The organism is Sphingomonas cynarae, from assembly GCF_039537815.1.
Classification (GTDB): Bacteria; Pseudomonadota; Alphaproteobacteria; order Sphingomonadales; family Sphingomonadaceae; genus Sphingomonas; species Sphingomonas cynarae.
Genome location: NZ_BAABBF010000003.1, coordinates 339,644 through 447,728 on the forward strand (window position 1 = coordinate 339,644; position 108,085 = coordinate 447,728).

General features: G+C 66.2%; 123 protein-coding genes and 1 tRNA gene (2 of these 124 cut by a window edge). 73 read left to right on the top strand and 51 right to left on the bottom strand.

All coding sequences use genetic code 11. From position 1 onward, the window contains the following. Positions 1-75, bottom strand: the beginning of a protein-coding gene (locus tag ABD719_RS08240) for an EpsD family peptidyl-prolyl cis-trans isomerase (protein ID WP_344692867.1). It extends 771 nt beyond the left edge of the window; 75 of the gene's 846 nt are visible here — the first part of the coding sequence; its start codon is at positions 73-75; its stop codon lies beyond the left edge, outside the window. Positions 76-185: 110 nt separating this feature from the next. Here ABD719_RS08240 and ABD719_RS08245 point away from each other — a divergent pair, with 110 nt between their 5' ends. Then, the gene (locus ABD719_RS08245) at positions 186-428 is read left to right on the top strand and encodes an XrtV sorting system accessory protein (protein ID WP_344692868.1); all 243 of its coding nucleotides are present in this window, start codon (positions 186-188) and stop codon (positions 426-428) included. 58 nt (positions 429-486) lie between these two features. Here the strand turns inward: ABD719_RS08245 and epsI are convergent, their stop codons facing one another. Then, the gene (epsI, locus tag ABD719_RS08250; RefSeq protein ID WP_344692869.1) at positions 487-1,245 is read right to left on the bottom strand and encodes an exosortase-associated protein EpsI, V-type; all 759 of its coding nucleotides are present in this window, start codon (positions 1,243-1,245) and stop codon (positions 487-489) included. Further along, positions 1,242-2,240, bottom strand: a complete 999-nt coding sequence (gene xrtV, locus ABD719_RS08255; protein ID WP_344692870.1) for an exosortase V — start codon at positions 2,238-2,240, stop codon at positions 1,242-1,244. The genes epsI and xrtV overlap by 4 nt, the downstream gene beginning before the upstream one ends. A gap of 349 nt (positions 2,241-2,589) precedes the next feature. On the opposite strand from xrtV, the gene ABD719_RS08260 reads away from it, so the two are divergent. Beyond that, entirely contained in the window at positions 2,590-3,501 is a 912-nt protein-coding gene (locus tag ABD719_RS08260; protein ID WP_344692871.1) for a hypothetical protein, read from the top strand. 72 nt (positions 3,502-3,573) lie between these two features. Then, entirely contained in the window at positions 3,574-4,083 is a 510-nt protein-coding gene (locus ABD719_RS08265) for a retropepsin-like aspartic protease family protein (RefSeq protein WP_344692872.1), read from the top strand. Positions 4,084-4,108: 25 nt separating this feature from the next. On the opposite strand, the gene ABD719_RS08270 is transcribed toward ABD719_RS08265, so the two are convergent. Beyond that, the gene (locus ABD719_RS08270) at positions 4,109-4,747 is read right to left on the bottom strand and encodes a PEP-CTERM sorting domain-containing protein (RefSeq protein WP_344692873.1); all 639 of its coding nucleotides are present in this window, start codon (positions 4,745-4,747) and stop codon (positions 4,109-4,111) included. Here ABD719_RS08270 and ABD719_RS08275 point away from each other — a divergent pair. Continuing rightward, positions 4,746-5,459 (top strand): hypothetical protein, encoded by a 714-nt coding sequence (locus ABD719_RS08275; RefSeq protein ID WP_344692874.1) that lies wholly within the window; start codon positions 4,746-4,748, stop codon positions 5,457-5,459. The genes ABD719_RS08270 and ABD719_RS08275 overlap by 2 nt on opposite strands. A 13-nt stretch (positions 5,460-5,472) precedes the next feature. Here ABD719_RS08275 and ABD719_RS08280 read toward each other — a convergent pair whose 3' ends face one another. The 4 genes from ABD719_RS08280 to ABD719_RS08300 all read right to left on the bottom strand — a co-directional run bounded on the left by ABD719_RS08280 (position 5,473) and on the right by ABD719_RS08300 (position 10,257). Further along, entirely contained in the window at positions 5,473-5,967 is a 495-nt protein-coding gene (locus ABD719_RS08280) for a PilZ domain-containing protein (protein WP_192128349.1), read from the bottom strand. Positions 5,968-7,194: 1,227 nt separating this feature from the next. Next, positions 7,195-7,779: a class I SAM-dependent DNA methyltransferase gene (locus tag ABD719_RS08290; protein ID WP_344692875.1), complete on the bottom strand. Its 585-nt coding sequence runs from the start codon at positions 7,777-7,779 to the stop codon at positions 7,195-7,197. Between the two features lie 10 nt (positions 7,780-7,789). Beyond that, on the bottom strand, positions 7,790-8,836 hold the full coding sequence (locus tag ABD719_RS08295; protein WP_344692876.1) for an acyl-CoA dehydrogenase: 1,047 nt from the start codon (positions 8,834-8,836) through the stop codon (positions 7,790-7,792). Between the two features lie 41 nt (positions 8,837-8,877). Next, positions 8,878-10,257 carry a helix-turn-helix domain-containing protein gene (locus ABD719_RS08300; protein WP_344692877.1) on the bottom strand — a complete coding sequence of 460 codons (1,380 nt, stop codon included), beginning with the start codon at positions 10,255-10,257 and terminating at the stop codon, positions 8,878-8,880. A gap of 187 nt (positions 10,258-10,444) precedes the next feature. On the opposite strand from ABD719_RS08300, the gene ABD719_RS08305 reads away from it, so the two are divergent. The 4 genes from ABD719_RS08305 to ABD719_RS08320 all read left to right on the top strand — a co-directional run bounded on the left by ABD719_RS08305 (position 10,445) and on the right by ABD719_RS08320 (position 13,922). Beyond that, a complete protein-coding gene (locus ABD719_RS08305; RefSeq protein WP_192128335.1) occupies positions 10,445-10,600 on the top strand; it encodes a hypothetical protein in 156 nt (51 codons plus the stop codon). Positions 10,601-10,698: 98 nt separating this feature from the next. Then, positions 10,699-12,294 carry an isocitrate lyase gene (locus ABD719_RS08310; RefSeq protein WP_344692878.1) on the top strand — a complete coding sequence of 532 codons (1,596 nt, stop codon included), beginning with the start codon at positions 10,699-10,701 and terminating at the stop codon, positions 12,292-12,294. Between the two features lie 384 nt (positions 12,295-12,678). Beyond that, positions 12,679-13,686, top strand: coding sequence for a gliding motility protein GldB-related protein (locus ABD719_RS08315; protein ID WP_486387611.1), 1,008 nt, complete (start codon positions 12,679-12,681; stop codon positions 13,684-13,686). Positions 13,687-13,700: 14 nt separating this feature from the next. Further along, positions 13,701-13,922 (top strand): hypothetical protein, encoded by a 222-nt coding sequence (locus ABD719_RS08320; protein ID WP_344692880.1) that lies wholly within the window; start codon positions 13,701-13,703, stop codon positions 13,920-13,922. A gap of 129 nt (positions 13,923-14,051) precedes the next feature. Here the strand turns inward: ABD719_RS08320 and ABD719_RS08325 are convergent, their stop codons facing one another. From ABD719_RS08325 to cyoA, 7 genes are read right to left on the bottom strand one after another with little or no spacing between them, the layout of a single operon-like run. Beyond that, positions 14,052-14,597, bottom strand: coding sequence for a response regulator transcription factor (locus tag ABD719_RS08325; RefSeq protein ID WP_425567133.1), 546 nt, complete (start codon positions 14,595-14,597; stop codon positions 14,052-14,054). Next, complete coding sequence (locus ABD719_RS08330; RefSeq protein ID WP_344692882.1) at positions 14,594-15,895, bottom strand: ATP-binding protein; 1,302 nt, start codon at positions 15,893-15,895, stop codon at positions 14,594-14,596. Before ABD719_RS08330 ends, ABD719_RS08325 begins: the two co-directional genes overlap by 4 nt. After that, entirely contained in the window at positions 15,892-16,584 is a 693-nt protein-coding gene (locus tag ABD719_RS08335) for an SURF1 family protein (protein WP_425567134.1), read from the bottom strand. The genes ABD719_RS08330 and ABD719_RS08335 overlap by 4 nt, the downstream gene beginning before the upstream one ends. Next, entirely contained in the window at positions 16,581-16,979 is a 399-nt protein-coding gene (gene cyoD, locus ABD719_RS08340) for a cytochrome o ubiquinol oxidase subunit IV (RefSeq protein ID WP_344692883.1), read from the bottom strand. The genes ABD719_RS08335 and cyoD overlap by 4 nt, the downstream gene beginning before the upstream one ends. Beyond that, positions 16,976-17,665 carry a cytochrome o ubiquinol oxidase subunit III gene (gene cyoC, locus ABD719_RS08345; protein ID WP_425567136.1) on the bottom strand — a complete coding sequence of 230 codons (690 nt, stop codon included), beginning with the start codon at positions 17,663-17,665 and terminating at the stop codon, positions 16,976-16,978. Before cyoC ends, cyoD begins: the two co-directional genes overlap by 4 nt. Further along, on the bottom strand, positions 17,665-19,683 hold the full coding sequence (gene cyoB, locus ABD719_RS08350; RefSeq protein ID WP_344692884.1) for a cytochrome o ubiquinol oxidase subunit I: 2,019 nt from the start codon (positions 19,681-19,683) through the stop codon (positions 17,665-17,667). The genes cyoC and cyoB overlap by 1 nt, the downstream gene beginning before the upstream one ends. Positions 19,684-19,694: 11 nt before the next feature. Beyond that, a complete protein-coding gene (cyoA, locus tag ABD719_RS08355) occupies positions 19,695-20,903 on the bottom strand; it encodes a ubiquinol oxidase subunit II (protein WP_344692885.1) in 1,209 nt (402 codons plus the stop codon). 133 nt (positions 20,904-21,036) lie between these two features. Here cyoA and ABD719_RS08360 point away from each other — a divergent pair, with 133 nt between their 5' ends. The 4 genes from ABD719_RS08360 (at position 21,037) to ABD719_RS08375 (ending at position 25,615) form a co-directional block, all read left to right on the top strand. Continuing rightward, positions 21,037-22,386 (top strand): MFS transporter, encoded by a 1,350-nt coding sequence (locus ABD719_RS08360; protein WP_425567137.1) that lies wholly within the window; start codon positions 21,037-21,039, stop codon positions 22,384-22,386. 128 nt (positions 22,387-22,514) lie between these two features. Beyond that, positions 22,515-23,078, top strand: coding sequence for an alkyl hydroperoxide reductase subunit C (ahpC, locus tag ABD719_RS08365; protein ID WP_192128311.1), 564 nt, complete (start codon positions 22,515-22,517; stop codon positions 23,076-23,078). 149 nt (positions 23,079-23,227) lie between these two features. After that, on the top strand, positions 23,228-24,808 hold the full coding sequence (gene ahpF / locus ABD719_RS08370) for an alkyl hydroperoxide reductase subunit F (RefSeq protein WP_344692887.1): 1,581 nt from the start codon (positions 23,228-23,230) through the stop codon (positions 24,806-24,808). A 210-nt stretch (positions 24,809-25,018) separates the two neighbouring features. After that, positions 25,019-25,615: a hypothetical protein gene (locus tag ABD719_RS08375; protein WP_344692888.1), complete on the top strand. Its 597-nt coding sequence runs from the start codon at positions 25,019-25,021 to the stop codon at positions 25,613-25,615. Here the strand turns inward: ABD719_RS08375 and ABD719_RS08380 are convergent. Then, positions 25,578-26,249 carry a phosphatase PAP2 family protein gene (locus ABD719_RS08380; protein ID WP_344692889.1) on the bottom strand — a complete coding sequence of 224 codons (672 nt, stop codon included), beginning with the start codon at positions 26,247-26,249 and terminating at the stop codon, positions 25,578-25,580. The genes ABD719_RS08375 and ABD719_RS08380 overlap by 38 nt on opposite strands. 71 nt (positions 26,250-26,320) lie before the next feature. Between ABD719_RS08380 and trmB the strand changes: the two genes are divergently transcribed. Then, positions 26,321-27,001, top strand: a complete 681-nt coding sequence (gene trmB / locus ABD719_RS08385; RefSeq protein WP_344692890.1) for a tRNA (guanosine(46)-N7)-methyltransferase TrmB — start codon at positions 26,321-26,323, stop codon at positions 26,999-27,001. Here the strand turns inward: trmB and glsA are convergent. Next, a complete protein-coding gene (gene glsA, locus ABD719_RS08390) occupies positions 26,986-27,909 on the bottom strand; it encodes a glutaminase A (RefSeq protein ID WP_344692891.1) in 924 nt (307 codons plus the stop codon). The two genes, trmB and glsA, sit on opposite strands and share 16 nt — an antisense overlap. Before the next feature lie 87 nt (positions 27,910-27,996). Between glsA and ABD719_RS08395 the strand changes: the two genes are divergently transcribed. Together ABD719_RS08395 and ABD719_RS08400 are read left to right on the top strand one after the other, a co-directional pair. Next, on the top strand, positions 27,997-28,437 hold the full coding sequence (locus ABD719_RS08395; RefSeq protein ID WP_344692892.1) for a DMT family transporter: 441 nt from the start codon (positions 27,997-27,999) through the stop codon (positions 28,435-28,437). A gap of 83 nt (positions 28,438-28,520) precedes the next feature. Then, on the top strand, positions 28,521-28,976 hold the full coding sequence (locus ABD719_RS08400; protein ID WP_425567138.1) for a DUF2721 domain-containing protein: 456 nt from the start codon (positions 28,521-28,523) through the stop codon (positions 28,974-28,976). Here ABD719_RS08400 and ABD719_RS08405 read toward each other — a convergent pair. Further along, positions 28,973-30,562, bottom strand: a complete 1,590-nt coding sequence (locus ABD719_RS08405; protein ID WP_344692893.1) for an amidase — start codon at positions 30,560-30,562, stop codon at positions 28,973-28,975. The two genes, ABD719_RS08400 and ABD719_RS08405, sit on opposite strands and share 4 nt — an antisense overlap. A 138-nt stretch (positions 30,563-30,700) precedes the next feature. Between ABD719_RS08405 and ABD719_RS08410 the strand changes: the two genes are divergently transcribed. Continuing rightward, on the top strand, positions 30,701-31,912 hold the full coding sequence (locus ABD719_RS08410; protein ID WP_425567139.1) for an MBL fold metallo-hydrolase: 1,212 nt from the start codon (positions 30,701-30,703) through the stop codon (positions 31,910-31,912). Between the two features lie 56 nt (positions 31,913-31,968). On the opposite strand, the gene ABD719_RS08415 is transcribed toward ABD719_RS08410, so the two are convergent. Then, on the bottom strand, positions 31,969-32,778 hold the full coding sequence (locus ABD719_RS08415) for a ferredoxin--NADP reductase (RefSeq protein WP_344692894.1): 810 nt from the start codon (positions 32,776-32,778) through the stop codon (positions 31,969-31,971). A 121-nt stretch (positions 32,779-32,899) separates the two neighbouring features. On the opposite strand from ABD719_RS08415, the gene uvrB reads away from it, so the two are divergent. Next, the gene (uvrB, locus tag ABD719_RS08420; protein WP_344692895.1) at positions 32,900-35,098 is read left to right on the top strand and encodes an excinuclease ABC subunit UvrB; all 2,199 of its coding nucleotides are present in this window, start codon (positions 32,900-32,902) and stop codon (positions 35,096-35,098) included. 10 nt (positions 35,099-35,108) lie between these two features. Here uvrB and ABD719_RS08425 read toward each other — a convergent pair whose 3' ends face one another. After that, entirely contained in the window at positions 35,109-35,435 is a 327-nt protein-coding gene (locus tag ABD719_RS08425; protein ID WP_344692896.1) for a metalloregulator ArsR/SmtB family transcription factor, read from the bottom strand. Positions 35,436-35,533: 98 nt separating this feature from the next. On the opposite strand from ABD719_RS08425, the gene ABD719_RS08430 reads away from it, so the two are divergent. Further along, entirely contained in the window at positions 35,534-36,451 is a 918-nt protein-coding gene (locus ABD719_RS08430; protein ID WP_344692897.1) for an acyl-CoA desaturase, read from the top strand. A gap of 25 nt (positions 36,452-36,476) precedes the next feature. Here ABD719_RS08430 and ABD719_RS08435 read toward each other — a convergent pair whose 3' ends face one another. Both ABD719_RS08435 and ABD719_RS08440 read right to left on the bottom strand, forming a co-directional pair. Next, complete coding sequence (locus ABD719_RS08435; RefSeq protein WP_344692898.1) at positions 36,477-36,932, bottom strand: DUF3597 domain-containing protein; 456 nt, start codon at positions 36,930-36,932, stop codon at positions 36,477-36,479. A gap of 48 nt (positions 36,933-36,980) precedes the next feature. Next, positions 36,981-37,352, bottom strand: coding sequence for a PRC-barrel domain-containing protein (locus ABD719_RS08440; RefSeq protein ID WP_192128289.1), 372 nt, complete (start codon positions 37,350-37,352; stop codon positions 36,981-36,983). 145 nt (positions 37,353-37,497) lie between these two features. On the opposite strand from ABD719_RS08440, the gene ABD719_RS08445 reads away from it, so the two are divergent. From ABD719_RS08445 to ABD719_RS08455, 3 genes are all read left to right on the top strand, one after another. Beyond that, positions 37,498-38,052 carry a hypothetical protein gene (locus ABD719_RS08445; RefSeq protein WP_344692899.1) on the top strand — a complete coding sequence of 185 codons (555 nt, stop codon included), beginning with the start codon at positions 37,498-37,500 and terminating at the stop codon, positions 38,050-38,052. 644 nt (positions 38,053-38,696) lie between these two features. Continuing rightward, positions 38,697-40,001: an ABC transporter permease gene (locus ABD719_RS08450; RefSeq protein ID WP_344692900.1), complete on the top strand. Its 1,305-nt coding sequence runs from the start codon at positions 38,697-38,699 to the stop codon at positions 39,999-40,001. A 363-nt stretch (positions 40,002-40,364) separates the two neighbouring features. Next, positions 40,365-41,207: an EamA family transporter gene (locus ABD719_RS08455; protein WP_344692901.1), complete on the top strand. Its 843-nt coding sequence runs from the start codon at positions 40,365-40,367 to the stop codon at positions 41,205-41,207. 708 nt (positions 41,208-41,915) lie between these two features. Here ABD719_RS08455 and ABD719_RS08460 read toward each other — a convergent pair. Together ABD719_RS08460 and ABD719_RS08465 are read right to left on the bottom strand one after the other, a co-directional pair. Next, positions 41,916-42,341, bottom strand: a complete 426-nt coding sequence (locus tag ABD719_RS08460) for a DUF2501 domain-containing protein (RefSeq protein WP_344692902.1) — start codon at positions 42,339-42,341, stop codon at positions 41,916-41,918. A 135-nt stretch (positions 42,342-42,476) separates the two neighbouring features. Further along, positions 42,477-43,997, bottom strand: coding sequence for a fumarate hydratase (locus tag ABD719_RS08465; RefSeq protein ID WP_344692903.1), 1,521 nt, complete (start codon positions 43,995-43,997; stop codon positions 42,477-42,479). A gap of 141 nt (positions 43,998-44,138) precedes the next feature. Between ABD719_RS08465 and ABD719_RS08470 the strand changes: the two genes are divergently transcribed. The 4 genes from ABD719_RS08470 (at position 44,139) to ABD719_RS08485 (ending at position 50,679) form a co-directional block, all read left to right on the top strand. After that, complete coding sequence (locus ABD719_RS08470) at positions 44,139-46,754, top strand: EAL domain-containing protein (RefSeq protein WP_344692904.1); 2,616 nt, start codon at positions 44,139-44,141, stop codon at positions 46,752-46,754. Positions 46,755-47,198: 444 nt separating this feature from the next. Next, complete coding sequence (locus ABD719_RS08475) at positions 47,199-47,834, top strand: Npun_F0296 family exosortase-dependent surface protein (RefSeq protein WP_344692905.1); 636 nt, start codon at positions 47,199-47,201, stop codon at positions 47,832-47,834. Positions 47,835-48,305: 471 nt separating this feature from the next. Then, positions 48,306-50,204: a ribonucleoside-diphosphate reductase subunit alpha gene (locus ABD719_RS08480; RefSeq protein WP_344693094.1), complete on the top strand. Its 1,899-nt coding sequence runs from the start codon at positions 48,306-48,308 to the stop codon at positions 50,202-50,204. Positions 50,205-50,283: 79 nt separating this feature from the next. After that, positions 50,284-50,679, top strand: coding sequence for an endonuclease domain-containing protein (locus ABD719_RS08485; protein ID WP_344692906.1), 396 nt, complete (start codon positions 50,284-50,286; stop codon positions 50,677-50,679). 77 nt (positions 50,680-50,756) lie between these two features. Here the strand turns inward: ABD719_RS08485 and ABD719_RS08490 are convergent, their stop codons facing one another. Continuing rightward, positions 50,757-51,008, bottom strand: coding sequence for a DUF2171 domain-containing protein (locus tag ABD719_RS08490; RefSeq protein ID WP_344692907.1), 252 nt, complete (start codon positions 51,006-51,008; stop codon positions 50,757-50,759). Between the two features lie 56 nt (positions 51,009-51,064). Here ABD719_RS08490 and ABD719_RS08495 point away from each other — a divergent pair, with 56 nt between their 5' ends. The 6 genes from ABD719_RS08495 (at position 51,065) to ABD719_RS08515 (ending at position 56,039) form a co-directional block, all read left to right on the top strand. After that, positions 51,065-51,265 (top strand): hypothetical protein, encoded by a 201-nt coding sequence (locus ABD719_RS08495; protein ID WP_192128270.1) that lies wholly within the window; start codon positions 51,065-51,067, stop codon positions 51,263-51,265. Then, positions 51,262-52,404: an acyltransferase family protein gene (locus ABD719_RS08500; RefSeq protein ID WP_344692908.1), complete on the top strand. Its 1,143-nt coding sequence runs from the start codon at positions 51,262-51,264 to the stop codon at positions 52,402-52,404. Before ABD719_RS08495 ends, ABD719_RS08500 begins: the two co-directional genes overlap by 4 nt. Positions 52,405-52,449: 45 nt before the next feature. Beyond that, entirely contained in the window at positions 52,450-53,508 is a 1,059-nt protein-coding gene (locus ABD719_RS08505; protein WP_192128268.1) for a ribonucleotide-diphosphate reductase subunit beta, read from the top strand. Between the two features lie 3 nt (positions 53,509-53,511). After that, entirely contained in the window at positions 53,512-53,709 is a 198-nt protein-coding gene (locus ABD719_RS18685; protein WP_425567140.1) for an AAA family ATPase, read from the top strand. A gap of 5 nt (positions 53,710-53,714) precedes the next feature. Next, positions 53,715-55,157, top strand: a complete 1,443-nt coding sequence (locus ABD719_RS08510; protein WP_344692909.1) for an ATP-dependent nuclease — start codon at positions 53,715-53,717, stop codon at positions 55,155-55,157. 273 nt (positions 55,158-55,430) lie between these two features. Further along, on the top strand, positions 55,431-56,039 hold the full coding sequence (locus ABD719_RS08515) for a hypothetical protein (protein ID WP_344692910.1): 609 nt from the start codon (positions 55,431-55,433) through the stop codon (positions 56,037-56,039). A 48-nt stretch (positions 56,040-56,087) separates the two neighbouring features. Here ABD719_RS08515 and ABD719_RS08520 read toward each other — a convergent pair whose 3' ends face one another. Both ABD719_RS08520 and ABD719_RS08525 read right to left on the bottom strand, forming a co-directional pair. Further along, a complete protein-coding gene (locus tag ABD719_RS08520; protein WP_344693095.1) occupies positions 56,088-56,378 on the bottom strand; it encodes an HNH endonuclease family protein in 291 nt (96 codons plus the stop codon). A 153-nt stretch (positions 56,379-56,531) separates the two neighbouring features. Further along, complete coding sequence (locus tag ABD719_RS08525; protein WP_344692911.1) at positions 56,532-57,182, bottom strand: opacity protein; 651 nt, start codon at positions 57,180-57,182, stop codon at positions 56,532-56,534. Positions 57,183-57,256: 74 nt separating this feature from the next. Between ABD719_RS08525 and ABD719_RS08530 the strand changes: the two genes are divergently transcribed. Then, the gene (locus ABD719_RS08530) at positions 57,257-57,412 is read left to right on the top strand and encodes a hypothetical protein (protein ID WP_344692912.1); all 156 of its coding nucleotides are present in this window, start codon (positions 57,257-57,259) and stop codon (positions 57,410-57,412) included. A 135-nt stretch (positions 57,413-57,547) separates the two neighbouring features. Here ABD719_RS08530 and ABD719_RS08535 read toward each other — a convergent pair whose 3' ends face one another. Next, positions 57,548-57,889 carry a DNA primase gene (locus tag ABD719_RS08535; protein ID WP_344692913.1) on the bottom strand — a complete coding sequence of 114 codons (342 nt, stop codon included), beginning with the start codon at positions 57,887-57,889 and terminating at the stop codon, positions 57,548-57,550. A gap of 57 nt (positions 57,890-57,946) precedes the next feature. After that, positions 57,947-59,188, bottom strand: a complete 1,242-nt coding sequence (locus tag ABD719_RS08540) for a multidrug effflux MFS transporter (protein WP_344692914.1) — start codon at positions 59,186-59,188, stop codon at positions 57,947-57,949. 94 nt (positions 59,189-59,282) lie between these two features. On the opposite strand from ABD719_RS08540, the gene ABD719_RS08545 reads away from it, so the two are divergent. Next, entirely contained in the window at positions 59,283-60,239 is a 957-nt protein-coding gene (locus ABD719_RS08545; RefSeq protein ID WP_344692915.1) for an isopenicillin N synthase family dioxygenase, read from the top strand. 6 nt (positions 60,240-60,245) lie between these two features. Here ABD719_RS08545 and ABD719_RS08550 read toward each other — a convergent pair whose 3' ends face one another. From ABD719_RS08550 to ABD719_RS08565, 4 genes are read right to left on the bottom strand one after another with little or no spacing between them, the layout of a single operon-like run. After that, on the bottom strand, positions 60,246-61,196 hold the full coding sequence (locus ABD719_RS08550; RefSeq protein ID WP_344692916.1) for a hypothetical protein: 951 nt from the start codon (positions 61,194-61,196) through the stop codon (positions 60,246-60,248). 54 nt (positions 61,197-61,250) lie between these two features. After that, complete coding sequence (locus tag ABD719_RS08555; RefSeq protein WP_344692917.1) at positions 61,251-61,718, bottom strand: hypothetical protein; 468 nt, start codon at positions 61,716-61,718, stop codon at positions 61,251-61,253. Between the two features lie 2 nt (positions 61,719-61,720). After that, a complete protein-coding gene (locus tag ABD719_RS08560; protein ID WP_344692919.1) occupies positions 61,721-62,944 on the bottom strand; it encodes a M20 metallopeptidase family protein in 1,224 nt (407 codons plus the stop codon). A gap of 13 nt (positions 62,945-62,957) precedes the next feature. Continuing rightward, positions 62,958-64,616, bottom strand: a complete 1,659-nt coding sequence (locus ABD719_RS08565; RefSeq protein ID WP_344692920.1) for a helicase HerA-like domain-containing protein — start codon at positions 64,614-64,616, stop codon at positions 62,958-62,960. 104 nt (positions 64,617-64,720) lie between these two features. Between ABD719_RS08565 and cpdR the strand changes: the two genes are divergently transcribed. Beyond that, positions 64,721-65,098, top strand: coding sequence for a cell cycle two-component system response regulator CpdR (gene cpdR, locus ABD719_RS08570; RefSeq protein ID WP_344692921.1), 378 nt, complete (start codon positions 64,721-64,723; stop codon positions 65,096-65,098). A gap of 61 nt (positions 65,099-65,159) precedes the next feature. Further along, positions 65,160-65,234, top strand: a tRNA-Val gene (locus tag ABD719_RS08575). Positions 65,235-65,247: 13 nt separating this feature from the next. Here the strand turns inward: ABD719_RS08575 and ABD719_RS08580 are convergent. From ABD719_RS08580 to ABD719_RS08625, 10 genes are all read right to left on the bottom strand, one after another. Beyond that, positions 65,248-66,585 carry a site-specific integrase gene (locus tag ABD719_RS08580; protein ID WP_344692922.1) on the bottom strand — a complete coding sequence of 446 codons (1,338 nt, stop codon included), beginning with the start codon at positions 66,583-66,585 and terminating at the stop codon, positions 65,248-65,250. Between the two features lie 160 nt (positions 66,586-66,745). Beyond that, entirely contained in the window at positions 66,746-67,078 is a 333-nt protein-coding gene (locus ABD719_RS08585; protein ID WP_344692923.1) for a hypothetical protein, read from the bottom strand. Continuing rightward, the gene (locus ABD719_RS08590) at positions 67,078-67,377 is read right to left on the bottom strand and encodes a hypothetical protein (protein WP_344692924.1); all 300 of its coding nucleotides are present in this window, start codon (positions 67,375-67,377) and stop codon (positions 67,078-67,080) included. The genes ABD719_RS08585 and ABD719_RS08590 overlap by 1 nt, the downstream gene beginning before the upstream one ends. Then, positions 67,374-67,625 (bottom strand): hypothetical protein, encoded by a 252-nt coding sequence (locus tag ABD719_RS08595; protein WP_344692925.1) that lies wholly within the window; start codon positions 67,623-67,625, stop codon positions 67,374-67,376. Before ABD719_RS08595 ends, ABD719_RS08590 begins: the two co-directional genes overlap by 4 nt. After that, positions 67,622-67,888, bottom strand: coding sequence for a hypothetical protein (locus tag ABD719_RS08600; protein WP_344692926.1), 267 nt, complete (start codon positions 67,886-67,888; stop codon positions 67,622-67,624). Before ABD719_RS08600 ends, ABD719_RS08595 begins: the two co-directional genes overlap by 4 nt. Next, positions 67,885-68,175, bottom strand: coding sequence for a hypothetical protein (locus ABD719_RS08605; RefSeq protein WP_344692927.1), 291 nt, complete (start codon positions 68,173-68,175; stop codon positions 67,885-67,887). The genes ABD719_RS08600 and ABD719_RS08605 overlap by 4 nt, the downstream gene beginning before the upstream one ends. Beyond that, positions 68,172-68,387 (bottom strand): hypothetical protein, encoded by a 216-nt coding sequence (locus ABD719_RS08610; RefSeq protein WP_344692929.1) that lies wholly within the window; start codon positions 68,385-68,387, stop codon positions 68,172-68,174. The genes ABD719_RS08605 and ABD719_RS08610 overlap by 4 nt, the downstream gene beginning before the upstream one ends. Continuing rightward, positions 68,384-68,596: a hypothetical protein gene (locus ABD719_RS08615; protein WP_344692930.1), complete on the bottom strand. Its 213-nt coding sequence runs from the start codon at positions 68,594-68,596 to the stop codon at positions 68,384-68,386. Before ABD719_RS08615 ends, ABD719_RS08610 begins: the two co-directional genes overlap by 4 nt. Beyond that, the gene (locus ABD719_RS08620; protein ID WP_344692931.1) at positions 68,593-68,838 is read right to left on the bottom strand and encodes a hypothetical protein; all 246 of its coding nucleotides are present in this window, start codon (positions 68,836-68,838) and stop codon (positions 68,593-68,595) included. Before ABD719_RS08620 ends, ABD719_RS08615 begins: the two co-directional genes overlap by 4 nt. A gap of 110 nt (positions 68,839-68,948) precedes the next feature. Beyond that, positions 68,949-69,413 carry a hypothetical protein gene (locus ABD719_RS08625; protein ID WP_344692932.1) on the bottom strand — a complete coding sequence of 155 codons (465 nt, stop codon included), beginning with the start codon at positions 69,411-69,413 and terminating at the stop codon, positions 68,949-68,951. Positions 69,414-69,671: 258 nt separating this feature from the next. On the opposite strand from ABD719_RS08625, the gene ABD719_RS08630 reads away from it, so the two are divergent. Next, complete coding sequence (locus ABD719_RS08630; RefSeq protein WP_344692933.1) at positions 69,672-69,869, top strand: hypothetical protein; 198 nt, start codon at positions 69,672-69,674, stop codon at positions 69,867-69,869. A gap of 159 nt (positions 69,870-70,028) precedes the next feature. Here the strand turns inward: ABD719_RS08630 and ABD719_RS08635 are convergent, their stop codons facing one another. Both ABD719_RS08635 and ABD719_RS18690 read right to left on the bottom strand, forming a co-directional pair. Continuing rightward, the gene (locus ABD719_RS08635; protein ID WP_344692934.1) at positions 70,029-70,244 is read right to left on the bottom strand and encodes a hypothetical protein; all 216 of its coding nucleotides are present in this window, start codon (positions 70,242-70,244) and stop codon (positions 70,029-70,031) included. Next, entirely contained in the window at positions 70,241-70,507 is a 267-nt protein-coding gene (locus ABD719_RS18690) for a transcriptional regulator (protein ID WP_425567141.1), read from the bottom strand. The genes ABD719_RS08635 and ABD719_RS18690 overlap by 4 nt, the downstream gene beginning before the upstream one ends. A gap of 24 nt (positions 70,508-70,531) precedes the next feature. Here ABD719_RS18690 and ABD719_RS08640 point away from each other — a divergent pair, with 24 nt between their 5' ends. The 32 genes from ABD719_RS08640 to ABD719_RS08795 all read left to right on the top strand — a co-directional run bounded on the left by ABD719_RS08640 (position 70,532) and on the right by ABD719_RS08795 (position 97,950). Continuing rightward, positions 70,532-71,092 (top strand): helix-turn-helix domain-containing protein, encoded by a 561-nt coding sequence (locus ABD719_RS08640; RefSeq protein ID WP_344692935.1) that lies wholly within the window; start codon positions 70,532-70,534, stop codon positions 71,090-71,092. A gap of 174 nt (positions 71,093-71,266) precedes the next feature. After that, positions 71,267-71,518 carry a hypothetical protein gene (locus ABD719_RS08645; RefSeq protein WP_344692936.1) on the top strand — a complete coding sequence of 84 codons (252 nt, stop codon included), beginning with the start codon at positions 71,267-71,269 and terminating at the stop codon, positions 71,516-71,518. A gap of 596 nt (positions 71,519-72,114) precedes the next feature. After that, positions 72,115-72,462: a LexA family transcriptional regulator gene (locus ABD719_RS08650; protein WP_344692937.1), complete on the top strand. Its 348-nt coding sequence runs from the start codon at positions 72,115-72,117 to the stop codon at positions 72,460-72,462. A 12-nt stretch (positions 72,463-72,474) separates the two neighbouring features. Continuing rightward, positions 72,475-72,657 (top strand): hypothetical protein, encoded by a 183-nt coding sequence (locus tag ABD719_RS08655; protein ID WP_344692938.1) that lies wholly within the window; start codon positions 72,475-72,477, stop codon positions 72,655-72,657. Beyond that, positions 72,654-73,295, top strand: a complete 642-nt coding sequence (locus ABD719_RS08660; RefSeq protein ID WP_344692939.1) for a DUF3164 family protein — start codon at positions 72,654-72,656, stop codon at positions 73,293-73,295. Before ABD719_RS08655 ends, ABD719_RS08660 begins: the two co-directional genes overlap by 4 nt. A 5-nt stretch (positions 73,296-73,300) precedes the next feature. After that, positions 73,301-73,960, top strand: coding sequence for a hypothetical protein (locus tag ABD719_RS08665; protein WP_344692940.1), 660 nt, complete (start codon positions 73,301-73,303; stop codon positions 73,958-73,960). A 127-nt stretch (positions 73,961-74,087) separates the two neighbouring features. After that, complete coding sequence (locus tag ABD719_RS08670; RefSeq protein WP_344692941.1) at positions 74,088-74,264, top strand: hypothetical protein; 177 nt, start codon at positions 74,088-74,090, stop codon at positions 74,262-74,264. Between the two features lie 197 nt (positions 74,265-74,461). After that, on the top strand, positions 74,462-74,782 hold the full coding sequence (locus ABD719_RS08675) for an HNH endonuclease signature motif containing protein (RefSeq protein ID WP_344692942.1): 321 nt from the start codon (positions 74,462-74,464) through the stop codon (positions 74,780-74,782). Positions 74,783-74,978: 196 nt separating this feature from the next. Next, positions 74,979-75,383, top strand: coding sequence for a P27 family phage terminase small subunit (locus ABD719_RS08680; RefSeq protein ID WP_344692943.1), 405 nt, complete (start codon positions 74,979-74,981; stop codon positions 75,381-75,383). A gap of 4 nt (positions 75,384-75,387) precedes the next feature. Continuing rightward, positions 75,388-77,166, top strand: coding sequence for a terminase large subunit (locus tag ABD719_RS08685; RefSeq protein ID WP_344692944.1), 1,779 nt, complete (start codon positions 75,388-75,390; stop codon positions 77,164-77,166). 32 nt (positions 77,167-77,198) lie between these two features. Beyond that, positions 77,199-78,416, top strand: a complete 1,218-nt coding sequence (locus ABD719_RS08690; RefSeq protein WP_344692945.1) for a phage portal protein — start codon at positions 77,199-77,201, stop codon at positions 78,414-78,416. Beyond that, positions 78,391-79,011: an HK97 family phage prohead protease gene (locus ABD719_RS08695; protein WP_344692946.1), complete on the top strand. Its 621-nt coding sequence runs from the start codon at positions 78,391-78,393 to the stop codon at positions 79,009-79,011. Before ABD719_RS08690 ends, ABD719_RS08695 begins: the two co-directional genes overlap by 26 nt. Before the next feature lie 65 nt (positions 79,012-79,076). Continuing rightward, the gene (locus tag ABD719_RS08700; protein ID WP_344692947.1) at positions 79,077-80,369 is read left to right on the top strand and encodes a phage major capsid protein; all 1,293 of its coding nucleotides are present in this window, start codon (positions 79,077-79,079) and stop codon (positions 80,367-80,369) included. 79 nt (positions 80,370-80,448) lie between these two features. Next, positions 80,449-80,844, top strand: coding sequence for a hypothetical protein (locus ABD719_RS08705; protein WP_344692948.1), 396 nt, complete (start codon positions 80,449-80,451; stop codon positions 80,842-80,844). Between the two features lies 1 nt (position 80,845). After that, positions 80,846-81,376: a head-tail connector protein gene (locus tag ABD719_RS08710; RefSeq protein ID WP_344692949.1), complete on the top strand. Its 531-nt coding sequence runs from the start codon at positions 80,846-80,848 to the stop codon at positions 81,374-81,376. Then, positions 81,373-81,708 (top strand): phage head closure protein, encoded by a 336-nt coding sequence (locus ABD719_RS08715; protein WP_344692950.1) that lies wholly within the window; start codon positions 81,373-81,375, stop codon positions 81,706-81,708. Before ABD719_RS08710 ends, ABD719_RS08715 begins: the two co-directional genes overlap by 4 nt. After that, the gene (locus ABD719_RS08720) at positions 81,708-82,283 is read left to right on the top strand and encodes an HK97 gp10 family phage protein (RefSeq protein WP_344692951.1); all 576 of its coding nucleotides are present in this window, start codon (positions 81,708-81,710) and stop codon (positions 82,281-82,283) included. Before ABD719_RS08715 ends, ABD719_RS08720 begins: the two co-directional genes overlap by 1 nt. Before the next feature lie 14 nt (positions 82,284-82,297). Further along, positions 82,298-82,693 carry a hypothetical protein gene (locus tag ABD719_RS08725; protein ID WP_344692952.1) on the top strand — a complete coding sequence of 132 codons (396 nt, stop codon included), beginning with the start codon at positions 82,298-82,300 and terminating at the stop codon, positions 82,691-82,693. A gap of 2 nt (positions 82,694-82,695) precedes the next feature. After that, positions 82,696-82,905: a hypothetical protein gene (locus ABD719_RS08730; protein WP_344692953.1), complete on the top strand. Its 210-nt coding sequence runs from the start codon at positions 82,696-82,698 to the stop codon at positions 82,903-82,905. A gap of 76 nt (positions 82,906-82,981) precedes the next feature. Further along, on the top strand, positions 82,982-83,431 hold the full coding sequence (locus ABD719_RS08735; RefSeq protein ID WP_344692954.1) for a hypothetical protein: 450 nt from the start codon (positions 82,982-82,984) through the stop codon (positions 83,429-83,431). 110 nt (positions 83,432-83,541) lie between these two features. Further along, the gene (locus tag ABD719_RS08740) at positions 83,542-83,982 is read left to right on the top strand and encodes a hypothetical protein (RefSeq protein ID WP_344692955.1); all 441 of its coding nucleotides are present in this window, start codon (positions 83,542-83,544) and stop codon (positions 83,980-83,982) included. Continuing rightward, the gene (locus tag ABD719_RS08745) at positions 83,946-84,413 is read left to right on the top strand and encodes a phage tail assembly chaperone (protein WP_344692956.1); all 468 of its coding nucleotides are present in this window, start codon (positions 83,946-83,948) and stop codon (positions 84,411-84,413) included. The genes ABD719_RS08740 and ABD719_RS08745 overlap by 37 nt, the downstream gene beginning before the upstream one ends. A 21-nt stretch (positions 84,414-84,434) precedes the next feature. Beyond that, complete coding sequence (locus ABD719_RS08750) at positions 84,435-89,468, top strand: phage tail length tape measure family protein (protein ID WP_344692957.1); 5,034 nt, start codon at positions 84,435-84,437, stop codon at positions 89,466-89,468. Next, on the top strand, positions 89,465-92,674 hold the full coding sequence (locus ABD719_RS08755; protein ID WP_344692958.1) for a hypothetical protein: 3,210 nt from the start codon (positions 89,465-89,467) through the stop codon (positions 92,672-92,674). Before ABD719_RS08750 ends, ABD719_RS08755 begins: the two co-directional genes overlap by 4 nt. 8 nt (positions 92,675-92,682) lie before the next feature. Beyond that, positions 92,683-93,207: a hypothetical protein gene (locus ABD719_RS08760; RefSeq protein ID WP_344692959.1), complete on the top strand. Its 525-nt coding sequence runs from the start codon at positions 92,683-92,685 to the stop codon at positions 93,205-93,207. Continuing rightward, positions 93,191-93,475 (top strand): hypothetical protein, encoded by a 285-nt coding sequence (locus ABD719_RS08765; protein WP_344692960.1) that lies wholly within the window; start codon positions 93,191-93,193, stop codon positions 93,473-93,475. Before ABD719_RS08760 ends, ABD719_RS08765 begins: the two co-directional genes overlap by 17 nt. Positions 93,476-93,485: 10 nt before the next feature. Beyond that, positions 93,486-93,749 carry a hypothetical protein gene (locus ABD719_RS08770; RefSeq protein ID WP_344692961.1) on the top strand — a complete coding sequence of 88 codons (264 nt, stop codon included), beginning with the start codon at positions 93,486-93,488 and terminating at the stop codon, positions 93,747-93,749. Further along, complete coding sequence (locus ABD719_RS08775) at positions 93,746-93,940, top strand: hypothetical protein (RefSeq protein ID WP_344692962.1); 195 nt, start codon at positions 93,746-93,748, stop codon at positions 93,938-93,940. The genes ABD719_RS08770 and ABD719_RS08775 overlap by 4 nt, the downstream gene beginning before the upstream one ends. 29 nt (positions 93,941-93,969) lie before the next feature. Next, complete coding sequence (locus tag ABD719_RS08780) at positions 93,970-94,821, top strand: glycoside hydrolase family 108 protein (RefSeq protein ID WP_344692963.1); 852 nt, start codon at positions 93,970-93,972, stop codon at positions 94,819-94,821. Beyond that, positions 94,818-95,270: a hypothetical protein gene (locus tag ABD719_RS08785; RefSeq protein ID WP_344692964.1), complete on the top strand. Its 453-nt coding sequence runs from the start codon at positions 94,818-94,820 to the stop codon at positions 95,268-95,270. Before ABD719_RS08780 ends, ABD719_RS08785 begins: the two co-directional genes overlap by 4 nt. A 123-nt stretch (positions 95,271-95,393) precedes the next feature. Then, positions 95,394-96,233: a hypothetical protein gene (locus ABD719_RS08790; protein WP_344692965.1), complete on the top strand. Its 840-nt coding sequence runs from the start codon at positions 95,394-95,396 to the stop codon at positions 96,231-96,233. 1 nt (position 96,234) lies between these two features. Next, positions 96,235-97,950 carry a hypothetical protein gene (locus ABD719_RS08795; protein ID WP_344692966.1) on the top strand — a complete coding sequence of 572 codons (1,716 nt, stop codon included), beginning with the start codon at positions 96,235-96,237 and terminating at the stop codon, positions 97,948-97,950. Here the strand turns inward: ABD719_RS08795 and ABD719_RS08800 are convergent. Then, positions 97,947-98,189 (bottom strand): hypothetical protein, encoded by a 243-nt coding sequence (locus ABD719_RS08800; RefSeq protein ID WP_344692967.1) that lies wholly within the window; start codon positions 98,187-98,189, stop codon positions 97,947-97,949. The genes ABD719_RS08795 and ABD719_RS08800 overlap by 4 nt on opposite strands. Positions 98,190-98,564: 375 nt before the next feature. Between ABD719_RS08800 and ABD719_RS08805 the strand changes: the two genes are divergently transcribed. From ABD719_RS08805 to ABD719_RS08820, 4 genes are all read left to right on the top strand, one after another. Further along, entirely contained in the window at positions 98,565-99,362 is a 798-nt protein-coding gene (locus tag ABD719_RS08805) for a DNA adenine methylase (RefSeq protein WP_344692968.1), read from the top strand. Between the two features lie 152 nt (positions 99,363-99,514). After that, a complete protein-coding gene (locus tag ABD719_RS18695; protein WP_425567142.1) occupies positions 99,515-100,444 on the top strand; it encodes a DNA cytosine methyltransferase in 930 nt (309 codons plus the stop codon). A 163-nt stretch (positions 100,445-100,607) separates the two neighbouring features. Further along, positions 100,608-101,243, top strand: coding sequence for a hypothetical protein (locus ABD719_RS08815; protein WP_344692970.1), 636 nt, complete (start codon positions 100,608-100,610; stop codon positions 101,241-101,243). Between the two features lie 46 nt (positions 101,244-101,289). Continuing rightward, positions 101,290-102,396, top strand: coding sequence for a helix-turn-helix domain-containing protein (locus ABD719_RS08820; protein ID WP_344692972.1), 1,107 nt, complete (start codon positions 101,290-101,292; stop codon positions 102,394-102,396). Between the two features lie 176 nt (positions 102,397-102,572). Here the strand turns inward: ABD719_RS08820 and ABD719_RS08825 are convergent, their stop codons facing one another. Both ABD719_RS08825 and ABD719_RS08830 read right to left on the bottom strand, forming a co-directional pair. Next, on the bottom strand, positions 102,573-103,106 hold the full coding sequence (locus tag ABD719_RS08825; protein WP_344692973.1) for a hypothetical protein: 534 nt from the start codon (positions 103,104-103,106) through the stop codon (positions 102,573-102,575). Positions 103,107-103,352: 246 nt separating this feature from the next. Continuing rightward, positions 103,353-103,895: a hypothetical protein gene (locus ABD719_RS08830; RefSeq protein WP_344692974.1), complete on the bottom strand. Its 543-nt coding sequence runs from the start codon at positions 103,893-103,895 to the stop codon at positions 103,353-103,355. Between the two features lie 28 nt (positions 103,896-103,923). Between ABD719_RS08830 and ABD719_RS08835 the strand changes: the two genes are divergently transcribed. After that, complete coding sequence (locus tag ABD719_RS08835; protein ID WP_344692976.1) at positions 103,924-105,177, top strand: tyrosine-type recombinase/integrase; 1,254 nt, start codon at positions 103,924-103,926, stop codon at positions 105,175-105,177. Between the two features lie 196 nt (positions 105,178-105,373). Here the strand turns inward: ABD719_RS08835 and ABD719_RS08840 are convergent, their stop codons facing one another. From ABD719_RS08840 to ABD719_RS08850, 3 genes are all read right to left on the bottom strand, one after another. Next, positions 105,374-106,255: a helix-turn-helix domain-containing protein gene (locus ABD719_RS08840; protein ID WP_344692977.1), complete on the bottom strand. Its 882-nt coding sequence runs from the start codon at positions 106,253-106,255 to the stop codon at positions 105,374-105,376. 423 nt (positions 106,256-106,678) lie between these two features. Further along, a complete protein-coding gene (locus ABD719_RS08845; RefSeq protein WP_344692978.1) occupies positions 106,679-107,335 on the bottom strand; it encodes a TetR/AcrR family transcriptional regulator in 657 nt (218 codons plus the stop codon). A 7-nt stretch (positions 107,336-107,342) separates the two neighbouring features. Further along, positions 107,343-108,085 carry the 3' portion of an inositol monophosphatase family protein gene (locus ABD719_RS08850; RefSeq protein WP_344692979.1) on the bottom strand. It continues 64 nt past the right edge of the window, so only the last 743 of its 807 coding nucleotides appear in the window; its start codon lies off the right edge, out of view — the gene reads right to left on this strand; the stop codon is at positions 107,343-107,345.

Sequence of the window (108,085 nt, forward strand, 5' to 3'; positions counted from 1 at the left end):
GGTGGCGGAGCGCTTGCACCCCGTCACCGCGATCGCCGATGCCATGATCACGATCGTTAACGCTTTGGATCGCATAACTGTCTTTCACTCCTAACCAACGTCCACTAACCGGATCGGGCAGGCCCACCGGATGGCAGGGCTCCCGTACGTACCGCCAGGGGCGGATCTTTGGAAGGAACCACGTGATGCAGACTATCTACGATTGGATCACGGTCGCCTTCTTCGCCGGATTGGTGGTCCTGCTGCTGCAGCGTTCGGTCGGACCGGAAGAAAAGCAGGATTCGATGCTTCACTATATCGTTCCGGCCGGCGGCTGCGCGGTGACCAACTATCTGGGTAATGAGGGATATGACGCCTTCGCGATTCTCGTCTTCGTGGGAATCCTCGCCTATACCTGGTATTTCCTGAAACCCTTCGCGCGCACCTGAGCGCGGTGTTCCCGGCGATCCTGGTGCCGGTCCCTCGCGGACCGGCACCAGGCCGGGATCAATGCGGCCCGATCAGCATCGCCCGCCCCGCCCGGCCCGAATCGGCGACCAGCGTCTGTACGAACCGGGTCAGCGTCGCCATCGCCTCGCCACGATCGTCCGAGATCACCGAGACGCGGGCGAGCAGTCCGTCCGGGATGAATCCCTGCAGATTGGCCTTCGCCATCATCAGCCGCTGATCGAACCATCGGACCGGCATCGAATCGCCGATCCGGGTCCAGTACATCACATATTCCCGGCGCGCGCCGCGATCCGCTGCCAGGAAGCGGACGGGGATCGAGAAGCGGTCGTTGATCGGCACCGTCGCCGCGCTGTTCTCGATGATCGAGAAACCGGCGGCGGGATAGCATACTTCGGGCCGGTGGACCTGCAACCGGCCCTCCTGCACGCTGCTATAGGCCATCACCAGCATCACCGGATCGGCCCCGCCATCGGTATAGACGCGCGTGAGCAACTGTTCGTACAGCGTGCGCGACAACTGGTCTTCGGGCGGCAGCACCAGCCCCGATTGGGTGGCATAGCGCCACGACCCCAGTTGCTCCGGAATCAATTTGCCGAACACATCCTCGTTGATCCGCGCGACGCTGCGCCGGGGGACGTAGAGTTCGGACAGCGCCACGGTACCGCCCACCGCCAGCCCGATGAGGAGCTTGCGGCGCGACAGCAGGTCGGATCCGGCGCCGGCCGCGCCGTCGTCATGCCGGCTGTCGCGATCGCCGGTCAGGTCCTGACCCAGAATGACATCGCCCGCGCTCATGGCTTCATCAACCCCGTACGATGGCCGATCGCGGTGAAGATCTTGTCGATCAGGAAGATCGTCAGCACCGACACCACGAACATGAACAGCCCCGCCGCCTCGTGCAGGAAGCCCTGCGCCACCGCCTCGCCCGCATAATAGGTCAGCAGGACGAGGATCAGCACGCGCAGGAAATTGGCGAACACCGCGATCGGAAAGATCATCGCGATCAGCAGCAACGTGTACCGCCAGCTCGCATTATGCCGCAGATAGACATAGAAACTGCCGATCGCCGTCAGGCTGATGAGCGAGTTGAGCCCGGCACAGGCGGCGGCGATCAGCAGCTCGAACTGGCCGATATAGATACTGACGCCCGACGTCGCGACCGGATAGCCCAGCCGGGCGAGCAGCCCGACCACGCTTTGCGATATGACCAGCTTCACCGGCTGCGTGCCGATATCGACCACGGTCTGCGGGATCGGGATCAGGAACAGCGAATACAGGATCGGGAACCACAGCACCGCCAGCGGCCGTCGCCCGCCCACCGCATAGAGGATGGCGATGAACGACAGATACGCCGCCAGCCCCCGCACTTCGAGCAGACCGGTGATCCGCGCCGCCGCATAGAGCATCAGGCAGGGAATGAGGAACAGCGCCGCCTTCCACGCGGCGGGTGGCGAGGCGACCGCGGCGGCCTGCCTGGCGCTGAGGGCGAAGATCCAGATCGCGGTAGCGAACACGATCGGGGCATGGGCCGCCTGATCGGTGCCCCAGCCACGCGCCGCCAGATCGAGCAGGGTCGGCCCGGCGAGCAACGCCAGCCCCAGCCAATAGATTGGATGGCGGCGGAATGCCGTCCACAGCATAAGCGCGGTATCGCGCCACTCCTCGCGCCGGGTGGGCCGTGGCGGCGGGGGTGCCGCCGGCGGGCCATTGCCCGGTATCGTGGCAGACGGCACGCCACCGGCCCAGCCCGGTTCGGGTGACGCGGTGTCGGGAGAAACGCTCAGGTCCATGATACCGGCAAGTCTAACCGCCAAAAGTTAAGGGCAAACCCAGAAAGCGCGGGATCGACCGGCCGGACCTTGCGGTCCGTCGACCGAATGATGGCCCGACCCACCGGTACTGCCGGTCATGGCTGACGATCACCTCTTCCAACCGCCTCGCTGTAGAAGGACGGCACGGCCTTGGCAACCGGCCGCCCCCTCCGGTGCCATTGAACCCCAGATGTACAGACCTGCATGCCGTCCCTAAAAGGGACAGGGCGGCAAATAACGGGGGCAAGGGGAGCATGACCGGACGAAGGGTCGGCGCGAATCGCGGTGCCGATAGTAAAAGCCGTGAGTTCTCCAGAGGATCGCTGTGATGACGGACGCAGGCGACGGCCGGGAACGACGTGTCGGGCGCCGCCGCATCGCGACGATGCTGGGAGGCTGGGCGATCCTGGTATCGCTGTTCCTCCTCTGGCAGACGCTGACCTATCGCGGGCTGATGGCGCTGGCGGCGGAGTGGCAGTTCAACACCTTCGGCCGCTACTATCCCTCGCTCACCTATCTTCTGCTCGCGACCATCATCGCGTCGCCGGTCCTGTGGCTGTTGCGCGGCGGCGATCGCGCGGAGAAAGACGGGGGTGGCGAAGGCGCCGCCATCGATCCGTCCCTGTTGCCGGGCCGCACGTTCATCCGCACCATATTGGGCGTCGCGGCCGGCTGTGCGGTCATCTGTCTCGCGGTACTGATCGCGATGCTGTCGCTGCCGGGCGATATCGGTCCGGTGCAGCGGATCGTGGTCGGATCGCCTGCTGCGGTCGATCCGCGTACCGGTCCGACCGAATTGTCCGGCGCCCTGCTGCGTGGCCGGACCGCGGGCCTCAGCCAGGACCTGCTGGTCGCACGCCGGACGATCCGGTTCGCGCCGATGCTCTCCCCCACCGGCGGCAATGCCGAGACCGTCCGCTATTTCGTGGAGATCGGCGCGGACGAGAATGCCGCGACGATGCAGGGCAATGGCCGGCGCGAGGGCATCCTGCGTCGCGGCGGGTTGCCGGGTGAGCTGGAATATCTGTTCCAATATGCCGGCTACGATGTGGCGACGCCCTATTATGTGCTGTTCGCATCGCGCGCCGCGCTGCAATGGCCCTACCGGGTTGCGGCGATCCAGCTCGCGCTGGTCGGGCTGATCTGCCTGATCGTGGCGGGGGGACTGCATCTGCGGCGGGAGCGGCTGCGCCGCCGCCTGCACGATCAGGACGGCCGCCACGGCAACTCTTTGTCCTGATTTCGTGCTGAACCGGCCATTATCCATAGGAGGAAGGCCGGCGTTCAGGGATGTGGGCGCACGACGATGCCCATGGCCCCGTCACTGTCCTTCAAATCCTTTTCGCTGGCAGTGGCGGCACTCGGCTTCACCGGCATCATGCCGCCCGGCGGCGGCGCGCGTCTGACGCCGACGCCCGCCGTGCCGATGCCGTCAGCGGACGATGCGATCGATGCGATCGACCCGCTGACGCTGAAGCGCTCGGCAGACGGATTATTCTATGTCACCGCGGCGGTGAACGGCGTGCCGGTGCGCTTCGTGGTCGATACCGGCGCGAACGTCGTAGTGCTGACCAGCGCGGACGCCGCCGCCGCCGGGGTGACCGGCTCGGCCGCCGGAGGCCGCGCGATGCGGACCGCGGGCGGCACCGCGGCAATGCGCTGGGCGACGATCGAGCGACTGACCATCGGCGATCGTGCCATTGACGATGCCGACGCCGCCATCGTCGGCGATGGCGGCCTGCCTCATTCCCTGCTCGGCCAGTCGGCGCTGTCGCGGCTCGACTCGGTCACGCTGCGCGGCAACCGTCTCCAGCTCCGCTGATTCCCCACAAATCCGCTATCGCGACTCAGGCGACCGCGCCGATCCCGATCCGCGCGCGCCGCACGAAGAAGCCGATCAGCGCCATGCCGGACAGGATCATGATCCACGACGCCGGTTCGGGGATCGGCGACACCGGATCGGTCGCATTGACGGGCGGATTGAGGCCGGCCGGATCGAGCGAATCCACGCCGGTGCCGATGGTCCCCGATCCTGACTCGATCCCCGATCCCGACCCGATCCCCGACGTGAACGACATTTGCCGGAATCCGTCCAGATTACCCTGTGGTCCCAACGCGCCGCCATCGACGACGGACAGCAGCGCAACCTCGTCCGCCGATACCAGGAACGCGGACGACTGACCGGCAGCGGCCGGGATCAGGTCAGGCAGCACGGTCCGAAGGGGGGGACGTGCATCTGCCGGACGACCGATGCGAAAGGCGCGCGCGAACGCTTCGGGCTTCATGGTTCCGAACCGGCGCAGCGGTGGCGCGGCCGGATCGGTCACCACCGCCGCGAAGGCGGACGGCAGACGCCCTTCCTCAAACAGGGCCCGCTCGGTATGCGGGGCCAGCGCGACGATTGCGAACACGGTGACCAGACCACCCACGACCACGGCCTGAAATCGACGTTCGTGCAGGGCCAGCGTCGAAGGGGATAGGGTCATGTCAGGTTTCCTCACCAGCGTTTATCATCGTCATGCGCGCCTGCGGGGCGCACCGCCGAACGGCCGCCGCACCGCCGCCGCCCCGGTCGTGGCGGCGCTCGTCACGGCCGGGCTGCTCGCCGGTTGCGCACCCGCCCCCGCAGCACAGGATGCCGCGATCGTCCGCGCGGTGCTCGCGCTGCTCCAGTCCGATCGCGCACCGGCCGCGCCGGGCCTGTGTGTCGATGCCCGCCCGCGCGGCACGGCGCTGGCGATCTTCCGCACCATGCGGATGACCACCGAACCCGACGAGCGACCGTGGCGGTCGCCGGCGCCGCTGGGCGCCGCGCCGCGCGTAAAGGGGCAGCAGTTGTTCGAGGATGCGGTCGGCCGCGACCGGTTGCGTATCCGCGAGCCGGAGACGCCGGCCCCCGCCCTGCCGCGCGCGGCGCAGTTGCGGCTCGACGCCGCGGCCCGTGCACTGTCGCTGGCGGACCGATCGACCGATCATGTCGTCGGCGACGATCTCGCCCCGCCGGGAATGGCGGTGCGCTGGTGGCTGCTCAACCGCTTCCGCGGGTGCGAGCGCACCTTCACCTTGTCGCAGATCGCCCGCAACGATGCGATCGGCTTCGTCACCGTCACCGCCGATCACTGGGGCACCACCTATGCCGTGGAACGCGTATCCGGGGGCTGGCGCGTGACCGGTCAGTGGGACAAATGGCTCTACTGAGCCGTCCATCGGCCTAGGCCAGGGCCGCCAGCGCCGCCCCGACCAGCAGCCACGGCAGCAGCAGCCCGGCGACGATGATCGGTCCGCGAAACTGGCGGATGCGCAGTTCCACCGCGTCGAGCGGCGGTTCTTCCAGCCCCGCGTCGCGCCAGGTGCTGGCAGGCGCGGCGACGGTGCCGAATTCGGCGCGCACGATCGTCTGCGCCGGGGTGGTGACGTCGACCGCATCGATCGCCAGCGGCACGACGAAGCGGCAGCCATAATGCTGGCCGTCGCGCCGCACCACGCGGGCGGTATGCCGTCCCAGCCCGGCGATCCCGACCGACACCGTCGCGTCGATCGCGATCGGTTCGTCGGACAGCATCCGGAAACCGGTCGCCGACAGGTCGTCGACCTGGATGTCGACGGGACGCTGGTCGTCACGGCGCAGCGTCGCGCCCAGGTTCACCGTCTGACGATCGGCGATCCGCTCGTCCTGCTCGCGATAGAGCTTGGCCGTCACCGCCATGTCATGCGTCTCCCACCGATCATGTCGATCGATGTGCACCCGCCAGGGTTAGGGGAACGTAAACGCAGGCACGATTCACCCGCCATGCGGGGCAAATCACGCCGCGATGATGCATTTCGACGCCAAAACCGGCGTATCGGGAGTGGGCTTGTCGATACTCCGGCGTGGTTAACGCCCGGTTTATGGTGAGCGACCGGTTAACATCCGGTTTCCCCATCCAGGGCAAAATGCGCGCCGGTCCGTTCGTCCCGACTGATCCACGTTCTTGTTTGCTGTGGATTGAAGTGTTTAGCTCCCGCCATGCCCCCCGCCACCCGACCGGACCACGTCCCCGCCCGCCGAGTCGCGGTCGCCATTCCGGTGCGGGACGAGGAAGAGCGCCTGCCCGCTTGCCTCGCCGCGCTCGACCGGGCGGCGGCGGCATGGGGATCGCGCGGGCCGGTCACGATCGTCGCGCTCGCCAACCAGTGCCGCGACCGCAGCGTCGCCATTCTTCGCGACACCCGCCTGCGCCATGCGACGCTGGTGTGGCGCGCGGTTTCGCTGCTGCCGGGATACCGCCATGCCGGCTGGGCGCGCCGGCTCGCCTTCGATGTCGCCGCCGACCTGCTGGTCGCGGACGACGACCTGTTGCTGTCGACCGACGCCGATACGCTGGTCGCGCCCGACTGGCTGGTCCGCAACGCCGCCTGCCTGACGGAGGCCGATGCGGTGGCGGGCCGCGCGGTAACGATCCGGGCGGAACGCATAGCCACCGGCGCGACCGGGCATCGCCGGCTCGATCTGCTCGGTCGCTACTATACCGCGCTCGATTATCTCCGCGCCGTCCGCGATCCGGGGGTGGAGCCGTGGCCCCGCCATTATTACGAGGGCGGTGCCAGCATCGCGCTGACCCATGGCCTGTACCGCCGCATCGGCGGCGCGCCGACCCCGTCGCTGGCCGAGGATCGCGCCTTGTTCGACCGTATCCGCGCCGCCGGCGGCCATGTCCGCCACCCGGTCGACGTGCGCGTCGCCACATCGTGCCGGCTCGATGGTCGCGCGCCCGGCGGGATGGCGGATACCGTCGCCGGCTGGGTCGCGCAGAACGAGGACGCGCCGCTCCACGACACGTACCGCCTGCCCGTCGCGCTTGATCCCGATCTGGCGGTGGCCGCCGACCGGCTCAGCTTCGCCACCCTGCCCGCCACGCTGGCGGAGGCGCAGCGGCTGATCCGCCTGCACCGGTCAGACGCGACGCCACAGGTCGAGCCGATACCGGTCGTGCCGGTCGCCCCGCCGCTCGACCACCGCGTCGCCGAACAGGCCGCGGAGTTCGGTGACGGCATCGTCTCCGGACTTGGGATAATCGGTATCCCCCGTCCAGTGGACCAGCAACAGGTCCCCGCCTGACCGCAGCGCGCGCCGCAGATACGCCGCCATCCGCGCCAGATCGCCACCGTCCCAGTAATAGATCACCTCGGACAGCAGGATCAGGTCGAACGTCCCGGCCGGCGCCTGCGCGGGCAGGCTGCGTTCCTCGAGCCGGACCTGCGGCAAGTCGCGGCACCGCGCCCGCGCCGCCGCCAGCGCGGTCGGCGACGGATCGACCGCGAGCAACCGGTCGCAGCGCGGGGCGAGCAACGCGGTCAACACCCCGTTCGCGCATCCCACCTCCAGCGCATCGCCATATCGCGTCGCCGGCAGTGCCGCGAGCGTCTCGGCATATTTGGCCTGTTCATAGGGGCTGGTCTCGAACCCCCAGGGATCGCCCTGTTCGCGGTACAGTTGCTCGAACCATTCGCCGTCGATCGATCGTTCGCGCCGGGTCATGACCACGCCTTCACCACCATGGGTCCGCACCCCAGCAGTCGGCTTCCAGCCACGCCGCCGCCGCCCGGTCGCGCGCCTGATCGGGCACCGGCTGGCGCAGATACAGCCCCAGATCGCGGGTAATGCGGTCGATCGGATCGCCGTCGAAGAACGAAGCGGTGCCGACGCCGCGCGCCGCCGCCTCCATCACCACCAGCCCCGCCTCCTCGACGATCCCGCGCGTCATCAGCACGAACGGGATCGCGTCCGCCGCCTCACCCTGTGCGAGTTGCGCCGCGCGCTCCACCCACATGCCCGCGCTGCGCGTCGTCGCCACGCATCGGCCGAAGCGCAGGCGCTGCACCGGGTCGTCGCCCTTGCCCGTCGTCACCAGATGATCGCGCAACAGCCGCACCAGCGCCGCCACCGCGCCCAGTTGCACCGCCGTGAAGCGCCACGCCCCCGCGCTGAACCGCGGCTCGTGCTCGTAATCGCCCGCACCGCCGATCAGTGCATCCGCCGGCACGGTCATGCCGGTGAAGTCGAACCGTCCGCTCATCGTCCCGCGCATTCCGCGCACGGCCCAGCGGCGATTGTCCGCCCGGTCCGTCATCCCCGCCACATCGGCGAGGATCATCTGCTTCGCGCCGTCGTCGTCGCGGGCGGTGATGAGCACCCGGTCCAGCCGGCCCGCCCCCGACGCGAACACCTTCGCCCCGTCCAGCACCGCGCCATCACCGCTGCGCGTCACCTTCATGCCCGGTGACGGTTCGGTGTTCCACACCCCCATCAGACATCCGGCCGCCAGATCGCGTGTCAGCGTCGCCCGTTGCGCGTCGGAGCCATAGGCATGGACCAGTTGCACCGCATTGACGTGCCCCTCGTACAGCCGCCCCAGACTCAGGTCGGCGCCCCCGATCCGGCGCAGCACCCGCACGAAGCCGGTCGTCTCCTCTCCGGCCGCGACGGTGCGGAACGCCGTCAGCAGGCCGGCGTCGCGCAGGTCGTCGATCCGGGCGGCCGGAAATTCCTCGACCGGCGGTTGCGCGCGCCACCGGTCGATCAGGTCGTCGATCATCTGCTCCATCGCCACCCAACGGGCGATAGGTCATGCGGGTTTCAGTCGCCGACGAAGTGGAGCGCCGGGACATGCCGTTCGCGCTCGTTCACGATCAGCGCCCGTCCGATCGGCGGATGCGATCGCTGCCGGCACGCCGGGCGGTGGCACGCACGACAGCCCAGCCCGATCGGCGTCGCCCGTCCGCCCAGATCGATCCCGCGCGCGATCGCCAGGCTACCCGCCTGTGCCGCCGCCACCCCCAGCCCGATCGCGAACCGACCCTCCACTCCGCCCCAACCCCGCGGACTGACGGCGCGCTGGATCGTCAGCCAGCGCGCACCGTCCTCCAGTTCGACCAGTTGCGCCACCGTCTCGCCCGGCCGCGCGCCGACATGGTGGACCCGCCACAACGGGCATCGGCCCTCCGCCGTCACCATCGCCGCGCCGCTCGCCCCGGCATGGCGTTTCGACACCTGCCCGGCCGGATCGATCCGGATCATGAAGAAGGCCAGGCCCCGTGCGCCGACGCGCTGCAACGTCGTCAGCCGGTGGGCCAGCGGCTCGAACCCCACCCCGAACCGGTGGCCGAGCAGGTCGAGATCGTAACCGCTCGCCTCGCACGCGCGCAGGAACCGGGCATAGGGCATCACGATCGCCGCCGCGGCATAACTCGACAGGTGGCGGCGGAACAGCCGCTCGGCGGTGCGTTCGGCAAAGCCGGCGCCGCGTGCCACCGCCTCGATCTCGCCGCGCATCTCGATCGCCGCCAGCTGATAGGCCACGGCGAAGGTCCGCCCGGCCGCGTCCAGCGTCTCGCTCAACTGCAGTTGCCGGGCGTGCAGGTCGATCCGGCGCACCACGTCGGACATCACGTCGACCGGCAGTACCCGGATCGACAGGCCGTGCTTTACTCGCAACCGCTCGACGATCGCGCCGTACAGGTCGGCGCCCACCAGTCGCAATTCGTCCGCCAGCACCTCCGCGCCCGCGTCCAGATCGGCGAAATGATTGCGCCAGCGTTCGACCTCACGCTGCACCTCGCCCATCGGATCGCTGGCGGGCAGCGGCGCGGCATGGTCGCCCCCCGCCTGGTCGAACAGCCGCGCGAACGCCTCCGCCCCGCCCGGCGCCGCCGCCAGCCATTCGTCCACCTCGCCGCGATCGATCTCCAGATCGGCGAACAGCGGGTCGGCCAGCCGCCGCCGCATCGCCGCCGTGCCGCCGCCCGGCTCGCCATCCGCCAGCGTGCGCGGATCGAAATCGAACTTCTCCGCCAGCCGTACCAGCAGCGTCGTCGACAAGGGGCGATGATTGCGCTCGACGAGGTTCAGGTAACTGGGCGATACACCCAGCATCTCGGCCATCGCCGCCTGGGTCAGCCCCGCCTGTCGTCGCAACCGCCTGACCGGCTGCCCCGCCAGCAGCTTGCGCTCCGCCACCGCCCGTCTCCTTCGACCGGTAGCATGACGCGGTTGTCAACGATTTACAACATGACAGGTTTTGACACCGGATCGACCACGACCAGACCCGAATCAATCCGATATTCCATTCCGTCTCCGTGGGGAATGCCGCATCCCATCCTTACAGCGACGCCCGCCGACATGGTGGGGGATGATGGAGGACAGGATGACCAAGGAGCCGACCCGCAGCCGCGCCGTGTTTTCGACCGAGGATTTCGGCCTGATGAAGGAGGCGGTCGCCGACTACCTCCGCAAGGTCGCGGACGACCCGAAGTCGGTCAAGTTCGCCAATCTCTACCATCGCCTCGGTCGGCTCGGCTGACGGCACGACAACTTTCCTGGGGAGGAAAGGAACTCCGCCGGCGTGGATGACGCGCCGGCGGATGTTTCCGCCTGCCCGGACGCCAGAGGATCAGGGACATGACCTATCAGGATCGCATCACCGCCGCCGACCGGCTCGTCCGCCGCCATGGTGACGCCTGGGCCGGCATCGATGCCGGCGCGGTCGCGCGGATGCAGGCGCAGAACCGGTTCCGCACCGGGCTCGACATTGCGCGCCATACCGCCGCGATCATGCGCCGCGACATGGCCGCCTATGATGCGGATCCGGCCGCCTACACCCAGTCGCTGGGCTGCTGGCACGGCTTCATCGCACAGCAGAAGATCATCAGCATCAAGAAGCATTTCGGCACCACCGACCGCCGCTACCTCTATCTGTCGGGCTGGATGGTCGCCGCGCTGCGGTCGCAGTTCGGCCCCCTGCCCGACCAGTCGATGCACGAGAAGACCAGCGTGCCCGCACTGATCGAGGAACTCTACACCTTCCTCCGTCAGGCGGACGCCCGCGAACTGGGCATGATGTTCCGCGATCTCGATCATGCGCGCGACGCGGGCAACGCGATCGAGGAACAGCGGCTGCTGAACGCGATCGACGGCCACGAAACCCATGTCGTGCCGGTCATCGCCGATATCGACGCCGGCTTCGGCAATGCCGAGGCGACGTACCTGCTGGCGCGCAAGATGATCGAGGCGGGCGCCTGCGCGCTCCAGATCGAGAATCAGGTGTCCGACGAAAAGCAGTGCGGCCATCAGGACGGCAAGGTCACCGTCCCGCACGAGGACTTCCTCGCCAAGATCCGTGCCTGCCGCTACGCCTTTCTCGAACTGGGCGTCGACGACGGCATCATCGTCGCGCGCACCGACTCGCTGGGCGCCGGGCTGACCAAGCAGATCGCCTGGTCGCGTGAGTCGGGCGATCTCGGCGACCAGTACAACGCCTTCCTCGATGGCGACGAGATCGATCCCGCGCGGATCGGCAACGGCGACGTCGTCATCAGCCGCCATGGTCGCCTGCTCCGCCCGAAGCGCTTGCCCTCCAACCTCTACCGCTTCCGCGAGGGGACGGGCGAGGATCGCTGCGTGCTCGACTGCATTACCGCGCTCCGGCACGGCGCCGACCTGTTGTGGATCGAGACGGAGAAGCCGCATATCGAGCAGATCGCCGGCATGGTCGACCGCATCCGCGCGGTGATCCCGAACGCGAAGCTGGTCTACAACAACAGCCCCAGCTTCAACTGGACGCTCAATTTCCGCCAACAGGTGTTCGATGCATGGGCCGCGGCGGGCGAGGACGTGTCCGGCTATGATCGCACCCGCCTGATGTCGGTCGATTACGACGCCACGCCGCTCGGCATCGAGGCGGACGAGCGCATCCGCACCTTCCAGCGGGATGCGGCGGCGCGCGCCGGCATCTTCCACCACCTCATCACCCTGCCGACCTATCACACCGCCGCGCTGTCGACCGATCATCTCGCCCGCGACTATTTCGGCGAAGCGGGGATGCTGGGCTATGTGAAGGGCGTCCAGCGCACCGAAATCCGCGAAGGCATCGCCTGCGTCCGCCACCAGAACATGTCGGGCAGCGACCTGGGCGACGACCACAAGGACTATTTCGCAGGCGAAGCGGCACTGAAGGCCGGCGGCGCCCACAACACGATGAACCAGTTCGCGGCGTGACGGGAAGGCCCCCCTCCCCGTCAGAGGGGGGCTTCATTGATCGCGGACAGACGAGCGGCATTGCGCTGTCGCCCATTGCCGAACGCGCCAGCCGGCCATCCACGATCCTGAAGGCAGAGCCATTCAGCAAGCGTGACCGTTCCCGTTTTTCCATTTCAGCACGGAAATTTCGGGAAAGGCCGATCGGGAACAGATTTCGGGAAAACGGATGTCCCGAACGGCCATCGGTGCGATCGCTGGGATGACTGTCCCGCTAGGGGTTCCTAATAGGAAATGGCCGAGAAGCGGATGATGCCGTCGCGGTTATAACCATCCGTTGACGACTGTATTACACAGGCATATCACTTCGGGCGATCATGCGGAGCGGAAATGCCCATCAAACTTATGTGTCGAGCCGCTGCGCTACTCCTAGCCCCGGTGTGTGAGCCTTCATTCGCAAATGCGCAGACAGCCAATGCTATACCGCCGTCAGCCGGATTAGGTGCGCCCGCGAGCGCCGATCCGCTGAATATCACGATACACATCGAGGACGTTGAGCGTTTCGCGAAAGTGTTGTCCACTACGAATGGGCGGCCAACGGTGTCCGATATTCAAAAGGGGTATCTGAATAATGCCTCGTATGGCGTGTCGGTCTTTATGCCCGGCCGGATTGGTGATGCGGCCCGTCTCGCCAACAAGGTCAGCGCCGACCCAGCCTTGTACAGTCGAGCGGTTCATGAGTGTCTTCCCCGCGTAAAGGAGGCCACGGCCGATCTTCGGGCGATCTACCTCGCCTTGCATGGATTGCTGCCCGATCAGCCGCTCCCACACATCTATGTAGTGATAGGAGCCGGTAATTCCGGTGGCACCGCAGGCCCCGGCGCTCAGGTCATCGGACTTGAGGTTCTATGCGCGGAAAATCCTTCAGCCGTAGGCTTCAGGACGGCGCTTCGTCGCTTCTTCGCGCACGAAACCGTTCATACCTTCCAACAGGATATATCGGGAGTTGAGAAATCCCCCCTGTTGGGTGAAGCTCTTATTGAAGGAGCGGCGGACTTCATTGCCGCCTTGGTGACGGGAGAAGTACCCGAGCCGGACAGGGCGAGTTGGGCATCTCAGCGTGAGGGAATGCTATGGGATCAGTTTCAAAAAGACATGCCCGTAAGCCTTGCGACTGTTCAAGAAAATCCGCCTGCCGATGCAGTTAAGGCGGTCAATAGATGGCTGCACAATTATAAATCAGCGCCGCCCGGTTGGCCTAGTGAAACCGGTTACTGGGTAGGCATGCGTATCTGGACGGCATACTACGCAGCTGCGACGGACAAGCATCGCGCTATTCGTGATATGTTGAAGTGGAACGATCCCGAATTGATCCTGCGGCAAAGTAGCTACCGAGGCTCAACTTCCAAATAATGCGGAGGACATACATGAAAATTGATGTGCAAGAGCTTCCAAACAGCAGCGTTTTCAAGGGCATTGTCGATGGAGATGCGCGCGTAAGACGCGGATCAAACCTTGAAGTGAAGGGCATTGTCAACGGCGATCTGCATATTGAGGCGGAGTCCAAGGTGCTGGTAAGCGGCATTGTGAAAGGCCGCGTTATAAACGACGGCTCCGAGGTGGAGCTTACAGGGATTATCGGGGGATAAGGCCCGGACTGGGAAGCACGTCCGATTCCCAAAATCCGATCCTTCCGGGAGAGGCGGCAGCACCAGTTATTGACGCTGGCATCGACAAAGCCACCTTTCCGCCTGCCAACTCGGTGGGCCATCGCCCCCCTAATTCACCTGCCGCTTCTCCAGCTTCCGCGCCAGCGTCCGCCGGTGCATCCCCAGCCGCCGTGCCGTCTCCGAGATGTTGAACCCCGTCGCGGCCAGCGCCTCGTTGATATGCTCCCATTCCACCGTCTTGATCGAACTCGGCCGTGCGCTGATCGGGGCGGAGGTGTCGCCGCCGCCCGCCTTGCCGAACGCCGCCTCGATATCGTCGGTGTTGGCCGGCTTGGCGAGGTAATGGCAGGCGCCCAGCTTGATCGCCTCTACCGCGGTGGAGATGCTGGCGAAGCCGGTCAGCACCACGATCAGCATCGCCGGATCGTGCGCGTGCAGCGTCTGCACGCATTCCAGGCCGGAGGCGGTGCCCAGTTTCAGGTCGACCACCGCATGGCCGAAACCGCCCGCCGCCAGCAGCACCGCCAGTTCGTCCGGTCCGTTCGCCACCGACACGGTATAGCCGCGCCGCTCGAACGAGCGCCGGAGCGTGCGCGCGAAGACCTGATCGTCCTCCACGATCACCAGTGTCGGCGCCTGCGTCTGCGTCATCATCCCTCTCCCGTCATGCCGATCGTCGACAGCGGCAGCGTCAGCGTCACCACCGCGCCGCCATCCGCGCGATTGGCGGCCTCCGCCCGGCCGCCCAGCTTGCGCACCACGTTCACCGCCAGGAACAGGCCGACCCCGTGCCCCGATCCCTTGGTCGAGATATAGGGTTTGCCGAAGTCGGCGAGAAGCGCGGGCGCGAAGCCCGGCCCCCGGTCGCGCACCGCCACCACCAGTTGCCCGTCGCCGCGGCTCGCCTCCAGCTCGATGCCCTCCGGGCTCGCCTCGCCGGCATTGTCGAGGACGTTGGCGATCGCCTGCCGCAGCGCCGGATCGGCGACGATCGCGACATCCGCCACCGCCTCGCGCCGGTAATCGAGCGGTACGCCCGCATGCGTCGCGCGCCATTCCGCCACCACCCGGTCGAGGAAGACATGGGCGGAACTTACTTCGGGCGCCTCGCCGCGCGGTTCGCCCGCCGATTGCAGGATGCCGGTGACGATCGCCTTGCACCGCGCCACCTCGCCCTGCATCTCCGCGATCTCGTCGCGCAGGTCGCGGTGACGCTGGAACACCGGCATCCGCCGCCAGTCCGACAGGGCGACCGACAGCGAGGCGAGCGGCGTGCCCAGTTCATGCGCCGCGCCGCTCGCCAGCATCCCCATGCGGACGATATGGTCCTCCTCCGCCGCCTGCTGGCGCAGATCCGCCAGCCGCGCGTCGCGCGCGCGCAGGTTGCGGGTGATCCGCGTCACGAACATCATCAACAGCGTGGCGATCAGGCCGAAACACAGCCACGCCCCCATGATGTACAGGCTGGCGGCGTCCAGCGTCGGCGGCAGCCGCAACGGACGATGGACGACCGACAGCAGCGCGAAGCACAGCCCGGTGATCGCCACCACCGCCCATGCCGCCCACGCTTCCAGCAGGATCGCCGCCAGCACCACCTGCAACAGGAACAGCGACACGAACGGGTTGGTCGCCCCGCCGCTCAGTCCCAGTTGCGCGGTGAGCGCGACGATATCGAACAACAGCGCGACGAACAGTTCGAGGTTGCCGATCGTCCGCTGCCGCATCCGGGGCACGCTGGCCAGATTGACCAGCGCCTGCGCCCCGACGATCGACAGCATCGGTACCAGCGGCAACGGCACCCGCATCGGCCCGCCGACGATCAGGATCGTCACCAGTTGCCCCGCCACCGCCAGCCAGCGCAGTTCGACCAGCTGGCGCATGTTGCGCGCGCCCGTCCGGTCGGGACCGCCCGTCACGCGGCGGGCGAGCGACAGCCAGGGCGCGTCGATCATCCGCTCTTCCGCCGTTCGCCGCGTATCAGCACCGCCATCGCTCCCGCCACCATCGCCGCCAGCGTGAACCACGTCAGCGCATAAACCAGATGGTTGTTGCGGAACTGCACCACCGTCAACCCGCCCTTGGGATAGCCGCTACCGGCCGACGCCTCCGCATCGACGAACCACGGCGCGACCGGCGCGATTCCGCGTGCGGCGGCAATGGCGGCGACGTCGCGTGAATACCAGCGGCCGGCAGCGGGATCGTTGGCGCGCAGGAAGCCGCCGCCCGGCTCGCTCCGCCGGATCAGCCCGACCAGCGACACCTCGCCGGCGGGGGCGAGCGCCGGCTTTCCGGCGGGCACGAAGCCACGGTTGACGAGTATCGTACCCGCCGCCGTCCGCAACGGCTGAATCGCCCAGAAACCGCCGCCATAATCGGTCACCGCCTGCACCAGCGTCGGCGATCCGCCCACAAACCGGCCGGTCAGCCGCACGCGGGTATATTCCAGTGCGGCGGGATCGCGATCGAACGCCGGCGGCGCGACCGGGGCGGCATGGATGCGGGCTTCCACCCGCGCGATCAGGTCCAGCTTCCACGCCCGGCGCTGCACCTGCCAGATACCCAGCGCCAGCAGCGCCACCGTCAGCAGCCCGCCCAGCCCCAGCGCGATGGCCAGGCGGAGCGGGCGCCGACCGCTCGTCACCGCATCTCGCTCATCGCCTCGGCGGGCATCATGTTGGTGTTCAGGTGGTACATCACCCAGATCGAGCCGGACAGCGTGATGACGACCAGCACGACGGTGAACACCAGCGCCATCATCGTCCATCCGCCCTCGGACTTGGTGTCCATGTGCAGGAAATAGATCATGTGGACGACGATCTGGACGAAGGCGAACGCCATGATCGCCATCGCCGTCACCCCGGCGGACAGCGGACCCGCCATCACCAGCCAGAACGGGATCGCCGTCAGCACCACCGACAGGGCGAAGCCGATCAGGTAGCTCTTGCGCGATCCGTGGCCATGCGTGTCGCCATGGCTGTGCAGATCATGGTCGTGGTTCGCTTCATCATGAGCGACATTCACGGGGCCGGCGCTCATCGCAGCACTCCCAGCAGATAGACGAAGGTGAAGACGCCGATCCAGACGACGTCGAGGAAATGCCAGAACATGCTGAGGCACATCAGCCGGCGCTTGTTCTCCGGGATCAGGCCGTGCTTCGCGACCTGCGTCATCAGCGTGACCAGCCAGACGATGCCGAACGTCACGTGCAGCCCGTGCGTGCCGACCAGCGTGAAGAACGACGACAGGAAGGCCGACCGCTGCGGCGTCGCGCCCTCGTGGATCAGCGTCGCGAATTCGTAGAGTTCGATCGACAGGAAGGCGAGGCCGAACAGCCCGGTGATCGCCAGCCAGCCCTGCGTCTGCGCCTTCGCGCCGCGTTCCATCGCCAGCATCGCGAACCCGTAGGTGATCGACGACAGCAGCAGCATCGACGTGTTGAGCGCGACCAGCGGCAGTTCGAAGATCTCGCGCGGGGTCGGTCCGCCGGCATAGGCGGTGCCAAGCACCCCGTAAGTGGCGAACAGGACCGCGAAGATGAGGCAGTCGCTCATCAGGTAGATCCAGAAGCCGAGCGCGGTACCGCCCATGCCGCCGTGATCGTGCGATTCCTCCTCCGCCAGGAAGAAGGTGTTGCGCTGCGCGTCGTTGTCCTTGTCGCGCGCCGCCTCGGCGCGCGATGGATCGGGTAACGACTGCCCGGACATCGTGGTGGAGACGGCCATCAGTTCACACCCCCTGCGAGTGCCGGCGTCGCCGCCAGCCGGCGGGTGCGTTCGCCTTCTTCATGCGATACCTCGTCGGCCGGGATGTAGTAATCGCGGTCGTAGTTGAAGCTGTGGAAGATCGACACCGCGATGATCCCGGCAAAGGCGATCGCCGCCAGCCACCAGATGTACCAGATCATGCCGAACGCGAAGGCCACGCTGATGCCCGACAGGATCACGCCGGTGCCCGTGTTCTTGGGCATGTGGATCGGGATATAGCCCTTCAACGGCCGCTCGTATCCACGCGCCTTCATGTCCGACCATGCGTCCAGATCGTGGATCACCGGGGTGAACGCGAAGTTGTAGTGCGCCGGCGGCGACGAGGTCGACCATTCCAGCGTACGGCCGCCCCACGGATCGCCGGTCACGTCGCGCAGCGCCTCGCGGTTCCGCACCGATACGAAGATCTGCATCAGGAAGGCACCGATCCCCACCGCGATGATCGCGGCGCCGATCGCGGCGATGATGAACCAGATCTGGAGCGAGGGGTCGTCGAAGTGGCGCAGCCGCCGCGTCACGCCCATCAGGCCGAGCACATAGAGCGGCGCGAACGCGACCCAGAACCCGATCGACCAGCACCAGAAGGACACGAGGCCCCACTTCTTGTCCAGCTTGTAGCCGAACGCCTTGGGCCACCAGTAGTTGATGCCCGCGAACGCCCCGAACACCACGCCGCCGATGATGACGTTGTGGAAATGCGCGACCAGGAACAGCGAGTTGTGCAGCACGAAGTCGGCCGGCGGCACCGCCAGCAGCACGCCCGTCATCCCGCCGACCGTGAAGGTCAGCATGAACGACACCGTCCACAGCATCGGCAGCTCGAACTGGATGCGGCCGCGATACATCGTGAACAGCCAGTTGAAGATTTTCGCGCCCGTCGGGATCGAGATGATCATCGTCGTGATGCCGAAGAACGAATTGACGCTCGCCCCCGATCCCATCGTGAAGAAATGGTGCAGCCAGACGAGGTACGACAGGATGGTGATGACCACCGTGGCGTAGACCATCGACGTATAACCGAACAACCGCTTGCCCGAGAAGGTCGAGGTGACTTCGGAGAAGATGCCGAATGCCGGCAGGATCAGGATGTACACCTCCGGATGCCCCCAGATCCAGATGAGGTTGAAGTACATCATCGGATTGCCGCCGGCCTGGTTCGTGAAGAAGTTGGTGCCGACGTAACGATCGAGGGACAGGAGGACGAGCGTCGCGGTCAGCACCGGGAAGCTCGCGACGATCAGGATGTTGGTGCACAGGCTGGTCCAGCTGAACACCGGCAGCTTCATCATGGTCATGCCGGGCGCGCGCATCTTGATGATGGTCACGACCAGGTTGATGCCGGACAATGTCGTGCCGACGCCCGCCACCTGCAGTGCCCACAGATAGTAGTCGACCCCGACATCGGGGCTGTAATCCAGCCCCGACAGCGGCGGGAAGGCCAGCCAGCCGGTCCGCGCGAACTCGCCGATGAACAGCGACATCATGATGATGACGGCGCCCGCGGCCGTCATCCAGAAGCTGAAGTTGTTGAGGTACGGGAACGCCACGTCGCGCGCACCGATCTGGAGCGGGATGACGTAGTTCATCAGCCCGGTCACCAGCGGCATCGCCACGAAGAAGATCATGATCACGCCGTGGGCGGTGAACACCTGGTCATAATGGTGGGCGTTCAGATAGCCTTCGTTCGCGCCGAACGCGATCGCCTGCTGCCCGCGCATCATGATCGCGTCGGCGAAGCCGCGCAGCAGCATCACGATGCCCAGCACCATATACATGATGCCGACCTTCTTATGGTCGACGCTGGTGAACCATTCCTTCCACAGGAAGCCCCAGAGCTTGAAATAGGTCAGCGCGCCCAAGACGGCGACGCCGCCGATCATCACCGCCACGAAGGTGGCGACGACGATCGGTTCGTGGATCGGCAGGCTTTCTATCGTCAGCCGGCCGAAGATGGTCTTCAGGATGGTGGGGTCCATGTCGGTTGCCTTCAGGCGCGAACGGGGAGGGTGAGGAAGCGGGGGTCGAGCGCAGTCATGTCGCGGTTGCGCGACGCGCCGGGATCGGTCTTGCCGGGCGAACCGGGCAGGCGGTCCTTGCTCAGATGCGGGGACGTGCCCTTTTCATCCGGGTCCTTCAGCAACGCGCCCTTGGGCTTGTCGCCGTCCTGCGGGGCGTTGTCGTTGACCGGGGGGCTGCCCGCGCCGGGGCGCATGCTGTGCGGATCGCCGCCACCGCGCCGGTCGTGCTGCATCATGTCGGCCATGCAGGTGGTGCCCGGCTCGACGCAGCGGTTGACGATCTTGCCGAACAGCCCGGCCTCGACCGTGGCGAAGCGGATCACCGGCACCTTCTCGGTCGGCTTCTCCAGCCGCTGGTACAGGCCCGCGTCCAGCCGGCGCGGATCAGCCTTGGCGCGCGCGACCCACTGGTCGAAACCGGACTGGTCCATGCCGTACATGCGGAACTTCATGTCGGAGAAGCCGGCGCCGTTGTAATGCGCGGCGATCCCCTCGAAATTGCCCGGCCGGTTCAGCACCGCGTGCAGCTTCGTCTCCATCCCCGGCATCGCATAGATCTGGCCGGCGAGCGCGGGGATGTAGAAGGAATTCATCACCGAGGCAGCGGTGATGCGGAACGTGATCGGCCGATCGACCGGCGCCGCCAGTTCGTTGATCGTCGCGATGCCCAGTTCGGGATAGATGAACAGCCATTTCCAGTCGAGCGCGACGACCTGCACCTCCAGCGGCTTCACGCCGGCCTGGATCGGCCGTCCCGCCTTCAGGCGGTCGATCGGGCGGTACGGATCGAGCAGGTGGGTGCTGCTCCACGTCAGCGCGCCGAGGAAGATGATGATCAGCAGCGGCGCGGACCAGATGCCCAGTTCCAGCATCGTGGAATGATCGAAATCGGGATCGTAGGTCGCGTCCTTGTTGGCGGCGCGATACCGCCAGGCGAACACGCCCGTCGCGATCATCACCGGCACCACGATCAGCAGCATCAGCCCGACCGAGATCAGCAGCACGTCGCGCTGCTGCATGGCGACGTCGCCCGCCGGGCTCAGCACGACGAGGTCGCTGCACCCCGGCAACAGCGCCAGCAGCGCAAGCGGGCTCCAGCGGCGGGCCCAGCGACAGGCAGTGCCCGGCAGCACGACCCGCAGGCCGCGCGATGAAGATGAGGGGGGACGATCCAGCATGACGATGCGCAGCTAGGGACTTACGCTGCACTGCGACATTGGACAGTTTGTCCAATCCCCGCGCCCATGCGTTGTCGTCATAAGCCCCCCTTGCGAGCCCGCCCGTCCGGTGCCCGCACGTTTATTCGGAGCCATGGCCGTGAGTGCAGCAACCGTGTCGAACTCGACGCAACTCGAACGCGACGCGCGTCTGAACAATTCCGGCGGTTCCGATACCGCCGGTCACGGCATCGCCCCCGGCGAGATCGCGATCGGCGTCATCATCGGGCGCACGTCGGAATTCTTCGACTTCTTCGTCTATGCGATCGCCTCGGTCCTCGTCTTCCCGTCGCTCGTCTTCCCCTATGTCGATGCGCTGACGGGTACGATGTATTCGTTCGCGCTGTTCGCCCTGGCATTCATCGCGCGACCGATCGGCACCGCGCTGTTTTCCGTGCTCGATCGCCGTCACGGCCGCAGCGTGCGCCTGACGGTCGCGCTGTTCCTGCTCGGCGGATCGACCATCGCGGTCGGTTTCATGCCCGGCTACGCCTCGATCGGCACCTATGCTGCGGTGCTGCTCGGCCTGTTCCGCATCGGTCAGGGCATCGCGCTCGGCGGGGTGTGGGACGGCCTGCCCTCGCTTCTGTCGCTCAACGCGCCGGAGGGAAAGCGCGGCTGGTACGCGATGATCCCGCAGCTGGGGGCGCCGATCGGCCTGTTCGTCGCCGCCAGCCTGTTCGCCTTCTTCCTCGCCACACTCACAACCGGCGACTTCCTCGACTGGGGTTGGCGCTATCCGTTCTTCGTGGCCTTCGCGATCAACGTCGTCGCGCTGTTCGCCCGTCTCCGCATCGTCGCGACGCCGGAGTTCGAGGAGATGTTCGCCAGTCGCGAACTCCAGCCCTCCTCGATCCGCGAGACGGTGCGGAACGAGGGCCGCGTGATCCTGCTCGGGGCGTTCGCACCGCTGGCCAGCTTCGCGATGTTCCACCTCGTCACCGTCTATCCGCTGTCGTGGATCGTGCTGTTCACGCAGCAGGCGCCGGTCCGCTTCCTCGTCATCGAGATGATCGGCGCGTGCTTCGGCGTCCTGTCGATCCTGGCGTCGGGCATCCTCGCCGACCGGGTCGGCCGCCGCACCGTGCTCGGCGTCTCCGCGGTGGCGATCGCCGCCTATAGCGGGTTCGCGCCGCAGCTGCTCAACGGCGGCGACGTGGGCGAGACGATCTACACCATCCTCGGCTTCATCCTGCTCGGCCTCGCCTTCGGCCAGTCGTCGGGCGTCATCGCGTCGCAGTTCACGATCGCCCGCCGCTACACCGCCTCGGCGCTCACCTCCGACCTTGCCTGGCTGGTCGGCGCGGGCTTCGCGCCGCTCGCTGCGCTGATGCTCTCGAGCAATTTCGGGCTGCTGTCGGTCGGTGCCTATCTGCTGTCGGGTTCGGTCTGCACGCTCGGCGCGCTTTACCTGAACAAGGAAATGGGCAAGCGGATGAGCTGACCCCATCGGCCGCGGTCGGCGGCCGGTGATCGAAAATCCCTTTCGCTACGACAGGCAAAACCGGTTTCCCTGCTGCACCGCAGCACGGTATGAACGGTTTTCACCTTGCGATGCACAAAGGAATTTCCATGTCGATCATCGGCACCAGCCTGAAGCCGTTCAGCGTCCAGGCGTACCGTCAGGGCAAGTTCGTCACCGTCTCCGACGCGGACGTGCTCGGCAAATGGGCGATCTTCTTCTTCTACCCGGCCGATTTCACCTTCGTCTGCCCGACCGAGCTGGAAGACCTCGCCGACCAGCACGACACGTTCGCGAGGATGGGCGTCGAGATCTACTCTGTTTCGACTGACACGCATTTCAGCCACAAGGCATGGCACGACACCTCGCCCGCGATCGGCAAGATCCGCTTCACCATGCTGGGTGACCCCGCTGGCACCGTCACCAACAATTTCGGCGTGATGCGCGAGGGCCAGGGCCTGGCCGACCGCGCCACCTTCGTGGTCGATCCGCAGGGCGTGATCCAGTTCACCGAGATCACCTCGGAAGGCGTCGGCCGCAACGCGATGGAACTGCTGCGCAAGGTCAAGGCCGCGCAGTACATCGCCGCGCATCCGGGTGAGGTCTGCCCCGCCAAGTGGGAAGAGGGCGAAGAGACGCTCGCTCCCTCGCTCGACCTCGTCGGCAAGATCTGATCCCACCCCTCCTCGCCCGCGGGGAGGGGCAGGCCACCGGCCTGACCAGGGGGGCTTTCACGAGCGCCATGCCCGTCGAAGCCCCTCCACCGGCCTTGCCGGTTCCCCTCCCCGCGCCGGGGAGGCTGCATCACCGAAGGGAGCCATCCGTGCTCGACGCCAATCTCACCGCCCAGTTGAAGACCTATCTCGTCAATATCCGTCAGCCGATCGAACTGGTCGCCGCGGCGGACGACGGCGCGAAATCGCGGCAGATGCTGACGCTGCTGGACGAGATCGCCGCGCTGTCGCCGGACGTCACCGTCACCCGTGCCGACGATGCACGCATACCCTCGTTCCTGATACGCCGCGCCGGCACCGATATCGGCGTCCGTTTCGCGGGCTTGCCCATGGGTCACGAGTTCACCTCGCTCGTCCTCGCGCTCCTCCAGGTCGGCGGCCACCCGTCGAAGCTGGCGCAGGACGTGATCGAGCAGGTTCGCGCTCTCGACGGCGACTATGATTTCGAAACCTATTTCTCGCTATCGTGCCAGAACTGCCCGGACGTGGTGCAGGCGCTGAACCTGATGAGCGTCCTAAACCCCCGCATCCGCCACGTCGCGATCGAGGGCGGGCTGTTCCAGGAGGAGGTCGCACGTCGCGGCGTCATGTCCGTCCCCGCCATCTTCCTGAACGGCGAACTCTTCGCGTCGGGCCGGATGGACGTGGAGCAGATTCTCGGCAAGCTCGACACCGGCAGCACCGCGCGCACCGCCGCGAAGCTGGCCGCCAAGGAGCCGTTCGACGTCCTCGTCGTCGGGGGTGGCCCGGCCGGCGCCGGCGCGGCGATCTATACCGCGCGCAAGGGCATCCGCACCGGCATCGCGGCGGAACGGTTCGGCGGGCAGGTGCTCGACACCATGTCGATCGAGAACTTCATCTCGGTATCCCGGACCGAGGGGCCGAAGCTGGTCGCGCAGATGGAACAGCATGTCGCCGATTATTCGGTCGACCTGATGAACCTCCAGCGCGCCGACCGCCTCGTCCCCGCTGCGCACGAAGGCGGCCTGCACGAGGTGCAACTGGCCGATGGCGGGACGCTGAAGGCACGCACCGTCATCCTGTCCACCGGCGCGCGCTGGCGGCAGATGAACGTGCCGGGCGAGGAGGCGTACCGGAACAAGGGCGTCACCTATTGCCCGCATTGTGACGGCCCGCTGTTCCGCGACAAGCGCGTGGCAGTGATCGGCGGCGGCAATAGCGGCGTGGAGGCGGCGATCGATCTCGCGGGTCTGGTCGCGCACGTCACGTTGATCGAATATGCCGGCGAACTGCGGGCCGACGCAGTGTTGCAGCGCAAGCTGGCCAGCCTGCCCAACGTCCGCGTCGTCACTTCCGCTCTTACCACCGAAGTGGTCGGCGACGGCGACCGGGTGGTCGGCCTGCGCTATGAGGACCGGCAGGGCGGTGGCGTCCATCAGGTCGAACTGGAGGGCATATTCGTCCAGATCGGCCTCGTCCCCAACACCGAATGGTTGCAGGGTACGATCGCCCTCACCCCGCGTGGCGAGATCGAGGTGGACGATCGCGGCCAGACCTCGCTGCCGGGCGTCTTTGCGGCGGGCGACGTCACCACCGTTCCCTACAAGCAGATCGTGGTCGCGATGGGCGAAGGGTCCAAGGCCGGCTTGTCCGCCTTCGACTATCTGATCCGCCTGCCCGTGGAGGATGCGGCGCTGGTCGACGCCTGAGCCGCATCCTCATCGCCGCCGGCGTCCGTCTTCTTCCCCGTCGGAAGCGAGGCGGGCGCCACGGCGGCAGGGTGGGGCCAGCCCGCACCGATCGGGACGAAAACTCCTATTCTTTCCGTCAAACTGTTCCACCGTCATGGAAAATACGCCATCGCCATCCATACGGCGATGCGGCACGTAGCTGACGACGCATAGCGACGAAGGCCCCCGATGTTCGACGACCAGCCCGTTCACCGCACCATGGAGCGGATCTTCACCCCGCTGGGGTCCATCGGCACCGCGCCGCCTGTGCCGCCATCCCCCCGGACACCCGAGGCATCCGCCCCCCGCCGCCGCTGGTTCATGGGCCGGGACGGGATCGCCGCGGTCGGCTTCGCCCTGACGGTGACCGTGCTCGGCATGGTCATGGTGCCGCTGCTCTCGACCCCCGCCCCGTCGCCCTCCGTCCCGTCGCCCTCTATCCTGCCGGTAGCCGCCACGCCGCCGATGGTCGCGCGTGCGCCTGCCCCCGTCCCGGCACCGCCACCGGTCCTGCCGCAACCGGCCCCGCTCCCGACATCTGCCCCGGTTGCCGCTGCTCCCGTCGTCACCCCCGTATCGCCGATCGCCGCGACTCCGCGGCCCCGCGCCGGTACCATCCGCACCCGCACCGTCCGCCGCCAACGCGCCCGGCCGCGCCCCTCACGCTATCGTCGACGTGAGGCTCCGCGGCTGGCAGGTGCCGCGCTCCGCCGCGCGCTGGCCCGTGACGTCGTCATCACCCGCCGCCTCAATCAGGAGGCGTTGCGCCGGCTGCGCCGCCGGTGACCGATACGGCGGGGGTCTCCCGCCACCGTGCCAGCGCCGCCGCCGCGCCCGCCCCGGCGATCCGCAACAGCGCGCCCGCCGCCCGTTCGGATGCCCAGCCGATCGCCGCCCCGGCCACCACGTCGCTGACATAATGTTTGCCGCGCCGGGGCTGCATCGCCGCCACGCCGATCGCCGCCGCCTGCAACGGCAGCCCCGCCGCCGTCGATTCGTGCGCCACCGCCTGCGCCACCGCCACCGCGCCGGCGGTGTGGCCGGACGGGAAGGAATTGAGCGAGCTGTCGTCCGCCCCGTCGCCCTTGCCGATCCGGTGGCCTTCCTTCACCGCGCGCGCCGGGCGGGTGCGGTCGATGCCGCTCTTCAGCACCGTCTTGATCCCCGTCGCGATCAGATGGCTCGCCAGCATCCGCGTGCCCGCGCGCAGCACCGCCGGATGGCGCAGCACCATCCCCGCCACCATCGTCGCGGTGGACAGCGCGATCAGCGGCGGCTGATCGGCCAGTTCGCTCGCCTTGCCGGCCGCGCGCATCACCGGGCCGTCATGCTGGCGTGTCGCACGGTGCGTGCGTTCCACGTCCTCGCGCGCCATAGCCTTCACCACCTTCTTCGCGCCGTCCGTCGTGGACTTGCCCATCGTGACCGTCTCCTGTTGCCGACCGAACGAGCCGTTGCCCGTTATGGGCCCGCATCCTACAGGCGGGCCGCATGAACGATCCCTCCGTTATCCGCCGCCTTTACGGCCGCCGCCAGGGCCACAAGCTGCGCCAGGGCCAGGCCGCCCTGGTCGAGGACATGCTCCCCCGTCTTTCGGTACCCGATACCGGCGCCCTCGACGCCGCGACCCTGTTCGGCGAAGACCGTCCCCTGCAACTGGAGATCGGCTTCGGCGCGGGCGAGCATCTGGCGGCGCAGGCGGCGGCGAACCCCGATACCGGCTTCATCGGGTGCGAGCCATTCCTGAACGGCGTGGTCGGGGCGCTCGGCCATATCCAGAACGGCGATCTCGGCAACGTCCGGCTGCACATGGGCGATGCGCTGGAGGTGGTGGAACGGCTGCCCGATGCCAGCCTGTCGCGCGTCTACCTGCTCCATCCCGATCCCTGGCCCAAGGCGCGCCATGCCAAGCGCCGGATGATGAACCACCGCCCGCTCGACGCGATCGCCGCCAAGCTCGCCCCCGGCGGCGAGTTCCGGCTCGGCACCGACGATCCCACCTATTGCCGCTGGTCGATGATGGTGATGAACGCGCGCCGTGATTTCCGCTGGCTCGCCACCGGCCCGCAGGATTTCCTCGTCCGGCCCGACGACTGGCCCGAGACCCGCTACGAACGCAAGGCGCGGCGGCAGGGGCACGAGGTCTGGTATTTCCGCTACCTGCGCGTCTGATCCGTCGCCGGCCCGAACACCGACCAGCCGGTCCGCGCCGCCAGCATCTCCAGCGCGCGGACGCCCAGGATCGAATTGCCGTGCTGATCGAGGTTCGGCGACCATACCGCGATCGACGCGCGTTCGGGGGCGATGGCGATGATGCCGCCCCCGACCCCGCTCTTGGCGGGCAGCCCGACGCGGACCGCGAAATCGCCCGACCCGTCATAATGGCCGCACGTCATCATCAGCGCCAGCACGGTGCGCATCCGCCGCGCGCGTTCCGCCTCCCCCTCGTCATGCGGGTCGATCCGCGTCCGCGTCAGGAACCGGCCGGCCAGCGCCAGCCCGACGCAATCGACCGCGATCGCGCATTGCTTGCCATAGGCGTCCATGACCCGGTCGATCGGCCCGTCCAGATTGCCGTGATGCTTCATGAAGCTGAGCATCGCGCGGTTGAGGTCGCCGCCTTCGTTCAGCACCTCCTCGTCCAGCGTGACCGGATGTCCATCCAGTTGCCCGCGCACGAAATCGACCACCGCATCGCCGTCCGGCCGTTCCGCCACCAGCATGTCGACGACGACCAGCGCCCCGGCATTGATGAACGGATTGCGCGGCACGCCCTGCGTCCGTTCCAGATCGATCACCGAATTGAACGGATCGCCCGACGGTTCGCGCCCCACCCGCCGGAACACCCGGTCGCCCTGCATGCGTAGGGCCAGGTCCAGCGCCAGCACCTTGGCGATGCTCTGGATCGGAAAGGGCGTGTCGGCCGCCCCGGCGGTCAGTACGCCGTCGCCGGTCGCGATCGCGATGCCGAACGGGCCGGGCGTCGCCCCGTCGTGCTTCGCATCGGCGGCGGCCTCGATGGTCGCGGCGTCCGCCGCGATCTCGTCGGCGATATCGGTGATGATCTGGTGCAGGTCCATCGCGGCGCAACGTGCCGACGGGGGTGCCGGGTCCGCGATATCCGCGATCGGTGCGGCACCACCGCGCCGTCATGCGTTGCGCCGTTCATGCCATCGCTGTTTCCCCTGATCGTCGTGCTGATCGCCGGCGTCGGTCTCGCCGCCCAGCCGCCCACCAATGCCGCGCTGGCCCGCACGTCCGGTTCGGTCGTGCTGGCGACGCTCGTCTCGTTCCTGATCGGCAGCGCGATCCTGTTCGCGGTGTGGCTGGCGTTCGACCGCACGCCCCCCGCCGCCCTGCGGGGCGCGCCGCCCTGGGCATGGCTGGGCGGCCTGTACGGCGCGGCGTTCGTCACCGCCGTGGCGTTCGCGGCGCCCCGACTGGGCCTCGCCACTACGGTAACGGTGGCGATCGCGACGCAGGTCGGCGTCGCGCTGCTGCTCGATCATGTCGGCGGGCTGGGGCTGAAGACCGATCCCGTCACCCTGCCCAAGCTGGTCGGGGTCGCGCTGATGCTGGCCGGGGTCGTCATCATCCGTCGCGGCTGACCGGTCCCGACCGATCCGGCCTTGCCCTGCCCGTGCGACGCGTGCCAGCGTAGCCCTCCCGCTTTTCCTCGACAGGTTCCCGCATGATCCCGACGCTGCCCGGCATCACCACCGTCGCCCAGACGATCACGCTGGCGCTGTCGCCAATCTTCATGCTGACCGCGATCGGCCAGTTGCTCAACGTGCTGGCCGGCCGGCTCAGTCGCGTCATCGACCGGGTACGCGCGCTGGAACAGTTGCATCCCCGCTCGACCGGGCCGGAACATGATCGCCACATCTGGGAACTGCGCCTGCTCGACCGGCGCATCTCGATCATCAACGCATCGCTGTTCCTCGCCGTGTCCAGTGCGGTGATGACCAGCCTCGTCGTCGTCAGCCTCTTCGTCGCGACCCTGGGCAAGCTGCATTTCGCCAGCATCGTCGCGATCGCCTTCATCCTGGCGATGATCCTGCTGATCGCCTCGCTGGTGTCATTCATGTTCGAGGTCCGGCTGTCCCTGCGCGCGATCCACGTCCGCAAGGAATATCTGGACGGCTAGAACGTGCCGTCCAGCCCCGGTCCGGCATCCGCCGTCGCCCGGTATCGCGGTGCGACCCGTGCCCTGGCCCGCTGTTCATAGGCATAGCCCGCCCCCAGCACCGTCGCCTCGCCCAGCCGGCCGGCGATGAACGACAATCCCACCGGCAGGCCGCGGACCAGCCCCATCGGCACCGTCAGGTTGGGATAGCCCGCCACCGCCGGCCATTCGGATGACGACGGCCCGCCATATTGATCCCCGTGCACCGGATCGCTGGGCCATGCCGCGCCATAGCTCGGCTCGACCAGCACGGTCGCGTTCGCGGTCTTCAACATCGCGTCGATCCCCTCGGCGCCGGCCTGTCGCAACGCCATCGCCCGCGCCCGTTTATAGGCGGGATCATCCAGTCCCTTCGTCGCCGCCGCCGCCTCGAACGTCTCCTGGTCGAAGAACGGCATCTCGGCGGCGCGGTGGTCGCGATTGAACGCGATCACCTGATCCAGCGTCCGCGTCGTCACCGCCGCCGGGGTCGTCGCCAGATAGGCGTTCAGGTCGGCCTTCAACTCCGTCTTCAGCACGGTGAACTCCGCCTCGCCCAGCCCCTTCGCCTCGGGTGGCGTCACGTCGACCAGCACCGCGCCGGCACCGCGCAGCACCGCCAGCGCCGCCTCGAACCGCGCCGCCAGATCGGGCGTCATCGCCGGCCGCACCACTGCGACGCGCAACCCCGACAGCGCACTGGTCGACAGGCCCGCGGCATAATCCCGCCGCACCGCCCCCGCCGTCACCGGATCGCCGGGATCGGGCGCCACCATCGCCGACAGCATCACCGCGACATCGCGGACGCTGCGGGCCATCGGCCCGGCGGTATCCTGCGAATGGCTGATCGGCACGATATGCCGGCGGCTGACCAGCCCGATCGACGGTTTCAGCCCCACCAGCCCGTTGATCGACGCCGGGCAGACGACGGACCCGTCGGTTTCCGTTCCCACCGCCGCCGCGGCGAAGCTCGCCGCCACCGCCGCGCCCGATCCGGACGACGACCCACACGCCGTCCGGTCCAGCGCATAGGGATTGCGCACCAGCCCGCCGATCGCGCTCCACCCGCTCATCGACCGGGTCGAGCGGATATTGGCCCATTCCGACAAATTGGTCTTGCCCAGGATCACCGCCCCGGCGCGGCGCAGTTCCGCCACCACCGGCGCATCACGCCCGGTGACGTTGTTCTTCAGCGCCAGGCTGCCGGCGGTCGTCGCCATTCGGTCCGCCGTCTCGACATTGTCCTTGATCAGGATCGGCACGCCGTGCAGCGGGCCGCGCACCCTGCCCGCCTTGCGCTCGGCATCCAGCATCCGCGCCTGCGCGATCGCATCGGGATTGATCGCGATCACGCTGCGCAGCGTCGGCCCCTTGCGATCCATCGCGGCGATCCGCGCCAGATAGGCGCGGACCAGATCGACGCTCGTCGTCCCGCCCGTCGTCATTGCGGCCTGAACCTCGTCGATGGAGCGTTCCTCGACCTGCACCGTGCGCGCCGCCGCGGGATCGGCGAAACCCAGCGCCAGCGCGGCAAGCGCGGCCATTCGTGGCAGGACGGATCGGTGCATGACGTTTCCCCATCAATATCATCATGATGCTATCCTGCCGGCGACGCGGATGCACGATGAACCGTACCGACCCCGGCGCGATACTGAACCGGAGCGGTCGGCCCCGCGTTGGCGGCACATCACATCGGGGAACAACTATTGGCCGCCATCGTCCGCGTCCTCGTCAGGATCGCATTGCTGCTGACGGTCGTCGTCCTGCTCGCGGCCACGATCGTGCCGCACTTCCTCGACCGGATCTATTATCGCGGTCCCGTCACCGCGCATTTCGACGGGGCACGGTTCGCCAATCCCGATGGCGACGAAGATACTGCACGTCCCCCCGGCGGCAGTCGCTGGCGTTTCTTCTGGAACGCGATGACCGGGCGCGACGGCCGCCCGCCATGGCCGCAGGCGGTGCCGATCCGCGCCGCCACCCTCGCCGACTTGTTGCCCGTCACGAAGCCGGCACCCATCCCCACCCCGGCACAGGCAAGCGCCACGCCGATGCGCGCGACGTGGATCGGTCATGCCAGCGTGCTGGTTCAGACGCCGGGCCTCAATATTCTGACCGATCCGGTATGGAGCGACCGCACCGGTCCGCTCGGCCGTGGACCGAAACGGGTGGTCGCACCCGGCATCGCGTTCGACGATCTGCCGAGGATCGACCTGATCCTGCTCAGTCACAATCACTACGACCATTTCGACCTGCCGACGCTCGAACGGCTGTGGCGGCGTGACCGGCCGCTGATCGTCACCGGGCTGGGCAACGACGCGATCCTGCGATCACGCGGCATCCCCGCGATCGCGGCGGACTGGCGGCAGGCGGTGCGGGTCGGCAACCGTCCGGTGCGCGTCCACGTCACGCGCAACCACCATTGGGGCAGCCGCTGGTTCACCGATCGCAACCGGGCGCTCTGGTCCAGCTTCGTGGTGACGCTGCCGGGCGGCAACCTGTTCTTCGCCGGGGATACCGGTATAGGCGATGGCCGCTGGCCGGCGGAGGCCGCCGCGCTCGGCCCGATCCGCCTCGCGCTGATCCCGATCGGTGCGTTCCGCTTCGCCCCCGGCCAGATGGCGAGCGGCAGCCATATCGGCCCGCCCCAGGCTGTGCAGGTGTTCGAACGCCTGCGCGCGACCACCGCGATCCCGATCCACTGGGGGACGTTCCGCCTGTCCTACGAAGGCTATGACACCCCGCCAGGGCTGCTGAAGGCGGCGATGCGCTGCGCCGGCCGCACCGGCTTCGCCCCCGTCGCGATCGGCCGGCCGCAGGATATTCCGCCGGTGGCGGCACCCCCAACGGCGAACCTCACGTCCGACGCCGCATTGGCCCGCTGCCTCGACACGCCGGCGGTCAGGGGATGGCGCTGATCCTCACCCTGCCCCGCCGGCTATTTCCCTCCCACCCTGAGACGGAGGAACCGCTACTACCCCACGAATGCCCGCTCGATTACGAAGCTGCCCGGACTGGCGTTCGATCCTTCGACGAACCCCTTCTCCTCCAGCGACTTGGCGAAGTCGCGGATCATCTCGGTCGATCCGCACAGCATCACCCGGTCCGTCTCCGGGTCCAGCGTGGTGCCGCCGTCGATCCCGGCGAACAGCCGCCCGTCCTCGATCAGCGTACCCAGGCGGTCGGCGGTGTGGAACGCCTCGCGCGTGACGGTCGGCACGTAATGGAACTGCGTCGCCGCCTCGTCCGCCACCAGCGGGTCCTCCGCCAGCCGGCCGTCCATCTCCGCGTGATAGGCTAGGTCGCTCACCCGCCGCACCGAATGCGCCACCACCACCTTGTCGAACACCGAATACACGTCCGGGTCGCGCATCAGCGACAGGAACGGCGCCAGTCCGGTGCCGGTCGACAGCATCACCAGCCGCTTGCCCGGCAACAGCGCGTCGAGGACCAGCGTGCCCGTCGGCTTCTTGCCCAGGTACAGCTCGTCGCCCGGCTCGATCAGTTGCAGGCGCGACGTCAGCGGCCCGTCCGCGACCTTGATCGACAGGAACTCCAGTTCCTCGGCATAATGCGGACTGGCGATCGAATAGGCGCGCATCAAGGGCTTCTTGTCCCCCGGCAACCCGATCATCACGAACTCGCCCGACCGGAAGCGGAAGCTCGCCGGGCGTTCGATCGCGAACGAGAACAGATGCTCGTTCCAGTGCCGCACCCACAGCACCTTGGCGCTCAGGAAAGCGGAGTTCTCGGGGATCAGCGCAGGCGCGCGCACGTCAGTCATGGCGGTTCCGATGTGTTGCGAACGCCGCGCAATATGGTCGGCGGCAGCATGGGTCAACCATAGTGGAACTTGGCCGCCCCCCACGTTGCCTGTTCCGTTCCCGTTCCCCATATCCCGCGCCATGGCCATCCAGATCCGCACCAGTCTCGCCGAACCGGAAACGGACGCGAGCTTCGTCCCCCACCGCCCCGCCCGGCCCGAGAAGGTGGAGGGCGGCAAGCCGTTCGAACTCGTCAGCGAATACACCCCCTCCGGCGACCAGCCGACCGCGATCCGCGAACTGGTCGACACCGCGTTGCAGGGCGAGAAGGATCAGGTGCTGCTCGGCGTCACCGGTTCGGGCAAGACCTTCACGATGGCCAAGGTGATCGAGGCGCTGCAACGCCCCGCACTGATCCTCGCCCCCAACAAGATTCTCGCCGCGCAGTTGTACGGTGAATTCAAGTCGTTCTTCCCGAATAACGCGGTCGAGTATTTCGTCAGCTATTACGACTATTACCAGCCCGAAGCCTATGTCCCGCGCTCGGACACCTATATCGAGAAGGAATCCTCGATCAACGAATCGATCGACCGGATGCGCCATTCCGCCACCCGGTCGCTGCTGGAGCGCGACGACGTCATCATCGTCGCTTCCGTTTCGTGTCTTTACGGCATCGGGTCGGTCGAAACCTATTCGGCGATGATCTTCGACCTCAAAAAGGGGCAGGGCGCCGACCAGCGCGAGATCGTGCGCAAACTGGTCGCGCTGCAATACAAGCGCAACGACGCCGCGTTCCAGCGCGGCAATTTCCGCGTGCGGGGCGACAATCTCGAAATCTTCCCGTCGCATTATGAGGACAGCGCATGGCGCATCTCGTTCTTCGGCGACGAGATCGAGCAGATCGTCGAATTCGATCCGCTCACCGGCGAGAAATCCGCCACGCTCAACTCGGTGCGCATCTACGCCAACAGCCACTATGTCACGCCGGGGCCGACGATGAAGCAGGCGGCGGAGGCGATCCGCCACGAACTGACCGAACGGCTCAAGGAACTGGAGGCGGAGGGCAAGCTGATCGAGCATCAGCGGCTCGAACAGCGTACCAACTTCGACCTTGAGATGATCGCCGCGACGGGAAGCTGCAACGGCATCGAGAATTACAGCCGCTTCCTCACCGGCCGCCTGCCGGGCGAGCCGCCGCCTACGCTGTTCGAATATCTGCCGGAAAACGCACTGCTGTTCGTCGACGAAAGCCACCAGACGATCGGCCAGATCAACGGCATGTCGCGCGGCGATCACCGTCGCAAGATCACGCTGGCCGAATATGGCTTCCGCCTGCCCTCGGCGATCGACAACCGTCCGCTCCGCTTCAACGAATGGGACGCGATGCGCCCGCAGACCGTCTGCGTCTCCGCGACGCCGGGCACGTGGGAGATGGAACAGACCGGCGGCGTCTTCGCCGAACAGGTCATCCGCCCCACCGGGCTGATCGATCCGCCGATCGAGATCAAGCCGGTCGAGGAGCAGGTGCAGGACCTGATCGTCGAGTGCCGCAAGACCGCCGAGGCAGGCTACCGTACCCTCGTCACCACCCTGACCAAGCGGATGGCGGAGGACCTGACTGAATATATGCACGAGGCCGGGATCAAGGTCCGCTACATGCACTCCGACGTCGAGACGCTGGAGCGCATCGAGCTGATCCGCGACCTGCGGCTGGGCGTGTACGACGTGCTGATCGGCATCAACCTGCTGCGCGAGGGGCTCGACATCCCCGAATGCGGGCTGGTCGCGATCCTCGATGCCGACAAGGAGGGGTTCCTGCGTTCGGAAACCTCGCTGGTCCAGACGATCGGCCGTGCCGCCCGCAACGTCGACGGCCGCGTCATCCTCTATGCCGACCGCATCACCGGCTCGATGGAGCGGGCGATGAACGAAACCGCCCGCCGGCGCGAGAAGCAGGAGGAATACAACACCCTCCACGGCATCACGCCGACCACGATCCGCCGCAACATCGGCGACATCATCGCCCATGTCAGTCAGGGCGATCAGGTCACGATCCCGATCGACGAGGACCGGCCCCACATGGTCGGCCACAACCTGCGCGCCTATATCGAGGATCTCGAAAAGCAGATGCGCCGCGCTGCCGCCGACCTCGAATTCGAGACCGCCGGCCGCCTGCGCGACGAGATCCGCCAACTGGAGAACGACGAACTCGGCCTGCCTTCCAACGAGCAGAAGGCCCCGATCATGGGCCGCAGCAACGAAGGCAAACCCGGCACCCGCAAGACCCGCTTCGGCAAGGAAAGCAAGATGCGCATGGGCGGCCGGCGCGGCGGGCGGTAGCTTCCGTCCGTCAGGCGGCGGAGTCGTCTCCGCCCGTCCGGGCGCCCAGCGCCGCGCTCTCCTTCCTCAACGGACGGGCAACCGGGCAAACCTCCTGCACGAAGCCGTTCAATGTGTTGGTCAGGCTTTCGGGCATCAGCCGATAGAACACATACTGGCCGCGCTTCTCGCTGGCGACCAGCCCGGCCGCCTCCAGTATCGACAGGTGCTGGGAGATGGATGGCTTCGACATCTCAAACCGGGACGCGATGTCGCCTGCGCTCAGTTCAGCATGGGCCAGATAGGCGAGAATCTTGCGGCGTGGGGCCGACGACAGGGCTTCGAATATACGCTGCATCATGAACTCCGGACGACAGTATATAGGCAATGAACTAATTATTGACAAGTTCGTCACGTAATAGTTAGTTGATGACCTAATTACCGAAGGATGCATTGATGGCGTGCCTCTCGACCGAACGGATGATCGCACAGCCCGATAGCTCGGCCATCCATGGGCGGATCGAATGGGCACCGGCCCGATCCGTCTGGATGCTGACGATGACCGGCACGGCGCTACTGCTGGCCCCGGTCCACGTCACGTCGGGCGCCGTCCTGTTGTTCTTGGCTACCTCCGCCGTCACCCTTTGCTTGGGACATTCGATCGGGCTGCATCGTCTGCTCATTCACCACAGCCTGTCCACCTCACGATGGATGGAAGCGCTGCTCGTCTATCTGGGAACGCTTGTCGGCATGGCGGGCCCGATCGGCATGGTGCGGCTGCATGACACGCGGGACTGGGCGCAACGACAGACAGCTTGTCACGATCTCCATGCGCATCGTGCGCCAATGTGGAAGGACGCATGGTGGCAGATGCATTGCCGGCTCCTGCTCGACGCACCGCCGCGCTTCGTACCGGAAGCAGCGCTGAACGGTCGCTTCTATCGCTGGCTGGAGGCGTCCTGGATGCTCCAGCAACTGCCTTGGGCGATCATCTTCTTCTGGATCGGCGGGATGCCGTGGCTGATCTGGGGCGTTCCGGTCCGCATCGCGGTCGGCGTATCGGGGCATTGGCTGGTCGGCCACATCACCCATCGTCGCGGCCCGCAAGGCTGGGTCATCGACGACACCGCGGTACAGGGGCATGACCTGCCCGTCGCCGCCCTCATCACCTTTGGCGAGGCATGGCATGGCAACCACCATGCCTGGCCCGGCTCGGCGCGGCTGGGGCTTGGGCCGGGACAACCTGACCCCGGTTGGTGGGTCTTGCTGGCGTTGCGCTACGCCGGGCTGGTCTGGGATCTTCGTGAACCGACCGATCTGGAGCCGCGGATCGGACTGCGCACCACGGCCGGTTCACCAACAGGCGTCAGATGAAAGGATCAGACGCCATTCCGGTCATTCAATCCTTCAGTCCGGCCGGCACGGTGCCGCCGTTCTTCTCCAGTTCGCGCATCACCGCCTTGTGCAGCCAGATGTTCATTTCGGCCGACCCGTCCTTGGCACCCGAATAGCCCAGTTCGGTCGCCAGTTCCTTGCGGTTGTCCAGCGAGGAATCGAGGTCCAGCAGCTTCATCAGGTCGACGATCGAGGTGCGCCAGTTGAGCGCGGGACCGCCCTTGCGCTGGGCGATGCCGGTCAGGACCGCCTCGACATCCACCGGCTGGCGCACGGCGGGCGCGGCCTGCGGTGTCGGCTGCAGGGGTTCGGCGGCGGTGGTCTGCGGAGCGGTAGTCGGGGCGGCGGGCGACGCGGCGGGGGTCGGCGCGGGGGCCGCATCCTTCCTGCCGCTGAACTGGCCGCCCAGCGGGCCATGCTCGCCGAAGATGGCGGACTTGATCTTGCCGAAAATGCTCATGGCTTTTCCTTGGGTGCGATGACGTGAAACGAAGGTAAGGTGCCGGGATCAGGCGACCGACAGGTTCTCGCTGCCGGTGCTGTAGTAACTGGCGACGCGATCGGCATAGGCCTGGTCGAAGACGGGGGCGTTGTTCGCCCAGCTCGGCCCGCCTTCCAGCAGGCGGCGGTCGATCGTCACGACATACAGGTCGCGCACCGGATCGAAATCGAGCAGCGCGAACGGCAGCGGATAGAAGCTGCGCCCCATGCCCAGGAATCCGCCCAGGCTCAGCACCGCGTGCGTCACCTTGCCGGTACCCTTGTGGACCATGAACGAATAGACCGAACCCACCGAATCGCCATCGCGGCTTTCGATCTTCAGGCTGTGCGCGACGTTGGACTGGATCAGGATCTGCGTCGGTATCGTGTCGGTGGACATCATGGGTTCCTTATCGTTTCCGGCCGAACCGGTGGCATGGTGCGCGGGTTCCATGCCGTGCGCATCGCCCGCTTCCGGCCCCGGCCCGTCGAGCCGGCACGGCACGCGGGTTGAGCGCGCCGGCCCGACCGCCTAGGCGGGCCGGATGCGTTTCCGTGCCCTGTTCCCGCTCCTGTCCGTCGCCGCCGTCGCGGCCTGCGTCGCGCCGCCCCGTCAGGCACCCACCGTCCCCGCCCCCCCGCCCGTGACGCCATCCCCACCGCCGCCGCCCGCCCCGGCGGCCGACTGGCGCGACCGGCCCTATGCCCCCGGCGACTGGCGGCATATCGCCGACGCGACCCGCCCGGCGGCGCGGTATCAGGGCGCCGACGGGGCCGTGCTGTTCGCGCTGAACTGCGACCGGCCGACGCGCACGATCTCGGTCGCCCTGCCCGGCCCGGCCGGCATGCCATCCCCACCCGCCGGCGTGCTGACGATCCGCACCACCAGCACCACCCGTATCCTGGCGACCCGCCTGCTGCCCGCCCCCGGGGCGGCGACCCCGCCGACGATCGTCGCGACGTTGCCCGCCACCGATCCGCTGTTCGATGCGATGGCGTTCAGCCGCGGTCGCTTCGCCGTGGAACGATCCGGCCAGCCCCCCCTGATCCTTCCCGCCTGGGCGGAGATCGGGCGGCTGATCGACGACTGCCGCGGTTGACCGCATCCGGTCGATTCCGGTCTTGCATGTCCTTCGCCCATCGCCCACATTCCGGGTGCGGCGAGTGATCGTCGCATTGGCTATACACAAGCGAAAGGAGGTGATCCGATGTCTCATGGTTCAGCAGTGAGTTCGGTTCGGTTCGTTCGGGGGACGCGCATCTGATCCGCCCGGCCCGTCGGGGAGTATCTTCTCCCAATCAACGACGTGGTCGACAAGGAATCGGATGATCGCATGGTTTCCCGGGCTGGAGCACTCCGGCCGCTGACCATGTTGGGGGGTTGTCGGTTCGTCGGGAGACGACCGGCAACCTCTTTTCATATCCGGCCCCTTTCCGGTCGCCGACGGCCGGCCCGGTCGCGGTGCCATTCACCGGAAAACGCCGTCGCCGTTCCGGTACGGGCGAGGCGGCGACAACAGCCTCCATGCTTTCCCGGCCTCGGCCAGCATGGTCGAAAGCCTGTCCAGCCCGCTTCCGGGCCAATGGGTTGCACGTAACCCGGCGTGCCTGACGATCATGGTCGTCGCGCCGGCCTTTTGTCGACATGCGCCATGCAGCAGGTCGATAAGACGGGTCGTTCCTCTGACATACCCCCTGCCCGGAACAGGTCCGGCATGCCGGCCATCCGGTCGATACCGTTGCCATGCCCGCTCCCACGGCCGGCTGGCCCGGCCGGCTCGATCGTGCCACCATCCGCGCCATGACCCTCCGCCCGATCCTGTCCGCGCATGAGCGGCTTCTCGTCCGCCGCTACCTGTTTCCCGGCGCCGGCGGGCGGCTGATGTTGCTCGTCGCCGCGATCGGGTGCGCGGGGGTCATGATCGGCGTCGCCTCGCTGATCCTCGTCGTCAGCGTGATGAACGGCGCGGAGGCGCGGCTGGCGGGGCAGATCGCCTCGGTCGACGGGCATCTGGCGGTCACGCGGGTCGGCCACGATCTGCCCGACTGGCGCCGGCTGACCCAGCAGGCGGCCGGCGTGCGGGGCGTCGCCCGCGCCGTCCCGACCCTGAAACAATCCGGCCTCGTCACCGCCGCCGGCCGTGTCGCCCCCGTCGAGTTCCAGGGGCTGCGGTTCGCCGACATGCGCCGCCTGCCCGCGTTCCGGGGCGGCGACGCCTTCGTCACCGGTGGCCTGCCGGCGCGGGCGGGAGAGATCGCGGTCGGTCTCGGCATCGCCGACCGGCTCGGCATCGGCACGGGCGATCCCGTCGCCGTCACCACCGCGCGGATCGACCGGGCGGGTCGATTGGCCGTCACCAGCACCCCCCTCACCATCGCCGGCATCTATCGCACCGGGGCCGCCACCTATGACGACCGCCGCGTCATCGCGCCGCTGGCTGATGTGCAGCGGCTGTTCGCGCGCGGCGACGTCGCGTCGGGGATCGACATCGCCGCCGTCGACGACGCGACCTCCACCGCGCTCGCCCCCGCCCTGCGCACGCACCTGACCGGACCGGTCGTCGTCCGGCACTGGCGCGACCTCAACGCCGCGCTGGTGCAGACGATGGCGCAGGAACATGTCGCGATGGCGGCGATCATCGCGATGGTCACCGTCATCGCGCTGGCCAACATCCTGTCGACGATGGGGATGCTCGTCCGGTTCAAGGCGCGCGAGATCGCGATCCTGCGCACGATGGGCGCGTCGGCCGGCTCGGTCGCACGGGTGTTCGTCGCGGTCGGCGTCGCGATCGGGCTGACCGGCGAGGTGGCCGGCATCGCACTGGGGCTGGGGCTGAAGGCGGCGAAAAACCCGGTGGCGGACGCGATCGGCCGCTGGGCTGGTCCCTCGCCCGAACTCGCCATCTTCCGCGATCTGCCGCTGGTGCTGTCGCCCCCCGAACTCGCCGGGATCGCCGCCGCGGTCATGACCGGCGTCACCGCCGCCAGCCTGTTCCCCGCCCGCCACGCCGCCGCGATCGATCCGGCACGGATATTACGGCATGGGTGAACGGGCGGAATGCGATGCCGACAGCGGACTGGTCGTAACGCCCCCTGCCGGGTCATTCCCGCATGGCTGCCGATTGTCCGGTAACGCCCAAAGCCGGACGCTCCGGCTAGCGATCCGAGCTTTCGATAACGGCCATTCGTCAAGCGCGACATTTCCCGTTTCTCCGTCTCCGACAGGCTATTTCGGGAATGAGCAATCGGGAACAGATTTTGGGAAAGGGAGTGCTCTGGACGGCTTTCGGCGCGATCACGCCGGTGACTGTCCCGCTGTGGGTTCCCAATCGAGAATGGCCACATGCGAGCGATCCTATCGACACCCGCAGCATCGATTGTATCCGAGCTAGGGAGGGCCTCGGGGAGACTTATGGATTACACCGCAATCGGTATCGCGTTGGCGTTGATTTCATCACTGACCACGGCATCGGCACACGCACTGTTGAAGGCCGGGAACGACAAATTAGCGGTCCGAGCATTGATGGGTGCGGTTGGGACGGTCGCTCTTGCTCCGGTTTGCTTCTTCGTGCCTCTTCCGACGAACAGCCTCATACCGTGGCTTCTCACTGCCAGCGCCTTACACACAACCTATCAACTGGTACTGATCCGAGCATACGAAGCCAGCGACTTCGCGGTTGCTTATCCTATCGCGCGGGGGATAGCGCCGATCGCGACTGCCATCCTCGGCATGGCATTGCTAGGCGACCAAATCACAACCGGAACTGTTGTCGGCGTCGGGCTAGTGAGCGCTGGCATATTGATGGTGGCGGTCGGCCGAACGATCGCAGCAGGCGGTCTGATTGCCGCTGGTATCGCTGGCCTACTTACGACCACCTACACGATCGTTGATGCTCACGCGATCCGCCTCGCCCCGTCCGCCATGACCTTCGTTGCATGGTTCTTCCTCCTCGATGGCTTCATCATGTTTCCGATCTTCGCGACCTTGCGCCGGGGGCGAGTGACCTCCCTCCTCCGTTCCGAGGGGTGTCAGGGGTTCATGGCTGGCGTCACGAGCTTGGTAAGTTTCGGGTCAGCACTCATTGCGTTGCGGCTCGCGCCGGTCGGGATCGTGTCGGCTCTACGCGAAGCGAGCGTGGTATTCGGAATGCTGATTGCGGCATTCTTCCTTCGGGAGAGTGTCGATCAGCGTCGCGCCGGGGCTGCCGTCGTCATCGCGCTAGGGGCGATCCTAATCGTTGCGACCGCAGCCTAAGGAGGCCACGGGCTTTCCCGATATTCGATCCTTTTTGGGAAATGCGGGACCGCACTATGTCGACTATCGCCATCGGCGTGCCCGTAAGCGGACGGTCCGCTCCCCACCAATACCGGCCGTTGTTACGGCGATTGGCAGAAGAGCCGCGCAGGGTTAGGCTGCCAGCGCTATGAGGCGTAGCTCTAACTTTTGGCTTATCGCCACCGTGGCGTTCTGGGTTTGGATGTTCGCCTTGAACTCGCGCCAAGCCACGACGGCGCTTATGTTTTCAACGATCATCGGGGTCGTTGTCGTGATCGGGCTGGCAAGCTTTTATATTATTCGAGCAAGGCTTGACCGGTAGGTCAGCGTTACGGCTGCCGGTCCGGGACGTAGAACGAACAAGCGTCCGCTTCCTACCACCACGTCGCGACGTTCGCGAGCGGAAAAGCGGAGCGGCGGAAGACGCCCGATGGCGGACGTCGGTTGAATCGGTCACCTTCGCGGCAGCATCAGCGGCGAGGCGATCAACCATGAGTTACCGGACGGACCGCCGAAGCCGGACGCGAGCCATGGCCGTGTACCTGACCCTGCTCCTCATCGGCGCGACGCTGGGCTTCCTCGTCAGGTTCGGGGTGATTACCGATCACATGCTCTGGCAGGAGCGGCCGACCGGCGCCTGAAGGTCCGGCCGTCCACCCCGACCCGACCTCCGCCCGCCGGCAACGGCTAAAGGAACGACCGCGCGCGCTTCAGCACCATGCCGCACAGTTGCGTCTTCACCCGGTCCTGCACCCCGGCCAGCGAGAAGGCGTTGCCGCCGGTCTGCACTTGTCCGCGCTGCCCTGCCTCGAAACCGGGTGACGCGGTCACGCCGCGCTTGCCGGTCAGCTGGCCGAGGATACCCGCCGCGCCGTTGCCGGCGACCAGATTGTTCTTGATGCAATAGCCCAGCAGCCCCGCCGCATTGCCCGCTCCCGCCGATGCGATGTTCGGCAGGCCGCCGCCACCGCCCAGCAGACCACCCTCCCCCAGCAGGCCGGCAAGGCCGCCGCCCCGCGCCGGCGTCGCGGCCGGCGGGACGGTCGCCTGTTGCGCGGCCACCGGTGCCGCGACGAGGCCGCCAAGGGTCAGGGCGAGGAGGACATGCTTCATCGAACGATTCCTTCATGGGCGACGCCGGGCGCCGCGATCGAAGGAACAACGCACCGCGCGCCGGGAAGGCCCCCGCCCGGCCCCGACGCCCCGGTCAGGAGCCGGTCACGCGCCGACGGCTGACGCCCCCCCCGATTACGCTGGCGTCAGCAGCCCTTCGCGCGCGATCTTCTCGCGCCAGACCAGCGGTGCCAGCTGGTGGACGTTCTGCCCTTCGGCATCCACCGCCACCGTCACCGGGAAATCGGCGACCTCGAACTCGTAGATCGCCTCCATGCCTAGATCCTCGAACCCGACCACCTTCGATCCCTTGATCGCGCGCGCCACCAGATAGGCGGCACCGCCCACCGCCATCAGATAGGCGGACTTGCGCTCGGCGATCGCCTTCGTGGCGTCCGGCCCGCGCTCCGCCTTGCCGACCATCGCCAGCAGGCCCTGGTCCAGCATCATGCGGGTGAACTTGTCCATCCGCGTCGCGGTGGTCGGGCCGGCGGGGCCGACCACTTCCTCGCCCACCGGGTCGACCGGCCCGACATAATAGATCACGCGGCCCCTGAAATCGACCGGCAGCTCCTCGCCCTTCGCCAGCATGTCGGCGATCCGCTTGTGCGCCGCGTCGCGCCCGGTCAGCATCTTGCCGTTCAGCAGCAGCCGGTCGCCATGCTTCCACGTCCGCACCACCTCGGGCGTCAGCGTGTCGAGATCGACGCGGATCGCCGCCTTGTCGGGCGTCCAGTCCACCTGCGGCCATTCGTCGAGCTTTGGCGGCTCCAGATAGACCGGCCCCGCGCCGGTCAGCGTGAAGTGTGCGTGGCGGGTCGCGGCGCAGTTCGGGATCATCGCGACCGGCTTGGACGCGGCATGGGTCGGCCAGTCGAGGATCTTCACGTCGAGCACGGTCGACAATCCGCCCAGCCCCTGCGCGCCGATCCCCAGCGCGTTCACCTTGTCCATCAGTTCGATGCGCAACGCCTCGATATCGTTCCGCGGGCCCCGCGCGCGCAACTGGCCCATGTCGATCGCGCCCATCAGCGATCCCTTGGCCAGCAGCATCGCCTTTTCGGCGGTGCCGCCGATGCCGATGCCCAGCATCCCCGGCGGGCACCAACCCGCGCCCATCTGCGGGATCATCTCCAGCACCCAGTCGACGATCGAATCGCTGGGGTTCATCATCTTGAACTTCGACTTGTTCTCCGACCCGCCGCCCTTGGCCGCGACATCGACCGATACCGTGCTGCCCGGCACCATCTCCACGTGCAGGACACTGGGTGTATTGTCGCGGGTGTTCCGCCTGGTGAAGGCGGGGTCGGCCAGGATCGAGGCGCGCAACTTGTTCTCGGGGTGGAGGTACGCGCGGCGCACCCCCTCGTCGATCACCTCCTGCAGGCTGCGGTCGCCCGACAGGCGGCAATCCTGGCCCCATTTGACGAAGACGGTGACGATGCCGGTATCCTGGCAGATCGGGCGATGCCCCTCCGCGCACATCCGGCTGTTGGTCAGGATCTGCGCGATCGCGTCCTTGGCCGCCGGGCTGCGCTCCGCCTCATACGCCTCGCCCAGCGCGCGGATATAATCCATCGGGTGGTAATAGCTGATGAACTGCAGCGCGTCGGCGACGCTTTCGATCAGGTCGGTATCGCGGATGGTCGTGGTCATGGCCCGGCTTCATGCGACAGGGCGCGGCGCGATGCAATCCAGTGCGGTGACCGGTCCTCCATCCCGCCGACGTTCGGCTAACGCCGCGTTCACCACGGTCCATGGCCGCTTTGGTAAGGGCCGCACCGGTACCAGACGGCCATGTCGATCCGTTCCGCCATCACCCTTTCCGGAGACAAGCCGCCACTGCCCGTGCTGCTGGGCTTCGCCGGGGGGCCTGACGATCGCGATCCTGCCGAACAACGGCTGGCGCAGGTCGCCGCCGCCTGCCCGCTGGCCGGCGCGATGCTGGCGCTGGCGATGGCGGCGGCGATGGTGGCGTCCGGGTTCGGCACCGTCACGCTGGTCCTGTCGCTGGTCACGGTGCTGGCGTTCGCGGGGCTGACATTGTGCGTGGGCACGCGCCTCGGCTGGCCACCCTATCGGCGCGCGCGGGGCGCCGCGCTCGCCGCCGGCCTGCTCGCGGTCGCGACGCTGTCGATGCTTGAGGAGGTCGGCATCGGACTGGCGGGGATGATGCCGCTGGGCGCGGCGACGCTGCTGGTCGGGGCGATCGGGCTGGTCGGGCTGGCGGTGCAGCCGGTGCGCGGCGTGGTGCTGGTGTTCGGCGCGGGGCTGGTGGTCGCGATGGCGGTGATGGTCGGCGCCGCGCTGGTCTGGTTCGAGGCGCTGGCGCTGCTTGGCGCGCTGGCGCTGACGATGCTGCGCCTGGGCCAGCTGGATCGCCACGGCACTGCCGAACAGGTCAGACAGACCGGCCGCGGTCGCCACGCCGAACGGATGGTCGCCGAGTTCGAGGAACAGGGCACCGGCTGGTTCTGGGAAACCGATCGCCATGGCCGCATCACCTATATCTCCGCCCGCGTCGCCGCGGAGATCGCAGAGCATGATCCGCACCCGCTCGGCCGGTTGCTGACCGAGATATTCCGCATGGACGGCGCGGGGGCCGGCACCGCCACCGAACGCACGCTCGCCTTCCACCTGTCGTCGCGCACGTCGTTCTCCGATTATCCGGTCTGCGCGGCGGGGGATGCGGCGGGCGGGCGCTGGTGGTCGATGGGTGGCCGCCCGCTGGTCGACGAGCTGGACCGGTTCCAGGGCTTCATCGGCACCGGCGCCGACCTGACGGAACTGCGCCGGTCGGAGGCGGAGATCACCCGCCTCGCGCTGTTCGACGGACTGACCGGCCTCGCCAACCGCCAGCGGATGCGCCAGTCGATCGACAAGATGCTGGCGCAGGTCGCGGAGGGGCATCGTCCCGCCGGGCTGTTCCTGATGGACCTCGACCGGTTCAAGGCGGTCAACGACACGCTCGGCCATCAGGCGGGCGATGCGTTGCTGAAGCAGGTGGGCCAGCGGCTGCAACGCGGCGTCGGCGATCGCGGGCTGGTCGGCCGGATGGGCGGCGACGAGTTCAAGGTGCTGCTGCCGGGCATCGCCGGTCGTCAGTCGCTGGCGACGCTGGCGGAGGATCTGATCGCGGCGCTCTCGCAACCCTATGCGATCCTGGGCACGTCGGTCACGATCGGCTGTTCGGTCGGCATCGCGATCGCGCCCGATGACGGCACCGATCGCGACACGCTGGTGCGCAACGCCGATCTGGCGCTCTATGCGGCCAAGGCGGCGGGGCGCGGGGTCCATCGCTTCTATTCGGCGGACATGCTGGCCGGCGCGCGCGATCGCCAGCAACTGGAAGGCGACCTGCGCGCCGCCCTGCCGGCGGGAGAGTTCAACCTCTGCTACCAGCCGGTGGTCCGCACCGTCGATGCCGTGGTGATCGGATACGAGGCGCTGATCCGCTGGCGGCATCCCGTGCGCGGGCTGGTATCGCCCGCCGATTTCATCCCGGTGGCGGAGGAATGCGGGCTGATCGGCGCGATCGGCGAATGGGTCCTGCGCACCGCCTGTAACGAGGCGGCGCGCTGGCCGCGCGACGTGCGCGTCGCGGTCAACGTGTCGCCGGTGCAGTTCGCCAATCCGCAATTGCCCGGCATCGTCGCCAGCGCGCTTGCCCGTTCCGGCCTCGCGCCCGACCGGCTGGAACTGGAGATCACCGAAGGGGTGTTCCTCAAGGGATCGGACAGTTCGGACCGGATGTTCGCGGCGCTGAAGGGGCTGGGCGTGCGCCTCGCGCTCGACGATTTCGGCACCGGCTATTCCTCGCTCGGCTATCTGCGCACCGCCCCGTTCGACAAGATCAAGATCGACCAGTCCTTCGTGCGCGGCGCGGCGCAGCCGGGCAATCGCAACGCCGCGATCATCCGGGCGATCGTGATGCTCGCCGACACGCTCGGCATGGAAACCACTGCGGAAGGGGTGGAGATCCAGGACGAGATCGAACTGGTTCGCTCGCTGGGGTGCAGCCATATCCAGGGCTATGTCTACGGCCGGCCGGCACCCGCGGCGGAGGTCGCGGCGGCGCTGGGAATCGATGGCCGTGCCGTGCCCTCCGGCTTCCGCGTCAGCCGTCCGTCACGCACCCGTCTGCTGCGCTCGGCGCGGGTGACGATCGCGGGGCGGACGCATGATGTCCGCGTGCGCGACATCTCGATCACCGGCGCGATGATCGAGGGGTTGCCCGCGCACGGCGCCGAGGTCGATGCGGAACTGCGGATCGAACTGGTCGAGGGCCGCTCGATCGCCGCCCGGATCAGCTGGACCGATCGCAAGCGCGCCGGCATCCACTTCGCCGCGCCGATCGACCTGTCGATCCTCAGCGAACCCGGCCCTGTCGCCTCGATTCGGCGCATTGCCTGATTCGCCTGCGGCGCGATGGGGTGCCCCGGCGTCCGGAACCATCCTGAGCGATCAAATTGCTGTCTGGTTCCACCTTGGCGGCGGCGACCGGAAAATAATTTTGATGTGTGTCGCCGACTGCCGGGCGACGTTCCGCGCCCGCATCCTGACCACCGGATCGGCCGGCTGGCAGCAGGAAGAATTTGGCAGAAATGCTGCGCTGCAACGAGGATAGCAGCCATTCCGGTCGATCCGGATCGTCGTCATCAGGCCGTTTACGCCCAAGAATTCCCGTGCTCGCCGACGCCTCCCGGACCCTTCCGATGTGAAATCGCGCGACCCTGAAAGCTTTGCCGCTATTCCCTTTTTAAACTTTTATAGTTAACGGCTGGGTCTCACCAACGATCGAACGAGGTACGCCCGCATTGCCGGCGGACAGCGGATCGGAACATCGGGGAACACGAGATGCGCAATACCCTTATCACGGCCGCAATTGCTGCAGCCGCCTTCGCCATGCCGGCCTCGGCCGCCACGATCGTTTCGACCGGTGGCGCCTTCGCCGCTCCTGCCGGTAGCGTGACCATCGACTTCAACAGCGCAGTTGCAGCACCGTTCACGGCGGCGTTCACCAACGCAAGTCTGGTCCAGGGCAATCTGGCCGGCTTCTATGCCCAGCCCGGGTTCAGCGACGGCAGCCGCTACGCTTCGGTGTTCCGCAACGGCAACCTGACGCTCACCTCGCAGCTGGCGCTCCGTTCGGTCAGCTTCTTCGTCGGCTCGATCGACATCGGCAACATTGTCGAACTGCTCAGCAGCACCGGTTCGGTGGTCGGCCGCTTCAGCGGCGCGGCCTTCTCGACGAATGCCGATGGTGACCAGGGCAGCATGCTGACCAACCGTCGCGTCACCATCTCGCTCACCGAGGGCGAGGCATCGTTCGCGGGCGTCCGCTTCATCAGCGCGCAGAACTCGTTCGAGATCGACAACGTCGTGTTCGCGGTGCCCGAGGCTTCGACCTGGGCGCTGATGCTGGTCGGCTTCGGCATGGTCGGCGCGGCAACCCGCTATCGTCGTCGCAAGACCAACGTCGCCTTCTCGTAAGACGACATCACCCGCGCGCCCTCACCGGCGCCAGGTCGAAATCGGCCGCCGTTCCGAAAGGAGCGGCGGCCTTTTTCGTGCGTCGGGTCTGCATCCCCATACCGGATATAGGGGGCATCGAACGCCGGACCCGGCGTCTGGTGCCATGCCGAAATTTTTTATCGCGACGATTCCGCGCTTGCCATTCCTGAACCCCGCAGACTTCCACGCGTCGTCGCCCGTCACCGTCTTTTTCACCGTCGAAGGCGGCCGGATCGGCCGTTGATGGCCCTTGCCTGACCGGCCGATCTGCCACAATCAGTGGGGGTAAGGACCGGGAGCAGACCCAATATGGTGTGCCGGACGAAGACGGACTCATCCGAGCAGGGACCCGCCCAGGGACCCGCCCGCGATGCCCAGCCCGACTTCTTTCCGACCGGTCGGACGCCCGACGATACGGGTGCGACACAGACGAGAAGGAATGGCGCGGTGATGGATTTCAACGACAGCGGACGCGAGACTGCAACGATCGACACGGCCGAAGCACCGGTCGCGTCCCCCACGGCGGCCAAGCCTGCCGACAGCCGCTCGGTGAAGCCGCAGCCCTATGCGCTCGATGTCGATCATTCGCGCGACGCGCTGCTCACCGATTTCGGCAAGGAGACGCTGAACGACCGTTACCTGCTGCCGGGCGAAAGCTATCAGGACCTGTTCGTCCGCGTCGCCTCCGCCTATGCCGACGATGCCGCCCATGCGCAGCGCATCTACGACTATATCAGCCGCCTGTGGTTCATGCCCGCCACGCCCGTGCTGTCGAACGGCGGCACCGGTCGCGGCCTGCCGATCTCGTGCTACCTCAATTCGGTGCCCGACAGCCTGAACGGCATCGTCGACACCTGGAACGAGAATGTCTGGCTCGCCTCGCGCGGCGGCGGCATCGGCACCTATTGGGGCAATGTCCGCGGCATCGGCGAGCCGGTCGGCCTGAACGGCAAGACCAGCGGCATCATCCCGTTCGTCCGCGTCATGGATTCGCTGACGCTCGCGATCTCGCAGGGGTCGCTGCGTCGTGGCTCGGCCGCGGTCTATCTCGACGTGTCCCACCCGGAAATCGAGGAGTTCCTCGAAATCCGCAAGCCGTCGGGCGATTTCAACCGCAAGGCGCTGAACCTGCACCACGGCGTGCTGATCCCCGACGCCTTCATGGAAGCCGTCCGCGACGGCGCCGAATGGATTCTCCGCAGCCCCAAGGACCAGACCGAGCGGGGCCGCGTCGATGCCCGCGCGCTGTTCCAGAAGCTGGTCGAGACCCGCCTCGCCACCGGTGAGCCGTACATCGTCTTCGCCGATCACGTGAACTCGACGATGCCCAAGCATCACCGCGATCTGGGCCTCAAGGTCTCGACCTCGAACCTGTGTTCGGAGATCACGCTGCCCACCGGCCGCGACCATCTCGGCAACGATCGCACCGCGGTCTGCTGCCTGTCCTCGCTCAACCTCGAGACGTGGGACCAGTGGAAGGACGACAAGCGCTTCGTGGAGGACGTGATGCGCTTCCTCGACAACGTGCTGCAGGATTATATCGACCGCCACGAACCCGGCATGGAGCGGGCCGCGTACAGCGCCGGTCGCGAGCGCTCGGTCGGGCTCGGCGTCATGGGCTTCCACTCTTTCCTCCAGGCGCGCGGTCTGGCGTTCGAGGGCGCGATGGCGAAGTCGTGGAACCTCAGGATCTTCAAGCAAATCAACGCGCAGGTGAACGAGGCGTCGATGCAGCTCGCGGTCGAGCGTGGCCCCTGCCCCGACGCCGCCGACATGGGCGTGATGGAGCGGTTCAGCTGCAAGATGGCGATCGCCCCCACCGCGTCGATCAGCATCATCTGCGGCGGGACCAGCGCCTGTATCGAACCGATCCCGGCCAATATCTACACGCACAAGACGCTGTCGGGCAGCTTCTCGGTCAAGAACCCGTATCTCGAAAAGCTGCTCAACGCGAAGTCGAAGAACTCGGAAGCGGTGTGGAGTTCGATCTTGGAGAATGGCGGCTCGGTCCAGCACCTCGACTTCCTCTCGCAGGACGAGAAGGACTGCTACAAGACCAGCTTCGAGATCGACCAGCGCTGGCTGCTCGAACTCGCCGGCGACCGCACGCCCTATATCGATCAGGCGCAGTCGCTGAACCTGTTCATCCCGGCCGACGTGGAAAAGTGGGACCTGCTGATGCTCCACTTCCGCGCTTGGGAACTGGGCATCAAGTCGCTCTACTATCTCCGCTCGAAATCGGTGCAGCGCGCCGGCTTCGCGGGCGGCGTCGAGACGGATAACACGCTCGCCAAGCCGACATACGAGCTGGAAAGCACCGACTACGACGAATGCCTGGCGTGTCAGTGAGGTGGATAATGAGCGCCCGCTGACCCCCTCTCCCCTTGTGGGAGAGGGAGGGGCCCACGCCGCACGGCGGCGTGGGAGGGTGAGGGGGAACGCGGATGGCCTGACGAAGCGCCAACTGCTGCCCGCCGACACCACCGCTCATGCCAGAAGCCTGCGCCACGCCGCAACCGAACCGGAAAAACGAATGTGGAATGCCCTCCGCGCGACGTTTCCGAACGGTAAATGGCGCCGACAGGTGCCGATCGGTCGCTACTTCGTCGATTTCTGTTCTCATCAGGCAAGGCTGGTGATCGAGATCGATGGCGACAGCCACGCCAGTATCGACGCTCGCGACGCGATGCGGTCGACTTTTATCGAACGTGAGGGATACCGGATCGTGCGCTTCGCCAATGCCGACGTCATGGCAAATATCGATGGCGTGATCTCGGCAGTGGCGGGCGATCTCGACGTCATCATGCAAAAGGGCCACCCCTGATGGGCGGCCCCCTCACCCTCCCACGACCTGCGGTCGCGGGCCCCTCCCTCTCCCACAAGGGGAGAGGGGGCGACGGATCACTCCGCCTCTTCGAACATGTCCACCGCGTTTTGCGCGGTCGCGGACAGGCGCAGCGTATCGCCCTCGATCTCGGCGACGAGGCCGAGCGGCAGGTAATGATGCGTCCGGCCCTGCCCATCCTCTGTGGAGGGCGAGTCGTTCTTGGTCAGCTTGATGCGGTCGCCGTCGACATGGTCGACGGTGCCGACATGCACGCCGTCCGCACCGATCACTTCGGCATGTTCCTTGATCTGGGTGGCATCGACCATCGTCATTCTCCTCTGAATGGTTCGGCCGCTCAACGCATTACGCGGGCAATGGTCGCATGACATACGGCGTCACGGTGATGTACGCGGTCGCCGCGATCCTGACGCTGACGGGCATCGTGCTGCTCGTCCGGCTGCGCGGGCCGTTGTCGGAACGGCAGGTCTATGCCTATCGCATGATCGGCATCATGGCCGCCGCCGCCGGCATCGTGCTGGCGCTGTCGGCCACCGCGATGTGGCAATGGAGCGTCGAGCCATGACCCTTTCCCCTTTGGCGTCGTCATCCGGGCGCGTCGCGGCCGGCCCGGCGGATACCACGCCGGCGGCGGTGGTCGATGCGATGGCGCGCGGCGACAATCCCGAAACGCGCAAGATCGAATCCTATCCGGCGCTCGACTGGCTCCGCTTCGTCCTCGCCTCGGTCGTGGTGCTGGGGCACGAGGGGATCGCGATGCCCGGCCCCGTCAATGGCGGGCTGGCGGTGGAGGTGTTCCTCGCGCTGTCGGGCTGGCTGATCGGCGGCATCCTGCTGCGCACCACCGCGGCGGAGCTGCCGCGCTTCTTCTACAACCGCTCGACCCGCATCTGGGCGCCCTATCTCGCCACCGCCACGCTGATCTACGGGCTGGCGGCGGTGCGGCAGGGGATCGACGGGAACTGGTTCAAATACCTGTTCTACGACCTGACCTTCACTCACTATACCTTCACCACCTTCCCGCGGGCGCTGACCGAGATGCCGCTGGGCGGCACGGCTGCGCATTTCTGGAGCATCTCGGTCGAGGAGCAGTTCTACCTCGCCGCGCCGATCGTCATGCTGTTCCTGGGGCGTGGGCGCAGCCTCGTCACCTGGGTCCTGATCGCGGCGTTGCTGCTGGTCGCGCAGTCGCAGTTCGCGGCGATCGCGCTCGGCGTCGCCGCGGCGGTCGCGCATCGCCGCTACGGCTTCGCCACGGGGGAACCGGTGCGCCACGCGCTGCTCGGGCTGCTCGCCGTCGCGCTGTTCGCGATCGCCTGGCGGTGGAACGTCCCGCCCGCCCGCGCGCTGTTCGCCTGCGCCGCCGTCGTCGCGCTCACCATTCCGGGGCGACGCGGGCGGTGGGGCGTGCTGTTCGGCGCGCTCTCCTATCCGCTCTACCTCAACCACTGGCTGGGCGGCTTCATGATGCAGGCGGTCGACAAGCTCGTCGTGCCGCTGCCCGATGCGGTGATGAAGGTGACCTCCTATCTGATGGCGGTGGTCGTCGCCTATGTCGCCTGGTTCGTGATCGACCGGCAGGTGATGGCGCGCCGTGGCGGGTGGTACACCCCCGCCCTCGGCCGCGCGTCGCAGGTCACCGCCTATACCCTGTTCGCCATCGGCATCGCCGGCGGCACCATTCTCTGGGCGAACGGACAATGATCCGCCGCCCGCATCCCTTTCCCGCTTTCGTACCGGAGTAATCCCATGTCCCTCCTTCACGCCTCCAAGCAGTACAAGCCCTTCGAATACCCCTGGGCGTTCGAATTCTGGAAGCGCCAGCAGCAGCTCCACTGGCTCCCCGAAGAGGTGCCCTTGGGCGAGGATTGCCGCGACTGGGCGCAGAAGCTGTCCGATCACGAGCGCAACCTGCTCACCCAGATCTTCCGCTTCTTCACCCAGGCGGACGTCGAGGTGCAGGATTGCTACCACGAGAAATACGGCCGCGTGTTCAAGCCGACCGAGATCAAGATGATGCTGACCGCGTTCAGCAACATGGAGACGGTCCACATCGCCGCCTACAGCCACCTGCTCGACACGATCGGGATGCCCGAGAGCGAGTACGGCGCCTTCCTCGAATATGCCGAGATGAAGGAAAAGCATGATTACATGCAGAACTTCGGCGTCGACAACGATCAGGACATCGCCCGCACGCTCGCCATGTTCGGTGGCTTCACCGAGGGGGTGCAGCTCTTCGCCAGCTTCGCGATGCTGATGAACTTCCCGCGCTTCAACAAGATGAAGGGCATGGGCCAGATCGTCACCTGGTCGATCCGCGACGAGAGCCTGCACTGCGAGGGCATCATCAAGATGTTCCACACCTTCTGTCAGGAACGCCAGTGCCTGACCAAGGCGGTGAAGGACGACATCGCCGATGTCTGCCAGACGACGATCCGGCTGGAGGACAATTTCATCGACCTCGCGTTCGAGATGGGTCCGGTCAACGGCATGACGCCGAAGGAGATCAAGAAGTACATCCGCTTCATCGCCGACTGGCGGATGGGCCAGCTGGGCCTGAAGCCGATCTACATGATCGACGAACACCCCCTGCCCTGGCTCGCCCCGATGCTGAACGGCGTCGAGCACGCCAACTTCTTCGAACAGCGCGCCACCGAATATTCGAAGGCCGCGACCAAGGGCCAGTGGAACGACGTGTGGGATTCGTTCGACAAGCGCCAGAAGGCGAAGATCATCATGCCCCCGGCGAACGAGGATCTGAGCGGGATGGGTGATATGTTTTCGCGGGCTGGCGTAGCGGCGGAGTAAAATATGAAGCTAACAAAGATCATAGTCGAAAATTTCAAGGGAATAGTTGTCGCGGAATTGCCACTTCGCGACACTACGGTCTTGGTTGGCACTAATAACTCCGACAAATCTAGCGCTCTTCAAGCAATACATTTTGCCGCACGGGCCATGTACAAGCATCTGAGGCAAATAAGCAGACAACTTTATCTATTGCCGATTTAGAATACTTGCCCACGACTTATTATCGCAGCTTAGGCCACAACTCAACATGGGGAAACCAAAAGGGTTCTCCTCAGAGTAAAGTTACCTTTGACTTTACTGAAGAGAATGGCACTGTAATATCTGCAGGAGTTATTCTGAAATCAGCAAGAAATGAGGGATTGTCGGTCGAACCTTCAATTCCAGCTGGACTTCTTCAAGAATTCAGAAATCGTGATAAGGTTTTTTCCGCTTATATACCAGGAATAGCTGGAATTCCTTTAGAAGAACAAAGACTAACAAAGCGACATATTTACCGCAAAGCCGCCTCTGGTGATAGTAATGTTGTGCTACGCAATATTCTTCTGCAAATTAAAGAAGCTGGGAAGATTGAACTTCTCCAAGAATGTGTGCGTGGAATTTACGGCAACACCACATTTCACGTTGACTTTGATGAAACGCGGGATTTATTCATTTCAGCAGATTTTAGCATAGTGAGACAGGAACGCCGACCACTGGAATTCGCTGGAACCGGATTTCTACACGTTGTTCAACTTTTCTCATATCTTGTTCTTTTTCAGCCCCGGATACTTCTGATTGATGAACCAGAATCACACTTGCATCCGACTTTACAGACAAAATTAGCCAGAGAATTAAGGAAAAGAACATCGCAAGTTGGAACCATTGGCTTGATTACAACCCATAGTCCATTCGTTGCACGAGCATTGCCTCTGGGATCAGGCGTTATTCTAGTAAAGTCTGGTGGTATCACCGAAGCAAATGAGAGCGAGTTAATTAAAAAAGCGCTTGGATGGGGCGCGCTAGACAAACCCATTCTACTCTGTACCGAAGACAGTAAAGCAAATGAGATGTCTGAACTACTAAGGCAAGATGGTGATATTGATAATCTTGTCAGCGTATTTCCGTTTAATGGCGTAGAAACACTTGGACATGCCCCCGTATTAGCCGATTTAAGACGAAAACTTGGTGGTCATCACAAAGTTATTGTTCATCGGGATCGGGACTGCCGATCTGATGATGAAGTTGCGGATTGGCGACAGTCATATACCAATCACGGAATTGAACCATGGGTGACCGATGGCTCAGACATTGAAATGTATTTCTGCTCTCCGCATTATATATCCACTTTATATGGCATCAGCTTTTCCGATGCGGAGGCCGCCATCGAAAGCGTAATAAATACAAATTTGACCAAACTAAAGAGTGAGTTTTTAGAAAAGCGAAAACAAATAAATAAGCGATATGAGAAGACTGGTGGATCTCCTTCATCTGAAACGCTGATGAACGACTGGCATTGGTCAAAATGGGTAAAAGGCAAAACGTTAATTAGCAAAATTCGCGATTGGGCCAAAAATGCGGGCTATGATGAAAAACTAATCGGCCGATCGGACGAAAATATTGTTACAGCAATAGATTTGATTAGACAGTTGTATGTTATAGCTCAAAAATAATAGCGAATATGACAAATTCATAATGATATTATTGCCGATCCTGTTCGTTTTTTACCAAAGATATTTGGTGCTAAATATATCTTCTATTTATAATTGCCATAAGCGATTTTCATAGATTTTGCTAGCTAGCATGGTGCTAAAACCTAATAAGTTGAACCAACTAGCATTACAAGATCATCAAATTTGAGTTAAAACGACTAATTTAACTGCTGTCCTACACGCCAAACCTCCTATAACTGGTTGCGCTCCTAACACCGAAGGGGAGCGACACCGATGAAACCATCCCGCCACGTCATCGCCGGCGACGATGCCGACAACGCCGCCGCGACCGGCCTGCCCGAACCCGCCCTGCCCGCCGCCGCCGCACGCGGCCCCGCCACCGGCCTGCGCCATCGCCACGACGGCTGGACCGCGCAGCGGCAGCGGTTGTTCGTTGCCACGCTCGCCAATACCGGATCGGTGGCGGAGGCGGCGCGGACGGCGGGGATCACCGCCCGTTCCGCCTATCGCCTGCGCAACGATCCGCGCGGCGCCGCCTTCGCGCGGGCGTGGGAGGCGGCGTTACTGACAGCCGCCAGCCGCCTCACCGCCGTCGCGTTCGACCGGGCGATCACCGGCTCCCCCCGCCGGCTGTGGCGCGACGGCGAACTGGTCGCCACGCAGACCGTGCCGTCTGACCAGATGCTGATGTTCCTGCTCCGCCACCTCCAGCCCCGGCTGTTCGCGGCCGATGCCGATATCCGCGTCATGGAGCGGATGCAGGCCGGCTATGGCGACGCGGTCGCGGCGCTGGCGGATGCGCCGGTCGATTGCGACCTGCTCGATCCCGCCGATATCGTCCTCGATGCCTCCGGACCCGGCGGGTCGCCGCACCCCCTGTAGGATGCGACGTTCGTGACTTTCCGGTGTGACTTTCCGTCGCCTTCATTCCTATCGTACCCGCCGTACCGGCGCATGGAAATCGGCGGGCTTGTCCGCGATCCAGCGCAGGAACCGGGCGATGTCGGGATGCGCGCGCAGGGCGGCCGGGTCGGCCAGATCGCGCGCCAGCTCGGCGTTGGTCAGCGTTGCGTGGATCGTGCGGTGGCAGATCGGGTGGACGGGGGCGGTGATCCGGCCGCCCTCGCTCCTGGGCACCAGATGATGCCATTCCACCCTGGCGCCCAGCGGCCGGCCGCACAGCACGCACAGGGGTGGGGCCGTGTGCCGCTCCGCCAGCATCGCGGCGGCGGCCAGCCCGGCCTTGCGCTTCACCCTGCCTGTCATGTCCCTGATATCGGGTGGGAAAGGCCCAACGAAAAGGGCGGGGGCGGCCCGTCGGCCACCCCCGCCCCATCGCGGTCCTGCCAGGGGCGTCACGCGCCCCCGACGGGATCAGAAGTGTGCGACCACACCCGCCTGCGGGCGGAAGCTGTCGGCGTTGCCGAAGGTCGTCACTTCGAAGCGGAAGCGCAGGCCGGAATTGCCGGTCAGGCCGCCCAGACCGATGTCCTTCGGGCCGACTTCGGCGCCGACGCCATAGGTGATCGCGTCGAAATCAGGGCTGTCCTTGCCGAACCGGTCGAAGTTGACCCAACGGTAACCGACCTTGCCGTAGAACAGGCCGCTCTCGCCCGCGCGGAAGCCGAAGCGGCCGGCGGCGCCGTAGCCCCAGTCGATCGCGCCGTCGACGCCCTTGGTCACTTCACCCTCGGCACCGACGAACACCGGGCCCAGCGGCACGTTCACGCCGACGATGCCGGTCACGATCGCGCCGTCCAGCTTGTCGCCGCCCAGCGGAGTGTTGGGGATGCCGTGGCCGACGCGACGGTCGAAGCCTTCCCAGCCGCCCATGACCGCGACGTAGGGCTCCAGGCCGAACGCACGGGTGCCGTCGGGCGCGCGGGCGGTGTCGGCCGACATGCCATCGGTGGTCGTGGTGGTGGTGGTGTCGGTGGTCGTCGTCGTCGTCGACATGTCCTGCGCGAAGGCGGGAACGGCGGCGGTCGAAACGGCCAGCGCGGCGATGAGGGACAGCGTACGCATATTTGGTGGACCTTGATCTGCTATAACAACCGGACCGCGATGGGCGTCACGCCCGGTCCAGGACCGCTCAAATCATGGGCCTGCCGCTTGGTTGCAATGCAACAGTATCGATTGTTGAAGCTGTTTCCGGACTGTGGCCGATTGGCCACGGTATCTGTCGGATGGATGAACGAAGCGCGGCAACATTGGGGCAAAACAACGGTTTCCGCAAGACGCGGCTGCATTCCTGACCCATCCTGATCTCGAATCACCGCATGTTGCATCGCGGTCGCGGGCCGATGCAATCCCGACGCAAAACGACCACCGCGCCGGGGGCGCAGTGGTCGTGCGGGGCCGGTGACCGGCCGGTCGCTGATGCCGGGGTGTTACGGTTTCAGCGCGACGTCGTCGGCGTCGCCCAGTTCCTCGTCGTCAGTGGTGCCGTCGTCGAAGTCCGCCTGCGCATCGTCCTCGTCGATGTCGTCCTCGTCCATCGTCACGCTGGCGTCGGTCTCGCCGACCTCCTCGGAATCCATGTCGAGATCGTCGATCGATTCGTCCGCGCCGTCGTCGTCGCCCAGATCGGGGTCGAGATCGGTCAGCACCAGCCCGTCGGTCGGGCCGTTGCGCGTCGCCTCCAGGATTTCGGCACGCTGGCTCTCGTCATAGCCTTCCTCGTCATACCCGTCGTCGCCGGTGCCCATGCCCGGAATCTGATGACCGCCCATATCCGTTCTCCTTGGATCGATAGGGCGCGAACGGCGCGGACGGGGTGGCGGTTCCGTTCAGCTGCGGAACAGGCGTCCGCGCTCGGTCACGGCGATCGCGGCCAGCGCCAGGACGCCCGCCACCAGGAACCCGGCGATCATCGGCACCGTCGTCCCGTCGAACGCCTGCCCGATCACCGCGCCGATCAGCACGCCCATCGTGATGCTCATGAAGCCCTGCACGCTGGAGGCGGTGCCCGCGATCGCGCCCATATTCTCCATCGCCATCGCCGAGAAATTGGACGCCGCCAGCCCGAAGCACGCCATCGTCAATGCCTGCAGCACCGCGAACACCACCAGCCTGTCCAGCCCCGCCTCCGCCAGCATCAGGTGCAGCGCCGCCAGCGCGATCAGCGCCACCACCGCGCCATGCGCGATCCGCCGCGTGCCCAGCCGCATCACGAACCGCGCGTTGAGCAGGTTCGCCCCCGCCATCGTCGCCGCCGTGCCCGCGAACACCGCCGCCAGCAGTTGCGGGTGCCGGTACACATCGAACATGATCTGCTGGATCGAATTGAGGTATCCGTACAGCGCGCCGGTCAGCAGCGTTGCCGCGGCGGTATAGCCCAGCGACGCCCGGTCGGTCAGCGTCCGCCGCCAGCCCGCCACGATCCGCGCCGGCGCGATCGGCAGCGCCGCCTCCGGCCGCAGCGTCTCGGGCAGTCGCACCGCCACCCAGATCAGCAGCGCGCCCGCGCTGCCCGCCATCACCCAGAAGATCGCGCGCCAGTCGCCGAACAGCAGCACCAGCTGCCCCACGCTCGGCGCCAGGATCGGCACGACCATGAACACCATGAACGCGATCGACATCACCCGTGCCATCGCCCGGCCCTGGTAACAGTCGCGCACCAGTGCGATCGTGCCGATCCGGGTCGCCGCCACGCTGGCCCCCGCCGCCAGCCGCGCCGCGATCAGCAGCGTGAAACTGCCCGCCACCGCCGCCGCGCCGCTCGCCACGACATAGCCGGCGATCGCCCACAGCAGCACGCGCCGCCGCCCGTACCGGTCGACCAGCGGCCCATGGATCAGATGCGCCAGCCCGAACCCGCCCAGGAACGCGGAGACGACGAACTGCCGGCTGTTGGCATCCGCCACGCCCAGCGCCTCGCCGATCGCGGGCAGCGCCGGCAGCATCGCATCGGTGCCCAGCGCGCCCAGCGCCATCAGCGATGCGACCAGCGCCACGAACTCGACGAAGCCGATCGGCGCGCCGGGCAGCGCGCCGGGAAGCATGGGCGTGGGGGTATCCGGATCTTGCATGATCGATCGTCCATAGCTGCCGTCGCCACGCCGCGTAACCCTATCGCCGCGCCGCCGGGATGCTTATGTCGGCCACTTCACCAAGGGATTCCATATGCTCGACACTCAATCCGCGCAGGTGCCCACGCTCAGCCTCGCCGATCAGGAACGCGATCCGGACGGTTTCGCCGCCGCCTTCGGTTCCTCGTTCGAACGCTTCGGTTTCGCGATCGTCGCCGATCACGGCGTGCCGCAGGACCTGATCGACCGCGCCTGGGCGGAAACGCAGGCCCTGTTCGCGCTGCCCGAAGACGAGAAGCGCGGGTACCACGCCCCCGGCGGCGGCGGTGCGCGCGGCTACACCCCGTTCAAGACCGAGATCGCCAAGGGCGCCAGCGCGGTCGACCTCAAGGAGTTCTGGCACGTCGGCCGCGAACTGGCCGCCGGCCACCGCTTCGCCGATGTGATGGCCCCCAATGTCTGGCCGCAGCGGCCGGAGGAGTTCCGCGACACCTTCATCGAACTGTTCGCCGCGTTCGACCGGGCCGGCGACCGGCTGCTCTCGGCGATCGCCCGGCATCTGGGACTGGCTCCCGACTGGTTCGATCCGGCGGTGAAGGACGGCAACAGCGTGTTGCGCCTGCTCCACTATCCACCGATTCCGGTCGATGCGGAGGGGGTGCGTGCGGGCGCGCATGAGGACATCAACCTCATCACCCTGCTGCTGGGCGCGGAGGAAGCCGGCCTCGAACTGCTCGACCGCACCAACGACCGCTGGCTGGCGATCAAGCCGCCGGAAGGCGCGATGGTGGTGAACGTCGGCGACATGCTGCAACGCCTGACCAACCACGTCCTGCCGTCGACCACCCACCGCGTCGTCAACCCGCCGCCCGAACGTCGCGGCCATTCGCGCTATTCGATGCCCTTCTTCCTCCACCCCGCGCCCGATTTCCTGATCGAGACGCTGCCGCAGACGATCACCGCGGAAAACCCGAACCGCTACCCGACCCCGATCACCGCGCACGATTACCTGCACGAACGCCTGGTGGAGATCGGCCTCATCAAGAAGTGAGTCCGGTCAATCGAGGGCGTCGAGGTGCTTGCCCATCGAAAACGGCGCGCGGATATAATCCGCGCGCCAACCGGGCCTTTGGCGGTTCAGCATCTCCGCCTCGATCGCGCCCAGGACGTAGAAGGCGCTTCGTTTCCACATGGAAATTCCCTGCTCGTCGATGGCACGCAGGCTGTTCGCCAACCCCAGCCGACGATCGCGCGCGATGGATGTCAGTGCCGGATCGTCGCGTGATGCCGCTTCGGCAAGAACGATCTCGGTCCAGCGCGCCACACCTTCCTGTCCGGCCTGGAATTCGTAATATTGCCATGCACGCTGGCCGATCGCGTTCTCGGCCAGTCGCCGCGCCCGCCGATATTGCCGGATGGCGGTAGCGGCCGCGGCTGGATCGGGCGCCGCCAGAAATGCACCGGCCGCCGCCGTCATACCGCCGAACGCCGTCGCGACCGTCGGATCGGCGTAAGGGAACGGATAGTTCAATGCCCAGTCCGTCCCGTCACTACCGATCACCGCCCGGATCGATGCCACGGCCGTCGCATATCCCGGCAGGCCGGCCTGATATTGATGAAAGCTCTCGTGCAGCAGCGTCATCTTCCACGCGGCCCTGTCCATATCGAGTGCGGCGGGCGTTCCGATCGCGATCACCTGCATCCCGGGGCTGATATCGAAGCTCGCGGCGAGATCGATCGGCAGGACCCTGCGGCGCGTGACGACGGAACACCCCGTCACCGGGTCCCGCCGCGCCGGGGAAAAGCCGGTCGCGGCCTTGCGGCAGAACAGATGCTCGACCTGCCCGTCGATCACGTCCACCTCGATCGCCGCGCGCTCGAATCCCGGCCAGATCGTTGCGCCATGGGTCATGGCGATGGCACGCACGTCGCGGATCGTCGTTCGTATCTCCGCAGACGGCATGGTCGCCGCGCTTGCCAGCATCACTGCCGCCGTCATGAAGCTCATATGGAAAACTCCCCCCAACCGATTTCACGTGAACGAGGGCCGATATGGTCTACATCATACCATTAATACAGCCGATCCGGAACCTCCTGGATGGCAGAGTGCTTTCACCCGCACCAGATCCTTGTCCCGCCCGAAACCGCGCAGCATCGCCGCCAGCTCCGCCCGCTCCGGCACGAACAGCGCATGGCCCTCCACCGTCACCTGTTCCCGCGTCGCCGGCGCCACCGCCTGCCAGCCATCGGCGGCGTGGAAGCGGAACCCGGCCATGAACTCCACCGTCAACGGCGGCACCGTCCACTGTCCGAACACGGCGGAGCGAAACAACGCCGTTCCCTCACCCGCCGCCGCCACGATGCCCAATGCCGACAATATCGTCCGCGCATCGTCCTCGTACAGCAGCACATCGACATCGGCCACCGTCACCACGGCTCCGTGGAGCGCCACCGCCGCACTGCCGATGATCCACCACGGCTGGCGCGTGTCCGCCAGCGCCTGCGCCACCATCGCCAATGTCGCGCGCATCCTCAGTCGAACCCGCGCTCCAGAAACCGTGCCGCCACCGCGCAATGCATTGCCACGCCGCGCGCCATCACGCGTTCGTCGATCGTCATCCGGGTGTTGTGAAGCGGCGGGTTGGTCGCGGGATCGCTGCCCTCGGGCGCCGCCCCGATGAAGGCGAACGCACCCGGCATCGCCCCCAGCACGTAGGAGAAGTCTTCCGCGCCCATCATCGGCTGCGGCATCGGCGCGAAGCCCGTCGCCCCGAACAGGCCGGTCGCCACCTCGCGCACCAGCGCAGCCCCGCGCGGATCGTTGACGGTGACGGGATAGCCGGTGTCGATCCATGCCTCCGCCGTCGCGCCGTGCGCGGCGGCGATGTTCGTCGCGATCCGGGTCAGCGCGGCGTGCATCGTCGTGCGGGTCGCCTCCGACAAAGTGCGCAGCGTGCCGAGCATCGTCACCTCGCCCGGAATGATATTATGCGCGGAGCCAGCCTCGATTTTCGTGATCGACAGCACCGCCGGGTCGGTCACCGCGATGCCGCGCGCCACGAAGGTCTGCAGCGCGGTCACGATCGCGCACGCCACCGGGATCGGATCGATGCAGTCGTGCGGCATCGCCGCATGGCCGCCCGCGCCGCGCACCACGATATGCACCGTCTCGGCAGAGGCCATGATCGATCCGGGGCGCGTCACCACCACGCCCGACGGCGCATTGGGGGTAATGTGGAGGGCGAAGGCGGCAGCGGGCGCGGGATCGGCCAGCAACCCGTCCTCGATCATGAAGCGGGCGCCGTGATGCCCCTCCTCGCCCGGCTGGAACATGAAGACGACCGTCCCGGCCAGCTCGTCCCGCCGCGCCGCCAGCGCCTTGGCCGCGCCGACCAGCATCGCGGTATGCGAATCATGGCCGCAGGCATGCATCGCCCCGGCGATGGCGCTGGCGAAGGGCAGCCCCGTCTCCTCCATCATCGGCAGCGCGTCCATGTCGCCGCGCAGCAGGACGGTGCGGTGATTGTCGCCCGCCCGCCCCGCACCGCCGCGCAGGATCGCGATCAGCCCGGTGGTCGACGGCCCCTCGCGGAATTCCAGCGGCAGGCCGGCCAGCGCCGCCCTGATCTTGTCGGTGGTGCGCGGGCAGTGCAGCCCGATCTCCGGTTCGGCATGGATCGCGCGGCGCAGCGCCACGACCTCGTCGAACACTTCCTCGCCCGCAGCGGTCCAGCCGCCCATGTCGTCGAGGCTCATCGCATCATCTCCCTCATCCCCGGAACAGCCCGCCCAGCACGCCGCGCGCGATCTGGCCGATCAGGCCGCCGCCCGATGCCGACGAGCGCCGGCGCGATCCGCCGCCGAATATCTGCTTGCCGACCTCGTTGGCCACCTGCCGCCCGATCGAGGACGAGGCGGCGCGTGTCGCCGATGTCGCCATCTTCGCCCACGGGCTGTCCGCCGCCGCGCGGTCGGCCGCCTTTGCCTGCCGGTCCGCCTCACGCTGCGCCGCGATGCGGGCGCGCTCGGCCTCCTTGGCCTGGCGGGCATCTTCCCTGGCCTGCACCGCCGCCGCCTTTTCCGCGTCGCCGGCGGCACGGGTGGCGGCCACGGCAGCGGCAGCCTCCTGCGTCTTGGCGGTGAGCAACTCCTCCGCCGATTCGCGGTCGATCACGGTGTCGTACTTGTCGCCGACCAGATCGGTATCGATCAGCACCCGCCGCTCCGCCGGGGTGACCGGGCCGACCCGGCTGGCGGGCGGCGCGATCAGGGTGCGCTCCACCGGCGAGGGCGAACCATCCGCCTGCAACAACGACACCAGCGCCTCACCCACCTTCAGCTCGGTGATCGCGGTGGCGACATCGACGCCCGGATTGGCGCGGAACGTCTCCGCCGCCGCGCGCACCGCCGCCTGATCGCGCGGGGTGAAGGCCCGCAGCGCATGCTGCACCCGGTTGCCCAGCTGTCCCGCCACCTTGTCGGGGATATCGAGCGGGTTCTGGGTGATGAAATAGATGCCGACCCCCTTCGACCGGATCAGCCGCACGACCTGTTCGATCTTGTCGAGCAGCGCGTCGGGCGCCTCGTCGAACAACAGGTGCGCCTCGTCGAAGAAGAACGCCATCACCGGTTTGTCGGGATCGCCCACCTCGGGCAGCTGTTCGAACAACTCGCTCAGCATCCACAGCAGGAAGGTGGCGTACAGCTTGGGACTGGCCATCAGCTTGTCGGCGGCCAGGATGTTGACGATGCCGCGCCCGCTGTCGTCGGTGCGGATCATATCGTCCAGGTCGAGCGCCGGCTCGCCGAAGAAATGCTCGCCGCCCTGCGTCCGCAATTGCAGCAGCGACCGCTGGATCGCCCCGACGGACTGTTTGGATACGTTGCCGTAGGTCGTCGTCAGTTCCGCTGCCCGGCCCGCGACATGCGCCAGCAACGCCTGCAGATCATCCAGGTCGAGCAGCAGCAGCCCCTCCTGATCGGCGAGGTGGAACGCGATCGCCAACACCCCCTCCTGCACCGTGTTCAGGTCCATCAGCCGCGCCAGCAGCAGCGGCCCCATCTCGCTGACGGTCGCACGAACGGGATGGCCCTGTTCGCCGAACAGGTCCCAGAACTGCACCGGGGTGTCGCGATAGGCCCAGCCGCTATCCCCCACCTCGCCCGCGCGCGTGGCGAAGGCGGCGTGGTTCTTCGCGGTCGCCGATCCCGGCATGGCCAGCCCGGACAGGTCGCCCTTCACGTCCGACACGAAGCTGGGCACCCCCGCGGCGGAGAAGCCCTCGATGATGCGCTGCAACGTCACCGTCTTGCCGGTGCCGGTCGCCCCCGCGATCAGGCCGTGGCGGTTGGCCCGCCGCAGGTCGATCGCCTGCCGCTTGCCGCCGTTGCCGGCATCGCCGGTGCCGATGAAGATCCCGTCCGTCATGGCACCGACCGTAGAACCGGCCGCGTTCGCCGACAACAGGCCCGTTTCGACTGGAAATATTAACCCCCTTGCTCCTAAGCCGCCGGGATGACGAGGTGCGCCCGATGATCCGAATTCTGCTGGCCGAAGACGATCAGGTCATGCGCGAATACCTCACGCGCGCTCTGGAGCGGTCGGGCTACAGCGTCGCGGCGGTCGATCGCGGCACCGCGGCGATCCCGCTGCTGAAATCGGCGACGTTCGATCTGCTGCTGACCGATATCGTCATGCCCGAAATGGACGGCATCGAACTGGCCCAGCGCGCGACCGAGATGGCACCGGGGATGCGGGTGATGTTCATCACCGGCTTCGCCGCCGTCACGCTGAAGGCGGGGGAAGCGATGCCCAACGCCCGTATCCTGTCCAAGCCGTTCCACCTGCGCGAACTGGTGATGGAGGTCGACCGGATGTTCGAGGATAGCCCGATCGACCGGCCGAATTGATCACGATCCGCAAATACCCCTTGCCGCCCCGCACAACCCCGGCTAATGGCCCACCTCCGGCGGGCGTGTAGCTCAGTGGTAGAGCACTGTGTTGACATCGCAGGGGTCGCAAGTTCAATCCTTGCCACGCCCACCAGGACAGCTTGCTGTTATCCGGTCATTTTTTGGTCTCCCACAAAATGACCGGATACAGCGACTTCGGCGCGGTTTCGGCGCAATGCGCCTGGAGCGCGAAGCTCAACCTCCCCCAGAATGTCATTGAGCGCGGTCGCAACCGTGTCGAATCGACCGATCGCGTAAACCTCTGTCGTACTGCCGACCTCGTGGCCCATGAAGCCCTGCAGGTCCCACTTAGCGACGCCGCGGTTCCGCAGGATTGTCGCGAGGCTATGGCGCAGCAGGTACGGCTTCCACTCGCGGCCGGTCGGTAGCTTCAGCCCTGCCAGCATCGTTGACCAGGCGCGGTCGACATCGAGGACGCCGCGGCCGTAGTAATTGACGAGGAAGCCGGCGCCCTTCCGTGCGCTTGGATCAAGGCGCTGATAGTCCGCATATTCGGCGGCCAGCCACTCCCCCAGCACCGGCACGACCGGGACGATCGGGCGGTGCTTGTTCGTCTGCGCGCGGCCGAAAGGATTGAGGTCGAGGCTGGTCGAGCCAGGATACCATTGCTCCCGTTCGGGGGCGACGCTGATATCGACCACGCTGTCAGGCCGGCCGATCGTGCAGAGCGAGGCGACGATGAAGGCGTGCAGCGATGCGCGCTTCTTGTCGACCTCGGCCGCATAGGCGAGCATGTCCGCCAGCACCGGCACGTCGACGCGCACCTTACGCGGCCGCGACACTTGCTTGCGGGGCAGCGGTTTGTAGATCGGCCGCTGTTCCGATCGCGGCGGGTTGGCGTCGGCCGCGTGGTTGAGCGCGGCCGCCACCTGCAGCACCGATTCCTCGGTCGTCGCCGCAGCGCGCGGGCGCGAGGCGGTAACCTCCCCCGCCTTGTTCTTCCACGTCACCGGCTCAGTCTTCGACCATGCACGAAACGCGGTGATGAACGGTGTGCCACACGCGACGGCGCAGCTCGTCTCGAAGCCGAACGCCCCGCCCCGCTCCTCCTGCGCTTCGATGAAGTCGAGGACGTGCTTCAGCCGCGCCTGAATGCTGACGGCCGAAGCCTTCAGATCGCCATGCTCGATGCGATAATCGGCGATCGCGTCCGTCAAGAGATACGCCTGGGCCGAGGCGAGCGGCTGACCGCACGCATAGCAATAGGCGGGCGCTTCGTCGGCATCGCTCAGATACCGCCGGTCGAGGACGCGCTTGGCGTCGTCGACGTTCCCCGTGCCCGTTGAAACGCTTGCTTCGCGTCGCGAGCCGGGGTCGTACCAGAAGACGTACCAACGAGGCGAACGGGCGGTGCCGTCGGCCCGCCGGAGCTTGTCGAGCCAGTATTTTCCTCGCCGATAGACTGGCGTCGCATCACTCTGCACGTGGTCTGTTCTCTCAAAAATTTGGCTTTGGCGTCGTGAAGCAAGTCGATCAGCCCAAGGCTGACAAGCAAATCGAGATCAGCGGCCGTCAGATCGACGCCGCGACCGACTTCGGCCGCACGGCTGACACGCTTGTCGAGGTGGACGATGGAGGGGGCGTTCATAAGTGTACTCCCGGCGCGTGCTTCGCCCGCTCGACGGTACCGATCTCCCTCAGCATTGAATCGCTGCGATCCATCAGGTTGATCATGAGCTGCCCCAACGTCCTATCGATCATGGGCACCCGGGCGCCTGGTTCGACCTGCAAGACCACCAAGCCGATCGCCGTGAAGGCGAGCTGCTCGGTGGCTATCATGACGGCCGCAGCAGCTTCGGCCGTCGACATGCCGCCCGCTTCCATGATGTTTGCGTGCCGGGTCAGCACTTCGGTAAAACGCTCGGTGAGGTGCTTCGCGGCGTCGGACGTCGCCCGCTTAGATGATGCAGACGCCATCAACGGGGTCCCTGCGCGTGCTTTGTGGACAGGCCGGCATCGAGCAGCTCGGCATCCTCCATCGCGTTCCGAAGCAGCCGGATATGCTCCTCGACCTCGTCGCGATCGAGGATGGCGACTACGGAGAGGCCCAGCTTCCCCACGCTTTCGGGGCGGGACATGACAATCGCAGCGAAGTGACCTTCCGGCAGGGCCCTCGTGTGGATCGCCGTCTCGGTCATCGGTATCGAGCATGCGCCCTCAGGGCGGCTATGGGTGGGCGTGATCATCAACGCTGGAACGGTGCGGGCGCGGCTCATACCTGCGGTCCTCTCTGCTGGTGGGCGGCGATCGCCGTCTCGATGTCCATTTGACGGGGGTCGGGGTCGGGCTCGGCCTCGCCGTACCGGACGGCCATCGAGAGCCCGTACCAAGTCTCATGCTTGGTGTGGTCGTGGTGGCGTGCCGCCAGCGCCCGCGCATTGGCGCCAGTCCAGCGTGCCTCGCTGCCGTGGCAGACGACGCAGCCGGCCTGGTGCGCACGGGTGGTGACGGTCGGGCGGCTCACGACGGCGCGGCCCCGTCGCTCTTCGTGCTTTCGCGGATGAATCCGTCGCCCGCGGCGTAACGAATTGCCATGACGCCAGCATGGAACGCCATTTGCATCACATCCGAGCTACGCCCCGAGCGGACATAGGTGCCGGTAATTTCCAGATAGCGAGCCAGCGCTGTTACCAGCGCCTCTTGAACAAGCGTCGTATCGGTGGCCAGCGCCTTGGCGACAAGCTGATCGATCTCGCTGTCCGATGGGTACGAAACCTCGGCCGTCATGACCGCAGCATCCGCACAATATCAGCCGCCTCGGCAATTTCGCCTCGCGCGATCGTCAGCAGCTCTTCGCGATCGGCGCTGTCACAGCCGGCGATGATCGCGCCAATTCGGACGCAATACGAGTGAAGCATTGCCGCCCGCAGGCCGCGCACATCATCGTTGCCGACACCGGCTAAGATGATTCCCTCGATCGCGAGGAGGGCGGTGTCATAACTGCGCGAACGCTCGAAGTGCTGGACAGGGGACAAGCCAGTAAAGAGCGGCGTGTCGGGCAGCTCGCCGTTCACAGCCCCACCCCGACGATCGCCGCCAGCGAGACCAGCGTCGCGTGCGGATTGAGCAGCGCAGATAGCCCGGCCGCTCCCATAAAGCCGGTGAACGCCAGCATCGCGAGGTGGGCGGCGGTAAGCTGCTCGGGCTCGCTCGGGGCGTAGGGCTCGCAGCTGTCGCAGCGGCAATCATACTCGTGCAGCCACGACTGCGCAGGTTCATGCATCATCGACGGGGCTCCCGGTTAGAGAAAACGAGGACGCGAAGCGTTTCCAGCGATGCGATCACCGCGATCAGGACGACGAAGACCGCGCCGAGAGCGAGATTGATTCGGTCGACTGCGGTCAGCCCGAGGGCACAGCCGGCGACCGTCGTCGCCACAATGTGGATCAGCAGCAGCCGGCGGCCCTGCCGGAGCGCCTTAGGATCAGCGCTCATATCTGGACGCCTTCAGCTGCACGGTCGGCCGCCAGTGCAGCCTCGCTCAGCGACTGGCTGCCGCGAGCGAGGTGGAAGAACGCGAGCGCCAGCGACTGGCGACAGGTACGTTCCGGCTCAGGCTTGCGCTGGATATCGGCGATCGCCTCGTTGGAGATCGCCAGCGGCAGCAATATGTCGAGCTGGTCGCGCAGACGCGCGCACTGCTCGGAAAGCGCATGCACATGGGCGGGATCGAACATCAAAAGCCTCGGGCAGCAGAAAACCGTTCCCGAAAGCACGATGCTCGCGGAACGGTGGGTGGTTGGGTCGGTAGTGCAGCAGCCGGGCTGCTATCCCGGGCGGGGCGGGATCATGGCGGGTCGGGTGGTTTGGGCTGTTCGAGCAAGTGAACAACACGGGTCAGAGCCGCAGCTGCCTGCTCGACTTCGCGAGCGGCGTTGCGGCGATCGGCCTCGGTTGCGCCGGGGATCGAAAGGGCAACCAGCGCAGCATGTGCCTCGCCACCCTCACGGATAACATCGACGGTATGCCGCGCGATCTCTGCCTCGCACGCAAAGCGATCAGCACGAGCTGCGCCGAGAAGAAGTCCGTAGGTCTCATAAAGGGGAGCGCCGTCGCCCCCCGCCTGCGCGTAAGCGAGATCCAGCTTCAGCGCGTCCTCGATGCAGAGCCGGTAACGGCTGTCAGGGTCGGACAAGCTGCGCAGATAACTGGCCTCACGGCCGGTGACTTCGGCCGCGCGCTCGACCGTGATGTGACCGAGGACGAGATACAGCGCGTTCTCAATCGTTAGCGGGTGGCGCAGCTTCGTCATGCCCGCCCTGCCAGAAAAACGGGTGCCGACCGTGGCATACGACCGGCACCCAGGCATTTAAGGGAGGACCGCAGACGAGCGTTGAAGAACCGCACGGCGCTCCAGAGAAGGAAAGCGCCTTGCGGGTTATGACCGGTCTGCGAGTGGTCAAAGGGGGTGAGAAGTGATTCTTGGTGAAGCCCTTCGGGGGCCGGACTCGACGCCCGACCCCGTCCGGCTATCGTGTTGTCTCCTACAACGACACGAAGGGCGGAAACTATGTTCTTGGCCGATAACGGCGCGATCGCGCTGCAGCTCGTGCGTGCGCACCTCACGCAACTCCACAAGCGCGAGGAGATCGATCTCCATGACCTTGAGGGCATCCTCCGGTCACAGACGAAAGACTTGCCTATCGACCAATCAGCCGACCTCGACGGCGCGATCGAAATCGTCACGGCGATACGCGACAGCCAATAGCCGGGCATTACCATCGCCCACCGTTGACCTGCGACTCAATCGATCGCCCGTTGCGGCGAACCCGACGCAGATGGGAGGTCGATCGTTCGGCGAAACTCCGCAACCGATGGACGCGATCGGCGCGCCAGAAGTGCATGCCGGTCTGATAGATCGGCGGGGTCATCGCGCCATCCTCGATTCGTTGATGGTGGATGGAGACATCAGCGCCGGCCGGTGCTGGAGGCCCTCGAACAGCATCTCGTACCAGCCGTGCGCGTCGTGATGGTCGCGGCGAAGCGCGCGGATCTCGTGGCGCAGGCGGCGCACGGCCAGCTGCTGGCGGATCGCGACGATCGCGAGCGCAATGAATGCCAGCAAATCGATGGCGGCGTTCACGACGTCGGATCGGTCGTTAGAGCCCACCGAGTCGCCAGAGGTGTCGAGGTTTTATCTCCCCATGGTAGATCAGGACGCAGCTCTTCCTTGGGGACTAAGTGCTCCACTGCCTCGATATGCTCCGCAGGAAGAGGTGTATTGCGCTTGAGCCACAACGACACAGTCGACTGGCGCCGACCGATCAGCCGGCCGAATTCAGACTGCGAGCCAGCCGCGCGAACCGCGCGAGCCAGTGCAGAATCAATGTCGTGCTCGATCGCCATAAGCCGATCTAACGGCTAGTCGTTATGTCCGTCAACAGGCAAATCGATCGAGACGCTAACAACTATTCGTTAGATACCGGAAAAATGACTCTCGGTGCGCGAATTGACCGCAGACGGATCGCCATGGGCATATCCCAAGCCGAACTGGCACGGCGAGTCGGCATCCGCCAAAGCACGATCAATTCCTTAATCAACGGTGATTCACGATCGTCACGATCGATCACGCAAATCGCTCGTGAACTTAGAACAACACCTTCGTACCTTTTGGGTGAAACGGACGATCCTGATGCGAACGCTCCGCCACCATCGGCCCCGCCGATCGCACAATTCGTTACGATGACTGTCGCACTGCCAAATGAGGAGGTGCTGACTCAAATGTTTCTGGCAATGCTGGGATCTGCAATTGATGCGGAACAGCGGCCCTTACAGGGGGTCGAGCTCGCTCGTGATCTCGCCATGCTGCTGCCCAGCGCGCTCGGCAATTTGCGAGCTCCATTGATCGAGCTTCGTTCGGCTGATGCCGATATGCCGCCAGCGCAGCCTGAAGACGATGATGGCGCTGAGCCCGTACGTCGGCGAGCATAGAACATCGCATGCCGCACGGATGGCACCCTTCCTCACATCCCGGCGTCTGCCGAAACATCGTCTCGTTCACGCAGTCTCCTAATTTTCGTTCTTAGTCTGTTCTTTAACATTTCTGTCATTGGGTAACTAGATATGACGCATGATAATCCGGTCGCGCCGCCATCGGAGCAACCCATGGTTCCCACGGCAGCGCACCTCAGCGATGCCGACCAAGCCGTCACAGCAGTGGCCAATTGCATCGCGTCCGTCGCTCTCGGTTTCGCGGAGGCAGGTCAGATTGAGTCGGCTAACAGGATGATGGACATGTTCGAGCAGCTAAATAACCAGCTGCTGCCAGCCGGCCATTACCGTAGCTGGTTGCAGTCCGCAGTGAACGCGCATCGGAGCGGGCTGGAGACGTCGGGGCTGAGCGAAAGCCTTAGCTGATAGCCGGCATCAGCGACCCGGCAGCGCCTATACCCCGTCGTCATGCAAAGCCCTATCTGGCCAGATCGGATATAAACGCGGTAATAATAATGAGTTGACGGCAACGAAGCGTCTTTTAGGTTGTGTGTGTAGCGAATCAGGGAGTATCAAAATGAAAGTTGCGAAGCACCTTGGCATTTCAAAAATCGTGCTGATGAGTGGAGTTATACTGGCTGGGTCAAGCGCCCCGGTATCTGCTCAGAGCGCTAATGCAGTATGTCTAAGGGCTGCATCGGAATATTGCCGTGGTTCATCTGATGCGAACTGCATCGGCAACTTTCGCCAAGAATGTCTCTTTGGTATTTATGGGGAGCCGCCGACGCCTCGTGATCCTTTGCCGGAGGGGCCAAGGGACTGCGAGAACCATCAGGTAACTTGTTCGTAAATTAGTTCGAAGCTGAAGCCCCGTCTTGTCAGTCAAGGCGGGGCTACCTGCTATCAAAGCGTAGCAAATCACTCGTAACACATGACAATTCACGCTATGTTCCCAACAGGGGGTGTTGGGGTCTATGGGGGCATGTGGTGACGCGGAGAAAGAATACAGACTGACGCCAGCGATGGCATCGCGGAAATTACAGGTCGTCAGCTTCGTACAACAGTACATCGCCCGCTGGGGAGCGTGGCCGAGCTACGGCGAGATTGCCGGCGCGATGGGTATCCATCGCGATACCGCCCGCGATGCCGTCCGCCGGGCGGTACGGGACAAGCTCCTCGATCGCGAACCAGGCTCGCGGAAGCCACGAGTCGCGCCGGCCCGCCTGACGGCTACGGAGGCTGTCGGCATACTCGACCAGCTGCGCGCCGCGGGCTTCATCATCCAGCCTCCTGCCTGCGATCCAAGCACACCCACATTCTACCCACTGCCGCTTTCGCCACCCTTCAGGCATCTCCCCGACATCGAATAGGCCGGGGGCTCAATGATCGACGTTGCGCAGTACAAGACCGAGATTTCGCGTATCCCGGGTGACATCCTCGTCGTGCCGCGCTCGCAAATGACGGAGTTGCTTGCCGAGGTGGAAGCGGGTCAGGCCGCCAAGCGGACGCTGCGCCGGATCAGCACGATCGCCAACCTCTCCGCTACCACGGCGATCGCGGCATGAGCGACAAGCCGCACCCGTCCGCGATCGAGTTCGCCGGTGCCTGGTACCTGCGTGACGCCAAGGGATCACTGGTCCCGATCGAGCTGGTGAAGCCGATCGATCTCCTGATGGACGAGCTTGCCCGCGAAACGCTGGCGGAGGCGCACGTCATCTCGAAGATGCTGCACGCCTTTAAAGAGCGCACTTTCGAGCGCATCGGCAGTTTCCGTGCTCTGCTCGCCCAAGAGTACGATGTGACCATCGGGGGCAAAAAGGGCAACATCACGCTTTCGACCTATGACGGTTGCGGACGGTTGCAGATCGCCGTCGCTGATCGGCTGGAGCTGGGCCCCGAGCTGGAGGTCGCCAAGGGACTGATCGACGAATGCTTGCGCGAGTGGTCGGCCGACAGCCATGTCGCAATCCGTGCGCTGGTCGATCGGGTCTTCGCGGTCGATAAGGAAGGGCAGATCAGCCACACCGGCATCTTCATGCTGCTTCGCCTGACCGGGATCGACGACGATCGTTGGCTGCGCGCCATGCAGGCGCTGCGTGATTCGATGCGCGTGATGGGATCGCGTACCTATACGCGCTTCTACGATCGGCCGGCGCCCGATGCGGCCTGGCGCGGCGTGCCGCTCGACATCGCGAACGCCTGACGCTCGTGTCCCGTTGGATCATCTTGCGCACGAGCGGCGGGCAGACGCTGCCGCTCATGCGGTCGCTGCGGGGCGCAGGCTTCGACGTGTGGACGCCGGCCCGCACCAGTCGCCGGTCGGTGCCAGCGAAGACACTCAGCGGCAAGCGGGTGATCGAGATCGACGCGCCGATCCTGCCGACCTTCGTGTTCGCGGCCGAGCGTGACTTGGAACGGCTGGTGCTGGTGGCATCGCGCGAGGTCAGCCCGCATCCTGGCTTCAGGGTGTTCCATCACGGCGGGCGGGTGCCGCTGGTCGGGAATGCCGAGGTTGCGGGCCTACACGAGGAGGAGGCGCGGGAAGCTGCTGTCATCCAGTCGATGCGCGCGGCCGAAAGCCACGCCGAGGCCGAGCGCATCCGGTGCGCCGCGATCAAGTCCGCCTCAGCGCGCCGGCGTGCTGAGGCGGCATTGGAGCGCGATCGTCGCAATGCCCTGCGTGCCCAACGCTGCACAGTCGAGGCGGGCAACGCGGTCGAGGTTATCGACATGCCCGCGTTCGCCGGCGTGGCGGGCGTGCTGGAGAGCGTCGACGGACCATACGCCACAGTTCGGTTCGGTACCTCTTCATGGAAGATTGAGGGTTGGCGATTAATGCCGAGCCTCTTGGAACACCAAGCGGCCTGACGGCCACCGCCGCCTGAGCGGCCACCGGGACAGACGATCTGGGGCATCGACCCTTGCGCGCCCGCCACACCTCCCCCGCGATGCGTCGCGGCGGGAGTCGCAAGCATGTCCAGCATTGGAGGCCGCGATGGCCCGCAACACACCTACATCGGCCATGCGCCTGCGCGTGCTGGCACGCCGCCTGCTCGACCTGGCCGACCGTTTCGAGGTGCCATCAGAGACGACGGCCGAGGCCGACCAGTTGATTGAGCATGTCGAACAGGCCGCAAGCGAGGTGCGTGCCGTGGTGCGCGGCCGAGGCTGATGATGCATGCGCCGGCGCAGGAGCTGCAAGAACGTGCCGCCAAGTGCGTTCTGATAAAACCGTGCGGTCGCGTGCGGGTCATGTCGCAGCGCCTGGCGCTACTGATCGGCAGGGCTGAAGCCCGCCAGCGGCTGAGCATGACGGCGCAGGTGCAGGCGACGCTGCCCCACCAACCTCGCTCAGGCAGGGCATAGGCCATGCCAATGCAGCCCCCGGTGTTCGGCCGTCAGCCGGGACCGAAGAAGCCGTGGGCGCGGCCTGCCGGCCAGCCCGATCGCCGCAAGCGCGGCCGTGCCGGTCAGCGTGATCGGCGCCAGGTGCTGGAGGAAGAGCCCTTCTGCCGCATTTGTGTCGATCGCGGCCGCGAGGTTGGTAGCGACGTCGTGGATCACATCGTAAGGCTCGCTGACGGCGGTTCCGATGCCCGCTCGAACAAGCAGGCGCTGTGCAATCCCTGCCATGACGCGAAGTCTCTGGCCGAGCTGGCGGCCGATCGCGTGGCACGCTGCGACGCCTGACCCCGGGGGGGGCGGGTCCATCCCTCAGGGGGTCGCCGACCGGACACCGTACCGTCGCCAGATTTTCACGCGGCCGTTTTCAAACCCAAAATGATCCCCGGGAGGGCGGCCCATGGCAAGTGGTGGAGCGCGTCCCGGCTCAGGCAGGAAGCGGAAAGATCCTGCGGCGAAATTGACGCCGGCACAGCGCGCGATCATGCCGCTTCCCGGCGTGTGCGGGACGATGATCCCGCCGCTGCATCTGTCGAACCTCGCGCAGCTGCTGTTCCAGGATATCGCCGGTCATCTGGAGAAGCAGGGCCGCGCCGAGCCACAGTTCGCGCACGTCGTCGCGCTCCTCGCGCAGCGACTGGAGCAGGTGCAACGGTGGCAGGCGGTGCTGGAGATGTCCGGCGACACCTGCACCAGCACCACGGTGCGCAAGGTCGACGGCCAGCAGGTCGTAACCGAGATGATTCGCGCGCGGCCGGAGGTCGCGATGCTGTCGGATGCGATGCGGCAGGTGCAGTCGCTGCTGGGTGAGCTGATGCTCAGTCCATCGGCCGCCATGAAGATCGCCAGCGGCAAGAAGGACGCGCCGGGCGACTTCGACGACTTCTAAGCCGGTGTCGACCGCACCCGGGCTGCCGTCCCGCGATTACGCGGCGATCGCGCGGCAATACGCCGCCGACGTCGTGTCTGGCCGTATCCCGGCCGGGAAACAGATCCGGCTGCAATGCGAGCGGTTCGTCGGCGAGCTGGTCCGTAGCGCGTCGGACGACTTCCCGTACCGGTTCGACGAGGCAAAGGCGGCGCGGCCGTGTCGCTTCATTGAGCGATTGCCCCACACCAAGGGCGTATGGGCGAAACAGAAGAAGCGGCTCACGCTGGAGCCGTGGCAGATCTGGAACCTCTGCTGCGTATTCGGCTGGCTGCATAAGTCCGGGTCTCAGGAGGGCACCCGGCGGTTCCGGCGCTGGCTGCTGGTCGTGCCCCGCAAGAACGGCAAGTCGGCGATCGCCTCCGGCGTCGCGTTGTTCATGCTGTGCGCGGACGGTGAATACGGTGCCGAGGTCTATTCGGGCGCGACCAACGAGAAGCAGGCGTGGGAGGTCTTCCGGCCCGCCAAGCTGATGGTCCAGAAGCTGCCGGCGCTGAAGGCCAAGTTCGAGATCGAGAACCTCGCCAAGCAGCTGCTGCTGCCGGACGGTTCGCGGATGGAGACGATCATCGGCGATCCCGGCGACGGGCAATCGCCGAGCTGCTCGCTCCACGACGAATATCACGAGCACGTCGACGACGCGCAGGTCGACACCATGCTTACCGGCATGGGTGCCCGCGACCAGCCGCTCCAGCTGCTGATCACCACGGCCGGCGAGAACCTTGCAGGCCCGTGCTACGCGATGATCCTGGAGCAGCGCGAGCGGCTCAATGGTATCGGCCACAATGGCGGCCCGCCGCTCGATGACGACACGTTCTTCGCCGAATACGCGATCGACGAGGACGACGACTGGCGGACAGAGGAGGCCCTTCGCAAGGCCAACCCAAACATCGGGATCTCGGTTGGTCTGGAATATCTGCTCGCCCGGCAGCGTGACGCGGTGTCGACACCACGCAAGCGGGCGATCTTCAAGACCAAGCACCTCAACCTGTGGGTCGCGGCGAAGGCGGCCTATTTCGACATCGAGGCGTGGCGACGGTGCGCCGATGCCGGCATCCCGGTGGTCTTTGCCGACGCGGCCGCGCTGGAGCGGCTGGCCGGGCGGCGCTGCATCATCGGCCTCGATCTGGCGTCGAAAGTCGATATCGCCGCGATCGAGTATCTGTTTCCACCGCTTGGCGATCGGCCGACGAAAGACGATCCGTACATCCGGATCGGCCGGTACTTCCTGCCAAGCAAGGCGGTGGAAGATACCAACGCCTATCAGGGCTGGGATTCGCAGGGCCTGCTCGACGTGAGCATGGACAGCAACATCACCGACTTTGAGGAGATCGAGCTGGCGCTGACCGAGGCCCGCACGATCTTCGACGTGCAGACCATCGCCTACGACCCCGCGCAGGCGACGATGTTGATCAATCGCCTGGTCAAGGATGGCGCGCCGGTTCTGGAAGTCCGGCCGAACGTCATGAACCTTTCGGACCCGATGAAGCAGCTCGACGCCTTCATGAAGGCCGAGCTGATCCGACATGCCGGCTGTCCGGTGATGGAATGGCAGGTCGCCAACGTCGTCGCGCAGATCGACGGCAAGGACAACGTCTACCCGCGCAAGCCGCGGATCGAGGCGAAGATCGACAACCCCGTCGCGCTGATCACGGCGCTGGCGGTCGCGATATCCCGAGAGGAAGAAGAGATGCCGGCTTCCCCATGGGACGATCCCAACTACACGATGGACGAAGCGGCATGAGACTATGGCCACGCCGTGAGGAACGCTCTGTCGTGCCGGTGCCCGAGATCACCAGCGGCGCGACGATTCAGGAATGGGGCGAATTCTGGGGCCAGGGCGGCGATGCGGTGGCGTTGCCGATCGTCACGATCGACACCGCGCTCCAGGTGCCGGCGGTGCTTGGTGCGGTGATGTTCCTGTCCCGAACCCTGGCCGCGCTGCCGCTGCACGCCTACCGCACTGCGGAAGGGGAGACCGAAAAGGCGGATGGCGAGCTACAGATGCTGCTCAACGAAGCGCCAAACCCGGAATGGTCGAGCTTCCAGTTCCGGCAGTACTTCTGGCAGCAGGTGTTCACCGGCGGGCGCGGCATGGCCTGGATCGAACGCAATGGCACGCGACCCGTGGCGATCTGGCCGCTGGACCCGACCAAGACGACCATCCGTCGCGAGGCCGGCCGCAAGATCTATCGGTTCGACGGCCGCGACTATCCGGCACGCGACATCATCGACGTGCCGTTCGCGCTAAAGCCGAACCAGGTCGATGCCTATGGCCCGATCTATACTTGCCGGCAGGCGATCGGCCTCGCGATCGCGATGAACAACTTCGCGTCGGGTTTCTTCGCCGGGGGTGGTGTCCCACCGCTGGCGCTGGAAGGCCCGCTGCCGACCGGTCCTGAGGCGCTGAAGCGCGCATATGCCGATATCCGGCGGGCGATCGATCTGGCCCGCAAGACCGGCCAGTCGTTCTTCGGCATGCCCCCTGGGCATACGCTGAAGGCAGTTGGCACCGATCCGGACAAGGGGCAGATGGGCGATGCCCGGCTATTCCAGATCCAGGAGATCGCCCGCGGCTACAATCTGCCGCCGGTGTTCCTGCAGGATCTATCGAAGGGCACCTTCTCGAATACCGAGCAGCAGGATCTGCAGCTCGTGAAGCACAACATCGGCCAGTGGGCCCGGGCATTCGAGGACGAGCTGAACCTGAAGCTGTTCGGCCAGCGCCGGCGATCGCGCCGGGTGAAACACAACCTCGACGGCCTGCAACGCGGCGATTTCAAAAGTCGCATCGACGGTCTCGCTCGGGCGATCCAGACCGCGCAGCTCACCCCGGACGAAGCGCGCGGCATCGAGGATCGTGCTGCGTATCCGGACGGCGTCGGCGCCAGGCCGCTTGTCCAGGGCGCCACGGTTCCCCTCGGTTCGCAGCCGCTGCTGCCGACCCCCTCGACAGGAAATGAAGGCGATGACCAAGCCGTTACAGAAGCCTGACGGCCGCGAGCGTCGCGCCGTCTCCACCGATCTGGAGCTGCGTGCCGCAGCCAAGCAGGGCGAGACGCGCACCGCATCGGGCTATGCCGCCCTTTTCGGCAACAAGACCTCGATCGGCGGCTACTGGACCGAGGAGATCCGCGCAGGCGCTTTCACGCAGTCGCTGCGTGAAAACGATGTCGTGGCGATCATCTGCCACGATCTCGGCCGGGTGGTCGGCCGAACCGGTGCCGGCACGCTGACGTTGCGCGAGGATGCCAAGGGCCTGGCTTTCGAGAACCCGCTGCCCGACACTACGGACGGCCGAGATCTCGCCGTCTCGCTCGATCGTGGCGACATTCCCGGCATGAGCTTCGGCTTCGTGACCCGTAAGCAGGAATGGGACGAGACGGTTGATCCCCCGCATCGCACCGTGATCGAGGCCGATCTCTACGAGATCACCTATACCCCGGTGCCAGCCTATCCCGATACCGAGGTCGGCCTCCGTTCGCTGGAACATGCGCGTACCGAACGTCGGCAGCATAACCGCGCCGGCGCCGAGAGCCGCATGGCCGCCCGCCGCGCCCGCCAGGCGCAGGCCGAACGCGGCCTCTGAATACCGGGCTTCGGCCCGAGGCGCGCGTCGGCGCTTTTCCCGACGTTGATTCCCAGGAGAAACCCATGGCCCTTTTGATCCAGCTGCATGAGCAGCGCGGACGCCTGGTCACGCAGGCCCGCGAGGCGCTCGACCTCATCACCGCCAATACCGACGACGCCCGCAGCACCGAGCTGGAAGGCCGGCACGATGCAATCTTGGGCGAGCTGGACACGCTCGACGCCAAGATCGCGCGGGAAGAGCGTCAGGCTGGCTTCGAGCGTCAGGAAGAGGAGCGCCGTTCGCGCAACCGTCCGATCGGCGGCGACGTCGAGGCGCGCGGTCAGGACGGCGAGCGCAACGAGAACACCGACGCCGACCAGGAGCGTCAGCAGACCGAATATCGCAATGCGTTCTTCGCGATGCTGGCCGAGGGCGGCGACGTGTCCGCCGTCACCCCCGAACAGCGCGCCTTGCTGCGCCGCGGTTACGTCGAGAACCGCACGCAGACGGTCGGCACGCAGGCGGCCGGCGGCTACACCGTGCCGCGGACCTTGGCAGCTCGCATTATCGAGGTGATGCGCGATTGGGGCCCGATGTACGACCCGACGATCACCGACGAGATGGTGACGAGCGGTGGCAACCCGTATGACATCCCGACCAACGACGACACCGGCAAGGGTTCGTCTGCGCTGGCCGAAGGTGCGGACGTGGTCGACGACAATTCGGGCGACCTGGTGTTCGGTCAGGCGACGCTGAGCGCCTTCGTTTTCGCCACGCCCTGGCTGAAGATGAGCTTCGAGCTGCTCCAGGACTCGGCGTTCAACGTCGAGATGTTCGTCGCCCGCAAGCTCGGCGAGCGGCTCGGTCGCGGTGCCAATGCAAAGCTGACCCTCGGCACAGGCGGCACCGAACCCCGCGGCATCGTGCCGTCGGCCGGCCTCGGCATCACCGCGGCGTCGGCGCTGGCGATCGCGGCCGACGAGCTGATCAACCTGCAGCACTCGGTCAACCAGGCGTATCGCCGCAGTCCGCAGTGCCGTTGGCAGTTCGCCGACACCACGCTCGCCGCCATCCGCAAGCTGAAGGACGGCCAGGGCAACTACCTGTGGCAGCTCGGCGACATCCGCGCCAACGCCCCGGACGTCATCCTCGGCAAGCCCTACTCGGTGAACGACGACGTGCCGGCGATCGGCGCGGGCAATCGCTCGGTCCTGTTCGGTGACCACAGCCGCTACACCGTCCGCAAGGTCGGCTCGCCGCTGATCGGCACCGTGCGTGAGCGCTTCTGGCCGAAGGTCGGCATGGCCGGCCTGATCCGCTACGACGGCGCGCTCCTCGATCAGAACGCCGTGAAGGCGCTGAAGCAGGCCGGCTGACCGGCATGGGAGGCGGGGTTTCGGCCCCGCCTCTTCTACCAGCCGCAGGCGCGCCTGCGGCTTGTTGAGGAGACCCCGCATGGCAACAAAGCGCCCGAGCAACCGTCAGACCACCGCGAAGGCACCCGTAGCGCCGGCCGTCACCGAGCCGGCTACCCCGGCGCCCGCACCTGCACCTGCACCTGCACCGGCCAAGACTGCGCCGGCCGAACCTGTCACGCCGGCGCCAGCGCCAGCGCCTGCGCCGGTCGAGCCCGCGCCCGCCGAGCCTGCCGCGCCGGCACCGGCTGAGCCCGCCGCGGACGTCGTGGCACCGCCGGCAGCGATCGCCAGCGTTGAGACCATCCGCATGCTCGTCGGCCAGGAAGGCCCGGAGCTGTCACGCATGCGCGGCCAGGTGCTGACGATCGGCACCGATCTCGATGCCGAGGAGGCCGAGCGCTTGGTCCTCGTCGACTTCGCCGAGCGCATCTGACGTGCTGAGCGAGCCGGAAACCGTCGTGCCGGCGCGGGGCGATGCGTTGCTCCACGACAAGGTGAAGACCTACCTGCGGATCGACGGTACCGATCTCGACTTCGAGCTGACGCTGATGCGACAGGCCGCGCAGGACGATCTGGAACGGATCACCGGGTTGCGCCTCCTGAACCAGGTGGTGCGCGTCCGTGCCGATTCGGTGCAGGATCTGGCTCACCTCACGGTCGGGCCGGCGCGCAGCCTGGTCGCGATCGGCACGGTATCGACCAGCGGCGACCTCGATCCAGTCGATATCGCCGGCTTCGAGCTGACCGGTGTCGGCCTCGCGCGTGGCATCCGCCCGATCGGCGCTGTGCCCGCTGCATTCGCCCGCCGGCCGATATATGCCGACGTGAAAGTCGGTTACGCTGACGATGGCGACAAGATCCCGGCGACGCTGCGCCTGGCGCTCTTCACCCTGATACGCGGCCGGTTCGAGGAACGCCCGGTCGAGATCGAGTGGCTGATCCACGACTTCCGGATCAACCCGTGAGGTTCAATCCTCGCGACCTGGACAAGCGGGTCAGCATCGAGAGGCCCGTAGCGGCCGAGGGTATCCGCGGTGCCGGGTCGGGCACCTGGACGCCGGTCGATACCGTGTGGGCCAAGATCGAGGACGTCCGCCCCGGCCGCGGTGAGCAGGACGGCGTAACGACCAAGCGATCGCGGATCTGGATGCGGCACCGCGAGGACGTCACCTCGGATATGCGGCTGGTCTACGGCACCCGGATCTTCCAGCTGATCAGCGATCCGGTCGAGCTGGGCAGGCGTGATCGGATCGAGATGATGGCCGAGGAACATCGGCCGGCCGGGAACGGCGCCTGATGGCGAAGCGGCGCAGCAGTTCGGCCGCGCGCCAGGCGATCGCCGAGCTGCCGGACGCTTTTCTCAATCGCATCCTGCCGCGCGCTGCGCGTGCCGGTGCCGAGGTCATCGCCGACGATGCGAAGGCCGCGCTTGGCGGGCGGCGCGCTGAAACGGGGGGCGGCGCGAAGGTGCTGATCGCCGATTCGGTGAAGGTGAAGGTCAAGCGCGAGGGCACCTTGATCCGCGCCCGCATCTATCTCGATGGCCCCGGTGCCTATGTCGGCCGCTGGCTGGAATACGGGACCGACCCTCACTTCATCACGATCGACCCGACCGTGCGCAAGGGCATGACTGCTCGGCGCGTGAACGCGAAGATCACGGACGGTGACGGCGACCTGAAGGCGACGCTGCTGATCAACGGCAAGCCGGTCGGCACCTCGGTCTATCACCCGGGCGCGCAGGCCAAGCCGTTCCTGCGGCCGGCGCTCGACCAGCGCGAAGGCGACGCGATCGCCGTGATGCAGGGCTATGTCACCTCGCGCGCGACCCGGGCGGGTATCGCCGGCGCGGCAGCTTCGGAGACCGACGCATGACCGGTGCCGACATCATGGGCGAGCTGCTGCTCGGCTATGCCCCGCTGCACGCGCTCGTGCCGATCGCGAATATCAAGGCGGGCAAGCTGCCGGCGAACGCGCCGCTCAACAGCCTGTTGATCCGGACGATCAGCAGCGTCGAGCGCCAGCGCCTGAAGCGCGGCAAGACCGTCCGGACGAACGACCGCGTCTCGATCACCGTCCGCGCCGACAGTTACGACGCGCAGATCCGCATCCTCGACCTGGTCGTCGATGCCTGCGCCGATCGCCAGGGCAATTTCGCCGGCGCCTTGCGCGCCTCCGTGCTGACCGCCGGCCGCGGCCCCGATCTGTCGGGCCCGGGCGACAGCTTCGAGCAGGCGCAGGATTTCAAGGTGAGCTTCGACAAGCCTGTTTCACGAGGAGAATGATCATGTCCGACACCCCCGTCATGAAGAAGGCGAAAATCCTTCGCGAGTTCAACGATGCCGGCACCGAGCAGCGGTATTTCGCCGGCAAGGAACACGAGTTCGCCGAGGGCGTGTTCGAGAATTACCGCGTCGCCGGCCTGGTCGAAGAGGTGCCCACCGCTGCGCCGGTCGACGGCGATGCCGGCAAGGCCGGCCGCACCAAGCCCGCCTGACCCCGATCGCCCGCCGCCCGGCGGGTGATGCCCCGCCGGCGGCTTGCCGGCATCCTGTCACAGGAGAACACCCCCCATGACGTCGCAGACCGCGGCAGGCTCCACGCTTGCCATCACGGCCGCCTCGCCGGCCTCGCTCGATGCGGCCGGCTACGGCGCGCTGACCTTCCTCGAAGTCGGGCAGGTCGAGAAGATCGGCGCGTTCGGCGCGACCTTCGCCAAGGTCGAATTCCAGCCGCTGAAGGGCGAGAAGCAGAAGTACAAGGGCTCGCCCGATAGCGGCGCGATCCAGCCGTCGCTGGCACTCGACCCGGCCGATGCCGGCCAGACGCTGCTCCAGACGTCGGCCGACGATGCCAGCCAGAAGCTCTACAGCTTCCGCGTCACCTATCAGGACGGCTCCAAGCGGTTCTTCGGTGGCCGCACGTTCGGCATGCCCGAGAACGCCGATGGCGCCGACACGATGCTGATGGCGACGCCGGCGATCGAGATCTGCACGAAGATCGTGAAGGTCAACGCCGCCTGATCAACCCCCTCCCGGCGCCCGCGACGCCGGCCTCTTTGCATCGGCCTGCCCCGCTCGTCGCGGGTTCGCAGGGCGGGTCGGTGCGCCATCCTCCCGCGAAGGATCAGACCATGAAGTTCAATATTGCCACTCTCGCCGTCGCTGCGACCGCCGCCCTCCATGTGAAGGGGCCGACTGGCGAGCTGCTGTTCGCCGATACCGAGCGCAAGCTGCCGATCCGCATCCACCTTCACGGCCCGGGCAGCGACATCGCCAGCGTCATCGAGGCGCGCCAGTCGTCGCGTGCGCTGAAGCGCATGCAGGACAACGACGGCAAGGTGACGGCCGCTACCCCCGAGGAGCGCAAGGCGGAAACGTCGGCCGACCTCGCCGCGCTGACCGCCAGCTTCGAGAATTTCGATTACCAGCCTGACGGCGCAGCCGAGCCGATCACGGGCGAGGCGCTGTTCCGCGCCGTGTATGCCGACCAGTCGCTCGGCTTCATCACCAAGCAGGTCGTGAAGTTCTACGGCGATTGGGGAAACTTCAGCGCCGTCTCGACGACGGCCTGACCCTCTGGGTCCGGCAGCTGGCGTGGTATCATGCCACGCCAAAGCCGGACCCGAATAGCAAGCGCGGCAAGGTCGAGCCTGCCGCGCCCCGGCTCAGCCGGATCGAGACGGCCAAGCAGCGCAAGACCGAGCCGCGCATGCCGCCGAACCCCGCGCCCCACTTCACCGACTGGCTAATCGAGCTAGGGATCAGTGAGGCGGCCGGGATGGGCGCCGCGCCCCTCAGCTGGCGCGAGATCGAGGCGTGGTCGAGCGGCACCGGTGTGCGGCCCGAGCCGTGGGAAAAGCGGCTGCTGCGTCGCCTGTCTGCGATCTACCTTGCCGAAGGCCGCCTGGCCGAAAGCGAGCATTGCCCACCGCCTTGGCGGATGGGCGTCACCGCGCGGGAGCGCGAGGTCGAGGAAGCTCAGCTCCGTAGCGTGCTGGGCTGATCGCCAACCGGGAGAACGCCGATGCTCGACGACGATTCTGCCGGGTTCGGCGTCGACTTCGTCATCGATACCGGCGCGTCATTCGGCGAGCTGGATCGACTGACCTCGACCATGGACTCTGCCGAGACCAAGATCCTGGCCGATGCCGCCCGGATCGAAAAGGCGACCGGCAGCATGATCAACCTTGGCGGCGCAACCGCCAGCGTGACGACGTTCGGCGCGGCCGCCACCCGCGAGCTGCTCAGCGTCGGCAATGCCGCCCGCAAGGCCGAGAAAGATGGCGAGGCGATGGTTCGCCAGCTGGAGCGGCAGGGCGTGTCGTTCGGGAAGACCCGCGAGGAGATGCGCGGCATCCGCGCCGAGGAGCGCGCCCTGGCGGCCGATCGCGCCGGCAATACCGAGCTGGCCGGTCGCATCCGTGCGGCCGAGCTGGCGCTGTATGAGCAGGAATTCGCGGCCGCGCGCAAGATCCGCCTGGAAGCCGAGGCGGCAGCGCAGGCCAAGGAACAGGCTGCGGCGATCGCCGTGGCCGCGGCCGAGCGCGAGGCGCAGGCGATGCGTGCAGCCGCCAATGCGCACGGCATGTTCGAGGCGGCCGCCCGGCGTGGCATGGCGATCTGGCGCGAGCAGCAGGCGGCCGAGGCGGCGCTGGCGAAAGATGCCGTCGCCGCGCGCCTGCGCAACGAGGCGGCCGCGGCGGATCTCGCCAACCGCCAGCACGCGCAGCTGGCGGCGACGCTGCGCGCCTCGCACGACGCGATGCTGGCGGACGCGGCCGCGGCCGAGCGCATGCGCGCGTCGACCGATCCCCTCTATGCCGCCACCAAGCGGCTGAATGACGAGATCGCCGAATCGACGCGGCTCTATCACCTCGGCGCTACCCCGCCGGCGGAATATGCCCGCCAACAGCAGGTGCTGACCGGCCGGCTGCGCGAGGTCGCGCAGGCGCACGACACGATGCACACCTCTGCACGTCGGGCCAGCGGCACGCTCGCGCAGATGGCACCGCAGTTCAACGATATCGCCACGATGGCCGCGCTCGGCGCGCCGCCCTTCCAGATCTTCGCCAGCCAGTTCGGGCAGATCGTCCAGGTCGCGCAGCAGGCCGAGGGCGGGATCGCCGGCTTCAGCAAGCAGATGGGCGGCCTTGCCCTGTCGTTCGCACCGCTGATCGCGGTCGCGGCCGTCGCCGGCGTCGCGATCTACCGTTGGCAGGACCAGCTCAACGATACCGCCGGGCTGAAGAAGTATGCCGAGGGCCTCGGCCTGACCCATGACGAGATGAAGAAGCTCGGCGAGCAGTCCATCACCACCGGCGATATCGTCGCCGGCGTCTGGAAGACGATCACCGACGGCGCAGGGCTCGACGGCAAGGGCAAGTCCATCATGGACTATCTGTTCTCGCCGGATGACGCCAAGCAGGTGCAGGGCTTCGTCGCCTCGATCTATGGTTTCTTTGCCGGCGGTTACGACGCGATCATCGCTCTGTGGGGCAGCATGTCGGCGACCGTGTCCGGCTATGTCGCCGCGATCACCGATGCCGTGTCGCGGTTCTTCGCGCCCGTCGTCAGCACCGCACAATGGGCAGGCAACGCGGTCGCCTCGATCTTCGGCAAGGTCTATGAGTGGGCGGCCGGCTGGGTGAAGTCGATCGCCGGTTTCCTGTCGCCCGTCCTGTCCGCGATCGGGCAGGGGCCGGCCGCGACCGCGGTGGCCAGCGCCGGCAACACGCTCGGCAAGACCTTCGGCGATGCCTATGCCAAGCGCGTCGCCGGCTTCGTCTCCGGATCGAACGCGATCGTCGGCCGCATCGGCGCGAACACGATCGACGCGGCGCAGGCCCGGCTGAAGAAGAAGGCCGACGAGCTGATCGCTGATCGGAACCCGACCAAGCCAAAGGTCGACCGCCATGCCGAGCAGCTCGTGCGCGACGCGGCCGCGATCGAGGCGCAGATCCGCAATCTCTATGCGCTGGCCGACGCTTACGGCGTCTCCGGTGCCGCGGCGCTCGTCGCCGAGGCGCGGGTGAAAGCCGAGAGCAAGGCGATCAAGCAGCGCGCCGATATCGAGGCGTCGGTGAACCGGGAGGTCCGCCTCGCGATCGCGCAGCGCGTCTCCGATGCAGCCAAGGGAACGGCCGCCCTGGTCGACCAGGCGTCGGCACAGGCGACCGTCAACACGCTGGTCGCCGGCGGGCTGGTACCGGCCGAGCGCGCGGCCGAGCTGGTGAAGGACATGATCGCGGATCTGCCGCTCCTGGCCGCGATCGAAGCCGCCCGGGGCCGCGGCCTGACCGACGAAACCGCCCGCGCCACCAAGGCGCTCGACGAGCAGCGCGCCGCCCGCGATCGCCTGACGGCCGCCGAGCGCACCGCGCAGGCCAATACCGCCATGGCGGGCGGCCGCGATCGCCTCGCGGAACAGCGCGAGGAGCTGCGCCTGGTCGGTGCCACCGATATGGAGCGGGTTCGCGCGCTGGCGACGCTGAAGGCGACGCAGGAAGCGCAGCGATTCAATCCGGCCGACCGCCAGGCGTATATCGACCAGCAGGTCGCGATCGCCGTCGGGCAACAGCAGCTGACCGAGAAACAGGACGCCTACAACGCCAGCCTGACCGCGACCGCGGATATGTTCGATACCATCGACCAGTCGGCGCAGCGGGCCGCCAGCGGCATGGCCGATGCCTTCGGCTCGGTCGGCGCCGCGATCGGCGACGCACTGACCGTGATGACCGGCTATTATGCCGACCAGGCACGGCTGCAGGAGGCGCACCAGGCCGCGATCCGCGCCGCGGGCACCGACGAGGCTCGCATCGCCCGCGAAAACCGCCAGTTCGCGATCCGGTCATCGTCGCAGCAGGTCGGCGCGTTCGCCGACATGGCGTCGGCCGCGCGCGGGTTCTTCAAGGAAGGCTCGGACGGCTACAACGCCCTCGCTGCGGCTGAGAAGGCGTTCCGCCTCGTGCAGTTCGTGCTGTCGGCCCGCGCCATTGCGCAGGACGCGATCGAGACGGGATCGAAGCTCGCCTCCAGCGCCGCGCGCACCGCGGCCGGCGCGACCGAGGCGGTGGTGAATGCCATCAAGAGCCTGCCGTTCCCGCTCAATCTGGCCGCCGGCGCCGCGACGATCGCCGCGCTCGCCTCGATCGGCGTCGGCATCGCCGGATCGTTCGGTGGCGGCGGGCAGAAGCCCGAGCCGTCCAACATCGGCACGGGTACCGTGCTGGGTGATGTCGACGCCAAGAGCGAGAGCCTGAAGCGGTCGATCGACCAGCTGCGCGAGGTCGACACCGTGACCAGCATCTTCGCGCGCCAGATGGCCGGATCGCTGCGCTCGATCGACGATCAGATCGGTGGCCTTGCGGCCGTTCTGGTCCGCTCGGGCAACATCGACGCATCCGCCGGCGTGACCGAGGGTTTCCAGACCAACGCGGTCGGCTCGATCCTGAAGGCGATCGTGCCCGTGTTCGGCGGGGCGCTGGCGTCGCTGTTCGGCACCAAGACCACCGTGGTCGGCTCCGGCCTCTATGGTGGCGCGCAGTCGGTCGGCGATATTCTCGACAACGGCTTCGACGCGTCGACCTATTCTGATGTCCAGAAGAAGAAGAAGCTCTTCGGCATCACGACCAGCACGAAGTATTCGACACAATTTACAGAAGCCGACGCTGGACTAGAAAATCAGTTCACGCTGATCTTGCGCAGCTTCGCATCGGCGATCGCCGGCGCGGCCGACCCGCTCGGCGAGGCGACCAGCGCGGTGCAGGCCCGCCTCAACGGCTTCGTGGTGTCGATCGGCAAGATCGACCTGAAGGGGCTGACGGGAACGCAGATCCAGGAGAAGCTGGAGGCGATCTTCGGCGCCGCGGCGGATGGCATGGCGGAAGCGGCCTTCCCGGGCCTGACCCGTTTCCAGAAGGCGGGCGAGGGCGCATTCGAGACGCTGGTCCGCGTGTCGTCGACGCTGGAGGCGGTGACCACCTCGCTCGATATGCTCGGCGCCGGCGTCCGGACGATGTCGATCGACGCGAAGCTCGGCCTGGTCGACCAGTTCGACAGCATCGGCGACCTGACCAGCGCGGTCGACGCCTATTTCGGCAGCTTCTACAGCCAGGCCGAACAGGCGGCCGCCCGCCAGGCGCAGATGGACCGCGTGTTCGCCAGCCTCGGCCTGAGCGTGCCGGCGACCAACGTCGCGTTCCGTCAGCTGGTCGAGGCGCAGGATCTGACGACTGCGGCCGGGCAGTCGACCTATGCCGCGCTCCTCCAGCTCGCGCCGGCGTTCGCGGATCTGCAATCGGCGATGGTCGGTGCGAAGAGCGCGGCCGATGTCGCGGCCGAGCGCCAGGATCTCGAACGCCAGCTGCTGGAGCTGCGCGGCGACACCGCGGCGCTGCGGGCGCTGGAGCTGGCGAAGCTCGACGTCAGCAACCGCGGCTTGCAAGAGCAGATCTACGCGATCCAGGATGCGCAGGGCGCTGCCCGGGCAGCGAACGAGCTGCGCCAGGCGTGGACGTCGGTCGGCGACAGCATCATGGACGAGGTCCGCCGCATCCGTGGCCTGACCGATGCCGCCGGCGGCGACACCTTCGCTAGCCTGCAGGGTGCGTTCAATGCGGCCAACTCGGCAGCGCGGGGCGGTGACATGGAAGCGGCCAAGGGCCTGCCGGCGCTCAGCCAGGCGCTGCTCAGCGCCGCGGCCGACGCCGCCACCAGCCGGCAGGAGTTGGCCCGCATCCAGGCGCAGACCGCCGCGGCGCTGGAGGCCACCTATGGCGTCGTCGGCTCGCTCGGCAGTCAGAAGGCCACCTCGACCACCGCGCAGGTCAGTGCGGCCGCGGTGGCGCAGAGCACGACCACGCCAGCCGCTGCCGCTGCCGCCAATGACGAGCTGATCAGCGAGATTAAATCGCTGCGCGCGGACGTGGTGCAGCTCCGGAACGAGAATAATTCTGGCCAGGCCGCGATTGCCGGCAACACGTCGCGAATTGCCCGGGTGCAGGAAGACATCACCGCCGATAGTGGCGGGCGGGCGATCAGCGTGGCGAACGCGGCATGATCGTCGTCACGCCGGCGGGCGATTCAATCGAGCTAGGCACCGTCGAGACTGGCGCCACGATCGGCATCATCGACTATAGCCGCCTGGATACCGACGCGTTCGGCATCACGACGGTGGTGAAGCGGGCCTTTGCCCGCCGCATGGCCCTCCGCCTCGCGGTGCCGATCGATGACGTCGACGGCATCCAGCGCCGGCTGGCCGAGCTGCGCGCTACATCGGCGAGGTGGGTCGCGGACGACCGCTTCCAGGCGATGACGCTCCGGGGGTTCTACAAGGACTTCTCGCTCGACCTCGCGACGCCGACGATCGCCTATTGCTCGCTGACCGTCGAAAGCCTGACCGGCACCGATAACGTTGCTGACACCGGCGCTGATCCGTCGCCCGGCGATCAACCGTCGACCTTGCAGCTGCTCCAGCCGGTTGCCATCACCGATGCCACGCTGGTCGCGACTACCGTTGCCGAGGACGATCATCCGGAATGGTCGCCGGTGGCGAGCTATCCGATCGGCGCCCGCGTCATAAAGGCGGCGACCCACCGGATCTATGAGAGCGCGACCGCGGGAAACGTCGGGATCGATCCGGCGGGCGCGGCGGGCGCATGGATCGATATCGGCACTACGCGCCGGTGGGCGATGTTCGACCAGGCGCTCGGCTCGGTCACTTCGGCCTTGCAGAAGATCGTCGTTACCCTCGCGCCTGGCGCGCCGGTGTCAGCGCTGGCCGCCCTCGATGTCACCGGGGCCACGATCCGGGTGCAGTCGCCGGGGTATGACCGGACGCAGGACATTGCCGGTGCCACGGTCCTGTTCCTCGACATGCCGCTGCCGAGCGACAGCATCACGGTCACGATCGAGGGGCCGGCCGAGGTGTCGATCGGCACGCTGCTGATCGGTCCGCTGGTCGGCCTCGGCATCACCGAGGCGGGGCCCGGTGCCGGGATTACGGACTATAGCCGCAAGGCGGTCGACGACTTCGGCGACGTGACGATCATCGAGCGGGCGTTCGCCAAGCGGATGACGGCACGGGCGCTGATCCGGACGGAGGCACTGGACGATGTTGCCGGGCGGGTCGCGTCGGTGCGCGCGCAGCCGTCGCTGTGGATCGGGCAGGCCGGCATCGAGAGCCTGACCGTCTATGGCTATTTCAAAGACTTCTCGATCGAGGTGGGCGAAACCCTCTCCAAGGTTTCGCTGTCGATCGAGGGGCTCGCCAAGGCGACGCAGGTCGCGCCGCTAAAGGCGATCAGCGAGTGGCCGCTGATCGAAGACCCGGACAAAACCAAGCCGGCGAACAACGCGACTAACTCGGGCGATCCTACCAGCCCGTTCGGCAACGGCACGGTCGCCGATGTCTTCGACAGATTCGGTCACATCGACGATTCGATCGACGAGCTGCGCGAAACGCTAGGCGATGCGAAGGACGGTGCGCTCGGTGCGATCAACGCCGCGCGCGATGCCGCGCAGCTGGCGGCGACGAATGCCGGTACCGCTCGCGATCAGGCCACGGCCGCCCGTGATGCTGCCGGAACCGCCCGTGACCAGGCGGCCGACGAGGCGCGCAAATCTGCCGGGTCTGCCGGCACCGCACAGGCGCAGGCGACGATCGCGACAACCAAGGCAGGCGAGGCAGGCGAACAGGCCAGCATCGCGACGGGCAAAGCGACGATCGCGACCACGAAAGCCGGAGAAGCGAGTGTCAGCGCGTCCGAGGCGGCGACATCGAAGCGTGATGCGGACGGGTCGGCTAGTTCGGCCGCGCGCAGCGCGGAGCTTGCGGCCGTGGCCGCTGGAACGGTCGGCGGCACCGGCGGCTATGCCGAAGCGGCAGCGCGAAGCGCAGAATCAGCGGCCGCCAGCGCGACGCAGGCAGGCCAGAAAGCGAGCGCGGCGGAAAGTGCGTCGACGCAGGCACAGACCGCAGCCGGTCAGGCCACCACCTACCGGGACCAGGCCAGTACCAGCGCGACCAACGCGGCCGGGTCCGCCAGCACGGCATCGACACAGGCCGGACTGGCGGCGACATCGGCAGGGCAGGCAGGCACCTCGGCGAGTGCCGCCAACACCAGCGCCGGCACCGCCTCCACCAAGGCAGACGCAGCCGGTGTCAGTGCGTCAGCGGCCAACACGTCGGCTCAACAGGCGTCAGGATTCGCCGGTACTGCACAGAGCAATGCTGAGGCGGCTTCCCGGTCTGCAGCCGCAGCTACGGGATCGGCGTCATCGGCCAGCAGGTCGGAGGAGCTATCCGCACAGTATCGCGATCTGGCGTACGGCTCGGCAGGTACCGCAGCCGGCTATGCCGGCGCGGCAGCAGGCTCGGCTGGCGCAGCGGATAGCAGCGCGAGAGCCGCGTCCGGATCGTCCGCCGCGGCCTCCGGCTTTGCATCATCGGCCCGCTCCGAACAGGAGCTGGCGGCGCGGTACCGCAACGAGGCATCATCATCGGCGGCCGCGGCCTATCGATCGGAGCAGACGGTGGCCGGCGCAGCCGGGGCGCTGGCCGAGCAGATCAACCGCGTCGAGACGACGGCGAACGGGGCAAGCGCGAACGCCAGTTCGGCGCTGACGGCGGCCAACAACGTCAAGACCGGCTATCAGGCTGCGCGGATCGTGCTGCAGGCGACATCGCCGGGCGGCCGGGTGGCATTGACGCTCGCATCCGACAGCGACAACGGCGCGGGCATCCTGCTCACCGGCAACGTCGCGATCGGCGGCAATCTGTTGGTCGACGGCTCCGTCACGACACGCGGGATTGCTTCAAACGCCGTAACCGCGCCGTACATCACCCAAAGCTCTGTCCGGCAGGATATATTCTCCTACTTCGACTATGTCGGAGATAGTCCCGACCAGCTTACTGGCTGGCAGGAAGTCATATCGGTTGGCGTTGGTACGAGCGAGGGCGCTGGCGTGATCATAAGCCCGTCAGTGGCGTTTGATTACGGTGCCAGCGCAGATAGCGGCTTCACCCCGTACATGAAATTCGCGTTGTTTCGGGATGGCGTGATGATCTGGGGGCCTTCCGAGCTGACCAGTGCGCAATCCTATTCCGGCGTTCTTAGCTTCTCCACGCAGGACATGCCGTCGATCATCGGGACCACCAATTATCAGCTGATGCTGAAGATACAGCATGTTGAGGGGGCCGTCCGTAGCAACGGCTACTTCGCCGGAAACTTCCGCACCATCGGCGCCACAGTGTTCAAGAGGTAGGATATCCGATGTTCGAGCATTTCGTCGCCTATGATCTGGCATCGGGCAAGGAGCTGTGGCGCGGATCTGGCCCGGCCGGTGCTGCCCTGACCCAGCCGCTGCCTAATGGCGTCGGCATCCTTCTCGTGCCGCAGGAGGTCGTGATGCAGATCGAGATCGATCTGCCGGCACTGCGCACAGCGCTCATGGTGGGCGTCGACAACGCGGCCGAGCGGGCGCGGGCGCGGTTCATCACCGCGCTGCCCGGTCAGGTTGGTACCTACTGGATGAAGGCGGAGGTGGCCCGGCGCTGGCTCGCCGACAACAGCGCGTCGACTGTCATGCTGGCGTCGGAGGCAACGGCGCGCGGAATGACGATTGCGGATCTCGCGGCCGAGGTCGTGGCTAATGCCGAGGCCTGGGCTTTCGTTGCCGATGCCATTGAGGGCATCCGCTTCACCGCGAAGCGGGCGATCGCGGAGGCCATGACGATCGGCGCGATCGCGGAGGCGGCCGTGGTCGATTGGAGCGTGCTCGATGCGCCGGCTGCGTAACCTGGTTCAGCAGCTGCTGGTCTCGATCGACCAGCTCGCGCAGGTGCTGCTGATCGGCATCGCCTACCTGTTCCACCTGACTGACACCTGCCCGTCGGCCGACGAGACAATCAGCAGCTATGTCGGCCGCGGCGCGATCGCCGGCCGGCGTTGGGCGCTGATCGCCGAATCAATCATCGACCGCCTGTTCTTGCTGCTCGGCGAAGCGCCCGGCCACTGCCGGCGCAACGTCGAAACCGCCTTCATCGGCCAAGCGCCGACCGCCTGAGGTACCTGACATGACCGATACGCCCGCCCCCTCGCGCATCAGCGTGAAGGACATCATCACGGTCGCCTGCGCGATCGTCGGCGCGGCGTTCGTCATCTCCGGACCGATCCGGGGCGACGGCCAGCGCGAGCAGCGCCTGCAGATCGCCGAGACGAAGATCGGCCAGCTGGAGCTGCGCGACGAGCGCCGATCGGATCTGCTCAACAAGATCGATATCCGGACGGCGCGGATCGAGACCAAGCTGGAGATGATGACGAAGGGCAGCATCCAGTGATCGACGCGCCCGTCGCCCTTGTCCTGATCGGCTCCGCCATCCAGGCGGCCGCCCCGGCGCGGCGCCTCGTGTCCCGCACGATCGCCAGCCTGAGCCGCGCGGACAGCGTCGCCGCAGCCGATACCGCCCTGGCACGCGACCCCCTGATCGTCGGCGTCGCCGGCATCGCCGAGATCTACCGCGCGGCCTGAGCCGCGCCTAACCCCCCGGGAGACCATCCATGAAGTCCATCGACTGGCGCGAGGCATCGCGCTGGTGGTCGCTGCGCGTGTCCGCGCTCGGCTCCATCCTCTTCGCCGCCATGACGCTGCTACCCGACCAGCTGCTCGCGCTGTGGAACATGATGCCGGCGGAGATCCGCGCGCATGTTCCAGCCCGGGCCGGCAACTTGGTCAGCATGGCCCTCTTCCTCTTGGTCATGATCGCCCGGCTGATCCCGCAGGACGGATCGCTGCGTCGGCTCTTCGCGTCGAAGGCGGGGGCGGTGAAGGCGAAAGCCGCCGGCGGGATGGCGACGATCGCGCTGATGATCGCCGGCGTGATCGCGGTCGAGGGCGGCTATGTGAATCATCCCGCCGATCCGGGCGGCGAGACCAACATGGGCATCACCAAGAAGGTCGCGATCGCCAACGGCTACGCCGGCCCGATGCTGACGCTGCCGCGTGAGGTAGCGCACAGCATCTATTACGGCCGCTATATCGTGGCGTCTGGCTATGAGCCGCTCGTGTCGATCGACGCGCCGGTCGCCGAGGAGCTGTTCGACACCACCGTCAACATGGGTGCGCCGCGGCCGAGCCGCTGGTTCCAGCTGTCGATCAACAGCCAATGCGGCACGAAGCTGACGATCGACGGCCGCGTCGGGCCCGGGACGATCGCCGCCTACCGCGCCTGTCAGGCAAAGGTCGGGGCGACGCAGCTGTGCCGCGGCACGCTCGATCGGCTCGATACCGCACAAAAGGCGGAATATGCCCGCCTTGTCCGCGTGAACCCCAAGCTCGCGGTCTTCCACCGCGGTTGGGTCGCCCACCGGATCGGCAACGTCGATCGGGCCAAGTGCGCGGTGGTGGCATGATCGCCGCCCTGGTCGCGAAGCTCGGCGGGGCCGGCGCCGCCATCAAGATTGGCCTGGTCGCGCTGCTGGTGGTGTGGGGCCTGCGCGTCGACCAGCTGCGCGGCCGCTATAAGGCGGACCTCGCCGCTTGCGAGGCCGGCCGCGCGCTCGACCAGGCGCACGGCGAGCGCGACGTGGCGCAGGCCACCGCCGGCTTCGCGATCGCCGGCGCAGCCGCGGCGCAGACCTATGCCGACCGGCTCGCCGCCCGCGCGCCGCTGATCATCAAATCCACCGATACCGTGAGGGAATATGCGCAGACTGATGCTGGCCGCGTGCCTTGCCGTGACCCTGAGCGGGTGCGCGCGATCGACGACCTCGATGCCGCGATCGCCGCAGATCCCGGAGCCGCCGGCGGCCGCGCTGGTGGCCTGCACCCCGACCCCGCAGCACCGCCAGCCGGGCGGTGACGCCACCGCGGCCGACGACGACGCCACCATCCGCGACGGCCGCTTCGATCTGACGAGCTGCGATGCGAAGCGCCGCCTCCTCGTCGACGCCTGGCCCCGCGCCCGCAAATAGGAGACCCGGCCATGTTGCTGACCGCCAATGACCTGTCCGCCTTCACGCTGAAGGCGGGCGAACCTTTCTTCCTGGAAGTCCAGCAGCAGGACAGCACCGGCGCCGTGATCGATCTCACGGGCAGGGCATTCGTGCTGTCGTTCTACCGCGACGACCGATCGACCGAGGCGTCGATCGACGGCGAGGAGCTGGTCGACCCGACCGGCCGTTTCCTCCGCTTCGCCCGCGACGGCCAGTTCTCGGAATCGCTGTTCAACAAGAACGTGACGGTCGAGCTGGCCGAGCGGTACCGCAATGGCCGATCGGTCATCTCGTCCGGACGCCTTAACGTCCTCGCCTCGGCCGCCGGCGTCGCGTCGCTCGACAACGGCATCATCACGAAATTCGTGACCCGCATCACGATCAAGGACAATGCCGTCCTCGGTGGCCCGCCGGGCTTCACGCAACAGCAGCTGCTCTACAAGCCCGACGCGCTGACCCCGCCCGTCACGCTCGGCATCGTGAAGCTGTCGGGCACCCTGACGGTCGGCACCGCATCGACAGGATCGATCATCGGCGCGACCACCGGCTCGACGGTGTCGGAAAGCATCGTCGGCCTCTCGATCGATAGCGACGATCGCACCTACGCATGGGACGGCTCCGGCGGTGCCGGCACATTCGCCGGTGGCCTGGTTGAGACGCATCCGAACGCGACCAACAGCGGCCGCGCATCGCCCGTCACGATCATGGCGGCGCGGCCGACCATCGCCAACACCAACGGCGACTCCACCCTCCTCGCGACACAGGTCGACGGCGCGCAGGACGCCATCGCTCCGGCCGTCACGCTCGCAACCGACATGGGATATCTCTGACATGGCCTATGATTTCGCACGCCCCCTCAATGTGATCCTTCCCGAGTTGGTGAGCGCGCTTGCCATGGCGCAGGCGGACCTCGCGCGACCGGTCGTTTATCTAACCGAAGCAGTAGTCAGCACCCCCGAGGGTAATAGCGGCACGAAAACGCTAACTATTACGGCACGGCGCAGCACGCTTGTCGGTACGCTCAGTGTGCTTGGCCTCTTCGTCCAGGGCACCGCAATCGCGACCGACTTTCCGGGTGGCTTGCCTGGCAACAAGACCTGGAATTTCCCGGCCGGGAGCGACACCGCGACCGTTGATATCGCGATCAACGGCGACACAGACGTCGAGAGCGACGAGACCTTCGGCTATCAGCTCCAGACCGGCTCCACCTATCGACTTGGCACGCCATCGGGCGTGACCGGCACGATCCTGAATGACGATGCGACGATCGTCGCGCTTGCCAACGTCATGATCGTCGGTGACGGCGACAGCAAGACACCGGAAATGCTGTATGCGATGCGCCGGGCGGCCGAGCGCAACGGCCTCGATATCGACTGGAGCGGGACCAATCAGGGACCGGAGGGTGCAGGCGTCGGCGGCTCGACCTCCACGCAGATGGTTATGGATGCGCGGATCGCCAGCACGGTCGCGAAGCTGAAGCCGTACACGGACGCAGGTCGCATCCTCGACATCGCCGTCCACTCCTGCACGAACGGCGCCGAGCCCGCCGCGGATAACGTCGCCAACTACGAGAAATATTATCAGCAGGTGTTCAAGGCGGTCGGCGGGCGCTGCCTGTACGTGTCGTCGGTCAATCCCGATAGTGTCGGTGGCGGACGCTACACGCGTGTCCGTGAGACCAATATCGCCCTCAGGGCGTGGTGCGACACCAAAAAGGATGCCGTCTTCGTGGACGAGGAGCCGTACCTGATCGATCCCGATCCGGCTAATACGGAGGGCCGGGCGATCCCGTACACCTTCAGGGCCGGCGGGGGCGCACCTGCCAACTCGGTGATGCGGGACACCGTCCACAAGTCGCAGAACGGCTCGTTCCGCGCCAGCTTTGCATATGACGCGCCGATGAAGGCCCGGCACACGCAGATCGCGCCGCTGGTCGTCGCAAATTCCAACGCGTACAGCTCCACCAACCTCCGCGGCAACCTTGGCGGTCCGGCCCAAAGGACGGTCGCTGGGCCCCCTGGCGACCTCATCTTCGACGCCAAGACCTCAGGCTCCGCGACCTTCACCTGGTCGACCAGCAGCGTGGTGGTCCCGGCTAGTGTCGGCTTCATCCAGCCGGGCACCTTCAGCGCAGCACGCCTGTCGTTCGGTGGTACCACAGCCGAGTACGCCACTGGCTTGGGCGCTTCGCCGGGCTTCTCACAATTCTACCAGAGCCTCAGCCCCCGCCTGTCGGATGACGCAAGGGTCCGGGGGGGCATCCTGCTGCGCTTCAACGACGTGCGGGGCCTGATGGGGTGGTCGATCGGCGCGGGCGCTTGGTTCGGTCAGGAGACTGGCAGCGCCAACGCCAACACTTCGACGAGTCCGCTGGCCGAGGTGATCTATGATCCCGTCTCTGGCTTCTACTTCCTCGACACCAACACCTTCCCGGCAGGTGACAAGGGGCTGGCGCAGGCACTGATGGGCCTGCGGTTCGGGCCGAACGTCGCGATCAGCGGCAGCGTCGACATCCTGATCGCCAACTACCTGCGGAAGGTCAACTAACCGCTCGGGTTGAGCTTCTGGCCTAACTCGGTCGAGTTCGGCCGGGAGGCATAGGGACGCTGGCCGCACTTGGAACAGCGAAAACGCAGGCGCATGTCCGGTACCGCGAGGTGATCCGGATATGCGTCGACGTTCACCGTCGCCTCGTGCTTGCACCGGCAATAGAGCGTGATCGAGCGGCAGCCGTTGTACCGCATATTGCCGAGGTCCATCGGCCGGCCGGTGTAGGGCTCTGCCACGTCGATCCTTTCGCCTGGGCACGTAGACCAGGGCCGCGAGCCGTGCCATATCGCGTTCGTCGATCCGAGCTTAGCCGCGGGGATCGACCCGCGCGCGCGGTCCAGGGCTTTCCGGTTCGCCGGGTGGCCTGCACAATAGAAGACCTTCGGGGAATACGCAGGGCGCAGACGCCTTGGCTGCGCGGCTAACCGCCCGGTTCCCCGGGCGGAGCGGCAAGGCCCTCTCCCCCGCGTATCCCCGAAGCCACCCCCATTCCGGCGTCACTGACGCCCACCGCCATCCCGGGCCGATCGGCCCCGGACCCGCCGATCGCGTCGATCAGCGGCCACTCAGCGCGCGTAGCCGACGTGCTCCTCACCAGAGAGCTGAGACGAATGCCTTCCACCACCATCGCCGCCCGTCCGATCGCCGGATACCTGGGCGGCAAGCGTAACCTTGCCAAGCGCCTGTGCGCCCTAATCGAGGCAACCCCGCACCGCGAGTATATCGAGCCGTTCGTCGGCATGGGCGGCGTCTTCCTGCGCCGGCCGACGCCGGCACGGGTCGAAGTCATCAATGACCTGTCCGGCGACGTCGCCAATCTCTTCCGCGTCGTTCGCCGCCATTATGAGCCGTTCGTCGACGAGCTGCGCTGGCTGATCGCCAGTCGGGCCGAATTCCAGCGTCAGCTGGCGATCGATCCAACGACGCTCACCGATATCGATCGCGCCGTCCGCTTCCTGTACCTCCAGCGCCTGGCGTTCGGCGGCCGCGTCATCGGCCGAGCGTTCGGTGTCCGGCGCACGCAGGATTCGCGGATCAATCTCGCCCACCTGCGCGCCGAGCTGAAGGCACTGCGCCAGCGGCTGGAGCCGGTCACGATCGAGCAGCTCGACTACAGCGAGATCCTGCGGCGCTACGATGGCGAGCAGGCGCTGTTCTATCTCGACCCGCCCTATGACGAGACCGAGGGCTATGGCCTCGACTTCGGCCGCGAGCGGTACGAGGCGATGGCCGAGCAGCTGGCCGGCGTCCGCGGCCAGTTCATCATGTCGATCAACGACACGCCGTTCATCCGTGCGATCTTTGCCCGGTTCGTGATCGAGGAAGTCGATACAACCTGGTCCTTTGCTGCCCGGTCGGGTCACAGCCTGCGCCGGACTGAGCTGATTATCCGCAGCCGGCCGCGCTGATCGCACGGTTCGACTCTGGCCGAGATCGCCTCTGTGGCCCGTTAACTTTTGTCCGCTGTGGAGCGGGTGCCGGTCATCCGATCGGCACCCACCTGCGCGCGTAGCCGAGCGCACCAGGGATCGCCGGCGGCGATCATGCGGAGCTGACACTTGTGGACCTACGTACCGACTTCACCCCCGAGCCAGACGACTTCCGGGGTGTCAGTCTCTGCGCCGGCTATGCCGGCCTCGACCTCGGCCTCCATATCGCCGAGCCGCGATATCGCACCGTGGCTTTCGTTGAGCGGGAAAGCCACGCCGCGGCCACTCTCGTGGCGCGGATGGCAGACCAGGCCCTGGATCAGGCACCTGTCTGGGACGATCTCCGATCCTTCGACGGCCGGCCATGGCGCGACCGTGTTCATCTCGTCTCTGCCGGCTATCCCTGCCAGCCCTTCAGCTATGCCGGCAAGCGAGGCGGCGACGCCGATCCCCGCCACCTGTGGCCCGACATCGCCCGCATCATCGACGAGATCGGACCCGAATGGGTATGGTGCGAGAACGTCGAAGGACACCTCTCTATGGGATTTGCCGACGTCGTCGATAGCCTTCGCGGCTTGGGCTACAAGACAAAGGCGGGCCTGTTCACAGCGCGAGAAGCTGGCGCAAGCCACCGTCGACGGCGGCTCTTCATCCTGGCCCACGCCGACAGCCAGCGATGGCGGTTACGTACCGGACATCCTGATCGAGGACGGACAGATCCGGCTTATCTCCCCGGCGGACATCACGACGGGAACGGGTGGCCAATTTGCGCTCAGCGAATCGAGCCGGGCGTGGACGTCGCTATGGTCGACGCTGAAGGCGGTGGGCTGGTCGGCGACGCCGGCGAGCTTCCAATCTTCGCCCCGGGTCCGGGTGAGCTACAAGCATGGGAGCGGCTCCTATCATCGCACCCTGACGCCCAACCCGCAGTTCTACGAGATGACGATGGGGTGGCCGACTGGATGGACCGCACCCGGGGCGCCGGTAACGGGGTATGCAGCTTGGCTGCGAGCCGCGCGTGGGCAGTTCTCAAGGCATCTCACCAGCTGGACGCCCGGTGAGATGATCGAGGCACGGGGGAACACCCACCTGAATTAGGGGAACATCCCCTCGAAAAATGGCGGAAATGCGTGCTGACGGCGGAGGGTCTCCCCGCCGTCAGCGGGTTCATTAGGGAGCTGGTTTACAGCTGCGAAACTGGTTGACAAATTTGCCGAAACGCCCATGATGCTCGGAACAAAAGGGGTTGATGGCGTGCCTAAGTTATATCCATGGGACTACCATTCCGATCTGACAGCTGCCCGTCTTGTAGAGATCGCGAAGCTGCTGAGACAGGGCAGGCATGACGCTGTCGATCGTCACGACGATACGATTGGAGATGACAATTGGGTGCTTGGCGTACGGGCATATAACTGCGGAAAGTTTCGCGTTATGCAGGCACATGATTCCGGCAACCATTCTTGGCTGACGATCATCAACCCTAGCCTGCAATTTATATTTGCGATCGGCCACGTTCCGGTAAGGTTTTATCGTGGTGATGCGGATGATCCCAGCGAAAAGACCTGTAGAATTGCTTATCCGGAGCTTACCCAACTTGCTATCGCCTTCCAAGAGGAAGAAAATGATGAGATGGTATTTCGCTTCGCGGTTGAGACTTATTACGATGGCTCGGTAGACACTATCAAGTTTGTCGGATTGCGCCACAAGCAAGCGGTCCTGACCTGGGAGATTCCGCTGCAGCTTGGCGAAGTCGTGCGCTTCCCGCTGACCGTAGTCGCTCACGACGAGGGTACCGAACTGGCCGCGCCTATGGTTGGCCTACTCGTAGACGACGAAGGCGTTGCCAACGAAGACGGCTAGCGTCAGCAGACGGCTCTGAACCCTACACGAAGCACGGGCAACACACATGGAAATGGGCGATACGTTCGCCGGCGACCAGCTGCGCTTAGCGCGGCTGGCGCACGGACTCACATTGGAAGACCTCGGCGGTCAGATCGGCGCCACACGTCAGTATCTTCATCAGCTGGAAAATGGTTCCAAAACACCATCATATGACACGGTTGAGTTGTTAGCCGATGTTTTGGGCGTTACTAAATCATTCTTTTACAATCTTACACAGTCTCCCGTTCAGCCAGAGCAATGTCATTTTCGGAAGCAAGCCACAACTCCGGCATCAATAACGAGCCAAGTGCTAGCGCGGGGCACTTTGCTTGACACATTAGTTTCACGTCTAGACGCCTCTCTTAAGTTGCCGCCGGTCAATTTTCCGCAGCGTGCAGTTGCAACAGCGGAAGACATTGAGGAGGCAGCCGAGGATTGCCGCCGCCATTGGAATTTGGGTCTAACCGGTCCGATCACCAATATGATGCGGGTGGTTGAAAACGCTGGCGCCGTTGTAGGTTATTTCAGCAACGTTTCGGAGCGAGTTGATGCGCTATCAATGGATCGGCCCCGGCCATTGATTATTCGCAGCGAAGCGAAGCCCGCGGCGTGTCGCCTTCGGTTTGATCTAGCCCATGAGTGCGGGCATCTTGTCATGCACCGTGGCGTTCATACCGGCTGCCGGGAGACTGAAACTCAGGCGCATCGGTTTGCAAGTGCATTCCTTTTACCGCGCGCAGCTTTCGTACGTGAGTTTCCGGTCACTCGCTTTTTGGACTGGAGGGCAATCTTTACCTTGAAGGTTCGGTGGAAGGTTTCAGCGCGCGCTATCATACGTCGGGCGTACGATCTGCGCCTGATAACCGCCGCTCAATACAAGACAGGCAACATTCACCTGAATAAAACCGGGCAAACCAAAATCGAGAAATATGATGATGTGATCATCGCCGAGCAGCCCGAATTGCTGGATGCTGTTTTCAGAACTCTCGAGCGTGGAGGTTCGAACGCTCTTCGCGAAATATCTGCTGGCATCGGCTTAGCCGACGGAATGTTCGAGGTTTTGGTTGGAAGGCGCCTACCATTCAAATCCGATGATTTCGACGCAGATAACGTAGTTCGCCTGTTTGGATAATTGCATTATGGCGTGGTTAAAATGCGGCATCGTTGACCAGCCATAGGATTTTGAGCCCTTCTCTTTAGGGGAACACCCACCCGAAATAGGGGAAACCCGCCTCAAAAAATGGCAGAAATGCGTGCTCGCGGCGGACGATCTGTCCGCCGCGAGCACGGCGGCATAAACCTAAGCCGCTATGCAAGTAGTGCTGGTCTATTGACGATGATATCGGAAGCAAGGTTTCGAATTTCACGTTCGATACGTGAAACGCGCTCGGCCAATTCTCGTATATCAGCTTCTGGAATTTCCTCGCGGCCTTGCTTGGTATACTTCGAAAGAGAGGCAGTTGATGGTCCTGCCCGCCTCGCAACACCAGTGGGGGTGCCATCCTCATCAAGCTCGACAACTATGCCTGGGCCCCGGATCGAGAGGCCGGCATGAGCGACTTTTCCACGCTGCCCGGCGGACGATCGAACCTCACCAGCTAACGCTTCCCATCTCTCGAGAAAGTCTGGTGCCCCTTCCTGCACCGCAGCCCCGACTAGCTTCAGATGAACCTCAAGCCCTCGCGTAGTCTCGAATACCGCCTTTTGAAAATCGAGACTAACCCCTAGCGCTGCCCGAAACACAGACGGGATCGCCTGTTCCATTCCGTCGCAGTTTATGATCGCCAAACCTACCGCCTGCAGCAAGCTCGGGTACGATGTGGCCCTTAGGTCGATTTCCATACAACGACCTTCTGTCAACAAAGTGGCTGCTCACGACGGAGGGTATGTCTGTCGATGGCGACCCGGAGGTGGGGTACGCGATGGGGTACATCTCTCCAACCGGCTCGTCAAAGTGCGCAGAAAACCGCCAATTTTCTCAGGTGACGGCGGAGGACTTCTCCGCCGTCACCGGTGTCCGGGCTACTCTCAGGGCGGCCCGACCAGGCGCCAAGGCGTCTGCGCTACGGCCGAACGCTGAAGATCATCTTACTGCCAGATGCGTTTCCATAAGGGGACGTCACCTCGGGAGATTGGTGGGACAGGATTGATCCGGGTAGCCTCGACCAAGGCTAACGCTAGCGCATTAAGGCCATCGAACACGCGGCCTTCTACCTCCGCCTGTGCCTCAGCGGCCGCACCATATTTCTCCTGATCTGTGTCTCGAAATGCGGCCTGGCGGCCTTCGAAAAAAGACCACCTCATCAAATCCTGAATGCATTGTCGGATCATCTGCTCTTCGGCCTTTTCGTAGACCATTTCCGCGACAGCCAGAGCCGACCTTAACTTGTTCGCTAGAGCTTCCGTGGCACCACCGGCCACCACAAAATCCGTGGAAGCGTACCGCACTGCGTCGATTGCCACCAACCTCCGCTCAAGCAGGGCAAGCCTGAGCTTTTGGTCTTCGATGTCTGCTGCGCGCCGAGAAACGAGGTTTGTCCATCTTGTTTGGCGGTTGTTCGCCCAAAAAACGGCAACAGCAACTGCCAGCGGGCCAATTTTGCCGATCGTGTCGATCCACCACTGAAACATCGAAAACCTCCCGACGGAGCTATTACTTATGCTGACCAACGCGCGGGTGAAAGCCGCGCGGTTGAAAGACCGCGCTTACAAAATCTTCGACGAACAGGGCCTGCACCTGTTCGTGCGGCCCGGCGGCTCGAAAACCTTTCGGATGCGCTTCTGGCTGGCTGGCCGCGAGCAGCTGCTGACGATCGGCGCGTGGCCCGATATCTCGCTGGACGAGGCACGGGAGCGGTGCGAGGCCGCCCGGGCGATCGTCGACCGCGGCGAGGATCCTCGCGTCGCCTCCGCATGCGAGCCCGTGCAAATTCGCACGTTCGAAGATGCAGCTCGCGCCTGGCACGCGCACCAGCGGCCGACCTGGACGGACGTTCATGCCGGCGACGTGCTGACCAGCTTGGAGCGCGACGTCTTCCCGGCGATCGGCGCGATGCAGCTGCCGGCGATCACGCCGCCCGTTGTCCTGGCGGCGCTTCGCGCCATCGAGGAGCGCGGCGCGATCGAGACGGCGCGGCGCATCCGTCAGCGCGTCGGGATCGTGTTTGCGTTCGCGCAGGCCGAGGGATGGACCGAGACCAATCCAGCCGAAGTCGTGCTTCGCGCGCTGGCGCCGGCGCCGGCGGCCGGCCGGCAGTCCGCGATCGTCGACGCGGCCGAGCTGCGCCAGCTGCTCGGCGCGGCCGAGCTGGCGGCCGGCGCCCCGGTGGTGAAACTTGCTTCGCGTTTCCTGGCACTGACGGCCGTTCGCCTGGCGGTGGTCCGCGGCGCGCGGTGGTGCGAGATCGAGGGCCTTGGCACCGACGCCCCGATCTGGCGGGTGCCGGCGGTGCGGATGAAGCTCGCGGCCGCAAAGAAGAATGATTCGGCGCATGATCACCTCGTGCCGCTCAGCGCCGCGGCCGTTACCATCCTCAATCGCGCTCGCGCGATCGTTGGCGACGCCTCGGCCGGGCTGATCTTCCCGGGCGCGGCCGGGGGTGACGCGCCAATCGGCGAGAGCGCGATCGGCCGGCTGTATCACCGCGCCGGTTTTGGCGATCGCCATGTTCCGCACGGGTGGCGGGCCAGTTTCTCGACGATCTTGAACCTGCGGATGCCGGGCGAACGCGGCGCGATCGATCGCGCGCTAGGCCACGTCGGCGCCGGTGACGAGGAAAAGGACGAGGGCATCAATCGCGCCGTCGAGGGAGTGTATAACCGCGGGGTCGATATGCCGCGACGCCAGCGATTGTTCGATGAATGGGCCTCGATTCTGACCAGCGACAGCGCCACGGGCGAACCGGTGAGATGATCGGGCCATTTCCGCCTGCTGCCCCTAGGTAGCATCGTGGCGGCGTAAGCCGTCACGTCCGACAACCAGGTCTTGGCTGTCGGGTCGATCATGTCGCGCCGTTGCGGCATTGTGTGGAGCTTCAAATCTGTCCGAGGCCGCCTTAGCGGGCTCGCTTCCTTTTCCCCTTAAGACCTATGGGATGATAGAGACGGTTCTACGTGGTCACGTTAACTACAGAGGCACCAAGGCTGGCGAGGGCAGCCTGCAAGGGCGTCATGGGGGCCTTCATGAGCGCAGGGGTCACCGGGGCCGCCTCGACGGGCTTTGCCGTCCCACAGCGCCGCAGCTTGATGGTGAGGCGCTGCCAGTAGTGCCGCCATGCCTCCTTCGACATCGCACGCCGCACGACGAGGCGGTAGGCGTTGCTGGTCTGCTCCAGCTGCGGCCCGAATTCGCCCTGCCGGCCTGTTCTGGTCGTGCGCCGCACCCAATCGATCAGGCCGTGATGCTTCAGCCGCTTCAGCCCGTCCGCCACGCTGTTGACGTGTACGCCGGCGGCCGTGGCGATCGCCTCGTGCGACGGGAACAGCGCCCCCGTCATGAAATTGGTGAGGAAGCTCAGCAGCCCCTTCAGCACGTCGACATCGATTCGACGCAGCCGAGTCTCGGCGTGCTTCAGCCATGCCTGATGCCCGGCGATCGCAATGCGGATCGCGGCCGGCCGGCCGATGGGTATTTCGGTGCGCGGCAGCGTCAGCAGCTCCGCGAGCTCGGCTTCAAGCTGGCTGACTTCGTGCTTTCGACGACGCTCCTCGGCACGAGGATATTTCGCCCACAGATCGCGACGCAGCGCGTCGCCGGTATCGAGCAGCGTCTCTTTGTAGATCAGGCCCTGCTTTACTGAGCCGTCACCGAGGCGCCCGTATGGCTTCGCCCGGATGTCGTTCTCTTCATAGCTGTTGCGCCGTGGCACGCGGCGATCGGTCGCGTGATCAGGACCGCGCGTCTTACCGCCCAGTCGTGCGGCAGCGCCTTTGAGAATTGCGCGAACGTCGCGGGCAGCCGGGCCGGTGGTGAGAGACAGGGTATTCGACATCGTGTCGGCTCCCGGATGGGAAGTCGAAGGGCGCACGAAAGCGCCGGCTGAATTGCGTTTTTCAGCCGTGCGCTTGCGTGATTGCGGTGCCGCTTTTCAGCGGCTCGATGTCCTGGGAGGCGTTCGGCGCAGGTTCGGCGCGAGCTGTCTCAGCGCACGCAAATCTGCGGTTTAATGCGATATCAACGGAGCTGCGTTAGACCGGAAATCGGCAGAAATCAGGGCTAGGCGGTTCGTTGACATCGCAGGGGTCGCAAGTTCAATCCTTGCCACGCCCACCATGAAAAGCCCCGTCGTCCCATTGGGTCGGCGGGGTTTTTTTTGACCGTGCCGTGTGCCCGGCTGGGAAGCGTCATGCATACATCGTCATCGCGGCCCAGGGCCTGATCGCCCGCCGCCCCACCCCGACCGGCGGTGTCCGCATCACCAGCCCGACCGTCCCCCGACGAACACCGCGACCAGACGCGCGACATAGGCTTCGCAGGCGGCATCGGTCACCGGGCCGTTCAGCGTCTGGATGCCGATCCAGCCGAGCAGCGCGGCGATGAAGGCGTGGACGACGCCGCGCGGATCGCCGATCGGCCAGCGGGCTCCTTCCGCCGCCGCCTTCAGCTCCTCCGCGAACAGGTCGATGGCACGGCCATAACCCTCGTCGTGGAACTGCCGCGCCAGATCGGGAAAGCGATAGGCCTCCGCCACGATCAGGTGATGGAAGGCGGCGATCTCCGGCATCCGCATCCGCGCGAGAAAGGCGATGCCGTAACGATAGAGCCGTTCGGATTCGGTGATCCCCGCCTCCGCCCGGATCGGTGCGGGGGCATGGTGTCGCCATGCCGCGATCTGTTCGAGTGCGATCGCGTGGAACAGCTCGGCCTTGCCGGCATAGCGGGCATAGAGCGTGCCCTTCGATACGCCCGCCGCCGCCGCGATCGCATCCATCGAACTGTGCGCGAAGCCGTGCTCCAGGAACGTTGCACACGCCACCGACAGGATGCGCCGCTCGATCGCGGCGACCTGATCGGCGCTCGGGCGTCCGCGCCGGGCGACGAACGGTGTGGCGCCCTTCGGCTGGGCGGTCATGCCGGCCTCAATGCGCGTGCGGGACCGAGCGGATCGCCTCCAGCACGTCGTCGGTGCGCGCGGGGTCGCCGATCGCCAGCACATGCCCCTGGCTCGCGGCGGTCAACGGATCGCCGTCCCAGTCGCACATCCGCCCGCCCGCGCCTTCGACGATCGGGACCAGCGCGGCGAAATCGTAGAGTTGCAGCCCCGATTCGGCGACGATATCCAGATGCCCCGCCGCCAGCAGTCCGTAATTATAGCAGTCGCCGCCATAGACCGGTCCCTGTCGCGGCGATCCGCCGCTGGCCGCCGCGACCAGCGCCAGGAAATGCGGCACATCCCCTTCCGCGAACAGATGCGGGCTGGTCGTCGCCACGGTCGCCCCCTCCAGCGCGGCACAGCTACGGGTGCGCACCGGCACGCCGTTCAGCACCGTCGGCCGCCCCGCCACGCCGACCCAGCGTTCGCGCTGCACCGGCTGGTCGATGATGCCCAGCACCGGCCAGCCATCCTCGACCAACGCGATCAGCGTGCCGAAGATCGCCCGGCCCGCGGCGAAGCTGCGCGTGCCGTCGATCGGGTCGAGCACCCATTGCCGGCCGGTGACCCCCTCCTTGATGCCGTATTCCTCGCCGTGGATGCCGTCGCCGGAGCGCTCCGCCTCGATCAGCCGGCGCATCGCCGCCTCCGCCTCGCGGTCCGCCAGCGTCACCGGCGAGCGGTCGGCCTTCAGTTCCAGCCCATGGGCCTTGCGGAAATAGGGGCGGA

What these genes read in the sequence shown, in the direction of transcription:
- ABD719_RS08245 (WP_344692868.1), top strand. Translation starts at nt 186, where the DNA reads ATGCAGACTATCTACGATTGGATCACGGTCGCCTTCTTCGCCGGATTG.
- epsI (WP_344692869.1), bottom strand. Translation starts at nt 1,245, where the DNA reads ATGAGCGCGGGCGATGTCATTCTGGGTCAGGACCTGACCGGCGATCGC.
- xrtV (WP_344692870.1), bottom strand. Translation starts at nt 2,240, where the DNA reads ATGGACCTGAGCGTTTCTCCCGACACCGCGTCACCCGAACCGGGCTGG.
- ABD719_RS08260 (WP_344692871.1), top strand. Translation starts at nt 2,590, where the DNA reads ATGACGGACGCAGGCGACGGCCGGGAACGACGTGTCGGGCGCCGCCGC.
- ABD719_RS08265 (WP_344692872.1), top strand. Translation starts at nt 3,574, where the DNA reads ATGGCCCCGTCACTGTCCTTCAAATCCTTTTCGCTGGCAGTGGCGGCA.
- ABD719_RS08275 (WP_344692874.1), top strand. Translation starts at nt 4,746, where the DNA reads ATGTCAGGTTTCCTCACCAGCGTTTATCATCGTCATGCGCGCCTGCGG.
- ABD719_RS08270 (WP_344692873.1), bottom strand. Translation starts at nt 4,747, where the DNA reads ATGACCCTATCCCCTTCGACGCTGGCCCTGCACGAACGTCGATTTCAG.
- ABD719_RS08280 (WP_192128349.1), bottom strand. Translation starts at nt 5,967, where the DNA reads ATGGCGGTGACGGCCAAGCTCTATCGCGAGCAGGACGAGCGGATCGCC.
- ABD719_RS08290 (WP_344692875.1), bottom strand. Translation starts at nt 7,779, where the DNA reads ATGACCCGGCGCGAACGATCGATCGACGGCGAATGGTTCGAGCAACTG.
- ABD719_RS08295 (WP_344692876.1), bottom strand. Translation starts at nt 8,836, where the DNA reads ATGATCGACGACCTGATCGACCGGTGGCGCGCGCAACCGCCGGTCGAG.
- ABD719_RS08305 (WP_192128335.1), top strand. Translation starts at nt 10,445, where the DNA reads ATGACCAAGGAGCCGACCCGCAGCCGCGCCGTGTTTTCGACCGAGGAT.
- ABD719_RS08310 (WP_344692878.1), top strand. Translation starts at nt 10,699, where the DNA reads ATGACCTATCAGGATCGCATCACCGCCGCCGACCGGCTCGTCCGCCGC.
- ABD719_RS08315 (WP_486387611.1), top strand. Translation starts at nt 12,679, where the DNA reads ATGTGTCGAGCCGCTGCGCTACTCCTAGCCCCGGTGTGTGAGCCTTCA.
- ABD719_RS08320 (WP_344692880.1), top strand. Translation starts at nt 13,701, where the DNA reads ATGAAAATTGATGTGCAAGAGCTTCCAAACAGCAGCGTTTTCAAGGGC.
- ABD719_RS08325 (WP_425567133.1), bottom strand. Translation starts at nt 14,597, where the DNA reads ATGATGACGCAGACGCAGGCGCCGACACTGGTGATCGTGGAGGACGAT.
- ABD719_RS08330 (WP_344692882.1), bottom strand. Translation starts at nt 15,895, where the DNA reads ATGATCGACGCGCCCTGGCTGTCGCTCGCCCGCCGCGTGACGGGCGGT.
- cyoD (WP_344692883.1), bottom strand. Translation starts at nt 16,979, where the DNA reads ATGAGCGCCGGCCCCGTGAATGTCGCTCATGATGAAGCGAACCACGAC.
- cyoC (WP_425567136.1), bottom strand. Translation starts at nt 17,665, where the DNA reads ATGGCCGTCTCCACCACGATGTCCGGGCAGTCGTTACCCGATCCATCG.
- cyoB (WP_344692884.1), bottom strand. Translation starts at nt 19,683, where the DNA reads ATGGACCCCACCATCCTGAAGACCATCTTCGGCCGGCTGACGATAGAA.
- cyoA (WP_344692885.1), bottom strand. Translation starts at nt 20,903, where the DNA reads ATGCTGGATCGTCCCCCCTCATCTTCATCGCGCGGCCTGCGGGTCGTG.
- ABD719_RS08360 (WP_425567137.1), top strand. Translation starts at nt 21,037, where the DNA reads ATGGCCGTGAGTGCAGCAACCGTGTCGAACTCGACGCAACTCGAACGC.
- ahpC (WP_192128311.1), top strand. Translation starts at nt 22,515, where the DNA reads ATGTCGATCATCGGCACCAGCCTGAAGCCGTTCAGCGTCCAGGCGTAC.
- ABD719_RS08375 (WP_344692888.1), top strand. Translation starts at nt 25,019, where the DNA reads ATGTTCGACGACCAGCCCGTTCACCGCACCATGGAGCGGATCTTCACC.
- ABD719_RS08380 (WP_344692889.1), bottom strand. Translation starts at nt 26,249, where the DNA reads ATGGGCAAGTCCACGACGGACGGCGCGAAGAAGGTGGTGAAGGCTATG.
- trmB (WP_344692890.1), top strand. Translation starts at nt 26,321, where the DNA reads ATGAACGATCCCTCCGTTATCCGCCGCCTTTACGGCCGCCGCCAGGGC.
- glsA (WP_344692891.1), bottom strand. Translation starts at nt 27,909, where the DNA reads ATGGACCTGCACCAGATCATCACCGATATCGCCGACGAGATCGCGGCG.
- ABD719_RS08395 (WP_344692892.1), top strand. Translation starts at nt 27,997, where the DNA reads ATGCCATCGCTGTTTCCCCTGATCGTCGTGCTGATCGCCGGCGTCGGT.
- ABD719_RS08400 (WP_425567138.1), top strand. Translation starts at nt 28,521, where the DNA reads ATGATCCCGACGCTGCCCGGCATCACCACCGTCGCCCAGACGATCACG.
- ABD719_RS08405 (WP_344692893.1), bottom strand. Translation starts at nt 30,562, where the DNA reads ATGCACCGATCCGTCCTGCCACGAATGGCCGCGCTTGCCGCGCTGGCG.
- ABD719_RS08415 (WP_344692894.1), bottom strand. Translation starts at nt 32,778, where the DNA reads ATGACTGACGTGCGCGCGCCTGCGCTGATCCCCGAGAACTCCGCTTTC.
- uvrB (WP_344692895.1), top strand. Translation starts at nt 32,900, where the DNA reads ATGGCCATCCAGATCCGCACCAGTCTCGCCGAACCGGAAACGGACGCG.
- ABD719_RS08425 (WP_344692896.1), bottom strand. Translation starts at nt 35,435, where the DNA reads ATGCAGCGTATATTCGAAGCCCTGTCGTCGGCCCCACGCCGCAAGATT.
- ABD719_RS08430 (WP_344692897.1), top strand. Translation starts at nt 35,534, where the DNA reads ATGGCGTGCCTCTCGACCGAACGGATGATCGCACAGCCCGATAGCTCG.
- ABD719_RS08435 (WP_344692898.1), bottom strand. Translation starts at nt 36,932, where the DNA reads ATGAGCATTTTCGGCAAGATCAAGTCCGCCATCTTCGGCGAGCATGGC.
- ABD719_RS08440 (WP_192128289.1), bottom strand. Translation starts at nt 37,352, where the DNA reads ATGTCCACCGACACGATACCGACGCAGATCCTGATCCAGTCCAACGTC.
- ABD719_RS08445 (WP_344692899.1), top strand. Translation starts at nt 37,498, where the DNA reads ATGCGTTTCCGTGCCCTGTTCCCGCTCCTGTCCGTCGCCGCCGTCGCG.
- ABD719_RS08450 (WP_344692900.1), top strand. Translation starts at nt 38,697, where the DNA reads ATGCCCGCTCCCACGGCCGGCTGGCCCGGCCGGCTCGATCGTGCCACC.
- ABD719_RS08455 (WP_344692901.1), top strand. Translation starts at nt 40,365, where the DNA reads ATGGATTACACCGCAATCGGTATCGCGTTGGCGTTGATTTCATCACTG.
- ABD719_RS08460 (WP_344692902.1), bottom strand. Translation starts at nt 42,341, where the DNA reads ATGAAGCATGTCCTCCTCGCCCTGACCCTTGGCGGCCTCGTCGCGGCA.
- ABD719_RS08465 (WP_344692903.1), bottom strand. Translation starts at nt 43,997, where the DNA reads ATGACCACGACCATCCGCGATACCGACCTGATCGAAAGCGTCGCCGAC.
- ABD719_RS08470 (WP_344692904.1), top strand. Translation starts at nt 44,139, where the DNA reads ATGTCGATCCGTTCCGCCATCACCCTTTCCGGAGACAAGCCGCCACTG.
- ABD719_RS08475 (WP_344692905.1), top strand. Translation starts at nt 47,199, where the DNA reads ATGCGCAATACCCTTATCACGGCCGCAATTGCTGCAGCCGCCTTCGCC.
- ABD719_RS08480 (WP_344693094.1), top strand. Translation starts at nt 48,306, where the DNA reads ATGGATTTCAACGACAGCGGACGCGAGACTGCAACGATCGACACGGCC.
- ABD719_RS08490 (WP_344692907.1), bottom strand. Translation starts at nt 51,008, where the DNA reads ATGGTCGATGCCACCCAGATCAAGGAACATGCCGAAGTGATCGGTGCG.
- ABD719_RS08495 (WP_192128270.1), top strand. Translation starts at nt 51,065, where the DNA reads ATGACATACGGCGTCACGGTGATGTACGCGGTCGCCGCGATCCTGACG.
- ABD719_RS08500 (WP_344692908.1), top strand. Translation starts at nt 51,262, where the DNA reads ATGACCCTTTCCCCTTTGGCGTCGTCATCCGGGCGCGTCGCGGCCGGC.
- ABD719_RS08505 (WP_192128268.1), top strand. Translation starts at nt 52,450, where the DNA reads ATGTCCCTCCTTCACGCCTCCAAGCAGTACAAGCCCTTCGAATACCCC.
- ABD719_RS18685 (WP_425567140.1), top strand. Translation starts at nt 53,512, where the DNA reads ATGAAGCTAACAAAGATCATAGTCGAAAATTTCAAGGGAATAGTTGTC.
- ABD719_RS08515 (WP_344692910.1), top strand. Translation starts at nt 55,431, where the DNA reads ATGAAACCATCCCGCCACGTCATCGCCGGCGACGATGCCGACAACGCC.
- ABD719_RS08520 (WP_344693095.1), bottom strand. Translation starts at nt 56,378, where the DNA reads ATGCTGGCGGAGCGGCACACGGCCCCACCCCTGTGCGTGCTGTGCGGC.
- ABD719_RS08525 (WP_344692911.1), bottom strand. Translation starts at nt 57,182, where the DNA reads ATGCGTACGCTGTCCCTCATCGCCGCGCTGGCCGTTTCGACCGCCGCC.
- ABD719_RS08530 (WP_344692912.1), top strand. Translation starts at nt 57,257, where the DNA reads ATGGGCCTGCCGCTTGGTTGCAATGCAACAGTATCGATTGTTGAAGCT.
- ABD719_RS08535 (WP_344692913.1), bottom strand. Translation starts at nt 57,889, where the DNA reads ATGGGCGGTCATCAGATTCCGGGCATGGGCACCGGCGACGACGGGTAT.
- ABD719_RS08540 (WP_344692914.1), bottom strand. Translation starts at nt 59,188, where the DNA reads ATGCAAGATCCGGATACCCCCACGCCCATGCTTCCCGGCGCGCTGCCC.
- ABD719_RS08545 (WP_344692915.1), top strand. Translation starts at nt 59,283, where the DNA reads ATGCTCGACACTCAATCCGCGCAGGTGCCCACGCTCAGCCTCGCCGAT.
- ABD719_RS08550 (WP_344692916.1), bottom strand. Translation starts at nt 61,196, where the DNA reads ATGAGCTTCATGACGGCGGCAGTGATGCTGGCAAGCGCGGCGACCATG.
- ABD719_RS08555 (WP_344692917.1), bottom strand. Translation starts at nt 61,718, where the DNA reads ATGCGCGCGACATTGGCGATGGTGGCGCAGGCGCTGGCGGACACGCGC.
- ABD719_RS08560 (WP_344692919.1), bottom strand. Translation starts at nt 62,944, where the DNA reads ATGAGCCTCGACGACATGGGCGGCTGGACCGCTGCGGGCGAGGAAGTG.
- ABD719_RS08565 (WP_344692920.1), bottom strand. Translation starts at nt 64,616, where the DNA reads ATGACGGACGGGATCTTCATCGGCACCGGCGATGCCGGCAACGGCGGC.
- cpdR (WP_344692921.1), top strand. Translation starts at nt 64,721, where the DNA reads ATGATCCGAATTCTGCTGGCCGAAGACGATCAGGTCATGCGCGAATAC.
- ABD719_RS08585 (WP_344692923.1), bottom strand. Translation starts at nt 67,078, where the DNA reads ATGGCGTCTGCATCATCTAAGCGGGCGACGTCCGACGCCGCGAAGCAC.
- ABD719_RS08590 (WP_344692924.1), bottom strand. Translation starts at nt 67,377, where the DNA reads ATGAGCCGCGCCCGCACCGTTCCAGCGTTGATGATCACGCCCACCCAT.
- ABD719_RS08600 (WP_344692926.1), bottom strand. Translation starts at nt 67,888, where the DNA reads ATGACGGCCGAGGTTTCGTACCCATCGGACAGCGAGATCGATCAGCTT.
- ABD719_RS08610 (WP_344692929.1), bottom strand. Translation starts at nt 68,387, where the DNA reads ATGATGCATGAACCTGCGCAGTCGTGGCTGCACGAGTATGATTGCCGC.
- ABD719_RS08615 (WP_344692930.1), bottom strand. Translation starts at nt 68,596, where the DNA reads ATGAGCGCTGATCCTAAGGCGCTCCGGCAGGGCCGCCGGCTGCTGCTG.
- ABD719_RS08620 (WP_344692931.1), bottom strand. Translation starts at nt 68,838, where the DNA reads ATGTTCGATCCCGCCCATGTGCATGCGCTTTCCGAGCAGTGCGCGCGT.
- ABD719_RS08625 (WP_344692932.1), bottom strand. Translation starts at nt 69,413, where the DNA reads ATGACGAAGCTGCGCCACCCGCTAACGATTGAGAACGCGCTGTATCTC.
- ABD719_RS08630 (WP_344692933.1), top strand. Translation starts at nt 69,672, where the DNA reads ATGTTCTTGGCCGATAACGGCGCGATCGCGCTGCAGCTCGTGCGTGCG.
- ABD719_RS18690 (WP_425567141.1), bottom strand. Translation starts at nt 70,507, where the DNA reads ATGGCGATCGAGCACGACATTGATTCTGCACTGGCTCGCGCGGTTCGC.
- ABD719_RS08640 (WP_344692935.1), top strand. Translation starts at nt 70,532, where the DNA reads ATGTCCGTCAACAGGCAAATCGATCGAGACGCTAACAACTATTCGTTA.
- ABD719_RS08645 (WP_344692936.1), top strand. Translation starts at nt 71,267, where the DNA reads ATGGTTCCCACGGCAGCGCACCTCAGCGATGCCGACCAAGCCGTCACA.
- ABD719_RS08650 (WP_344692937.1), top strand. Translation starts at nt 72,115, where the DNA reads ATGGCATCGCGGAAATTACAGGTCGTCAGCTTCGTACAACAGTACATC.
- ABD719_RS08655 (WP_344692938.1), top strand. Translation starts at nt 72,475, where the DNA reads ATGATCGACGTTGCGCAGTACAAGACCGAGATTTCGCGTATCCCGGGT.
- ABD719_RS08660 (WP_344692939.1), top strand. Translation starts at nt 72,654, where the DNA reads ATGAGCGACAAGCCGCACCCGTCCGCGATCGAGTTCGCCGGTGCCTGG.
- ABD719_RS08670 (WP_344692941.1), top strand. Translation starts at nt 74,088, where the DNA reads ATGGCCCGCAACACACCTACATCGGCCATGCGCCTGCGCGTGCTGGCA.
- ABD719_RS08675 (WP_344692942.1), top strand. Translation starts at nt 74,462, where the DNA reads ATGCCAATGCAGCCCCCGGTGTTCGGCCGTCAGCCGGGACCGAAGAAG.
- ABD719_RS08680 (WP_344692943.1), top strand. Translation starts at nt 74,979, where the DNA reads ATGCCGCTTCCCGGCGTGTGCGGGACGATGATCCCGCCGCTGCATCTG.
- ABD719_RS08695 (WP_344692946.1), top strand. Translation starts at nt 78,391, where the DNA reads ATGACCAAGCCGTTACAGAAGCCTGACGGCCGCGAGCGTCGCGCCGTC.
- ABD719_RS08700 (WP_344692947.1), top strand. Translation starts at nt 79,077, where the DNA reads ATGGCCCTTTTGATCCAGCTGCATGAGCAGCGCGGACGCCTGGTCACG.
- ABD719_RS08705 (WP_344692948.1), top strand. Translation starts at nt 80,449, where the DNA reads ATGGCAACAAAGCGCCCGAGCAACCGTCAGACCACCGCGAAGGCACCC.
- ABD719_RS08720 (WP_344692951.1), top strand. Translation starts at nt 81,708, where the DNA reads ATGGCGAAGCGGCGCAGCAGTTCGGCCGCGCGCCAGGCGATCGCCGAG.
- ABD719_RS08725 (WP_344692952.1), top strand. Translation starts at nt 82,298, where the DNA reads ATGGGCGAGCTGCTGCTCGGCTATGCCCCGCTGCACGCGCTCGTGCCG.
- ABD719_RS08730 (WP_344692953.1), top strand. Translation starts at nt 82,696, where the DNA reads ATGTCCGACACCCCCGTCATGAAGAAGGCGAAAATCCTTCGCGAGTTC.
- ABD719_RS08735 (WP_344692954.1), top strand. Translation starts at nt 82,982, where the DNA reads ATGACGTCGCAGACCGCGGCAGGCTCCACGCTTGCCATCACGGCCGCC.
- ABD719_RS08740 (WP_344692955.1), top strand. Translation starts at nt 83,542, where the DNA reads ATGAAGTTCAATATTGCCACTCTCGCCGTCGCTGCGACCGCCGCCCTC.
- ABD719_RS08750 (WP_344692957.1), top strand. Translation starts at nt 84,435, where the DNA reads ATGCTCGACGACGATTCTGCCGGGTTCGGCGTCGACTTCGTCATCGAT.
- ABD719_RS08755 (WP_344692958.1), top strand. Translation starts at nt 89,465, where the DNA reads ATGATCGTCGTCACGCCGGCGGGCGATTCAATCGAGCTAGGCACCGTC.
- ABD719_RS08760 (WP_344692959.1), top strand. Translation starts at nt 92,683, where the DNA reads ATGTTCGAGCATTTCGTCGCCTATGATCTGGCATCGGGCAAGGAGCTG.
- ABD719_RS08765 (WP_344692960.1), top strand. Translation starts at nt 93,191, where the DNA reads ATGCGCCGGCTGCGTAACCTGGTTCAGCAGCTGCTGGTCTCGATCGAC.
- ABD719_RS08770 (WP_344692961.1), top strand. Translation starts at nt 93,486, where the DNA reads ATGACCGATACGCCCGCCCCCTCGCGCATCAGCGTGAAGGACATCATC.
- ABD719_RS08780 (WP_344692963.1), top strand. Translation starts at nt 93,970, where the DNA reads ATGAAGTCCATCGACTGGCGCGAGGCATCGCGCTGGTGGTCGCTGCGC.
- ABD719_RS08785 (WP_344692964.1), top strand. Translation starts at nt 94,818, where the DNA reads ATGATCGCCGCCCTGGTCGCGAAGCTCGGCGGGGCCGGCGCCGCCATC.
- ABD719_RS08790 (WP_344692965.1), top strand. Translation starts at nt 95,394, where the DNA reads ATGTTGCTGACCGCCAATGACCTGTCCGCCTTCACGCTGAAGGCGGGC.
- ABD719_RS08795 (WP_344692966.1), top strand. Translation starts at nt 96,235, where the DNA reads ATGGCCTATGATTTCGCACGCCCCCTCAATGTGATCCTTCCCGAGTTG.
- ABD719_RS08805 (WP_344692968.1), top strand. Translation starts at nt 98,565, where the DNA reads ATGCCTTCCACCACCATCGCCGCCCGTCCGATCGCCGGATACCTGGGC.
- ABD719_RS08815 (WP_344692970.1), top strand. Translation starts at nt 100,608, where the DNA reads ATGATGCTCGGAACAAAAGGGGTTGATGGCGTGCCTAAGTTATATCCA.
- ABD719_RS08820 (WP_344692972.1), top strand. Translation starts at nt 101,290, where the DNA reads ATGGAAATGGGCGATACGTTCGCCGGCGACCAGCTGCGCTTAGCGCGG.
- ABD719_RS08825 (WP_344692973.1), bottom strand. Translation starts at nt 103,106, where the DNA reads ATGGAAATCGACCTAAGGGCCACATCGTACCCGAGCTTGCTGCAGGCG.
- ABD719_RS08830 (WP_344692974.1), bottom strand. Translation starts at nt 103,895, where the DNA reads ATGTTTCAGTGGTGGATCGACACGATCGGCAAAATTGGCCCGCTGGCA.
- ABD719_RS08835 (WP_344692976.1), top strand. Translation starts at nt 103,924, where the DNA reads ATGCTGACCAACGCGCGGGTGAAAGCCGCGCGGTTGAAAGACCGCGCT.
- ABD719_RS08840 (WP_344692977.1), bottom strand. Translation starts at nt 106,255, where the DNA reads ATGTCGAATACCCTGTCTCTCACCACCGGCCCGGCTGCCCGCGACGTT.
- ABD719_RS08845 (WP_344692978.1), bottom strand. Translation starts at nt 107,335, where the DNA reads ATGACCGCCCAGCCGAAGGGCGCCACACCGTTCGTCGCCCGGCGCGGA.